Source organism: Streptomyces sp. NPDC006655, from assembly GCF_040703965.1.
GTDB lineage: Bacteria > Actinomycetota > Actinomycetes > Streptomycetales > Streptomycetaceae > Streptomyces.
In genome coordinates this window covers 1-109286 of the sequence record NZ_JBEYJU010000019.1, presented here as the reverse complement: position 1 = coordinate 109286, position 109286 = coordinate 1, and the positions used below count along the sequence as shown (strand labels likewise).

Annotated in this window: 87 protein-coding genes, 2 pseudogenes and 1 riboswitch; of the genes and pseudogenes, 37 read left to right on the top strand and 52 right to left on the bottom strand. The window is 72.8% G+C overall.

Annotated elements, in window-relative coordinates:
* Window positions 1-104 precede the first annotated feature (104 nt).
* Window positions 105-500: a PPOX class F420-dependent oxidoreductase gene (locus AB0958_RS14180; RefSeq protein ID WP_366890675.1), complete on the top strand. Its 396-nt coding sequence runs from the start codon at window positions 105-107 to the stop codon at window positions 498-500.
* A 33-nt stretch (window positions 501-533) separates the two neighbouring features.
* Here AB0958_RS14180 and AB0958_RS14175 read toward each other — a convergent pair whose 3' ends face one another.
* A complete protein-coding gene (locus tag AB0958_RS14175; RefSeq protein ID WP_366890674.1) occupies window positions 534-956 on the bottom strand; it encodes a zinc ribbon domain-containing protein in 423 nt (140 codons plus the stop codon).
* 186 nt (window positions 957-1142) lie between these two features.
* A complete protein-coding gene (locus AB0958_RS14170; RefSeq protein WP_366890673.1) occupies window positions 1143-1886 on the bottom strand; it encodes a TetR family transcriptional regulator in 744 nt (247 codons plus the stop codon).
* Between the two features lie 162 nt (window positions 1887-2048).
* On the opposite strand from AB0958_RS14170, the gene AB0958_RS14165 reads away from it, so the two are divergent.
* Window positions 2049-2771, top strand: a complete 723-nt coding sequence (locus tag AB0958_RS14165; protein ID WP_366890671.1) for a peptidoglycan-binding protein — start codon at window positions 2049-2051, stop codon at window positions 2769-2771.
* A 47-nt stretch (window positions 2772-2818) separates the two neighbouring features.
* Here AB0958_RS14165 and AB0958_RS14160 read toward each other — a convergent pair whose 3' ends face one another.
* The 6 genes from AB0958_RS14160 to AB0958_RS14135 all read right to left on the bottom strand — a co-directional run bounded on the left by AB0958_RS14160 (window position 2819) and on the right by AB0958_RS14135 (window position 12011).
* A complete protein-coding gene (locus tag AB0958_RS14160) occupies window positions 2819-5161 on the bottom strand; it encodes a SpoIIE family protein phosphatase (protein WP_366890680.1) in 2343 nt (780 codons plus the stop codon).
* A 108-nt stretch (window positions 5162-5269) separates the two neighbouring features.
* The gene (locus AB0958_RS14155) at window positions 5270-5653 is read right to left on the bottom strand and encodes a hypothetical protein (protein WP_366890670.1); all 384 of its coding nucleotides are present in this window, start codon (window positions 5651-5653) and stop codon (window positions 5270-5272) included.
* 412 nt (window positions 5654-6065) lie between these two features.
* The gene (locus tag AB0958_RS14150) at window positions 6066-6989 is read right to left on the bottom strand and encodes a MurR/RpiR family transcriptional regulator (RefSeq protein ID WP_366890669.1); all 924 of its coding nucleotides are present in this window, start codon (window positions 6987-6989) and stop codon (window positions 6066-6068) included.
* A 130-nt stretch (window positions 6990-7119) separates the two neighbouring features.
* Window positions 7120-8808, bottom strand: coding sequence for a phospholipid carrier-dependent glycosyltransferase (locus tag AB0958_RS14145; RefSeq protein ID WP_366890678.1), 1689 nt, complete (start codon window positions 8806-8808; stop codon window positions 7120-7122).
* Window positions 8809-8898: 90 nt separating this feature from the next.
* On the bottom strand, window positions 8899-10830 hold the full coding sequence (locus AB0958_RS14140; protein WP_366890668.1) for a phosphatase PAP2 family protein: 1932 nt from the start codon (window positions 10828-10830) through the stop codon (window positions 8899-8901).
* A 275-nt stretch (window positions 10831-11105) separates the two neighbouring features.
* The gene (locus AB0958_RS14135; protein WP_366890667.1) at window positions 11106-12011 is read right to left on the bottom strand and encodes a BadF/BadG/BcrA/BcrD ATPase family protein; all 906 of its coding nucleotides are present in this window, start codon (window positions 12009-12011) and stop codon (window positions 11106-11108) included.
* 367 nt (window positions 12012-12378) lie between these two features.
* Between AB0958_RS14135 and AB0958_RS14130 the strand changes: the two genes are divergently transcribed.
* The 6 genes from AB0958_RS14130 to AB0958_RS14105 all read left to right on the top strand — a co-directional run bounded on the left by AB0958_RS14130 (window position 12379) and on the right by AB0958_RS14105 (window position 20586).
* Window positions 12379-13512: an ROK family transcriptional regulator gene (locus AB0958_RS14130; RefSeq protein WP_366890666.1), complete on the top strand. Its 1134-nt coding sequence runs from the start codon at window positions 12379-12381 to the stop codon at window positions 13510-13512.
* A gap of 277 nt (window positions 13513-13789) precedes the next feature.
* Window positions 13790-15118 carry an extracellular solute-binding protein gene (locus AB0958_RS14125; RefSeq protein WP_366890665.1) on the top strand — a complete coding sequence of 443 codons (1329 nt, stop codon included), beginning with the start codon at window positions 13790-13792 and terminating at the stop codon, window positions 15116-15118.
* Between the two features lie 117 nt (window positions 15119-15235).
* Window positions 15236-16147 (top strand): sugar ABC transporter permease, encoded by a 912-nt coding sequence (locus tag AB0958_RS14120; RefSeq protein ID WP_360514435.1) that lies wholly within the window; start codon window positions 15236-15238, stop codon window positions 16145-16147.
* Window positions 16144-17046: a carbohydrate ABC transporter permease gene (locus AB0958_RS14115; RefSeq protein WP_366890664.1), complete on the top strand. Its 903-nt coding sequence runs from the start codon at window positions 16144-16146 to the stop codon at window positions 17044-17046. Before AB0958_RS14120 ends, AB0958_RS14115 begins: the two co-directional genes overlap by 4 nt.
* Before the next feature lie 2 nt (window positions 17047-17048).
* Window positions 17049-18755, top strand: coding sequence for a hypothetical protein (locus AB0958_RS14110; RefSeq protein ID WP_366890677.1), 1707 nt, complete (start codon window positions 17049-17051; stop codon window positions 18753-18755).
* A gap of 13 nt (window positions 18756-18768) precedes the next feature.
* Complete coding sequence (locus tag AB0958_RS14105; RefSeq protein ID WP_366890663.1) at window positions 18769-20586, top strand: hypothetical protein; 1818 nt, start codon at window positions 18769-18771, stop codon at window positions 20584-20586.
* Here AB0958_RS14105 and AB0958_RS14100 read toward each other — a convergent pair.
* Together AB0958_RS14100 and AB0958_RS14095 are read right to left on the bottom strand one after the other, a co-directional pair.
* Window positions 20573-20953, bottom strand: a complete 381-nt coding sequence (locus AB0958_RS14100) for an antibiotic biosynthesis monooxygenase (RefSeq protein ID WP_366890661.1) — start codon at window positions 20951-20953, stop codon at window positions 20573-20575. The two genes, AB0958_RS14105 and AB0958_RS14100, sit on opposite strands and share 14 nt — an antisense overlap.
* Before the next feature lie 75 nt (window positions 20954-21028).
* Window positions 21029-21679: a nucleoside/nucleotide kinase family protein gene (locus tag AB0958_RS14095; protein WP_366890660.1), complete on the bottom strand. Its 651-nt coding sequence runs from the start codon at window positions 21677-21679 to the stop codon at window positions 21029-21031.
* A gap of 76 nt (window positions 21680-21755) precedes the next feature.
* Here AB0958_RS14095 and AB0958_RS14090 point away from each other — a divergent pair, with 76 nt between their 5' ends.
* Both AB0958_RS14090 and AB0958_RS14085 read left to right on the top strand, forming a co-directional pair.
* Window positions 21756-22490 carry a beta-phosphoglucomutase family hydrolase gene (locus AB0958_RS14090; RefSeq protein WP_366890659.1) on the top strand — a complete coding sequence of 245 codons (735 nt, stop codon included), beginning with the start codon at window positions 21756-21758 and terminating at the stop codon, window positions 22488-22490.
* Window positions 22487-24832 carry a glycosyl hydrolase family 65 protein gene (locus AB0958_RS14085; RefSeq protein WP_366890658.1) on the top strand — a complete coding sequence of 782 codons (2346 nt, stop codon included), beginning with the start codon at window positions 22487-22489 and terminating at the stop codon, window positions 24830-24832. The genes AB0958_RS14090 and AB0958_RS14085 overlap by 4 nt, the downstream gene beginning before the upstream one ends.
* Before the next feature lie 192 nt (window positions 24833-25024).
* On the opposite strand, the gene AB0958_RS14080 is transcribed toward AB0958_RS14085, so the two are convergent.
* Window positions 25025-25918 (bottom strand): M56 family metallopeptidase, encoded by an 894-nt coding sequence (locus AB0958_RS14080; RefSeq protein ID WP_366890657.1) that lies wholly within the window; start codon window positions 25916-25918, stop codon window positions 25025-25027.
* Window positions 25915-26298 carry a BlaI/MecI/CopY family transcriptional regulator gene (locus AB0958_RS14075; RefSeq protein ID WP_366890656.1) on the bottom strand — a complete coding sequence of 128 codons (384 nt, stop codon included), beginning with the start codon at window positions 26296-26298 and terminating at the stop codon, window positions 25915-25917. Before AB0958_RS14075 ends, AB0958_RS14080 begins: the two co-directional genes overlap by 4 nt.
* Before the next feature lie 275 nt (window positions 26299-26573).
* Here AB0958_RS14075 and AB0958_RS14070 point away from each other — a divergent pair, with 275 nt between their 5' ends.
* Entirely contained in the window at window positions 26574-27527 is a 954-nt protein-coding gene (locus tag AB0958_RS14070; RefSeq protein WP_366890655.1) for a lysylphosphatidylglycerol synthase domain-containing protein, read from the top strand.
* A gap of 47 nt (window positions 27528-27574) precedes the next feature.
* Here the strand turns inward: AB0958_RS14070 and AB0958_RS14065 are convergent, their stop codons facing one another.
* Window positions 27575-28276 (bottom strand): phosphatase PAP2 family protein, encoded by a 702-nt coding sequence (locus AB0958_RS14065; RefSeq protein ID WP_366890654.1) that lies wholly within the window; start codon window positions 28274-28276, stop codon window positions 27575-27577.
* Window positions 28273-28932, bottom strand: coding sequence for a DedA family protein (locus AB0958_RS14060; protein ID WP_366890653.1), 660 nt, complete (start codon window positions 28930-28932; stop codon window positions 28273-28275). Before AB0958_RS14060 ends, AB0958_RS14065 begins: the two co-directional genes overlap by 4 nt.
* 276 nt (window positions 28933-29208) lie before the next feature.
* On the opposite strand from AB0958_RS14060, the gene efeU reads away from it, so the two are divergent.
* The 3 genes from efeU (at window position 29209) to AB0958_RS14045 (ending at window position 33949) form a co-directional block, all read left to right on the top strand.
* Entirely contained in the window at window positions 29209-31332 is a 2124-nt protein-coding gene (gene efeU, locus AB0958_RS14055) for an iron uptake transporter permease EfeU (RefSeq protein WP_366890652.1), read from the top strand.
* Window positions 31333-31379: 47 nt separating this feature from the next.
* Window positions 31380-32651, top strand: a complete 1272-nt coding sequence (efeB, locus tag AB0958_RS14050) for an iron uptake transporter deferrochelatase/peroxidase subunit (protein ID WP_366890651.1) — start codon at window positions 31380-31382, stop codon at window positions 32649-32651.
* A gap of 137 nt (window positions 32652-32788) precedes the next feature.
* Window positions 32789-33949 (top strand): HoxN/HupN/NixA family nickel/cobalt transporter, encoded by a 1161-nt coding sequence (locus AB0958_RS14045; protein ID WP_366890650.1) that lies wholly within the window; start codon window positions 32789-32791, stop codon window positions 33947-33949.
* A 13-nt stretch (window positions 33950-33962) separates the two neighbouring features.
* On the opposite strand, the pseudogene AB0958_RS14040 reads toward AB0958_RS14045, so the two are convergent.
* The 3 genes and pseudogenes from AB0958_RS14040 to AB0958_RS14030 all read right to left on the bottom strand — a co-directional run.
* Window positions 33963-34352 (bottom strand): annotated as a pseudogene (locus AB0958_RS14040) (hypothetical protein); the annotation flags it as partial.
* 99 nt (window positions 34353-34451) lie between these two features.
* Window positions 34452-35855 (bottom strand): Si-specific NAD(P)(+) transhydrogenase, encoded by a 1404-nt coding sequence (sthA, locus tag AB0958_RS14035; protein WP_366890649.1) that lies wholly within the window; start codon window positions 35853-35855, stop codon window positions 34452-34454.
* Between the two features lie 93 nt (window positions 35856-35948).
* Window positions 35949-36155, bottom strand: a complete 207-nt coding sequence (locus AB0958_RS14030; RefSeq protein ID WP_366890648.1) for a hypothetical protein — start codon at window positions 36153-36155, stop codon at window positions 35949-35951.
* 169 nt (window positions 36156-36324) lie between these two features.
* Here AB0958_RS14030 and AB0958_RS14025 point away from each other — a divergent pair, with 169 nt between their 5' ends.
* On the top strand, window positions 36325-38169 hold the full coding sequence (locus AB0958_RS14025) for a glycoside hydrolase family 15 protein (protein ID WP_366890647.1): 1845 nt from the start codon (window positions 36325-36327) through the stop codon (window positions 38167-38169).
* Between the two features lie 2 nt (window positions 38170-38171).
* Here AB0958_RS14025 and AB0958_RS14020 read toward each other — a convergent pair whose 3' ends face one another.
* Together AB0958_RS14020 and AB0958_RS14015 are read right to left on the bottom strand one after the other, a co-directional pair.
* Entirely contained in the window at window positions 38172-40895 is a 2724-nt protein-coding gene (locus AB0958_RS14020) for a SpoIIE family protein phosphatase (RefSeq protein ID WP_366890646.1), read from the bottom strand.
* A 102-nt stretch (window positions 40896-40997) separates the two neighbouring features.
* Window positions 40998-43556, bottom strand: a complete 2559-nt coding sequence (locus AB0958_RS14015; RefSeq protein WP_366890645.1) for a SpoIIE family protein phosphatase — start codon at window positions 43554-43556, stop codon at window positions 40998-41000.
* 230 nt (window positions 43557-43786) lie between these two features.
* Here AB0958_RS14015 and AB0958_RS14010 point away from each other — a divergent pair, with 230 nt between their 5' ends.
* Entirely contained in the window at window positions 43787-45283 is a 1497-nt protein-coding gene (locus AB0958_RS14010) for a hypothetical protein (protein ID WP_366890644.1), read from the top strand.
* Window positions 45284-45368: 85 nt separating this feature from the next.
* Here AB0958_RS14010 and AB0958_RS14005 read toward each other — a convergent pair whose 3' ends face one another.
* The 4 genes from AB0958_RS14005 to AB0958_RS13990 all read right to left on the bottom strand — a co-directional run bounded on the left by AB0958_RS14005 (window position 45369) and on the right by AB0958_RS13990 (window position 49072).
* Window positions 45369-45704, bottom strand: a complete 336-nt coding sequence (locus tag AB0958_RS14005) for a YkvA family protein (protein WP_366890643.1) — start codon at window positions 45702-45704, stop codon at window positions 45369-45371.
* 61 nt (window positions 45705-45765) lie between these two features.
* Window positions 45766-46926, bottom strand: a complete 1161-nt coding sequence (locus AB0958_RS14000; RefSeq protein WP_366890642.1) for a hypothetical protein — start codon at window positions 46924-46926, stop codon at window positions 45766-45768.
* Between the two features lie 244 nt (window positions 46927-47170).
* Window positions 47171-47557: a VOC family protein gene (locus AB0958_RS13995; RefSeq protein WP_366890641.1), complete on the bottom strand. Its 387-nt coding sequence runs from the start codon at window positions 47555-47557 to the stop codon at window positions 47171-47173.
* A 150-nt stretch (window positions 47558-47707) separates the two neighbouring features.
* Window positions 47708-49072: an FAD-dependent oxidoreductase gene (locus tag AB0958_RS13990; RefSeq protein ID WP_366890640.1), complete on the bottom strand. Its 1365-nt coding sequence runs from the start codon at window positions 49070-49072 to the stop codon at window positions 47708-47710.
* Window positions 49073-49337: 265 nt separating this feature from the next.
* Between AB0958_RS13990 and AB0958_RS13985 the strand changes: the two genes are divergently transcribed.
* Window positions 49338-50399: an NAD-dependent epimerase/dehydratase family protein gene (locus AB0958_RS13985; RefSeq protein WP_366890639.1), complete on the top strand. Its 1062-nt coding sequence runs from the start codon at window positions 49338-49340 to the stop codon at window positions 50397-50399.
* 38 nt (window positions 50400-50437) lie between these two features.
* Here the strand turns inward: AB0958_RS13985 and AB0958_RS13980 are convergent.
* Window positions 50438-50791: pseudogene (locus AB0958_RS13980) on the bottom strand (C40 family peptidase); the annotation flags it as partial.
* Between the two features lie 2415 nt (window positions 50792-53206).
* Window positions 53207-54448 (bottom strand): SpoIIE family protein phosphatase, encoded by a 1242-nt coding sequence (locus tag AB0958_RS13975; protein WP_366890638.1) that lies wholly within the window; start codon window positions 54446-54448, stop codon window positions 53207-53209.
* 337 nt (window positions 54449-54785) lie between these two features.
* Here AB0958_RS13975 and AB0958_RS13970 point away from each other — a divergent pair, with 337 nt between their 5' ends.
* Together AB0958_RS13970 and AB0958_RS13965 are read left to right on the top strand one after the other, a co-directional pair.
* Window positions 54786-56102 carry a lipase family protein gene (locus AB0958_RS13970; protein WP_366890637.1) on the top strand — a complete coding sequence of 439 codons (1317 nt, stop codon included), beginning with the start codon at window positions 54786-54788 and terminating at the stop codon, window positions 56100-56102.
* A gap of 53 nt (window positions 56103-56155) precedes the next feature.
* Window positions 56156-56614 (top strand): flavodoxin family protein, encoded by a 459-nt coding sequence (locus AB0958_RS13965; RefSeq protein WP_366890636.1) that lies wholly within the window; start codon window positions 56156-56158, stop codon window positions 56612-56614.
* 135 nt (window positions 56615-56749) lie between these two features.
* On the opposite strand, the gene AB0958_RS13960 is transcribed toward AB0958_RS13965, so the two are convergent.
* The gene (locus AB0958_RS13960) at window positions 56750-57421 is read right to left on the bottom strand and encodes an ATP-binding protein (RefSeq protein ID WP_366890635.1); all 672 of its coding nucleotides are present in this window, start codon (window positions 57419-57421) and stop codon (window positions 56750-56752) included.
* A 327-nt stretch (window positions 57422-57748) separates the two neighbouring features.
* On the opposite strand from AB0958_RS13960, the gene AB0958_RS13955 reads away from it, so the two are divergent.
* From AB0958_RS13955 to AB0958_RS13945, 3 genes are all read left to right on the top strand, one after another.
* On the top strand, window positions 57749-58624 hold the full coding sequence (locus AB0958_RS13955; protein WP_366890634.1) for a helix-turn-helix transcriptional regulator: 876 nt from the start codon (window positions 57749-57751) through the stop codon (window positions 58622-58624).
* 1 nt (window position 58625) lies between these two features.
* A complete protein-coding gene (locus AB0958_RS13950) occupies window positions 58626-58862 on the top strand; it encodes a DUF397 domain-containing protein (RefSeq protein ID WP_360532308.1) in 237 nt (78 codons plus the stop codon).
* An 81-nt stretch (window positions 58863-58943) separates the two neighbouring features.
* A complete protein-coding gene (locus AB0958_RS13945; protein ID WP_366890632.1) occupies window positions 58944-59759 on the top strand; it encodes an SAM-dependent methyltransferase in 816 nt (271 codons plus the stop codon).
* Between the two features lie 100 nt (window positions 59760-59859).
* Here the strand turns inward: AB0958_RS13945 and AB0958_RS13940 are convergent, their stop codons facing one another.
* From AB0958_RS13940 to AB0958_RS13905, 8 genes are all read right to left on the bottom strand, one after another.
* Complete coding sequence (locus AB0958_RS13940) at window positions 59860-61017, bottom strand: PP2C family protein-serine/threonine phosphatase (RefSeq protein WP_366890631.1); 1158 nt, start codon at window positions 61015-61017, stop codon at window positions 59860-59862.
* A 138-nt stretch (window positions 61018-61155) separates the two neighbouring features.
* Entirely contained in the window at window positions 61156-62145 is a 990-nt protein-coding gene (locus AB0958_RS13935; RefSeq protein ID WP_366890630.1) for an aldo/keto reductase, read from the bottom strand.
* A 123-nt stretch (window positions 62146-62268) separates the two neighbouring features.
* Entirely contained in the window at window positions 62269-63495 is a 1227-nt protein-coding gene (locus AB0958_RS13930; RefSeq protein ID WP_366890629.1) for a cytochrome P450, read from the bottom strand.
* 78 nt (window positions 63496-63573) lie between these two features.
* A complete protein-coding gene (locus AB0958_RS13925) occupies window positions 63574-64782 on the bottom strand; it encodes a cytochrome P450 (RefSeq protein ID WP_366890628.1) in 1209 nt (402 codons plus the stop codon).
* Window positions 64779-65372 (bottom strand): ATP/GTP-binding protein, encoded by a 594-nt coding sequence (locus AB0958_RS13920; RefSeq protein ID WP_366890676.1) that lies wholly within the window; start codon window positions 65370-65372, stop codon window positions 64779-64781. The genes AB0958_RS13925 and AB0958_RS13920 overlap by 4 nt, the downstream gene beginning before the upstream one ends.
* Before the next feature lie 13 nt (window positions 65373-65385).
* Window positions 65386-65733: a DUF742 domain-containing protein gene (locus AB0958_RS13915; RefSeq protein WP_366890627.1), complete on the bottom strand. Its 348-nt coding sequence runs from the start codon at window positions 65731-65733 to the stop codon at window positions 65386-65388.
* Window positions 65730-66137, bottom strand: coding sequence for a roadblock/LC7 domain-containing protein (locus tag AB0958_RS13910; RefSeq protein WP_046732217.1), 408 nt, complete (start codon window positions 66135-66137; stop codon window positions 65730-65732). Before AB0958_RS13910 ends, AB0958_RS13915 begins: the two co-directional genes overlap by 4 nt.
* On the bottom strand, window positions 66134-67708 hold the full coding sequence (locus AB0958_RS13905) for an ATP-binding protein (RefSeq protein ID WP_366890625.1): 1575 nt from the start codon (window positions 67706-67708) through the stop codon (window positions 66134-66136). Before AB0958_RS13905 ends, AB0958_RS13910 begins: the two co-directional genes overlap by 4 nt.
* Before the next feature lie 460 nt (window positions 67709-68168).
* Between AB0958_RS13905 and AB0958_RS13900 the strand changes: the two genes are divergently transcribed.
* The gene (locus AB0958_RS13900) at window positions 68169-68990 is read left to right on the top strand and encodes a hypothetical protein (protein WP_366890624.1); all 822 of its coding nucleotides are present in this window, start codon (window positions 68169-68171) and stop codon (window positions 68988-68990) included.
* Between the two features lie 201 nt (window positions 68991-69191).
* Window positions 69192-72566, top strand: a complete 3375-nt coding sequence (locus tag AB0958_RS13895; protein WP_366890623.1) for a pyruvate carboxylase — start codon at window positions 69192-69194, stop codon at window positions 72564-72566.
* A 65-nt stretch (window positions 72567-72631) separates the two neighbouring features.
* Here the strand turns inward: AB0958_RS13895 and AB0958_RS13890 are convergent, their stop codons facing one another.
* The 5 genes from AB0958_RS13890 to AB0958_RS13870 form a co-directional block, all read right to left on the bottom strand.
* Window positions 72632-73609 (bottom strand): hypothetical protein, encoded by a 978-nt coding sequence (locus tag AB0958_RS13890; RefSeq protein WP_366890622.1) that lies wholly within the window; start codon window positions 73607-73609, stop codon window positions 72632-72634.
* Window positions 73610-73650: 41 nt separating this feature from the next.
* Window positions 73651-73773 carry a hypothetical protein gene (locus AB0958_RS13885; protein WP_366890621.1) on the bottom strand — a complete coding sequence of 41 codons (123 nt, stop codon included), beginning with the start codon at window positions 73771-73773 and terminating at the stop codon, window positions 73651-73653.
* The gene (locus tag AB0958_RS13880) at window positions 73764-74216 is read right to left on the bottom strand and encodes a hypothetical protein (RefSeq protein ID WP_366890620.1); all 453 of its coding nucleotides are present in this window, start codon (window positions 74214-74216) and stop codon (window positions 73764-73766) included. Before AB0958_RS13880 ends, AB0958_RS13885 begins: the two co-directional genes overlap by 10 nt.
* A 92-nt stretch (window positions 74217-74308) precedes the next feature.
* A complete protein-coding gene (locus tag AB0958_RS13875; RefSeq protein ID WP_366890619.1) occupies window positions 74309-75085 on the bottom strand; it encodes a polysaccharide lyase family 7 protein in 777 nt (258 codons plus the stop codon).
* A 64-nt stretch (window positions 75086-75149) separates the two neighbouring features.
* Window positions 75150-76352 carry a carbohydrate-binding protein gene (locus tag AB0958_RS13870; RefSeq protein WP_366890618.1) on the bottom strand — a complete coding sequence of 401 codons (1203 nt, stop codon included), beginning with the start codon at window positions 76350-76352 and terminating at the stop codon, window positions 75150-75152.
* Between the two features lie 244 nt (window positions 76353-76596).
* Here AB0958_RS13870 and AB0958_RS13865 point away from each other — a divergent pair, with 244 nt between their 5' ends.
* The 3 genes from AB0958_RS13865 to AB0958_RS13855 all read left to right on the top strand — a co-directional run bounded on the left by AB0958_RS13865 (window position 76597) and on the right by AB0958_RS13855 (window position 79692).
* Entirely contained in the window at window positions 76597-77715 is a 1119-nt protein-coding gene (locus AB0958_RS13865; RefSeq protein WP_366890617.1) for a GNAT family N-acetyltransferase, read from the top strand.
* 63 nt (window positions 77716-77778) lie between these two features.
* Entirely contained in the window at window positions 77779-78606 is an 828-nt protein-coding gene (locus AB0958_RS13860) for a PP2C family protein-serine/threonine phosphatase (protein ID WP_366890616.1), read from the top strand.
* A gap of 72 nt (window positions 78607-78678) precedes the next feature.
* A complete protein-coding gene (locus AB0958_RS13855) occupies window positions 78679-79692 on the top strand; it encodes an MASE1 domain-containing protein (RefSeq protein WP_366890615.1) in 1014 nt (337 codons plus the stop codon).
* A 40-nt stretch (window positions 79693-79732) separates the two neighbouring features.
* Here AB0958_RS13855 and AB0958_RS13850 read toward each other — a convergent pair whose 3' ends face one another.
* Window positions 79733-80224: a peptidylprolyl isomerase gene (locus tag AB0958_RS13850; RefSeq protein ID WP_358980788.1), complete on the bottom strand. Its 492-nt coding sequence runs from the start codon at window positions 80222-80224 to the stop codon at window positions 79733-79735.
* 111 nt (window positions 80225-80335) lie between these two features.
* Window positions 80336-81265 (bottom strand): SGNH/GDSL hydrolase family protein, encoded by a 930-nt coding sequence (locus AB0958_RS13845; RefSeq protein WP_366890614.1) that lies wholly within the window; start codon window positions 81263-81265, stop codon window positions 80336-80338.
* Window positions 81266-81504: 239 nt separating this feature from the next.
* Between AB0958_RS13845 and AB0958_RS13840 the strand changes: the two genes are divergently transcribed.
* The gene (locus tag AB0958_RS13840) at window positions 81505-83640 is read left to right on the top strand and encodes a discoidin domain-containing protein (RefSeq protein WP_366890612.1); all 2136 of its coding nucleotides are present in this window, start codon (window positions 81505-81507) and stop codon (window positions 83638-83640) included.
* Window positions 83641-83644: 4 nt separating this feature from the next.
* On the opposite strand, the gene AB0958_RS13835 is transcribed toward AB0958_RS13840, so the two are convergent.
* The 5 genes from AB0958_RS13835 to AB0958_RS13815 all read right to left on the bottom strand — a co-directional run bounded on the left by AB0958_RS13835 (window position 83645) and on the right by AB0958_RS13815 (window position 87135).
* Entirely contained in the window at window positions 83645-84769 is a 1125-nt protein-coding gene (locus AB0958_RS13835; protein ID WP_366890611.1) for an acyltransferase, read from the bottom strand.
* A 300-nt stretch (window positions 84770-85069) separates the two neighbouring features.
* On the bottom strand, window positions 85070-85570 hold the full coding sequence (locus AB0958_RS13830) for a hypothetical protein (protein ID WP_366890610.1): 501 nt from the start codon (window positions 85568-85570) through the stop codon (window positions 85070-85072).
* Window positions 85554-86045, bottom strand: a complete 492-nt coding sequence (locus AB0958_RS13825; RefSeq protein ID WP_366890609.1) for an RNA polymerase sigma factor — start codon at window positions 86043-86045, stop codon at window positions 85554-85556. Before AB0958_RS13825 ends, AB0958_RS13830 begins: the two co-directional genes overlap by 17 nt.
* Before the next feature lie 86 nt (window positions 86046-86131).
* A complete protein-coding gene (locus tag AB0958_RS13820) occupies window positions 86132-86749 on the bottom strand; it encodes a class F sortase (protein ID WP_366890607.1) in 618 nt (205 codons plus the stop codon).
* Window positions 86746-87135 (bottom strand): sortase-dependent protein, encoded by a 390-nt coding sequence (locus AB0958_RS13815; RefSeq protein ID WP_366890606.1) that lies wholly within the window; start codon window positions 87133-87135, stop codon window positions 86746-86748. The genes AB0958_RS13820 and AB0958_RS13815 overlap by 4 nt, the downstream gene beginning before the upstream one ends.
* Window positions 87136-87344: 209 nt before the next feature.
* Between AB0958_RS13815 and AB0958_RS13810 the strand changes: the two genes are divergently transcribed.
* The 3 genes from AB0958_RS13810 (at window position 87345) to AB0958_RS13800 (ending at window position 92080) form a co-directional block, all read left to right on the top strand.
* Window positions 87345-87779 (top strand): Fur family transcriptional regulator, encoded by a 435-nt coding sequence (locus tag AB0958_RS13810; protein WP_366890604.1) that lies wholly within the window; start codon window positions 87345-87347, stop codon window positions 87777-87779.
* 35 nt (window positions 87780-87814) lie between these two features.
* A complete protein-coding gene (gene katG / locus AB0958_RS13805; protein ID WP_366890602.1) occupies window positions 87815-90007 on the top strand; it encodes a catalase/peroxidase HPI in 2193 nt (730 codons plus the stop codon).
* Window positions 90008-90241: 234 nt separating this feature from the next.
* On the top strand, window positions 90242-92080 hold the full coding sequence (locus tag AB0958_RS13800; protein WP_366890601.1) for a M1 family aminopeptidase: 1839 nt from the start codon (window positions 90242-90244) through the stop codon (window positions 92078-92080).
* 52 nt (window positions 92081-92132) lie between these two features.
* Here the strand turns inward: AB0958_RS13800 and AB0958_RS13795 are convergent, their stop codons facing one another.
* The 4 genes from AB0958_RS13795 to AB0958_RS13780 all read right to left on the bottom strand — a co-directional run bounded on the left by AB0958_RS13795 (window position 92133) and on the right by AB0958_RS13780 (window position 99115).
* Complete coding sequence (locus AB0958_RS13795; RefSeq protein ID WP_366890600.1) at window positions 92133-94490, bottom strand: SpoIIE family protein phosphatase; 2358 nt, start codon at window positions 94488-94490, stop codon at window positions 92133-92135.
* A 201-nt stretch (window positions 94491-94691) separates the two neighbouring features.
* Window positions 94692-96524 carry an alkaline phosphatase family protein gene (locus AB0958_RS13790; RefSeq protein ID WP_366890599.1) on the bottom strand — a complete coding sequence of 611 codons (1833 nt, stop codon included), beginning with the start codon at window positions 96522-96524 and terminating at the stop codon, window positions 94692-94694.
* A 150-nt stretch (window positions 96525-96674) separates the two neighbouring features.
* A complete protein-coding gene (efeB, locus tag AB0958_RS13785) occupies window positions 96675-97922 on the bottom strand; it encodes an iron uptake transporter deferrochelatase/peroxidase subunit (protein WP_366890598.1) in 1248 nt (415 codons plus the stop codon).
* Window positions 97919-99115, bottom strand: a complete 1197-nt coding sequence (locus AB0958_RS13780) for an EfeM/EfeO family lipoprotein (protein ID WP_366890597.1) — start codon at window positions 99113-99115, stop codon at window positions 97919-97921. The genes efeB (AB0958_RS13785) and AB0958_RS13780 overlap by 4 nt, the downstream gene beginning before the upstream one ends.
* A 417-nt stretch (window positions 99116-99532) precedes the next feature.
* Here AB0958_RS13780 and AB0958_RS13775 point away from each other — a divergent pair, with 417 nt between their 5' ends.
* The 4 genes from AB0958_RS13775 (at window position 99533) to pgm (ending at window position 103665) form a co-directional block, all read left to right on the top strand.
* Window positions 99533-100585, top strand: a complete 1053-nt coding sequence (locus AB0958_RS13775) for an enoyl-CoA hydratase/isomerase family protein (protein WP_366890596.1) — start codon at window positions 99533-99535, stop codon at window positions 100583-100585.
* A 103-nt stretch (window positions 100586-100688) separates the two neighbouring features.
* Window positions 100689-100829, top strand: a riboswitch (cobalamin riboswitch).
* Window positions 100830-100865: 36 nt separating this feature from the next.
* Window positions 100866-101087: a CbtB-domain containing protein gene (locus tag AB0958_RS13770; RefSeq protein WP_046732744.1), complete on the top strand. Its 222-nt coding sequence runs from the start codon at window positions 100866-100868 to the stop codon at window positions 101085-101087.
* Window positions 101088-101109: 22 nt separating this feature from the next.
* A complete protein-coding gene (locus tag AB0958_RS13765) occupies window positions 101110-101865 on the top strand; it encodes a CbtA family protein (protein WP_366890595.1) in 756 nt (251 codons plus the stop codon).
* A gap of 159 nt (window positions 101866-102024) precedes the next feature.
* The gene (gene pgm, locus AB0958_RS13760; RefSeq protein WP_366890594.1) at window positions 102025-103665 is read left to right on the top strand and encodes a phosphoglucomutase (alpha-D-glucose-1,6-bisphosphate-dependent); all 1641 of its coding nucleotides are present in this window, start codon (window positions 102025-102027) and stop codon (window positions 103663-103665) included.
* Window positions 103666-103753: 88 nt separating this feature from the next.
* On the opposite strand, the gene AB0958_RS13755 is transcribed toward pgm, so the two are convergent.
* Window positions 103754-107053 carry a BTAD domain-containing putative transcriptional regulator gene (locus AB0958_RS13755; RefSeq protein ID WP_366890593.1) on the bottom strand — a complete coding sequence of 1100 codons (3300 nt, stop codon included), beginning with the start codon at window positions 107051-107053 and terminating at the stop codon, window positions 103754-103756.
* A gap of 228 nt (window positions 107054-107281) precedes the next feature.
* On the opposite strand from AB0958_RS13755, the gene AB0958_RS13750 reads away from it, so the two are divergent.
* Together AB0958_RS13750 and AB0958_RS13745 are read left to right on the top strand one after the other, a co-directional pair.
* The gene (locus AB0958_RS13750; protein ID WP_366890592.1) at window positions 107282-107977 is read left to right on the top strand and encodes a hemerythrin domain-containing protein; all 696 of its coding nucleotides are present in this window, start codon (window positions 107282-107284) and stop codon (window positions 107975-107977) included.
* A 4-nt stretch (window positions 107978-107981) separates the two neighbouring features.
* Window positions 107982-108917, top strand: coding sequence for a pyridoxamine 5'-phosphate oxidase family protein (locus AB0958_RS13745; RefSeq protein WP_366890590.1), 936 nt, complete (start codon window positions 107982-107984; stop codon window positions 108915-108917).
* 14 nt (window positions 108918-108931) lie between these two features.
* Here AB0958_RS13745 and AB0958_RS13740 read toward each other — a convergent pair whose 3' ends face one another.
* Window positions 108932-109054, bottom strand: a complete 123-nt coding sequence (locus AB0958_RS13740) for a hypothetical protein (RefSeq protein WP_366890589.1) — start codon at window positions 109052-109054, stop codon at window positions 108932-108934.
* Window positions 109055-109286: the final 232 nt, after the last annotated feature.

Sequence of the window (109286 nt, the reverse complement as noted above, 5' to 3'; positions counted from 1 at the left end):
AGGTGGCTCCGCCACATGACCCGCCACCCCGCACGCCGATCGCACGCACCGAACGCCGCTCCTTCTCCCACGGAGATCCATCAGAAGGGCCCTAGACTTCCGGCATGGACGACACCACCGGGACGGCCCTCGACCGGCTCGGCGCCGGGAAGTACCTGCTGGTCACCAGCTACCGCAAGGACGGCACGCCCGTCCCCACCCCGGTGTGGGTGGTGCGGGACGGGGACAGCCTCGGTGTCTGGACGGCCGCCGACAGCTGGAAGGTCAAGCGGATCCGCCGCCGCCCCGATGTCCTGGTCGGCCCCTGTGACCTGCGGGGCCGCCCGACCGGCGACCCGGTACAGGCCATCGCCGAGCTCGCCGACCCGGCCACCACCGCCCGCTACCGCGACCTCGTCGCCCGCAAGTACGGCATCACCGGACGTCTCACGCTCCTCGGCAGCAGGCTGCGGCGCGGCCGGGACGGCACCGTCGGCATCCGGGTGACGCCGACGCCCTGAGCCGCCGGGCACCGGATCGGACCGGAGTCCCGGTCAGCTCCAAGCGCCCCGGTACGCCTCGTCGAGGAGTTGGAAGACCGGCTCGCCCCGCACCGGGTCCCTGGTGGTGGAGAGCCTGACGCGGTCGCCGCTGTGGATGCCGATCGGATGTCCCATGACCCGGCCGCGTACGACGAAGCCCTCGGCCATCTCGATCAGGGAGACGTTGCGCGCGGCGGGCGTGTTGCGGTGCACCACCGTCGAGTGGCGGACGGTGCCCACGCCCTCGCTGCGCTCCGTGCGCAGTTCGCTGCCCTGGCACACCGGGCACAGCAGCCGGTGGTACATGGCGGTACCGCACCAGGTGCAGCGCTGGAAGACGATGGCGTCCTTGGAGTGGTCCGCGGGGGCGGGATCGAGAACGCTCGTCGCGAATCCGACCGCCGACTGTGCGGCGCTCGCCGAGTGGTGGTACACGCTGGTCAACTCCCTGCGCTCGCCCGGAATCCGGTGTCCCGCGCACCCGGACCCGGCCGGGCGCGCCTGTGCCCGGTTCGGAGTGCCACCGTGCACGCCGACAGCGTATGGCACTCAGTGCCAACGGTAAAGGTACTGGGTACCCCTAACTTTCGACTGGTCCGAACATAGGGGGGGCCGGCGCCGTCAGGCGCGGCCGAAGGCGGTCTCGATCTCCTGCACCACCCGCCACAGCGGGGCGTCGCGCCGGGAGACGAGGACGACCACGTCGTCCGGGTGCTCCCCGGGCCCGCCGAACAGCGCTCCCGCCGTCCCGCCGGGAGCGGGAGCGCCGTCCTCGGTGCCGAACGCGGCCTGCACGTACCCGAGGGCGTGGTCGACCGTCTCGCCCGCGTCGCCCTGTCCGTCCGAACGCAGCCACGAGCGGAGCGCGTTGTTGTGCGCCGCGACCACCGCCGCCGCGACGACGTCCGCCCGCAGCGTGCCGTCCGGCCGGCCCGCGTAGCGGGCGCGCAGATACGCGGCCAGTGCGCGCTCGTAGCGCCACACCACCGACAGCTCGTACGCGCGCAGTCCGGGGACCTGTTTGGTGAGCCGGTAGCGCTGCACGGAGAACGTGGGGTTCTCGGCGTACATCCGCAGCACCATCCGGGCCGCGTCGCACACCCGCCGCACCGGCTCGGTCTCCGGGTCGCTCGCCGCCAGGAAGGAGGTCATGTCGGCCAGGCACCCCTCGTGGTCGGGGAAGACCACGTCCTCCTTGGACGGGAAGTAGCGGAAGAACGAGCGGCGCCCGACCCCGGCGAGGGCGACGATGTCGTCGACGGTCGTCTGCTCGTAGCCGCGTTCCAGGAAGAGCCGGAAGGCCGCCGCGACCAGGGCGTCCCGCATGGGCGGCTTGGCGGGCGGTGCCACGCTGCTGGAGCTCATGGACGCGAACGTAGCATTCCGGCCGCCCTGGTGGCACTCAGTGCACGTCATTCGGGAACTGAGTGCACTGCACGCCTGAGCTGAACCGGTGAGCCGGTCGCCCCGTATGTGTTCTCGGGGATCGCGGACACCCGTGCGCACGGCACGTGGAAGGAGAGCAGTGTGTCGACACCGCCCGACCCTGAACAGGCGCACCGCGGACCGGTGCTGGAACCGGTGCGCGTGCTGCGCCCCCGTCGGCTGGACGCCCTCGCGGAGCTGATGCGGGAGATCCGCGAGGAGGCGGAGGCCGACGAGAAGGAGCGGACGGCGAGGGGGGTCGGGGGCCCGGCGGGGTTCGAGGCCTTCGACTCCTCTCCCGGGCGCGAGACGGAGGACGAGACCCAGGAGCTGCCGCCGGTCACCGACGGCCGTGGCCGCGGCCGTGGCGGCGGAACCTCGCGCGCCTTCGGCTTCGGGCCGGGGCTGCGCAGAGCCGCCGTGGTGGTCGCCGTCGGCGCGGCCGCCCTGGTCGGCTTCGGCTGCGCGCTCCTGCTGCCCGGCCGCGAGGGCACGGCGGCCGCCGCCCAGCCGTCCGCGTCCGCCACGACGGCTCCGGCCGCCACCGGGCCGGCCTCGAACACCACCGAAGATCCCGACGGCGCCGGCACCCTCCGCCAGGGCGACACCGGCCCCGAGGTCGTCGAACTGGAGCAGCGCCTGCTGCGCATCCCGGACGTCTACCGCGACGGCTCCACCGCCGGGACCTACGACACCGCCCTCACCGCCGCCGTGGAGCGCTTCCAGATCTGGTACGGCATCAGCGGCGACGAACGCGGCGTCTACGGTGACGACACCCGCCGCGCCCTGGAGTCCCGCACCACCCTCACCGGCACCGGCGGCTGACCGCGGTGCCCGAACGCGAACCGCCGCCGGGACCGGGCCTGCTGCCGTTACTCCTCGTCCTCCAGCGGCACCCGGATGTCCAGCACGCAGACGTCGTCGCGTCGTTCGCCCTCCAGCATCGCGGCGAGCAGGGCGGACACGGAGTCGGGCTCCGCGGTGCGGACGGCCTCGGCCAGCCGTTCCAGGCTCGCGTCGATGTCCTCGCCGGGCCGCTCCACCAGGCCGTCCGTGTACATCAGCAGCCGGTCGCCGGGCTCCAGCCGGAACTCGGCGGACTCGTAGAACGGCTCCGCGCAGGCCCCCAGCAGCATGCCGCTCGGGCGGTCGAGCCGGTGCACCTCGCCCCCGCGGACCAGCAGGGGCGGAAGGTGCCCTGCCTGCGCCCAGACGAGACGGCGGTCGGCGGGCTCGTACCGGGCCAGAATCAGGGTGGCGGTGGACCGGCTGTCGCGCGAGTGCAGGAGCAGGAAGTTGAGGCGGGCGAGCGCACCGGTCAGCGAGGATCCGGTGGCCACCATGCCCTTGGCGGTGAACCGGAGCTGGGCCATCGTCGCGACCGCGTCCACGCCATGGCCCGCCACGTCACCGACGACGAACAGTGCGGCGTCGTCGGGCAGTTCGACGGCGCTGAACCAGTCGCCGCCGACGTGGACACCCGCCTGGGCGGGCAGATAGGCGACCTCGACCCGCAGTCCGCACAGCCGCACCGGCCTGCTGGGCAGTGGCAGCAGGGCATGCTGGAGCCGCATGGCCAGCGCCCGTTCGGCGTCCAGGACACCGCGCTGCACGAGGATCGCCCGTTCGCTGTCCACCAGGGCGAGTTCGGCGCTGCGCTGCGCGGTGAGGTCCTGTACGAACCCGTGCACCTCGACGACCGTGCCGTCCGGGGAGGTCACCGCCTCGGCGACGGCGCGCAGATGCCGTACCGCGTTGCCGGTCCTGATGCGGAACGGGACGTCCAGCCGGCCGCCGCCGCGGGTGAGTGCGGAGACGGCCCGGGCCAACGCGTGGGCGTCCTCGGGCAGCACCAGGTCGGGCAGCAGGTCCAACGGGACCGCCCCGCGCCCCGGGTCACGGCCCAGAATGGTGTACACCTGCGAGGACCAGGTGACCTGGCGGGTGACCAGGTTCCAGCTCGCCCAGCCGAGGTTGCCCAGCCGCTGCATGTCCGCCAGCCGCTGCTCCTGCCGCTCCTCGGTGTCGTGCCGCAGCCAGGTCACCAGCAGCCCGTCGCCCAGGCGTGCGGCGCGCACGGAGTAGGTGGCCGTCAACGGCACCCCGGCGATGATCTCCTCGTAGACGAACGGCTCGCCCTCGTACGGCTCCCCGCCGAGCGCCTTCAGGTAGCCCTGCCACAGCGACTCGCCCGCGACGGACGGGTAGCTCTCCAGGATGTGCGCGCCGATCATCTCCCGGCCGGCGCGGCCGAGGATGTCGACGGCGTCGGGGGCGGCCGCGTCGATGCGGTAGTCCTCCACCTCACCGGTGGCCGAGCGCAGCGGGGTCAGCAGGACCACCGCTCCGGGCAGGGCGTCCAGGACGGTCTGCACCGTCCGGGAGAACTCCGGGACGGTCGGCTCGGACGGGGTGCCGAGGGCCGTGAGCCGGCCCGCGCACAGCCGGACGGCGGCCAGCAGCAGCTCGCGCTCGGCGGGCTCGAAGACGGCGTCGCGCGTGCGCAGCACACCGACGGCCATGCCGGTCCCGCCGCCTCCCGTCAGCGGCAGCCAGGCCCGGGACCGCCAGCGCGCGTGCGGTTCGCCGATGAGGTGGAACTCCTGGCTGTCCTTCGTGAAGTGCTCCAGCCAGATCGGCTCACCGTTCCTGATCGCCTCCAGCGGGGCGATCCCGCTCACCGGGGGCACCTGGTGCCACAGCTCGGCCAGCGCGGGGTCGACCCCGGCGTGGGCGGCGAGTTCGAGGCCGAGGGTAGGCAGTCGCCGGTACAGCAGCACCGCGTCGGCGCCGAGCTCCGGTGCCAGGTGTTCGAGCAGCGTCCCGACCAGGTCCTGCGGGGAACGGACGTGCACGAGATCCCTGCCGATCCGGCCGAGCGTCTCGGCGGTGCCCGGCCCGGCGAGCGGCTCCCGGCGGGGGGCCGGGGCCGTCGGTTCGGGGACGGGGACCAGCGCGGTGGGCAGGCTGGGCACCAGGGCGCCGAGGGTGAGCCAGCACTCCTCGAGCAGCGTGCGGTGGCCGGCCTCGGCCCGCTGCACCAGCGCCTCGTGGGCGGCGTCGGGGGAGCAGCCCGTGGTGGCCATCAGCGCGCCCTTCGCCCGCTCCAGCACGGCGGAGGTGGCCATCGAGTCCCGCAGCCGGTCCAGCTCGGCGCGCTGCCTGGACACCACCTTGGCCAGTGCCGCCAGGTCGGCGACGGCACCGGTGTCCACAGCGGGGGCGTGCTCACTCGTCACGGATCGAGCATCGCACAGGACGGTACCTGCGATCACTCCCGTGGGGGATCCGTGAGGCATATGCACGTCCCCGGACCGACATGGTCAGCGGCCCGTGCTGTGTCCGACCAGTGCCTCGGTGACCGCCCGCACGCTGCGCGCGATGTGCTGGAGCTGCATGACCTCCGCCGCGTACAGCTTGATGGTGTGCTCGATGACCGACTCGGGCAGGCCCAGCAGGGGCAGTTCGGCCCGGGCCGTCTGAAGCGCCGTGCGCGCCACCCGGACCTCGTGCTGGACCTGGATCTGCGCGTGCCGGGCGAGCAGCACGGGGTGCCGGATCAGGGCCGGGTAGCTGGCGTAGCGGGCCGGGACCAGTTCCCGCAGCCACCTGGCGGCGGAGCGCTCCCAGTCGTAGCTGCCCGGCGCCTTGACCTGGCAGGGCCAGTCGGGGCTGAGGCGCGTGGTCGTCGTCAGAGTCATGATCATCGCTTCCGGGTGTGCGGCGTCGTCGTGGGGGGTCTTCGACGGAGTTCTCGGCGGCTCCGGCCTAGGGGATGACCGGAGCCGCCGCGGGCGAATCGCGCAGGCGATGCCCGTTCGAACACCCCTGGCGCCGACGCGGGTAGGAGACGGCGGCTTGGGATGTCCGTGCGAGGGCCCCGGGCGACGGCCGCCGGCGCTGCGGAGGGTGCTGCGTGCGCATGGGCGGTCCGTCGGCTTTCTCGGGGCGGGTGCGAGCGGTGCGTCCTCGGTGTGGAGCGGGCCCGGAGGGTGCCGGGTGATCCGTGAGCAGTATTTATATATGCGATCCGGTTTGCAAGACGTATGAAAACATTCATGCGCGAAATGTCGTGAATAGTCCCCTTGGCGCGTCATGTGACCGGATAGGGGGGAGAACTCAGTCCTTGAGGAAGAACTGATGCTCCTCGGCGACCTGCTCGTACTCCTCCAGGCGCGCCTGGGTGCGCTCGGGGTCGGCGTCGGTCATGGCCTGCAGCAGCGCCGCGGCCATCAGGCCGGGCGCCGCGTAGGTGTCGAACACCAGGCGGGAGCCGATACCGGTGCTGAAGGTGACGTCGGCCTCGTCGGCCAGCGCACCGAGCGCCAGGTCCGTCACCAGGGCGACCCGCAGCCCCGCGGTGCGCGCCACCCGGATCGCGGTGAGCGTCTCCTGCGCGTGCCGCGGCATGCCGAACGCCAGCACCCAGGTGCCGCCCGCCTCGCGCGACTGCAGCAGTGCGTCGTAGGCCACGCTGCCGCCCCTGGTCACCAGCCGTACATCGGGATGGATACGGCGGGCGGCGTAGGCGAAGTACTCCGCCAGGGAGACGGAGATGCGCAGGCCGAGCACGGTCAGCGGGGACGACCGGGACAGCTCGCGGCCGATCCAGATCACCCGGTCCGGGTCGGCGAAGTCCCGGCGCAGGTTCTCCAGGTTCTCGATCTCGGCGTCCACGGCCGCCTGGAGCTCGTTGCTGCGGTGCTCGGTGGTGGGCCCGGCCCCGCCCGCCAGGGTGCGCAGCGCGATCGACTGGAGCCGCTCGCGCAGCGCGGGGTAGCCGCTGAAGCCGACCGCTCCCGCGAACCGCGTCACCGACGGCTGGCTGACCCCGGCCCGCTCGGCGAGGTCGGTGATCGACAGGAAGGCCGCCTCGGTGATGTGGTCGATCAGGTACTGGGCGATGCGCCGCTGCCCCGGGGAGAGCCGGGGGCCGTCGAAGAGTTCCCGGAGCTGGGACGTGGGTGCGGCCTCCGCCTCCGGCACGGTCTTGCCCGATGTGATCGCGGATGCCTGTGCGCGTGCCTGCTGCGGCGATGGCACCGAAGCGCCTCCTTTGTCTCCCACGAGGATTCAACATAGCTCACGGCCCGTGGTGACCAGGGGTTGTGCGCCGTCGCGAACCGCCCCGGCGGCCGAGCGCGCCCTGCGCGCGCGACGCCCGGAGCGGGGCTCACCGCCGGTAGACGGTGATGGAGTGGCCGACCTCGTCGACCGCCCGGCTGCTGTGGATCAACTCGGCCAGCCGGCCCCGCGCCTTGGCGACCGACGAGTCCGAGACGACCAGCAGCCCGTGCACCTCGCCGGGCGGCACCGTGCGGGGATCGGCGGCGTGGATGCCGTAGTACGCCGGGACACCGCTGCCCTTGTAGACCAGCCAGACGCGCTGCCCCGGATAGCGATCCCGCAGCCGGTCGGCGAGCCTGCCCAGGTCCTGGCCCCAGTCCACGTTCGAGTCGTGCAGCCGCAGATGCGTCTTCGCCGGGCCGCCGAACGCCTCGTTGGAGTACGGAAGGTAGAACGGGAACGTCCGCAGCGAGCTCACCGCGACGAACAGCACCAGCGCCGCGGCCGCCGGCCGCGACCAGCGCCACCGCACCGCGACCACCGAGGCCCCGGCCACCGCCAGGAACATCGGCATGAACAGCGCGTACCGCGTCCCGAAGTCCCGCGACCCGGTCATCGCCGAGGCCAGCAGCACGGCAGGCGGCAGCAGCAGGTACGGCGCGGCCGGCCGCAGCCGCCGTACCGCCACCACCGCGACGGCACCGGCCGCCCACAGCGCCAGCATGCCGAGCGGGGTCTTCACCAGCAGGGCGGCCGGCAGGTAGTACCAGCGGGAGCCGGTGTAGAGGTGCCCGAAGAGATAGCCCTGCCAGGGCAGGTCCTCCAGGGCGAACTGGACCCGCATCCCCGCCCGGTAGGCCTCCGGGAAGGGCATCAGGTCCACCAGGGCGCCCCGCAGCCCGTGCACCGCCGGCACGGGCGCGGCCGGCAGGAAACGCAGCCGGGGGTCGACCGCCAGATAGGACAGCCACACCACGGCGACCGCCGTCACCACCGTGACCGCCGCGGCCGTCAGGGCGCGCCGCGCACGGCCGGGACGCGGACCCCACACCGAGAACACCGCCAGCGCCGCCAGGACGGGGACCGCGGGCAGCGCGCTCATCTTCGTCGCCACGGCGGCGCCCAGCGCCGCCCCGGCGAGCGGCAGGTACCACCGGGGCCGGTGTCCCGCCCGCCACACCAGCCAGGCCGACGTCAGCACGAACCCGGCCGCCGGCACGTCCAGGGTGGCCAGCGAGCCCTGGGCGATCAGGTCGGGGGAGAAGCAGTACAGCGCGAGGGCCAGCAGTCCGGCCGCGGTACCGAGGAGCTCGCGGGCGAAGGCGAGGACCACGAGACCGAACAGCAGCGTCAGCGCGATCACCGGCAGCCGGGCCCAGAGCATCACCCGCCAGGGGTCGTTGCCCGAGGAGTACAGCAGGTGCCGTCCCACCTGCCCCTGGTCGCCCCCGTAGGCGGGATCGTAGTGCGGGTCGGCGACGGCGATGCCGGCCATGATGACGAGCTTGCCGAGCGGCGGGTGCTCCGGGTTGTAGCGCAGCCGGTGCTCGTGCAGGTAGTCGGCGGCGGTGGCCACGTAGACCGGTTCGTCGACGGTGGGCGTCTGCTGGACGGCGGTGGTCACCATCGCCGCCGCCATCTGGGCGAGCAGCAGCACCACCAGGACCGGCACCAGCAGGCGGCGGCGGGTGCGCAGGGCGGCGGTGAGCCGGGCTGCCGCGGTGGGACGCGGGCCGGGCCCCGGGTCCGCGGGGAGGTCGGGGTCGAGCACCGACTGCTGTTCGCTTGCCATCATCCGCCCCGCGGGGACACCGGGCCCGCGGTGACGGGAGCGCGCACGGGCCGTCATGGCCCTACTGTCGCACCGCTCCCGCCACCGGGCGCGTCACCGCTTCACGAGTCGTACCGACAGACCGTCCGCCGTGTACACGGGTACGGCCCGCAGGGCGCTGGAGTTCAGCCGCACCTCGTCGAACTGACCGCGCAGACGCGGCGCGTCGATCACCGGGAGGGTGCTGCCCGCGGCCGGCGGCCGCTCGGTGTCGAGGTTCAGGGTGAGGGTGGCGCCCCGGCCGAGGACCGCCAGGTGCCTCACCGTCAGCGGCGCCGCGCAGGCCCGGCCCAGGGTGACCTCCAGGGCGCCCGCGTCCTGGGTGTAGGCGCCGCGCACGAAGACCCGCTCGGTCACCCGCAGGGTGCCCGCGCAGACCCGGACGTCGCCGTGGCCCAGCGCGTCGTCCGAACCGGCGACCAGGGTGCCCGCCGCCAGCACGGTACCGCCCGTGTAGCGGTTGCGGCCGGTCAGCGTCAGCGTGCCGGTGCCCTGCTTGGTGAGTCCGCCCCGGCCGTCGATGTCGTTGCGCCAGCTGTCGGCCGCCGCGAAGCCGCCCGCCGCCGCGTCCAGGGCGACCGTGACGTCCGAGTCGAAGGCGCCGTAGCCGTCCGCCGCCGCGAACAGGTTGAGGCGGCCCCACTGCTCCGGGCCGTCGAGGAGCACGTACCCGGAGGGCAGGCCGGTGGTGCGCAGCACCTCGCGGCGCTGGTCGGCGGAGAGATACGGCTGGCGGGTCTCCAGGAGCACCTCGGCGCCCTTGGGCACGGTGAGCGGCAGGTCGCGGCCCTGCCGTCGCAGGACGTACGTCAGCCGCGGCGTGACGGCGCGCTCGTTGGCCTCGCGGTCGGCGTACGGGTCGGTGGCGGTGCCGGCCGCGTGGGCGTAGGCGTACAGGGTGTCGGCGGTGCTGCCGGTCTCCGCCTCGAAGTAGGCGAGGGCCTGGGCGCGGGCCGCCTTCTTGAGGTCGGCGTTGGCCGGGTCGGCGAGGGTGGCGGCGGCCAGCGCGGTGGCCATGATCCGGCCGCCGATCACGTCGACCGTGTTGTGCATGCCGGCCACGATGCGGGTGTCGCTCAGTTCCAGGGCGCGGGTGACCAGCTCCTGGAAGCGCTCCGGCACCGCGTACGCGTACGCCAGCCCGGCCAGGTGGAAGGCGTTGGTGTGACCCGAGGGGAAGCCTCCGTCGTCGGTGGGGGAGGTGCTGCGCTGGCGCAGCAGCTGCGGGGCGACGACCACGTCCGACTCGTAGACCGGGTAGCCGAAGGCGTCGGTCTTCCCGGTGTCGACGACCTCGCTGTCCTCGTTCATCCGCCAGGGGCGCGGGTACTGGTAGGCGTACTTGGACGGGTTGCCGGAGGCGTAGTTGCCGCGCACCGTGTCGACCAGTTCGGCCACCTTGCCGAGCGCCGAGTCGTGCGAGCCCGCGCCGAGCGCCGAGCCCGCCGGGGCGCCGGCCGGGACGGCGTCGCTGATCGTGGTGGCGGGCGTGGTGTCGGGCGCGCTGGTGATCGAGGTGACCGCGAGGGAACCGGCCTTGTAGAGGTCGGCGAGCGGGCCGAGGCCGGCGATCATCGCGTAGCTCTGGTGCTGGCGGTCGTAGAGGAACGCCTTCTTCGCCTCGGCGTCGGTGCGCCGGGTGGTGACGTGGGCGCAGTACCGCATGTTGGCGCGCAGGACGTCGGCCCGCAGCACGCTGCCGGTGTTCCAGGCGGAACCGGTCTTCCATATCCGCGCGAAGCCGCCGAGGATGCGCACCACCGCGTTGGTGTCGGCGGTGAGGTTGGTGCTGATGTTCGTCTTGTAGTCGTCGACGAACGCGAGGGCGGTCGCGGCCTTCGCGTCGGCGGCGGCGAGCCAGCTGACCAGGGTCGGGGCGGCCACCATGCCCGCCGAAGCGCCGAGCGAGGTCTTCAGGAATCCCCGTCGGCCGACGGCGAGTCCACGGGCCGGAGAGGGGGAGTGGTGCCCGGCAGGTGACGGCATGGAGGTGCCTCTCTCGAGTTCTACTGGGAGTTCACTGCGGATCGGTGCGCTCGCCGCGGGTGCGCCTGCTGGTGCGCGGGGGAAAAAGCGGGGAACGAGCGAAGTTCTAGGACCGGCCGATGTCTCGGCGGTCATGGTCCGACGACCGCCGGATGGACCGGAGTTGAACGACAGTGCGGTGGTTCACCGGAACCGGGGCCGGGACCTGCGCGTTCGCGGCGTCGCACGGCCCGTGGTCCGCGCGAGCGGATGTGCACGGGCCGTGGACGCCGTCCTCACAGGACCGAACGCGCGAGGGCCACCGCGCCCGCCACGGGCGGACTGCGCAGCGGCTGCGGCCGGGCTCCGGGCACGGCCTCGGCGAGTGCGGCGGCGAAGGCCCCGTACAGGCGCGGCTGGGAGAGGATCGTGCCGCCGGCCACCACGACGTCGTCCACGGCGAGGCCACGGGCGGCCAGCCGGGCCACCAGCGCGGCGAGCGCACGGCCGCCGTCGGCTATCACGTCCCGGGCGATCAGGGAGCCCGCGTCGGCCGCCGCGAACAGCGCCGGGGCGTGCCGGCCCCACTGGGCCGAGACGTCGGTGGCACTCTCCAGGGCGGCCCCCAGCGCGGGCACCTCGGCCACCTCGAAGGCGGCGACCAGGCCGGTCGCGAGGGCGTCGGGTGCCTCACCGCGGTCGTGCGCGGCCCAGACGGCGCGGGCGGCCTCCCGGACCAGGCCGGCGGCGCCGCCCTCGTCGCCGAGCACCGCGCCCCAGCCGCCCACCTGTACGGGGCTGCCGTCGGCGCTCCGGCCGACCGCCACCGAGCCGGTGCCGGCGACCAGGCCGACGCCCTTGTCCAGGCCGGCGGCGGGGACGAGGAGTTCGGCGTCGCCCACCACCCGGACCGGTACGCCCAGCAGGTCCCGCAGCTCGGCGGCGATCGAGGCGCACTGGCGGGGGGTCTCACAGGCATGCCCGCCGACCGCCAGCGCGGCGGGGCGGGCATGGCCGGGCAGGGCGTCACGGACCAGCGCGGTCAGCCACCGGGCGGCCGCTGCCGGGTCGTGCGGCCGCCAGCCGCTGCTCGGACGGACGTGGTCGGCGACCTGCTCCGGGCCGGCGAGCGCACGGAGATGGGTCTTGGTGCCGCCGACGTCGACACCGACCACGAGCGGGGAGGAAGGAGCGTCCGGCACGGATCCTCTTTCGTCGTCTGGGGGCAGAGCGCCGAAGACCGTGGCAGGCACCGGCGCCGCTGTTCAGCGGGCAACCGCCACCCGCCGCGGACCAGGCTGCGACGGTGAGCGAACCGCGCCTGGACGAACGGGAGTTGAGCGAATCGGGAAGTCCCGGGACGGACTTCTTTCGGACCACGGCAGGCGAGTACCGTGTACTTCGTTAGGAAGTTAACTAACGAAGTACAGTGCGTCAAGAGTTGCCGCGCGCTCGATCGACGGGACCTGTCGAGGGGCACCCCGCGCGGCACGAGGGCACCGCATCGCCGCCTCCCGTGCACACCCGGGAGCGCGGCCCCTGACCCATGGGGGAACTGTGGAACACGTCGTGGCTGAGGCCCCCCGTCTCACCGAGAGCGCCGGGGCGGTGTTCGCCGTACTGGCCCAGGCCGGCAGCGCCACCCGGCCGCAGCTGGCGAGCCTCGCGGGCCTGTCCAAGCCGACGGTCTCCGCCGCCGTCGCGGAGCTGGAGGGGGCCAGGCTGGCCACCCACTCCGGCACCGCCTCCAGCGGCACCGGCCGCTCCGCCGCCGTCTACAACCTCGGCCCCGCCTCCGGTTCGGTGCTCGCCGTCGATCTCGGCCCGGCCCGCACCCGGGTGCGCGGCTGCGCCCTGGACGGCACCCTGCTCGCCGAGGCCGACACCCCGCGGGCCAGGGCCGCCGACGCCGTCCGCGAGGCGCTGGAGGCGCTGCCGGCCGGCGCCCCGCTGCGGGCCATCGTGGTCGCCGTCGGTGACGTGACCGAGCCCGACCGGTCCGGGGGCGGCATGCGCCCGGCCACCGCCAAGGCCGGGCCCGTCTTCGACGCGGTGTCGGTGGCGCTGCCGCCGGGCGTCCCCGTGCACCTGGAGAACAACGTGAACTGCGCGGCCCTCGCCGAACTGCACGAGGGCGCGGCCCGGGGCCGGCGCACCTTCGGCTACCTGCGGATCGGGGTCGGTGTCGGTCTGGGCATCGTGATCGGCGGCCAGGTGCTGCGCGGCGCCAACGGCGCCGCCGGTGAGCTCGCCCGGCTGCCCTACCCCTGGGACGACGACCGGGAGCCCCGCCGGGAGGCCCTGGAGGCGTACGTGGGCTCGCAGGCTCTGCTGCGCCGGGCCGCGCAGGCCTGGCGGGCCGACGACGGCCCCCGCCCGCGCACCGCCGAGCGGCTCTTCGCGCTGGCCGCCGAGGGCCGGGAGCCAGCCCGCTCCCTGGTCGCCCGGCACGCCGCCGACGTGGGCCGGCTGGCCGCCGCCGTGACCGCCGTGCTGGACCCCGGGCTCCTCGTGCTGGGCGGCAGCACCGGCGCGGATCCCCGGCTGCTGCCAGGCGTGCGGGCCGAGCTGGGACGGCTGAGCTGGCCCACCGAGGTCGTCAGCAGCCAGGTCGGCGATCTCGGTACTGTCGTAGGGGCTGCCCGGCTCGCCGTGGCCAAGGGAGTCCAAACCGTGACCGAAGGCGCGCAGGTGAAGGATTGACGGCCTCCGAGTTCGTCTGCCAATGTCCGGACAAGCGCTTTCTAAGTCGGCCGGGACGCCGACTTGGGGTAAGCCTCCCAGTCCGTGCACGACGTACGGCAACCGCACGAGGGCGTGTCCGTGCGGTGGCGGCCAGGACGGCCGGGGAGCTCGCCCCGCGCGGACGATGCGGCCGGGCGAGGCCGCGCCCCCGGAAAGTGACTTTTCCCTCAAAAAATGCACCAGTGCCGCCTCAGTCGGCGCCGTGCTCCGTCCCTCCGAAGAAATGGGATCGAAGATGACCACTGTGGGTGTGCGGCGCTCTCGCCGACTCGGCCGCGGCGGTATGCGCCGCCTGGTTCCCCTCGCAGCCGCGGCCTCGGCGGGTGCCCTGCTGCTCTCCGCCTGCGGGTCGGGCTCCGGCTCGGGCGGGACCGCCAAGTCGCTGACGTTCTGGATCTCCACGGTTCCGGGGCAGGACGCGGGCTGGAAGAAGCTGGTGTCGCAGTACAAGAAGGAGACCGGCGTCAGCGTCAAGCTGGTCAACATCCCCTACGACGGCTACACGACGAAGCTGCACAACTCCGCGCAGGCGAATGCTCTGCCCGACGTGGCGGCCGTACCGGCGCTGGACCCGATCTGGTCGAACAAGCTGATCGACCTGAGCTCCATCTCCGGCAACAAGAGCTACAACATCAACGGCAACTTCCTGGCGAAGGACTCGTCCGGCAAGGTGCTGGCCATCCCCTCGGACGTCACCGCGTCCGGCCTCTTCATCAACAAGACCCTCTTCGAGAAGGCCGGCGTCTCCTTCCCCACCTCGCCCTCCAAGACCTGGACCTGGACCGACTTCATCGCGGCCGCGAACAAGGTCCGGGAGAAGACCGGCGCCAAGTACTCCCTGACCTTCGACCAGTCGCCGTCGCGACTGCGCGCCATGGTGTACGAGATGGGCGGCAAGTACGTCCACGCGGACTCCTCCGGCAAGTTCTCCGTGGACGACGCGACCAAGAAGGCCGTGAACACCTTCGTCGGCTGGAACGACGACAAGACCATGCCGAAGTCGGTGTGGACCAGCGGCGCCGACCCGTCCGCGATGTTCCAGAGCGGTGACGTGGTCGCCTACTGGTCCGGCGTGTGGCAGGTCGCCGCGTTCGCGGACAGCATCAAGAAGTTCGACTGGGCGAGCGTCCCGACCCCCGCCCAGCCGGTGCAGGCCAGTGACGTCAACAGCGGCGGCCTGATGGTGGGCTTCAACAACAACGGCGCCGCCGCCACCGCCGCGAAGAAGTTCATGACCTGGGTGTACGACCCGAAGCAGTACACCGAGCTCGTCGAGAGCTCCGGGTTCCTCCCGGTCGAGAGCGGCCTGACGCCGAAGTACCCCTTCACCGCCCCGGCGGCGCAGGCCGCGTTCAAGCTGTACAACGAGGAGATCCCGCTCTACGCACCGATCTCCGGCTACTTCAACGGCGCGCAGACGGACTGGGTGCTGAAGGGCAAGAGCCTGACGACCGACCCGACCAAGACGGAGCTCGGCAAGGCGATCAACGGCCAGCAGTCGCCCGACAAGGCCCTGGAGAACATCGTGGCCGGCTACAACCAGCAGGTCGGCAGCGGATCGTAGGCCGACGGGCCCGGGCGGCGGAGCCGAGACTCCGCCGCCCGGGCCCGGCCCCCCCGCGACGCCGGGCTCACGGCGTGGGCCCTCAGCAATCCATTCCACCAGCACGGAGTCAGGAAGATGACAAAACGCGCCTCGGCCGTGTCCGCGAGCCCGCCCAGGAGACGCAGTAGGTACACCCTCGCGCCGCTCGTCCTCATCGCGGCCAACGTCGTGCTCTTCTCGCTGTTCTTCGTGTGGCCGGCGGTGATCGGGCTCGTCTACTCCTTCACGAACTACACGGGCGTCGGGGCGTTCCAGTTCGTCGGACTGGACAACTACCACAACCTGTTCGGGGACTCCACCTTCTACGACGCGCTGACGCGGTCCCTGCTCTACACCGTGCTCTTCGTCCCGCTGAACTTCGCGCTCTCGCTGCTCATCGCCAACGTGCTGGTGAGCAAGCACGCCAAGGGTGCGTCGGTGGCTCGCGTCCTCTTCTTCATCCCCTGGCTGCTGTCGCCCATCGTCGTGGGCGTCCTGTGGCGGTGGCTGTTCGGCGAGAACTTCGGCCTGGTCAACTACATCATCGAGAAGCTCGGCGGCGCGGCCGTGCCGTGGCAGTCGAACGCGGACCTGTCGCTGCTCGTGGTGGTGATGGCGGCCTCCTGGGCCTGGACGGGCTTCTCGATGCTGCTGTTCATCGCGGCGATCAAGAACGTGCCGGTGTCGTACTACGAGGCGGCCTCGCTCGACGGCGCCGGTCCGTGGCGCCAGTTCATCAGCATCACACTGCCGAGCATCGCGCCCACCTCGTTCATCGTGATCCTGCTCAACACGATCAACGCGATGAAGGAGTACCCGATCTTCGTCTCGCTCAACAACGGCGGGCCCGGGACGTCCAACAACCTGCTGGTCCAGTACATCTACCAGACCGGCTTCCAACGGGGCCAGATCGGCTACGCGAGCGCGGCGTCGTTCGTGCTCATGCTCATCCTGATGGCCGTCGCGGTCATCCAGCTGATCGTCAACCGGCGGGTGGAGAACCGATGACAACGACAGACATCCCGCGCCCGGTCGACGCGGACTCCCCGCGGCCCGTGACCGGCAAGCGGCCCCGCGGCGCGAGCAGTGGCGGGCTCCGGCGGGCGGTGTCCGCGACGACCCTGCTGTGGGTCCTGGCCTGCCTGTACGGGCTGCCCGTGCTGTGGTTCATCCTCAGCTCCCTCAAGCCCGCCAGCGACCTGTTCTCGTACCCGCTGACGCTGGTCCCGCACCACCCCACCCTGTCCGGATACCTGACGGCGTGGCGCAGCGCCAACTTCTCGCAGTACTTCATCAACACGACCATCGTGTGCGTGATCACGACGATCCTCACGGTGGGCGTCAGCTGCTGCACCGGGTACGCGCTGGCCAAGTACGACAACAAGTGGCTCAAGGTGTTCTTCGTCTGCATCCTGGCCACCACGATGCTGCCGGGCGAGGTCATGCTCGCCCCCGAGTTCCTGGTCGTCCGCAACCTCGGCCTCTACAACTCCTTCGCCGGCATCATCCTCCCGGCCGTGCTCACCGCGACCGGATGCTTCATGTTCCGCCAGTTCTTCCTGACGGTCCCCGACGAACTGGTCGAAGCCGCACGCATCGACGGCGCCCGCGAACTGTCGATCTTCCTGCGGATCATGGTGCCGCTCTCCCGGCCCATCATGCTGACCCTCGCCATCCTGTCCTTCCAGTGGCGGTGGAACGACTACATCTGGCCGCTGCTGATGCTCAACGACCCCAACAAGTTCACCGTGCAGATCGGCATCCAGAGCATCGTCGGCGCACAGAACATCAACTGGTCGGTTCTGCTCGGTGCCTCGGTCATCTCCATGATCCCGCTGATCGTGATCTTCCTGGTCTTCCAGCGCTACGTCATGGGCGCCGACATCAACGCCGGACTGAAGGACTGATGTTGCCCACCCCGCTCGACCATGACTTCGTCCGCGCGGTGGCACTCGCCGCCGACGGGTCGGCCGCCCCGCTCGCGGCCGACCCGGACGAGGAACCCACCGGGCCGCACCGCACCCTGGCCCGCAGCGTGAAGACCCTGGTCGCGGCATACCGGTCCCCGGACTCGGCACTGCACGGCAGCGGACAGGCGGTCGCCGCCGCGATGACCCACCTCCGCGCCCTGCGGGCCGCGCAGACGCCCTCCGGCCTCTTCGCGGGCGGCGACAACGTCCAGTCACCGCCCGACTCCGCGTTCACCGTCAACGACGTGTGCGATGCGTACGTCCTCGCCGCCGACGCGGGACCGGAACTGGACGAGGTGACGGCCGCGCTCGCCGAGATCGCCGGCGCCGCCACCCCGAGCCTCCTGGCCGGTGGCGTGCACACCCCGAACCACCGCTGGGAGCTGAGCGCGGCGCTCGCCCGGCTGCACCGCTCGTTCCCGGACGCCCGACTGCTCGCCCGCGCCGAGGAGTGGCTCGCCGAGGGAGTCGACATCGACGCGGAGGGCCTGTACTCGGAACGCAGTGCCGTCTACGCGTCCATCGTCACCAATCCGTCGCTGCTGCTCCTCGCCGACGTGCTCGACCGCGCCGACCTGCGGGACGCGGTCGAACGCAACCTCACCGCGACCCTGGACCTGATCAGGCCGGACGGCACGGTGGAGACCGTCCACTCGCGCCGCCAGGACCAGAGGCAGTCGTTCGCGCTGTGGCCCTACCTGCCGCAGTACCGGCTGCTCGCGATCCGCACCGGTCGGGGCGACCTCGCCCGCGCGGCCCACTCGGCGGCCGCCGACGGCATCGAGGACCCCGACCTGCTCGCCCAGACCCTCCTCACCCCGGATCTGTGCCGCCCCCTGCCGGCCCCGGACACGGAGCAGCTCCCGCGTGACCGGTACCTCCCCACCGCACGCCTCGCCGCACACGTCTCGGCCACCGCGCACACCGTGGTGTACGGCGGCTCCGACGTGCCCGAGCACCGGCGCGTCCGCTCGGGCCTCGCCTGCAACCCCACCTTCCTGCGCCTGTTCGCCGGCGACGCCGTCCTCGACGCGGTCCGCCTGTCGCGCGGGTTCTTCGACCTGGGCCCGTTCCGCGCCGCCGACATGGAACGGCTCGCCGACAACCGGTACCGGCTCACCCAGACCCTCACGGCGGCCTACTACCAGCCGCTCCCGAAGGACCGAAGGCGCCACGACGGTGCCTACCGTCTGGTGGACGAGGGCCGCTTCTCCGCGGCGATGGCCTTCCCCGACCGCCCTCAGGACGAGGTCTCCCACACGACCCGGGTCGAGGTCGACCTGCGGGAGGACGGGGCCGACCTGCGGATCGACATCAGCGGCCCGTCGGTGCCCTGGGCCCTCGAACTGACCTTCCGGCCGGGCGGCGAGCCGCAGGGCGCCGTACCGCTCGGCGACGGACGCTGGTGCCTGACGACCGAGCCGTTGACCTACCGGGTCGGCGACGACGCGATCCGGGTCGAGGCCGCCGTCGAGACGGGAGAACCGCTCGCCGGACCGGACCGGAGCGAGGTACTGCGCTACGACCCGGGGCAGGACCACACCGTGGTCGGCGGCACGGACGCGACCACCGGGAACCGCGTCTACCTCGGCGGACACGGACCGCAGACACTGACCCTCACACTGCGCGCCACATCTCAGGCATGAAGGGCTGATCTCCTTGCACCTCCCACGCCAGCTCGGCCCGCTGCACGACCTGCCGGACACCCCCGAGGCGTACGACGCGGTCCTCGCCGACGTCACCGAACAGGCCCTGGCCCGCCTCACCGCCGAGGGCAACCTCGAACACCCCGACGCCGACGACGACATCGGCGACACCTCCCTCGGCGTCACCTCCCTGCTGGCCCTCGCCTGGCACCGCTCGGGGGACCCCCGGCTGCCCGAGGCCGTGCACCGCAGCCTCGCCTTCCACCTGCGCGAGCGGGTCTACACCGAGGACAATCCCGGCTACCCGAACCTCACCGTCCGCGACTCGGGCCTCCCGTACGCCCGTTACGTCCTGGCGGCGGGCGCGCACCCGATCGGGGACTGGCCGAGCACCGTGTGGGCGCTGCTCCAGACGGTGAACCTCCTCGACCTCGCGGCCGGCCTGGTCGCCGACGGCCAGCGCGCCGCGCTGCTCGACCTGGGCCGTGGCTACTGGCACTGGCTGACCGAGGCCACCTTCTTCAATCCGCAGGAGGCCGGCAACCAGGCGATCGGCTGCGTGGTCGGCGGACTGATGCTGGCCCGTCACCTGCCGAGGGAGGAGGCGGAGCCGGTCCGCGAGCGGGCGCTGGCGCTGTACGCCGAGAGGATCAGGGCCCACCGGGTCCTCGACCGGGGCGCCCTGCTGCCGCCCGAGCACGGCGGCGCCTACGACAACAACTACGGTCCGATCTCGCTGTCGTTCCTCGCCCAGGCCCACCGGATCAGCGGGGAGGAGATGTTCGCCGAGGACGGTGACGCGCTCGCCCGGTACATCGACGCACGCCTGCCGGGCGGTGGCTTCGACAACGGCGGACCCCGCTACAGCGAACAGCACTCCGGCTTCGAGTCGGTGCTCGGCCTGCGGTACTTCGGCGCCCGGATCGGCGCCGACCTGGGCCGCTACCGGGGCGACACCACCTGGGGCCGGTACGCGGTCAAGCCGGACGGCGGGGTCGACGGGCACTTCGCCTGGATGCTGGTCTGGCAGATCCAGGACGGCACCCCCTGGCACCGCACCCCGTCGACCGTCCCGGCCCGCCACCAGCTCCGCGCGGGCGGCGTCTCCGTCGCCTTCGACAGCCGTATGACCCCCTCCCTGGTCGAGGCGGCCGGCACCTACCTCCTCCCGGCGGCGGTGAACCGGCAGCACGGCTTCGGCCCGGTCCTGGACGGGTTCGTGTACTGCCGGCCGATGGGCGAGGTCCGGGTCCGGGACGTGACCGCCGACGGCCTGACCGCCAAGCTGGTCACCAAGCCGGTCGTCGGCCGCGACCACGTCCTGCGGCACGTGCGCTCCCTGTACGTCACCGACGGCACGAGCCTGTGGGTGACGGTGGCCCTGGAGCGCCTCGACGGGACTCCGTACCTGCTGGCCGGGCTGCCGTACGCGGCGGACGACGGCGACCGGGTCCGCCGGGTCGCCGAGGCCGAGGTCGCCTCCGCGGGCGCCCTGCGCCTGACCCATCCCGAACGGCAGGGCGCCGACCACTTCGACGCGCGCGCCGAACTCACCCAGGAGCAGGCCGCGTTCGCCCTCGCCGCCGACCCGCGCGGGTACGGCGACCCGGACGAGGGCTGGCGCCACCTGGTCTCCTCCAGCGCCTACCGGGCCGAACCGGCGCCGGGCGCGCCGGAACACCTGCACGTGTTCGCCGTACGGTACGGACCCGGCGGGGACTTCACCCCGTCGTTCGAGGGCGACCTGACGGTCCGCACCGAGCGGTTCACGGCGGTCCTCGGACCCGACGACGGCCACGGCGACCCGCAACTGGCCCTCACCGGACGGTAGTACCGGGTGGCACCTGGTCTCGCGTGAACCCGTGGCTGCGTTCCACCCGCGCCACGTGCAGCGTGTAGCTGTGGTACCACTCGGCCCGGCCGCGCTGCTGCGCCGCGCGGTGTTCGGCGTGGGTCCGCCACTCGGTGAGGGCGTCGACGTCGCGGAAGTACCCGACGGTGATGCCCAGCCCGCCGGGGGTCTGCGCGTGGTCCATCCCCAGGTACCCGGGGATGTCCTTCACCAGGTCCTCCATGCGGGCGTTCGTCTCGCGGTAACCGCTCTGGTCCTCGGTCCGTACCGTGCTGAACACGGCCACGTAGTAGGGCGGTTCGAAGGCCTCGACCGGGGCGACAGGTGCTTGGGGGTGATCGCTCATGTCGTCACCGTAGAGTGGCCCGCTCCCGGCGGGCCAGTGTCTTTCCCGAACGGGAGACCGGAGGGATCGACCTCTTCACCGAAGCGCCGGCAGCGCGGTCTCCGGTACCACCAGGTCCGCCCGGTCCCGGGTGGCCGCGACCAGGTCGGCGTTGAGCTGGTCGGTGCCCGCCACCCAGGCCACCGCCTCCTCGTGCCCCTTGCCGAACTCCTCGTGCCGGGCGACCAGCCGCCGTACCCGCTCGGCCTCGCCGATCTCGCAGAACCACACCTCGTCCAGCTCCTGCCGCACACCTGTCCACGAACCCTCCGCCAGCAGCAGGTAGTTGCCCTCGGTCACCACCAGCCGGGCCGTCGGCGGGACCGGGATCGCGCCCGCGATCGGCTGCTCCAGCACCCGCTCGAAACCCGGCGCGTACACCACGTCGGCGGTGTCCTCGCGCAGCCGCCGCAGCAGCGCCGCGTACCCGGCCGCGTCGAAGGTCGCGGGCGCCCCCTTGCGGTCCCTGAGGCCCAGCCGGTCCAGTTCGGCGTCGGCCAGGTGGAAACCGTCCATGGGCACCTGCGCCACCCACGGTTCACCCGTCCCGTTCAGCTCCCGCACCAGATGCTCGGCGAGGGTCGTCTTGCCGGCACCGGGGCTGCCCGCGACACCGAGGAGGGCGCGCGGACCGCGAGCGGCGAGTGAACGGGCGCGGTCGAGGAGGTCGTCGAAAGTCAGCGGCACGCAAAAAGTGTGACACCGGCCCGGGATGTGGCGCACGCCACCCTCTCGCCGCCGCCAGGTGGGGAAGATGCCGGACATGACTGCACTCGGTCTGCCCGACACCATTCAGGCCTGTCTCTTCGACCTCGACGGGGTCGTCACCAGAACCGCCGTCGTGCACGCGGCGGCCTGGAAGGAGATGTTCGACGCCTTCCTGCGCGGCTACGAGGGCCAGCGGCCCTTCGACCCGGCCGCCGACTACGACGAGTACGTCGACGGCCGCCCGCGCGCCGACGGCGTCCGCGCCTTCCTCGACTCCCGGGGCATCCACCTGCCCGAGGGCACCCCGGACGACCCGCCGGACGCGCCCACCGTGCACGGCCTCGGCAACCGCAAGAACGAACTGCTCCTGGCCAGGATCCGCACCGACGGCGTCGAGGCCTACGACGGCACCCTGCGCTATCTGGAGGCGGTCCGGGCCCAGGGGCTGCGCACGGCGATCGTCTCCTCCAGCGCCAACTGCCGTGACGTACTGCGCTCGATCGGTGCCGAGCACTTCTTCGACGTCCGCATCGACGGCGTCGTGGCCGCGGAACGGCACCTGCCCGGCAAACCGCACCCGGACACCTTCCTGGCCGCCGCCCACGACCTCGGCGTCGAGCCGTCCCGGGCGGCCGTCTTCGAGGACGCCCTCGCCGGGATGGACGCGGGTCGCGCGGGCGGCTTCGGATACGTCGTCGGCGTGGACCGCGTCGGGCAGACCGAAGCCCTGTACGCGCACGGCGCGGACACGGTCGTCAAGGACCTCGCCGAGCTGGGAGGCAAGGAGTGATCACCCAACGGTCGTACGCCGTGGAGCCCTGGGCGGTCCGCGAGACGGCGCTCAACCTCGACGTGCTCGCCCAGAGCGAGTCGGTGTTCGCGCTGTCCAACGGGCACGTCGGCTGGCGCGGCAATCTCGACGAGGGCGAACCGCACGGGCTGCCCGGCAGCTACCTCAACGGCGTCCACGAGGTGCACCCCCTGCCGTACGCCGAAGCCGGCTACGGCTACCCCGAGTCCGGGCAGACCGTCATCAACGTGACCAACGGCAAGATCCTGCGGCTGCTCGTCGACGACGAACCCTTCGACCTGCGCTACGGCCGGCTCGTCAGCCACGAGCGGGTGCTGGACCTGCGCCGGGGGGTCCTGGAACGGACCTGCGAGTGGACCTCGCCCGCGGGATCGACCGTGCGGGTGCGCTCGACCCGGCTGGTGTCCCTGACCCAGCGGGCGGTGGCCGCCGTCGCCTACGAGGTGGAGGCCGTCGACCGCCGCTGCCGGATCGTGGTCCAGTCCGAGCTGGTCGCCAACGAGCAGCTCCCCGGGGCGAACGGCGATCCCCGCGCGGCGCAGGCCCTCCAGTCGCCGCTGGAGCAGGAGGACGACTTCGCCGACGGGTACCGGCTGCGTCTGGTGCACCGCACGAAACGCAGCGGACTGCGGGTCGCGGTCGCCGCCGACCACACGGTCTTCGGCCCCGAGCGGACCACGACCCGTTCCGAGAGCGGCGTGGACGTGGCCCGGCTGACCGTGACCTCCGTACTGGAACCCGGGCAGCGGCTGCGGGTGGAGAAGTTCGTCGCGCACGGCTGGTCCGGGGTGCGTTCGCTGCCCGCGATGGCCGACCAGGTGGACGCGGCCCTCGCCGCCGCCGCGCACGAGGGCTGGCAGGGGCTCACCGACGAACAGCGCGGGTACCTCGACGACTACTGGTCCCGCGCCGACGTGGAGGTGGACGGCGACGAGGAGGTCCAGCAGGCCGTCCGCTTCGCCCTCTTCCACGTCCTGCAGGCCGGCGCCCGCGCCGAACAGCGGGCGATACCGGCCAAGGGCCTCACCGGCTCCGGCTACGACGGGCACGCCTTCTGGGACACCGAGATGTTCGTCCTGCCCGTCCTCACCCACACCGCCCCGGACGCCGTCGCCGAGGCGCTGCGCTGGCGGCACAACACGCTGCCCGCGGCCCGCGAACGCGCCACCCAACTGGGCCTGGCCGGCGCCGCGTTCCCCTGGCGGACCATCGCGGGCTCGGAGGGCTCCGCGTACTGGCCGGCCGGCACCGCCGCCTTCCACGTCAACGCCGACGTCGCCGACGCGGTGGTCCGCTACGTCGCCGCCACCGGCGACACCGACTTCGAACGGGACATCGGTGTCGAACTGCTCGTGGAGACCGCCCGGCTGTGGCGCTCGCTCGGCCACCACGACAGCCGCGGCGCGTTCCACATCGACGGCGTCACCGGACCCGACGAGTACAGCGCGGTCGCCGACGACAACACGTACACCAACCTGATGGCCCGGGCGAACCTGCTGGCCGCCGCCGACGCCGTGGAACGCCACCCCCGCGAGGCCGCCCGGCTCGGCGTCGACGCGGAGGAGTCCGCCGCCTGGCGGGACGCCGCGGAGGCCGTGCACATCCCCTACAACCACGAACTGGGCGTCCACGAACAGCACGCCGGGTTCACCCGCTACCAGCGCTGGGACTTCGAGAGCACCCGCCCCGAGCAGTACCCGCTGCTGCTGAACTTCCCGTACTTCGACCTGTACCGCAAACAGGTCGTCAAACAGGCCGACCTGGTGCTGGCGATGTACACCTGCGAGGCCTACTTCGACGAGGAGCACATCGCCCGCAACTTCGCCTACTACGAGCCGCTGACCGTGCGGGACTCCTCACTGTCCGCCTGCTGCCAGGCCGTGGTCGCCGCCCAGGCCGGACACCTGACGCTCGCCCACGCGTACACGGCCGAGGCCGCCCTGATGGACCTGGACGACCTGGAGCACAACACCCGCGACGGACTGCACATCGCCTCCCTGGCCGGCACCTGGATGGCACTGGTGGCCGGCTTCGGCGGACTGCGCCACTACGACGACGGGGCGAGGTTCGCCCCCCGGCTGCCGGAGCGGCTGCGCAGGCTCGCCTTCACCCTGCAACTGCGGGGCAGCAGGCTGCGGGTGGAGATCGGGGCGGACAAGGCGACGTACACCCTCCTCGACGGGCCCCCGCTCACCGTCCACCACCACGGTGAGCCGGTCACCGTCGACACGGACAGCCCAGCGGTGCGGGCGGTGCCGCCGGTCCGCCCGGGCCCGACGCCGGCGCAGCCGTTGCACAGGGCGCCGAACCGGCCGGGCTGAGGGCCAAGTCCCCGCCAGGGGCGCTGGGGGTACCCCCGGCCGAAGGCTGGGGGAGCAACCGCGCGACCAGCCACGACGGCGCCGTGCACGACCAGGCCGCAGTGTCGACTGCCGGTCGGGTGTGGCTGAGCGCGCAGTTCCTCCGCCAGCCTTCGGCCCGGGGGTACCCCCAGCGCCCCTTTGGGGCGCGCTTCACCCGAGGGCGTTCGAAAGGAGGGCCGCCAGGTCGCTCGTCGCGTCGGCTGCGAACAGGGCCGCCAGTGCGCCGAGCGCGAGCACGGCTGCCGCGGCCGGCCAGAGACGGGGCGGCGGGGCCGTCTGCAGGGCCGCGATGCGGCGGGTCACCGCGCGGTCGGTGAAGTTCAGGGCGCAGGACGGGTGGGCGCGGCCCGCACTGAGGGCGGCGCGGGCCAGGGCGCGGGCGGTGGTGGCCCGGTCGCCCACGGCGGTTGCCGCCTGCTCGTCGGCCCAGCGCTCCACCAGGAAGGTCACCGCCGGACGGACCGGCCCGAGCAGCGGGTTCGCGGCCACGGCCAGGGTCGCGGCGGTCACCAGGCTGCCGTGCCGATGGGTCAGATGGGCCCTTTCGTGGGCCAGCAGCACCCGCCGCTCGGCCGGCGTCAGCGCGCCCAGCATCGCCGAGGTGACCAGGATCCGGCCCGGCCGACCCGGGATCGCGAACGCCTGCGGCACCTTCGAGGCGGCCACCACCAGCTCCGTGTCCCGCGGCTGCCCCTCGCACAGCCGCCGCAGCGCCCGCCGGGTACCGCGTTCGGCCCGTACCGCCCGCTGCACCCGCCACGCCACCGCGGCCAGCGCGAGGCAGGCGGCGACGCCGATCGCCTCCGGTACCGGATCGGCCAGCCGGTGTCCGTCCTCGTGCGCCTCCCGGACCACCGGCGGCGCCTCGCCGAGCAGAGCGGTCGTCAGCAGGATCAGGGACCAGGTGGTGGCGGCGGCGGTCAGCACGGCGGCCGACGTCAGCACACGCGCCGCCAGCGCCGGTGCCACCCGCCGGCCGATCACCGGACAGAGCAGCGGCAGCACCACGGAGACCAGCAGCGGGGTGTAGACGTCGAACCTCATGCGCCGCCCCCGGCGAACAGGTTCCGCAACGCCCGCTCCTCCTCCGGGCCCAGCCCGGACACGAACTGCTGGAGGGCCGCGATCGGGTCGGGCCCGCGGTCCAGGGCCTCGTGCATGGCCTCGGCCGTCAGCTCCGCCGCGTTCTTCGCCGGCCGGTAGGCACCGCGCCGCCCGTCCGCGTCCCGCAGTACCAGCCCCTTGTCGTACAGCCGCTTCAGGATCGTGTGAACCGTGTTGTAGGCGAGCCCGCCGCCGATCTCGGACTGGATCTCGGCGGGGGTCAACGGGCGTTCGGTCGCCCACAGGGCCGCCAGGACCTCGCTCTCCAGCTCCCCGGCGCTGCGCCGCTCCGCTCTGCCGCGGGACCCTGTGCCAGCCATGGCTCAACCTTACAGGTTGTAGGGCCGCCGTCCGGGTGGGTGTAGCGGCGCGGTGGGCGCCGCGAAACCGGGTTAGTTTGGCAGTGTTTGCCCATGCGTGTTCCTGAGACCATGGTCAGCCCTACACGTTGTAGGGTTTTTGACCCTACGGTGTGTAGGGAAAGAGGGGTGGATGGATCGATGGCCGTGAGCGCGCACGCCGTACTCGTCAGAACCCGTCGGCGGGGCCCCGGCGGCCGTCGTCCGTGGCGCCGGGCCGCACCGCCGGCGGGGTCATGAGCGCGCCGCCCGAAGCCGGCCCCCTCGCGGTCCGCCGGCCGCCGCGCTACTGGCAGAGCGCCCTGTGTCTCACCCTGCTGCTGGGCGGGCTCTACCTGGCCCGGCGGCACTGGCCCACCGTGCAGCACGGGGCCGGGCGGCTGGCCGTCGCCGACCAGGGCTGGCTCCTGGTGGCGGCCACGGCCGCGGTCGGGACCTGGGCCTCCTCGGCGCTCGCCCAGCAGGGGGCGGTCACCGAACGGCTGCCCGGACGGCGGCTGGTCGCCGCCCAGTTCGCCGCCTCGGCCGCCAACCACGTGCTGCCCGCCGGACTCGGTGCGGGCGCCGTCAACCTGCGCTTCCTGATGCGCTGCGGGCTCCCGGCCGGCCGTGGCGCGTCCGCCCTCGCCGTCAAGGCCACCGCCGGGGCCGTGGTCCGCCTGGTCCTCATCGCCGCGCTCGCCCCCGCCTGCCCCGGTCTGCTGCGTGTCCCGCACGTCCCGCCGGTCCTGTTCCTGGCCGGCTGCGCGGCCGTGGCCACCGTGGTCGGCGTCCTGCTGCGCACCCGGTGGTGGCCGCGCTGCCGGGCCGCGGTGCTGACCGTGGCGGGCGACATCCGGGCGGTGCACGCCAACCCGGCCCGCGCGGCGGCCCTGTGGGGCGGCTCCCTCGTCTTCGCCGCGCTGCACTCGCTGGTCCTGATCGCGGTCACCCAGGCGATCGAGCTGCCGCTGTCCCCGGCCCGGGTGATGCTGCTCTACCTCGCCGCCAGCGGCGCCGCCGCGCTGCTGCCCACCCCCGGCGGCCTCGGCTCGCTGGACGCCGCCCTCGCTCTGGCCCTCACCGCGTCGGGCACCCCGACCGCCGCGGCCACCTCCGCCGTGCTCGGCTACCGGCTGCTGACGGTGTGGCTGCCGCTGGTGCCGGGGCTGCTGGTGCTCGGCGTGCTGATCCGGCGCCAGGCGCTGTGACCGTACGGGCGTTCCCCGGCGGCCCGCGTCATCGCAGGGGAGGGTCGTCAGCCGGTGGTGACCGGCCGGTCCGGTGCGTCGGCGCCGTCCCCGGGGCCCGGCGGCAGCCAGGCGGCCGGGAGCCACGCGGCCGCCGCGCACCCGCACACCCCGAGCCAGCCGACGGCGAACAGCCAGCCGCCGAGCACGTCGGTGAACCAGTGCACCCCCAGGAACACCCGGGTCAGCCCCACGGCGACCCCCCAGCAGGTGACGGTCGCCCGCCAGATCCACCCGCCGTGCGGGACCCGGACGGCCAGGGCCAGCAGGAGCAGGCCGGCGGTCATCGCGGCGGTGGTGCTGTGGCCGGACGGGAACGACCAGCCGGAGGCCAGGGTCTCCCAGTCCTGCTGCGGCGGCCGGGGGCGGGCGACCAGCTCCATCACGCCGTACCGGAGCGCCTGCCCCAGGGCGAGACACAGGACGCCCAGGAGTACGGCGCCCGCCCGCCCGCGCCGCCCGCGGCCCGCCAGCACTCCGGCCAGCACGACGAGGGCGTACGGGACGACGCCGGTGCCGGTCATGGTGATGGCCCGGGCCACGGCCACCGCCACGTCCGGGCGGTGCCCGAGCGACCAGGCGTGCAGGGTCCGGTCCAGGGCGAGCGGGGCGCCGTGCCGGCCGCAGACGAGCAGCGCCAGCAACCCGAACGCCACCCAGGCGCCGAGCCCCGCGCTCCCGGCGAACTCCGTGACGCGCCTGCGGTTCATGACTCCCGTGCGGCCCTGCGGGACCGCAGCACCTCGGCCACGAGGGGGATCAGCGAAACGGCCACGATCACGGCGATGATCGGCAGCAGGTACCGGTCCACGTTCGGGATCGAGGAGCCCAGCGCGTAGCCCGCGAGCGTCAGGCCGAGGCTCCAGACCAGGCCGCCGACGGCCTGCCAGAGGGTGAAGGTGCGCACCGGCACCCCGAGGGCCCCGGCCAGCGGGTTCAGCACCGTGCGCACCACCGGCACGAAGCGCGCCAGCACGATCGCCTTCGCGTGGCCGTAGCGCTCCAGCAGTTCCTCGGTGCGCCTGGCTCCCTCGTGCAGCCGTGCCGAACTGCTTCTCGCCAGCAGCGCGCCGCCGGCTCTGCGGCCCAGCAGGTACCCGGTCTGCGAGCCCGCCAGCGCCCCCACCGCCGCCGCGACCAGCAGGGCGGGCAGCGAGAGTTTCAGGCCCTGGCCGGAGGTGCCGGTGCAGAGCAGGCCCGCGGTGAACAGGAGTGAGTCGCCCGGCAGGAAGAAGCCGATCAGCAGCCCCGTCTCGGCGAACATCACCACGCCGACACCCAGCACGCCGAACGCGGCCAGCAGCGAGTGCGCGTCCAGTACGTTGACGGCGAGCTGCGAGGCCAGCTGGTGTGGGGGAGTGGTCATCGGCACGCGCCCTCTCATCGCTCGACTACACATCTGTAGACGGTCTGTCGAACTGTAGTCGATGAGCGGGCCCGCCGGGTTCGTCCGGGGGGCCGTGTCCCCTGTGTGTGGTGCTGTGCGATGTCACGGCAGGTCCTGGCTTTTGCCGCACCATTGCCTGTTCATGACCGATTGACTACATGGCTGTAGTCATCATGGTCGAGCGGAAGTAAGGCATGCCTTCACTAAGTTCGAGCCACGGGGCGGGGACGGGCCTGCCGGGGAGGGCTGCGGCGGATGTGGGACGACGCGTTTCCGAGTTTTCTGATCGGTCTGAGGGAAGGCCTTGAGGCCGGGCTGATCGTCTCCATCCTCGTCGCCACCCTGGTACGGGCCGGGGCCAGGAACCGGCTGCCGCAGGTGTGGACCGGTGTCCTCGCCGCGATCGCGCTGGCGCTGAGCTTCGGCGCGGTGCTCACCTTCACCGCCGCGTCGCTGTCCGCGACCGCGCAGGAGGCCTTCGGCGGCACCCTCAGCGTGATCGCGGTCGCCTTCGTCACCGCGATGGTCTTCTGGATGCGCCGCTCCGCCCGGAGCCTCTCCGGGGAGATCAAGGAGAAGGTGACCGGGGCGCTCGCCATGGGCTCGGGCGTCCTGGTGGTCACCTCGTTCCTCGCGGTCGGCCGCGAGGGCCTGGAGACCGCGCTCTTCCTGTGGACCACCGCCCAGGCGGCCGGCGAGTCCGCGGGGCCGCTGGCCGGCGCCGGAATCGGCCTCGTCCTGGCGGCGGGCCTGTGCTGGGGTCTGTACCGGCGCGTCCTGCGGATCAACCTGACGAAGTTCTTCACCTACACGGGCGCGGTCCTCATCGTCATCGCGGCCGGCGTCCTCGGCTACGGGTTGCGGGACCTCCAGGAGGGCGGCGTGTTCCCGGGCAGCGAGACGTACGCCCTCGACCTCAGCGGCAGCGTCGACGCGGGCTCCTGGTACAGCACCCTCCTCCAGGGCGTCCTCAACATCGCGCCGACCATGACCTGGCTCCAGGTGGCCGGGTACGCCGGCTATCTCGCGGTCGTCATGACCCTGTTCGTACGGGGAGTACGAGCGACGGCTCCGACGCCCGCCGCCGCACCGTCGACCGGCGCAGCGGCGCCGCGGTCCGCCGCGGAGAACCCCGAGGCGCAGCCGCAGCCGCAGCCGCAGCCGCAGCCGCAGCCTCAGGCCGTCGTCGGTGAGTCGCGGGCGGCGAAGGGGCCGCGGCGGCGGCCCGCCTGGGTGGTGCCCGTCGCCGTGGTGGCCGTGCCTGCGGTGGTCGCCGGTCTCGTCGTCGCCCTCGCCCGGCCCAAGCCCGGCAGCGGCCAGACCGTCGCCGTCTCCGAGACCGAGTGCGGCAAGGGCTTCACGGCACCCGAGCCCGGCCGCCGGACCTTCCAGATGCAGAACACCGGCAGCAAGACCTCCGAGGTGTATCTCATCGATCCGAGCACCGACGCGGTGTACGGCGAGATCGAGGGCCTCGCCCCCGGCACCACCCGCGCCCTGGTCGCCACCGTCGCCGGCGGCACCTACGCCTGGCGCTGCGTCCCCTCGGGCGGCCGGGCCGTCACCTCCAGGTCGGTCACCGTCAGCGGCCACGGAAGCGGCGCCAAGGCGGTCGTACCGGTCTCCGAGAGCGACCTCGCGGCGCCGCTGAAGGCGTACAAGGCGTACGTCGAGCAGGGCCTCGCCACCCTCGTGGCGGGGACCCGCACGCTCGACGCCGACATCGAGGGTGACCACCTCGACCGGGCCCGCACCGACTGGCTCACCGCCCACCTCACCTACTCCTCCCTCGGCGCCGCCTACGGCACCTTCGAGGACTTCGACAAGAAGATCAACGGCCGCGCCGACGGCCTCGCGGGCGGCGTCGACGACCAGGGCTTCGCCGGATTCCACCGGATCGAGTACGGGCTGTGGCACGGGCAGTCGGCGGCGCGGCTGAAGGCCCCCGCCCAGGCGCTCGCCGCGGCCGCCGCCGGACTCCAGAAGGCTTTCCCCACCCAGGACTTCGACCCGGGCGACCTGCCGCTGCGCGCCCACGAGATCCTGGAGAACACCCTCCAGTTCGAGCTGACCGCCGACACCGACGAGGGCAGCGGCACCAACCTCGCCACCGCGAACGCCAACCTGGCGGGCACCCGCGAGCTGCTCACCGTACTGGAGCCGCTGCTGACCACCCGGGCACCGAAGCTGCTGCCGACCGTCGACGCGGACGTCGCCCGGCTGCAGAAGCTCCTGGACGCCGAGCACCGGGGAACCGCCTGGACCCCGGTCGAGAAGCTCGACACCGTCACCCGGCAGCGGATCAGCGGAGCCACCGGGCAGCTCCTGGAGGACCTCGCCCCGGTGCCGGACCTCCTGGAGATCAGGAAGTCCGCCTGATGAACCCCGCACAGCACCAGCACCCGTACGACGAAGGGAACCCTCCGATGTCCGCTGCCGACACCCCGTCCTGCCCCATGGGCGCGGGCCGCCGTTCCTTCGTGCGCACGGCGCTGGGCGCCGGGGCCGCGGGCGCGGTGCTGGCCGGCGGCGGCTTCGCGCTCGGTCAGGCCGGCGGCACGGCGCAGGCGCAGGCCGCCGACGCGACGAGCAGCACCAGGATCCCCTTCCACGGCGCCCACCAGGCCGGCATCCTCACCCCGGCCCCGGCCGCCGCCACCTTCGTCTCGCTCGACGTCATCGCCGACAGCCGGCGGGAACTCGCCGAGCTGCTGAAGACGATCACCGAGCGGGCCCGCCTCCTCACCTCCGGCGGCACCCCGGAGGACCTCGGTGTCGGCGCGCCGCCCTCCGACAACGGCATCCTCGGCCCGGACGTCCCCTCCGACGCGCTGACCGTCACCGTCGGTGTCGGCGCCTCCCTGTTCGACGACCGCTACGGCCTGGCGAAGGCGAAGCCGGCCCGCCTGACGCCGATGCGGACCTTCCCGAACGACAACCTGAACGCCGCCGAGTGCCACGGCGACCTCTCGTTGCAGATCTGCGCCGACAGCCAGGACACCGTGCTGCACGCCCTGCGGGACATCACGCGGCACACCCGTGGCGCCATGCAGATCAAGTGGCGCATCGACGGCTTCCAGAACGCCCCGCGGCCGACCGGCGCCCAGCGCAACCTGCTCGGCTTCAAGGACGGCATCGCCAACCCGGACGTGCGCTCCGCCCGCGAGACCGACCGGCTGGTCTGGGTGGGCGACGGCCAGGGCGAACCCGCCTGGACCGCCGGTGGCAGCTACCAGGTGATCCGGATCATCCGGATGCTCGTGGAGTTCTGGGACCGGGTCTCGCTCAGCGAGCAGGAGCTGATGTTCGGCCGCCGCAAGGACACCGGCGCCCCGCTCGACGGCGCCAAGGAGACCGACATCCCCAACTACGCCAAGGACCCCAAGGGCGACGCCATTCCGCTGGACGCCCACATCAGGCTGGCCAACCCGCGCACCGCGGGGACCGACAACACCCGCATCCTGCGCCGGGGCTACAACTACGACCGGGGGATCGACAGCGTCGGCAACCTCGACATGGGTCTGGTCTTCTGCTGCTACAACCAGGACGTCAGGCGCCAGTTCGAGGCCACCCAGACCCGGCTCGTCGACGAGCCCCTCGTCGACTACATCTCCCCGACCGGGGGCGGCTACTTCTTCGCCCTGCCCGGCGTGCGCGACACCGGGGACTGGCTGGGCCGCGGGCTGCTGTCCGCCTGAGCGTCTTACCTTTCCTTTACCTTCTCATGGGGAAGGCCTGGCACTGCCGCTAGTGCGAACGATTTGCAAGTACGGGAAGATGGCACCAGGCTGTCGACAGCAGCTGCTCCCACCCGACCGAAGGATGCCACCCCCCGATGACGGCCGCCCCTGGTTCCGCTCCGTCCCTCCCCGCCCAGGCCGAGACCAAGCCCTCGGCCTGGCGCCGTGTCCGCGGTTCCATGACACGCCAGGAGTGGACCAGGGTCGGCGGGATGGCGGGGTTCGTGCTCGCGCTGCACGTCATCGGCTGGGGCACCCTGGTCGGGATCATCGCGCCGCAGCACTTCAGCGTCGGCAAGGAGTCCTTCGGGATCGGCATCGGCATCACCGCGTACACCCTCGGCATGCGGCACGCCTTCGACGCCGACCACATCGCGGCGATCGACAACACCACCCGCAAGCTGATGGGCGAGGGGCAGCGTCCGCTGTCCGTCGGCTTCTGGTTCTCCCTCGGCCACTCCAGCATCGTCTTCGGCCTCTCCCTGCTGCTCTCGCTCGGCCTGAAGACCCTGGCCGGACCGGTCCGGGACGACGGCTCGCACCTCCACGAGGTGACCGGCCTGATCGGTACGACGGTCTCCGGCACCTTCCTCTACCTCATCGCCGGCATCAACCTCGTCATCCTGGCCGGCATCTGGAAGGTCTTCCGCCAGATGCGCTCCGGCGCCTACGACGAGGCCGCCCTGGAGAACCAGCTCAACAACCGCGGTCTCATGAACCGCTTCCTCGGCCGGGTCACCGGCTCGATCACCAAGCCCTGGCAGATGTACCCGCTCGGCCTGCTGTTCGGCCTCGGCTTCGACACCGCCACCGAGATCGCCCTGCTGGTCCTGGCCGGCTCCGGGGCCGCGTCCGGGCTGCCCTGGTACGCCATCCTCACGCTGCCGGTGCTGTTCGCGGCCGGCATGTCGCTGCTCGACACCATCGACGGCTCGTTCATGAACTTCGCCTACGAGTGGGCGTTCTCCAAGCCGGTCCGCAAGGTCTACTACAACCTCACCATCACCGGTCTGTCCGTCGCCGTCGCCCTCGTCATCGGCACCGTCGAACTCCTCGGCCTGCTCGCCGAGAAGCTGGACCTGCACGGCTTCTTCTGGGACTGGATCGCCGGGCTCGACCTCAACACGGTGGGCTTCGTCATCGTCGGGCTCTTCTTCGCCACCTGGGCGGTCGCCCTGCTGATCTGGAAGGCCGGCCGGATCGAGGAGAAGTGGACGACGGGCCTCGCCCGTCCCGCCGAGCAGACCGAGGCCTGAACGCCCCTGCGGGACCGTGGGTGCCGTGCCGGCGCGCGGAGTAGTGGTGCAGGATCTGGAGGTGGCCCTCCACGGTGTCCGGGACCCAGGGGGTCGGGTCCTGGGGGTACGCCTCGGCGGCCGGGCCGGGCCGGCCCGGGCATGGCGTCGGTCGCCGCCCGCAGCACCAGCGCGTCGGCGCGGTGCGGCTCGGCGGCGAGCCAGGACTCCGCCGTCGCAGCGCCCGCCCAGGCCTGCGCCGACAGCCGGACCCGAGGCCCGCGGACGAGCCGGTCGGGCCCCGTGCTCCGCAGCAGGGCCCGAAGACCCTGCCGCGGCCGATGACCACGTCCTGCCGGGCCGAGGTGAGGGACTCGCCCCCGCGGTCGGGGTCGACGTCGGGGGCGAAGCGGTCTCACGCCATCGGACTCCTACCCCGGAAATCGGTGTGCGTCGGCCGCAGCCCTCGGCCCCTGTTGTCGCTGGTCGACTCGGACACCGGAAGCAGCGGTTCCGGCACCCTTCAGTCCTCCAGCCGGTCGAGCTGACGCAGCTTGTTGGTGGCGTCCAGGGCGGCGACCTTGTACGACTCCGCGAGCGTCGGATAGTTGAACACCGCGTCCACCAGGTAGTCGACCGTGCCGCCGCAGCCCATCACCGACTGACCGATGTGGATCAGTTCTGTCGCCCCGGTTCCGAAGCAGTGCACACCGAGCAGCCGCCGGTCCCCGGGCGAGACCAGCAGCTTGAGCATGCCGTGCGAGTCACCGATGATCTGCCCCCGGGCCAGCTCCCGGTAGCGGGCCACCCCGACCTCGAAGGGCACGCAGTCCTCGGTGAGCTGGTCCTCGGTGCGGCCCACGAAGCTGATCTCCGGGATGGTGTAGATCCCGATCGGCTGGAGGTGGTCCATCTCCCCGACCGGCTCCCCGAAGGCGTGGTAGGCGGCGACCCGGCCCTGTTCCATCGAGGTCGCGGCGAGCGCCGGGAATCCGATGACGTCGCCGACGGCGTAGATGTGCGGCACCTCGGTGCGGAAGTGCTCGTCGACCTTGATCCGGCCCCGCGGGTCCGCCGACAACCCCGCCTTGTCCAGGTCGAGTTCATCGGTCAGGCCCTGTCGGCCCGCCGAGTACATCACCGTGTCCGCCGGTATCTTCTTGCCGCTCTCCAGCACGGTCAGCGTGCCCCGCGGGTGCCGCTCGACGGCGGCGACCGTCTCCCCGAAGCGGAAGGTCACGGCCAGGTCCCTGAGGTGGTACTTCAGCGACTCGACGACCTCGACGTCGCACATGTCGAGCATGGCGGCACGCTTCTCGACCACCGTGACCTTGCTGCCGAGCGCCGCGAACATCGAGGCGTACTCCATGCCGATCACGCCGGCGCCCACGATGACCATGGAGCGCGGCACCCGCTCCAGCGACAGCACGTTGTCCGAGTCCATGATGGTGCGGCCGTCGAACTCGACGCTGTCCGGGCGGGCCGGCCGGGTGCCGGTGGCGATGACGATGTGCTCTGCCGTCAACAGCCGTTCGTCCCCGCCGGGTTCGCGCAGGGCGACGGTGTGCGGGTCCTGGAACCGGCCGGTTCCGGAGCAGAGGGTGACGTGGTTGCGGGAGAGCTGGTTGCGGATGACGTCCACCTCGCGGCTGACCACGTGCTGGGTGCGCGCGGTCAGGTCGGCGACGGTGATCTCCTCCTTCAGCCGGTAGCTCTGGCCGTACAGGTCGCGCTGGGTGAGCCCGGTCAGGTAGAGGACCGCCTCGCGCAGGGTCTTGGAGGGGATGGTGCCGGTGTGGATGGACACACCGCCGACCATCTCTGGGCTGTCGACCACGGCCACCCGGCGGCCGAGCTTGGCCGCGGCGATGGCGGCCTTCTGACCGCCGGGACCGGATCCGATGACGAGCATGTCGAAGTCTGGCACCTTGCGGAGTCTGTCAGCAGGCGCCCCGGCTCCGAAAGGGTGAACCGGCAACCTCCGCATGAAATCCCATGCGGACCTGGGCCGTTGCCGTACTCAGGGCAGCAGGCGCTCGATGCAGTTCGGGCCCTCGCGCTCCAGCTTCTTCCGGGCCCATTCGAGGGTGGCCGGGGTGACGTCCCGGCCCGACGCCAGTACCAGGTCCTCCGGTGCCACCCCGGTGCCGGGGGCGCTGTGCAGCACGGAGTCCGGGGTCGCGCGGTCCTCGGACGACCAGGACGCTTCGGGTTCTGAGGTCGACATGATCCCTCCTTCACGGAGCGGGTGCACATTCTCACGATTGCCCGCATGGCCGAGCCCCGCATCCCGAGCGGATCCGGGGTCCGGCCCGGCCGGGCAGCCGGTGCGGAACGGAACGCATCCCTTTTAAGCTGGTACGTGACCGTACACCCGTTTCGGGGAGGCCGCCACGATGGCCGAGCAGCCGTTCTACGAGAATGCCCCCGGAAGCCCCCGCTACCTGCCGATCGCCGAGCACGGACTGATCGGCGACCTGCGCAGCGTGGCCCTGGTCGGCAGCAACGGCACGATCGACTGGTACTGCACGCCGTCCTTCGACTCGCCGAGCGTCTTCGCCGCGATCCTGGACGCCGAGCGCGGCGGCTACTTCGCGCTGGCCGCGGCCGTACCCGCCCGGACCAAGCAGTTCTACTTCCCCGACACCAACGTGCTGATCACCCGGTTCTACACCGACGAGGGGGTGGGCGAGGTCCAGGACTTCATGCCGGTGAAGGGCGAGTCCGCCGAGTCCGCGGAGTGCGAGCGGCACCGGCTGATCCGCCGGGTGGTGTGCGTACGCGGCACCGTGCCCTTCCGGGTCCGGGTGGCCCCCCGCTTCGACTACGGCGCCTCGCCGCACACCCTGCGGATGTGCGGCGACACCGCGCTCTTCGAGTCGCCGGCGATGTCCCTGGCGCTCACCTCCACGGTGGCCCTGGAGAGCGACGGCCCCGACGCCCACGCCGACTTCAAGCTCGCCGAGGGCGAGACCGCCGTCTTCGCCCTCGACCAGGCCGGCGAGCACATCGCCCCGCGCGGCTGCGCCCGCATCGAGGCCCAGCGTCAGTTCGAGACCACCGTCCGCTACTGGCGGCGCTGGCTGCACCAGTCCCGCTACCGGGGCCGCTGGCGCGAGATGGTGCACCGCTCGGCCCTCACCCTGAAACTGCTCACCTACGCCCCCACCGGCGCCATCGTCGCCGCCCCCACCACCAGCCTCCCCGAACAGCTCGGCGGCGAACGCAACTGGGACTACCGCTACGTCTGGATCCGCGACGCCGCCTTCGCCGTGTACGCGCTGCTGCGGCTCGGCTTCAGCAGCGAGGCCGCGGCCTTCATGGGATTCGTCACCACCTACATCAGCCCGGGCGACGGCTTCGCCTCCGGTCCGTTGCAGATCATGTACGGCATCGACGGCCGCGCCGATCTGGGCGAACGGGAGCTGACGCACCTGGAGGGCCACTGCGGCTCCGCCCCGGTCCGGGTCGGCAACGCCGCGGCCGGCCAGCTCCAGCTGGACATCTACGGCGCCCTCATCGACTCGATCTACCTCTACGACAAGTGGGCGCAGCCCATCTCCAGCGACCAGTGGGACGACGTCACCCGCCTCGTCGACTGGGTCTGCGAGCACTGGGACCAGCCCGACGAGGGCATCTGGGAGACCCGCGGCGGCCGCAAGGACTTCCTCTACTCGCGGCTGATGTGCTGGGTGGCCATCGAGCGGGCGATCCGCCTCGCCAACCGGCGGGGCCTGCCCGCCGACCTGCCCCGCTGGCGGCAGTCCCGCGACACGATCTACCGGCGGATCATGGACCGCGGCTGGTCCGACCGGCGCGGCGCCTTCGTCCAGCACGAGGGCGGGGAGGTGCTGGACGCCTCACTGCTCATGATGCCGCTGGCCAAGTTCATCGCCCCGACCGACCCCAAGTGGCTGTCCACCCTGGACGCCCTCACCGAGGACCTGGTCTCCGACTCCCTCGTCTACCGCTACGACCCGCAGGCCAGCCCCGACGGCCTGCGCGGCGACGAGGGCACCTTCTCCATCTGCTCCTTCTGGTACGTCGAGGCCATGGTGCGCGCCGGACGCGTGGACGAGGCCCGGCTCGCCTTCGAGAAGATGCTCACCTACGCCAACCATCTCGGCCTGTACGCCGAGGAGATCGGCCGCACCGGCGAGCAACAGGGCAATTTCCCGCAGGCGTTCACCCACCTCGCCCTGATCAGCGCCGCCTTCAACCTCGATCGCGCCCTGGGCTGACGTCAGGGCACCGGCTGCTCGGCCCAGATGACCTTCCCGGCCGGCGTGTAGCGGGTGCCCCAGCGCTCGGCGATCTGCGCCACCAGGAACAGCCCCCGGCCGCCCTCGTCGGTGCTCGCCGCGTACCGCAGGTGCGGGGAGGTGGTGCTGGCGTCGGACACCTCGCAGATCAGCGTCCGGTCGCGCAGCAGCCGTACCCCGATGGGGGCCCGGCCGTAGCGGATGGCGTTGGTGACCAGCTCGCTGAGGATCAGCTCGGTGGTGAACGACAGCTCGTCCAGCCCCCACTCCGACAGCCGGCGGGTCACCTCGGACCGCACCTCGGAGACGGCCGCCGGATCCGAGGGCACCTGCCACTCGGCGATCCGGTCCGGGCCGAGCGCCCGGGTCCGTGCCACGAGCAGCGCCACGTCGTCGCTGGGGCGGGCCGGCAGCCGCTCCAGAACGGCCGCACAGGTCTCCTCGGGAGTGCCGTCGGCTGCCGACTCCAGGGCACCGGCGAGCAGGTCGAGCCCCTCGTCGATGTCCCGCTGCCGGTCCTCGACCAGCCCGTCGGTGTACAGCACCAGTCGGCTGCCCGGGGGCAGCTCCAGCTCGGCGGTCTCGAAGGGCAGCCCGCCGACCCCCAGTGGGGGACCGGCAGGCACGTCCGGGAACTCCACACTGCCGTCGGGCCGCAGCAGCGCCGGCGGCGGATGACCGGCCCGGGCCACCGTGCAGCGCCGGGAGACCGGGTCGTAGATCGCGTACAGGCAGGTCGCCCCGGTGATGGTGGCCGTACTGTCCGAGGGTGTCTCGTCCTGGTCGATTCGGCTCACCAACTCGTCGAGCAGTACGAGGAGTTCGTCCGGCTGGAGATCGAGGGAGGTGAAGTTGTGCACGGCGGTGCGCAGCCGCCCCATGGTCGCCGCCGCGTGCAGTCCGTGCCCCACGACGTCCCCGACCACCAGCGCCACCCGGGCCCCGGACAGCGGCAGCACGTCGAACCAGTCGCCGCCCACACCCGCCTGCGCCGGCAGGTAGCGGTAGGCGATGTCCAGGGCGCTCTGCTCCGGCAGGCTGCGCGGCAGCAGACTGCGCTGGAGGGTGACCGCCATGCTGTGCTCACGGGTGTAGCGGCGGGCGTTGTCGATCGTGACGGCCGCGCGGGCCACCAGCTCCTCGGCGAGGGCCAGGTCCTCGTCGTCGAACGGCGCGGGCTTCTCCGAACGGCAGAAGATGGCCAGCCCCAGCACCAGATTCCCGGCCCGCAGCGGCACGCTGATCAGCGAGTGGATGCCGAACTCCAGGATCCGGCCGGTCAGCTCCACGTCCTGGGCCCGCCAGCCGGGCGCCTCCCGCAGCCTCCGTTCGACCACCGAGTCGCCGGTCTGCAGACTGCGGGCCTGCGGTGAGGACGGCACGAACCGGAACCGCTCGCCGACCGGGTACAGCGGGGCGTCCTTGCGGACGCCGGTGAGCGCCACCCGGCGCAGCGCGTCCCCCGGCTTCGGCTCCTCGCCCTTGAGCACCGCCTCGTACAGGTCGACGACGGCGTAGTCCGCGAACCGCGGTACCGCCAGCTCCGCGAGCTCCTCCGCGGTCCGGGGGACGTCCAGGCTGGTGCCGATGCCCACTCCGGCGTCGTACAGCATGTTCAGGCGTTCCCGGGCCACCTCGGCGCGGCCGGACAGGGCGCGCAGCTCGGTGGAGTCGCGCAACGTGGTGACGCTGCCCGGCGGCCGGCCGCGCACCTCGATCGGGCGCTGGTTGACGGCCAGCAGCCGGTCCTTGACCAGGTGCACCTCGTCGGTGGCGACCCGTCCCGAGGCGATCAGCTCCGCCGTGTCGCCGTCCAGGCCGAGGTCCACGACACGCCGGCGCTCGGCGTCCGCGGGCAGGTCCAGCAGACGCTGCGCCTCGTCGTTGGCGAGCATCAGCCGGCCGTCGCCGCCGACGATCAGCACCCCCTCCCGCACCGAGTGCAGCACCGCGTCGTGGTGCTCGTACATGCGGGTCATCTCGTTCGGGCCGAGGCCGTGCGTCTGACGCAGCAGGCGGCGGCCGACCAGCGCCGTCCCCGCCAGCGCCAGGGCGAGGGCGACACCGGCCGCGGTCAGCAGCAGCATCAGCTGCTGGTCGGCGGCGCCGCCGACGTGCGCGGTGGTGATGCCGGCCGACACCAGCCCCACCACCTTGCCGGCCGGGTCCCTGACCGGCACCACGGCCTGCACCAGCTCCCCGATGGTGCCGTGGACCTCCTGCGTGACGGTCCCGCCGGCCACCGCGGGTCCGATGTCCCCGACGAACTTCTTGCCGATCCGGTCCGGCTTGGGATGCGTGTACCGGATGCCGTCGGTGTTCATGACGACGATGAAGTCCACGCCTGTCGCCCTGCGGGCCGCCTCCGCCTTCGGCTGGAGCACGGTCGTGGGATGCGGCAGCCGCAGCGCCGCCGCCGTGCCCGGGGCGTTGGCGAAGGTCTGGGCGACGGCCAGCGACCGGTTGCGGGCCTCCGTGGTGCTGTCGTGCCGCACCTGGAGGACCTGGGCCACCACGGCCGCCGCGACCAGCAGCAGCACGATCACCACCTGGAGCACGAACACCTGTCCGGCCACACTGCGCCCGCTGAGCGCCGACCGGACCCGCCCCGGCTCCCTCACTCCCTGCTCCCCCTCGCTGAGCGGCGCACGCGGACTCCCGGAACGGGGCGGCCGAGTGTCGGACCGGCCGGGCAGACGGACCATGAGCCCATGTCTACACTGCCCGGGCGCCCGAGGCGAGAGGGTCTTGGGAGGCAACCGGGCCCGATGTCGTGCCGACCCCCGGCCGGACCCGGTCCGCGCCGCTCAGTACGGGGCCCGGGGCTGGTCGGCGGCGCCTTGGTGCGGGGCCGGGGGTCGGTCGGTGGTGGCTGGGTGCGGGGGTCGGCGGGTGGCGAGGAGCAGCGCCACGTCGTCTGGTCGGTCGGTGGCGTGCCGGGCCATGGCGGTGAGCCGGTCCGCCACTCCGGCTAGGTACCGCCCGCGCCGCCGCCCGGGCACCGCACCGGCACTCCCCAGAGCAACCCGCAGCGCCGCTATGCCGTCGTCGATGTCGGCGCCGGGCCGCTCCACCAGCCCGTCCGTGTACAGGGCGAGGATCGCGCCGGGCGCCAGCTCCAGCTCGGTCACCGGATAGCGGGCCCGCGGATCCACACCGAGGACGACGCCCCCGGCGAGCTGCAGCACGTCGGTGCGGCCGTCCGGGGCACGCAGCAGGGGCGGCAGGTGCCCGGCCCTGGCGACCCGGGCGAATCCGGTGGCGGGGTCCAGACGCAGGTAGCAGCAGCTCGCGAACTGGCCCGGGTCGAGATCGATGAGCAGCCGGTTGGTGCCGCCCATCACCTCGTCGGGCGGCCGGTCGCCGAGCGCGAACGCCCGCACCGCGCTGCGCAGTTGTCCCATGGTCGCGGCGGCCTGCACACCGTGTCCCTGGACGTCCCCGATGACCAGGGCCAGTCCGTCGCCGGCCTCCACCACGTCGTACCAGTCACCGCCCACGTCCATGCCCTGGGTGCCCGGCAGATACCGTCCCGCGGTCTCCACCCAGGGGTGTGCCGACAGCCGGCGCGGCAGCAGCGCCTGCTGGAGGCCGCGGGCGAGGGCGGCCTCGCTGTCGTAGCGCTGGGCCTTCTCCATCGCGTGCGCGATCAGACCCGCGAGCGCCATCAGGACGGTGCGTTCCTCGGTGCTGAAGCCGCGCTCGTCGTCGAAGCCGAGGATGCACGAGCCGACCGGGCGCCCGGAGGCGATCAGCGGCAGGAAGGCGCGGGCGCCCCGGTCGGCGTCCAGCGCGAGACCCGGGTAGGAGTCCGCCAGTTTCCGCATCGACTCGAAGAACAGCGGCCTGCCGGTGGTCAGGGTCTCGACCCCGGGGATCCGGGCGTCCAGGCCGACCCCGTCGAAGGGGGCGAGGAAGCCGGGCGGGAAGCCGTTCTCCCAGGCCAGGTAGAGGTGCCGGTCCTGGAGCAGGTAGATGGCGAGCCGCCGGCCGCCGAACGCGGGCAGCAGCTCCTGGGTCACCACCGCCGACACCTGACGGGCGGTCACCGCGTCGGTCAGCGCGATGGCCAGGGCGATCGGCCGGTACAGCGGTGCCATCGAGGGCCCGCCGCCCTGGCCGGGCCCGCTTCCCGTGCCCGATTCGGGCGGCCGGGGCAGGTGCACCGGCGGATCGAGCCGGTTGGCGGGGACGACCGTGCACGTGACCAGGTCCGGGCCCGGATGCAGGGACAGGGCGAGCCACCCGCTCTCGCCCGCCCCCTCGTGACGGACCTGGAAGTGCACCGGGTCGGGGCCCAGCAGCGCACCGCGCCAGTGGTCGTCGTACGGCGGCCCGCTCAGCCACGGCATGGCCTCCCACACCGGCCGCCCCAGCAGCTCGGCGACCGTGCGGCCCGCGAGCCGCGCGGTGGCCCGGTTGGCGTACCGGACGAGCCCCGCGCGGTCCAGGCAGAACACGCCCTGCGGCAGCAGATCGGCCGCTCCGTCTCCGGGCGCGGCGGGCCCGAGGTCGACGACGGTGCCGGAGACCAGGGACGGGGGGCCCGCGCCGGGCGGCGGCCACAGCTCCACCAGGCGCGGGGCACCGTCTCCGGCCCGCAGCCGCAGCGGCGCCTGTGGCGGCCGCCCGGCCGCGGTCTCGCGCAGCGCGGCCAGCACCCGCGGGGCGTCGGCCGGCGCCACCGCCTCGGCCAGCGCCGCTCCGGTGCCCGCGAAGTCCTCCGGTGCCACACCCAGCAGGGCGTGCAGCCGGTCGTCCGCGCGCACCGCGGAGGTGGCCGGATCCCAGGTGAAACGGCCCGTCCGGACCGTCTGCGGGCGCCGGGCGGGCGGCCGTACGCACACCGGCTCGCCCTCCCAGGCGACCGCCGCCGCGCCCGCCTCCGCCACCAGCTCGCGCAGCCCCGCCCCCAGCCGCCGGGCGATCTGGCACAGCAGCTCCGGGTCCGGCGGTTCGTCCACCGTGTCCGGGACGGCCGGCCGCAGCACCGTGAGCACCCCGAAGGGCGGCGACGCGCCGGGCACCGGCGTGTACAGCGAGCCGAACTGGAACGGCAGCCCGGCCGCGAACTGGGGGTAGCGGCGGACCGTCTCGGTGGCGTTCGGCAGCACCACCCGCACCCCGAGCCGGTAGGCGTCCGCCACGGGGAACGGCCGGTCCACGTGCAGCCGCCACCAGGGCCGGAACAGCGGGCCGGGCAGGCCCACCAGGGTGGCCAGGCGCAGCAGCCCCGGGGTACCGGAGCGCAGGTACACACCGGCGACGTGGCCGTCCGCCGCGTCCAGAGCGCTGGTCGAGGCCTCGACCAGCAGCGCGGTCAGCCGCTCACGCGCCCGGCCCACGTGCTCACCGGTCCCAGTCATCCGGTCCTACCTCGTCCGTGCACCGCCGGGTGGGTGACACAGCAAGAATGCGCCCCCCGGGCCTTCGCACGCACCTCCGGGACCGGGAACCGGCGAGCGGTCCCCGGTGCCCTCACACCGATGCCCCACCCGGGTGGCGGGAGTCCGGACGCGCCCCTGGTAATGGTCTGCATGACGCGCCGTGCCGTACGTGGGGTGCCAGGTACGGCCACACCCCCCTGGAGCCGAGCATGATCACCCGCTCTTCGCCCTGCAGCCCGCCCGACCCGGCGATACCCCGGATACTCGCCCCCGGCGTCGACACCCCACCCGCCGACCCGGCGATCCCGCCCGCACCGCCCCCGGCGGAGGTCCGCACCGACCCGCCCGAGGCAGCGGTCCGCACCGACCCGCCCGAGGCAGCGGTCCGCACCGACCCGCCCGAGGCAGCGGTCCGCCATGACGACCCGCTCGAAGGCCTGCTCCGTACGGTGGTCACCGACCGTCCGCTGGAGGACGTCGTCCAGCTGGTCACCCTCCTGGAGGGCGACCCCGCCCACGGCGAGCTCACCGGTGACGTGCTGCGCGCGGTCGGCCGCAACCGCTCGGTCGACGAGGTCACCCGGCTCGTCACCCTGCTCACCGGTGAGCCCCGGCTGGCCGACCGCGCCGAGGTGGCGATCCGGGCCGCCGCCGAGTGCCGTCCCCTGGACGAGGTGTCCCGGCTGGTGGAACTCCTGCACCGCGGGCCGCTGGAGCCCCACTGCGGTCGGGCCGCCGTCCGGGCGGCCGGAGTCGGCCGCCCGGTGGAGGACGTGGCCCGGCTCATCGGCCGGCTGGCGACCGCGCGCGCCGCACGGACCCCGGCCCCGCTCGGCTCGGCCGCGGGGACCGGTGCCGCGTACACCGCGTCCTCGCTGACCTCACTGACCTCGTGGTGCGCGTCGACCGAGCCCGCCGCGCCGACGGGGGCGTCCGCGCGGGGCGGGCCGTCGGGGGCGGTGGGTTCGGCCGGGATGCCGGCCTGCGCGGCGTCCGAGGCGGGTGTGGGGGCCGGGGCGGGCGAGCGGGACGGGTGGTCGGGGCCGACGGCGTCGCTCGCGGGCGTGGCGGAGTGCCACGCGGCGGCCGGGGCGGGTGCGGCGGCCGGGGCGTCCGAGCGCGGCGGCGTGTCCGAGGCCGGTGCCACGACCGGGGCTTGCGAACCGGCCGGGTCCTCGGCGCCGGGCGCGTCCGCCGGGCCGGCCGAGGGGGCCGGGGCGACCGGACGTGCCGCGTCGGCGGCGTCCGAGGCGGCCGGCCGGCCGGGGGGCGCCGTCCCGTCCGTGGCGGGTGGGCGCACCGCGTGGGCCGCCGCGCTGGTGTTCGTGCTGTGCGGGGTCGCGCATGCGCCGCGCCAGTGGGGCGGGGCGCCACCGCTCACGTCGGCCGTGCCCGCGCTGTGCCTGCTCCTCGCGTTCGCGCTGACGATCCCCGCGGCACGCCTGGTCGCGGCCTCGGCCGGGTTCGTCGGCGCCGCCGTGCTCGCCGCCGGACCGGTGCTGGACTCCCGGTTCGGGGCCCGGCTGGGCCTGCGGCGGCTGTCCGGCACACCGGTCCCGTCGTGGCTCCCGGGCGCGCTAGCGGCGACGGCCGCGCTCGCCGCCCTGACCGTGCTGGTGCTGGTGCTCGTCGGCACCCGTCGCACCGCGCGGCGTCGGTCCGGCGTCGCTCAGGCATCCGGCGACGTACTCGGCACCGGCCGGTGAGCACAGTTCGGCCGGGGAGTCGGCCAGGTCGAACCCCGGCACCACCGGGCCGTCCCGGGAGCCGGCCGGCCCGGGTGCCGCGCTTTCAACTCCAGCGTTTCGTCCAGGGCTTCGGCGAAGACGCCCCGCTCCGCTGCCCGCCCGGTTCCGGGTCCTCGGCGGGCAGGGCCGCGCGCATGGAGCGCAGGGCCAGCAGCAGGACGCCGATGTCGTCCAGGTAGATCGGGTCGGGCAGCAGGTCGGTCGGCAGCACCAGATACAGGACCGCGCCCCAGAACACCCACCGCGAGCCGGTCGGCAGTCCGGCCCGGCGCAGCGCGCGCCGGGTGCGGACCAGCCGTACGAGTACGGCGATCGCCCCGGCGAGCAGGGCCGCGGCGACGATCGCGCAGATCACGAGCACGGTCGTGGTGGTGTCCATGGCTGTCCTGTCGTCCGGCCCCGGTCCGCCCCGGGGCCCCTCACTGGTCCGTCTGCCCGGTTTACCGGTCCGGCTGCTGCTCCGCCCTCCCGGATTCGCCCTCGGTCACCGCGGCCGGCTCCGCGCTCTCCCTCGGAGGGCGCAGTCCCTTGAAGGCGCGGGTCAACTGCTGGAGGGGCGAGGCGGGTTGGGGCACCGGTGCGACGGGGACGGGGGTGTCGCGGAGGGCGGCCAGCGCCTCGTGGGCCCGTTCGGCCGACTCCCGGTACAGGTCCCGTGACCTCGTCATGGCCTCCAGTGCCTCCGCGTACTGCGCGACGAGCTCCCGCTCCCGGTCGAGCTGCTCCTGGAGCGTCATCAGGGTCCAGTTGTCGCGCAGGTCGGCCAGCGCCTCCTCGGTGCCCTGCGGCGCGGGCCTGGGCAGTGCGGCGAACCGGCCCAGCAGGGCGATGAGTTCGGTGGGTTCCGAGCCGTCCAGGAAGACGCTGCGCACCGCGTACTCGTGCGGGTCGTAACCGGACGGCGCGGGGTCCGGCGGCAGCAGCACGGCTCCGCCGCGCGGGACCTCCACTCCGAGGTCGCGCAGGGCCCAGTTGACGGCCCGGAACTGCTCGGGCGCGGCCCGGTGTTCCACGACGCGGTGGGCGAGGGCGGGCGGCAGGCGCCGTACCAGGGGGAGGCGGCCGAGCGTGTCGGGCGTCATCGCCTCGTGCACGACGAGGTTGACGCACCAGGCGTCCTTCGCGGCGTCGCGCAGCACCCGGCGCATGTCCTTGTCGTCGGCGGGCAGCGGGTTGACGGTGCGCAGCCGCAGGCCGGCCACCGCCGGGTGGTAGTCCCAGGCGGCCTCGCCGCCGTCGCCGGCCTCGTCGCCGTCGGGCCAGAACATCGTCGCCGGGGAGGGCCAGGTCTCGTCCCAGGGCCGCTCGGCCTCGGCGACGAGCTGCCACTCCCGCCCGGCCTGCCGGCCCTCGTGCGCCATGAGGGTGAGCCGGGCGCGGACCGTGACCGTGCCGTCGCCGACCCGCCAGCGGGCTTCGAAGAGCCGCCGGTCGGGGTCTTCGGGCACGGGGGGTTCGGTGAAGTCGTCGAGGGCGCCGGTCTCCTTGCGCAGGCGCAGGATCCGGCGGATCACCTCCTCGGAGTCCGGGCCCGTGTGGCGGCCACGGGCGGGCCAGACGGACTGCGGAAGGGCGGCGTGGTCGGTGGCGGAGTTCGACATGGGCCAATCTGCTGACGGGAGGGGAGTGCGCCTCCCAGTATCACCGCCGGGGAGCGTGTCAAACAGGGCGGGGCCCGCCCGCGCACGGGGTGTGCGCCCGGCAGCCGGGGTGCGCACCGTGTGCGTCGTACGACGCACGTTCACCCGTGCCCGTGGGCCGCCGGGCCCCGCACAATGGTGCGGCGAACGGGGCCCGCCCGTCCATCCGCTTCGGGGCGGGCCCCGTTCACCTGGCCGTCACTGTCTACTCGTGGCTGCCGTAGGGCCGTGTGATGATCTCCATGCCGTGTCCGGCCGGGTCCATGAAGTAGAGGCCCCGGCCCCCGTGGTGGTGGTTGATCTCTCCGGGCTGCCGCAGACGCGGTTCCGCGTAGTACGTGATCCCGGCCCGCCGGATGCGCTCGTAGGCCGCGTCGAACTCCTGGTCGGAGACCAGGAACGCGTAGTGCTGCATGACGATCGACTCCGCCGCAACGCTGGCGAAGTCCAGGGTGACCCCGTTCCCGGTGGCCACGGGAACGAAGGGGCCCCACTCGGTCCCGACCTCGAGTCCGAGGACGTGTGCCAGGAACTCGGCGGACTCCCGGTTGTCCCGGGCGTGGACGATGGTGTGGTTCAACTCGACTGACATGGGTGGAATGCCTCCGCAAGGCACCTCACAGCACCTCCATGCCTCACCCGGCCGGTGACCGACACGCGATGCGTGCGCATGATCCTAGGACATTCCCGGTGCCCGCGAGAGGGGGCCGGCGCATCGCCTTCGGCCCCCTCTCGCGGTGTGTCAGGCGCCGCTCTCGCGGAGCATGTCCTCGCGCTCGACGAGCTTGACGCGCTCACGGCCCTGCGGCTCGCCCAGCGCCTTCTCGGCGGCGTCCAGCCGGTACCAGCCCTCCCAGGTGGTGAAGCGGACGTTCCGCTCCGCGAGGAAGGCGTCCACCGCCTCCGGCGCGGGCGCCTGAGGGGTGTGCAGCCTGCCATCGGCGTAGTCCGCCAGCAGGTTGGCCACCGTCTCGTTGGCGTCGCCCTTGGTGTGGCCGATCAGACCGACCGGCCCGCGGCGGATCCAGCCGGTGACGTAGGTCGACTGGAGGTGGTTGCCGCTCTCCTCGATGACGCGCCCGCCCTCGTCCGGGACGGTGCCCGAGTCGATGTCCCAGGGGAGCTTCGGCAGCTTGTCGGAGAGGTAGCCGACGGCGCGGTAGACCGCGGTGACGTCCCAGTCCTTGAACTCGCCGGTGCCCTTCACGTTGCCGGTGCCGTCCAGGGCGGTGCGTTCGGTGCGCAGTCCGACGACCTTGCCGTCCGCGCCGAGGATCTCCACCGGGGACTCGAAGAAGTGCAGGAAGAGCTTGTGCGGGCGGTCGCCGACGTCGCGGATCGCCCAGTTCTCCAGGGTCTTGGCGACCATGTCGGCCTGCTTGTTGCCGCGTCGGGTCTCGATCGATCCTGCGTCGTAGTCGATGTCCTCGGGATCGACGACGACCTCGATGGTGGGGGAGTGGTCCAGCTCCCGCAGCTCCATCGGGGAGAACTTCGCCTGCGCCGGGCCGCGACGGCCGAAGACGTGCACCTCGAGGGCCTTGTTGGCCTTCAGGCCGTCGTAGACGTTCGGCGGGATCTCGGTGGGGAGCAGCTCGTCGGCGGTCTTGGCGAGGACGCGGGCCACGTCCAGGGCGACGTTGCCGACGCCGAGCACCGCGACCTTCTCGGCCTCCAGCGGCCAGGTGCGCGGCACGTCCGGGTGGCCGTCGTACCAGGAGACGAAGTCGGCGGCGCCGTAGGAGCCGTCCAGCTCGATGCCGGGTATCCGCAGCTCGCGGTCGGCGGTCGCGCCGGTCGAGAAGATCACGGCGTCGTAGAAGGAGCGCAGGTCGTCGAGGCTGATGTCGGACGGGTAGTCCACGTTGCCGAAGAGTCGGATCTGCGGCTTGTCGAGCACCTGGTGCAGGGCCGTGATGATGCCCTTGATGCGCGGGTGGTCGGGGGCGACGCCGTAGCGGATCAGGCCGAAGGGGGCGGGCATCCGCTCGAAGAGGTCGATGGACACGCCGGGCTCGGCGGCCACCTCGGACTTGAGCAGGGCGTCGGCGGCGTAGATCCCGGCCGGGCCGGCTCCGACGATGGCTACCCGCAGGGGGCGCGGCATGATCAGGTTCCCTTCGAGCGGTGGCAGTCGATCGAGTGAGGACGATCGATCTCGAACGGGAAGCCTAAACTAAGGCAGTCCTAAGTTAGTACGCGGGTCCGGTCTATGACCTCATAAGGCGATCTTATGACCCATCCCGAGTCCGGCTTATGCCCGGGAACGGGACCCGGTGCCCCCAGGTGCTTGGCGGCCGCCCCGGTCGTGCACCACCCTGTCCTCTGCGGCGCACCGAGGCGCGGTGGGTCCGAGGGCGAGGGGTGAGGACGTGGACGCACGCGAGGAGACGACCGTCGCGGTGACCGGCGGCAGCGGGTTCGTCGGCAGCCATCTGGTACGACGGCTGCTGGAGCGGGGCTACCGGGTCCACGCGACCGTTCGCAGCACCTCCGACGCGGCGAAGGTCCGGCCGCTGTGGGACCTCCAGGAGGCCTTTCCCGGACGGCTGGTCCTGTTCCGCGCCGATCTGCTCCGGGACGGCTCCTTCGACGAGGCGTTCCACGGCTGCGCGACCGTCTTCCACGTGGCCTCGCCCTTCCTGATGCCGGAGCGGATCAAGGACGGCCGACGGGACGTGGTGGACCCGGCGCTGCTCGGCACCCGCAACGTCCTCGGGAGCGTGGGCCGTACCCCCGAGGTGACGACCCTGGTGTTCACCTCCACCGTCGGCGCGATCTTCGGCGACTACGCCGACGTCCGCGAGATGCCCGGCCAGGTGCTGACCGAGCAGTACTTCAACACCACCAGCACGGTGGCGAACAACCCCTACCACTACGCCAAGACGGTCGCCGAACGCGCCGCCTGGGACGCCGAGGCCGCCCAGGACCGCTGGCGCATGGTGTCGGTCAACCCGGGCCTGGTCCTGGGGCCGTCCCTCGCGCCCGCCTCCGAGTCCGGCAGCCTGTTCCTGCTGGACGAACTGTTCAAGGGCTACTTCTGGTACGGCGCCCCGGACTTCAGTTTCACCACCGCGGACGTCCGTGACGTGGCCGACGCGCACATCGCGGCGGCGGAGAACCCCGCGGCCAAGGGCCGTTACATCGTCGCCCACGAGACGATGACGTCGTTCCACGAGATGTCCCGGATCATCCGCACCCGCCACCGCCGGGACCCGCGGCTGCCGCGCACCGCGCTCCCGCACTGGCCGGTACGGATCCTCGGCCCGCTCTTCGGCCTCACCCAGGACTACATACGCAAGCACCTCGGTATCCGCTTCCGCGTCGACAACAGCCGCAGCGTCCACGAACTGGGCCTCGTCTACCGGCCGGTCGAGGAGACCCTCCTGGACCACTACGAAAGCTGGCGCACGCGGCGGCGGAGGGTCGTCTGACGCCGCCCGACGCCGTCAGGCGTCCGGGTCCGTCCCGGCTACGCGGGGCGGACCACCCGGTGGATCGCCGACTCCCCGGCGTTGTAGATCGACTCCTCGCGGATGGACGCTCCCGGGCTCGGCGCGTGGATCATCGTGCCGCCACCCGCGTAGATCCCGACGTGGCTGTCGTTGTCGAAGAAGAAGACCAGGTCACCGGGTTCGACGGCGGCCAGCGTCACCGGGGTGCCGGCCAGCGTCTGCTCCGGCGCGGTACGCGGCAGCGTGACGCCCGCGGCGCGCCAGGCGGCCTGGGTGAGGCTGGAGCAGTCGTACGACTCCGGTCCGGTCGCCCCCCAGACACACGGCCGCCCGATCTGCGCCCGCGCGAACTCCAGCGCCTTCATGGCCTTGCCGGGCTCGGCCACGGCGACGGCCTGGGGGAAGGAGGTGGGTGCGGGGGCCGGGGCGGTGACCACCGGGACGGCGGGGGCCGACGCCATGGGAGGCGAGGTCATGACGGGGGTGGGTGCGGTGGCCATCGCGGCTGGGGGCGCTGTCATGAACGGCTGCGCCGGCGGCATCGCCACAGGGGGCGCGGCCATGGCCGTGGGCATCGGAGCGGACGGCATCGGCATCGGCATCGGCGTGGGCACCGGTGCGGGGGGCGGGGTCATCGGCATCGCGGGGGCGTAGCCGGGGGCCGCGGGCTGCATTCCGGCGGCGTACGCGGCAGTGGCCAGGTCGGCCGTGGGTGCGGTGGGGTAGGCACCCATGCCGGGGTCGGCCGGCGGCCCGGCGGGCATGGCGGGCACGGCCGGCATGACCGCGGTGGGGGCCTGGGCCGCGGTGTCGTACCCCCCGGTGAGGTAGCCCATCCCGGGGGCGGCCGCGGGCGCGGTGGCGTAGGTGGCGGCGTAGGCGGCCGCCTGCGGCGACATGACCTGGAAGGAGCCGGTGTCGATCGGCGCGGGCGCGGCGGCGGGCGCGGGTGCGACGGTCGGGAAGGCGCCCGAATCGGTCGAGGTCGAGGACGGCATCGGGAACGTGCCGGTCGCGCCCGGCGTCATGATCCGGAAGGAACCGGTGTCCGCCGGGGACGGCACGGCGGCCGGGGCCGGGTCCCTCGGGGCGGGGGCAGGAGTCGGGAAGGCACCCGTACCGCCCGGCGTCATGACGCGGAACCCGCCGCTGTCGGTCAGGGGGTCGGTGGCGGGGGCGGTGTTCGTGGTGCTGGGAGTCATGACGCGGAACCCGCCGCTGTCGGTCATGGGGTTCATGGCCGGGGTGGCGTCGGTGGTGCCGGGGGTCATGACGCGGAAGGCGCCGCTGTCGGTCAGGGGGTCGGTGGCGGGGGCGGTGTTCGTGGTGCCGGGGGTCATGACGCGGAAGCCGCCGCTGTCGGTCATGGGGTTCATGGCCGGGGTGGCGTCGGTGGTGCCGGGGGTCATGACGCGGAAGCCGCCGCTGTCGGTCATGGGGTTGGCGGCGGGGGTCATGACGCGGAAGGCGCCGCTGTCCGTCATGGGGTCGGTGGCCGGGGCGGCGTCGGCTGCTCCGGGGGTCATGGTGCGGTAGGAACCCGTGTCCGCCGGGGGCATGGTCCGGGCCGCGCCGGCTCCCGGGGTCATGACGCGGAAGCCGCCGGTGTCCATGGCGGGTACGGGCGGGATCGCGCCCGTCTCCGTCACGGTCATCGCCGGCAGTACGCCCGTGCCGGCCAGGGCGTCGGTCCGGAAGGAGCCGGAGTCCGTGCGCTGGGCGGGGATGCCGACGGCGGCCGTCGACCACTCCTGCGCCGGGGCCCGGGTCTCGGGCATCGGCCACGGGCTCTGCGACGCCTGGGCGGGCTGCGGGGCGGGAGCGGGCTGCGGGGCCCGGGGGGCTTCGAGGGGCGCGACCGCCGGCTGCCCGGTGCGCTGCGACAGCAGCTCACGCGCCTTGGCGACCTTCAGCTGGCTCTTGGTCTTTGAGGTGCCCGGCGCGGCCCTGCGCGGCGCGGCCGCGGACAGGGCCTTGGGCGGGCTCGACGGGTTCGGCCCGCCCGCGGGCACCGCCGCGGCCGGTCCCGCCGTCAGCTCCAGCTTCGGGCGCTCCGCGGGCAGCTCACGGACGACCTCGATGTCGCTCTGCGCGGACGGCCCCGCGGGCAGCGCCGGCCGGGACGGGCCGGAGTCCTCCAACTGGCTGAGCAGGTCCGCGGCCATGGCGCTGACCGGCCGGCGCGGGCCGGGCCGCTCGGGCATCCGGTCGGACGGCAGCGCGGCCGGCACACTCGGCCCCAGCTTCGCCCGCGCGCCCTCGAACCACTCCCGGGCGATGTTGTCGAGGCCCGGGTCGTCGGTACGCTGCCGCTTGAAGAGCGGGACACCGCGTGAGCGTGAACCGCCGTTCATCGCCCGGGTGGCGTTGAAGTTCCCGGTGGCGTTCTCGGCCTGGTCGTAGAGGTTGTTGATCCGCTGTCGAACCTCGTCACGGCTCTCGGACGCCATGGGGGTCGTGCTCCTTCCGTGCTCCGCCTACCGGGGGTTCGGGCCTGGAATCCGGAAGGTATGCCCTACGGCCGGTGCCCTGCCGGGCATTCGGCCGATTCACCCCAGTGGTCGGTTGGTCCCCGGCTCCGGATCGCCCCGAGGGGCCCGGACTCGGCGGAGGCCGCGCGGCCCGACGGGATTCGCCGGGGGGAGCCGAGCGGCTTGAACGTCAACTTAGCCAACTTGTGTCACTCGTGTGAAGGTTGGCGTGCGTAATGTCCGATACGTATTTGTGATGTTCGTCGTACTGTTCGGTATGGGTATACGTGGCGCGGCATTTCGCCCGCGCGGCGGTCACAGTCGGACGACCACCAGCGCGGTGTCGTCGGTCGCGCCGTCCGGCGGGAGCAGTTCGCCCAGCACGGCGTCGGCGAGTTCCTCAGGCTCCAACTCGCGGTTGGCGCAAAGGGATCGGGCGAGCCGGCGCAGTCCGGTGTCGATGTCCTCGCGGCGGCGCTCGACGAGCCCGTCGGTGTAGAGGACGAGCGTCGCGCCGTCGTCGAACGCGGTGACGGCCTGTGGACGGGGCTGCGGATCGGGGTGGGCGTCGAGCGGGGGATCGGTGGCCCGGTCGAGGAACTCCACCCGGCCGTCGGGGTGCAGCAGGGCGGGCGGCGGGTGACCGGCGCTGCTGTAGGTGACCGTGCGCCGGTGGAAGTCGACGAACGTCGTCACCGCCGTGGCCGACTCGGCGCCGGCCACCACGTGCGCGTACCGCCCCAGCACGTCGAGTGCCTGGGCGGGGCCCGCGGCCACCCGGGACGCCGCGGTCAACGCGCTGCGCAACTGGCCCATCACGCAGGCCGCTTCGAGCCCGTGCCCGACCACGTCGCCCACCGAGACGCCGACCCGGTCCCCGCCGACGAGGTCGACCAGGTCGTACCAGTCGCCGCACACGTTCAGCCCGCCGGTCGCGGGCCGGTAGCGCACGGCCGCTCCGTGCCGCCCCAGCTTCCCGGGGGCGGGGAGCATCGCCTCCTGGAGGGCGACGGCCACCTCGCGCTGCTTGCTGTGCGCCTGCCGCAGCCGCTCGTTGATCTCCTGCAACTCGCCCGCCCGCCGGTACAGTTCGGCCTCCAGTACCTGTGCCCGCCCGTCAGCGGTGGCCCGGCGGGCGTGGATCAGTTCGGTGACCTCCTCGACCCGGTGCACCAGCAGGACGACCTTGCCGTCCGGGTCGACCAGGGGCACGTTCACCGGGCTCCAGTAGCGCTCCTCCCAGTACCCGGGGCGGCCCGGGACCTGCACGTCGTACCGTTGGAGGGCCATCGTGTCGCGCTCGCCGGTGGCGAGGACCCGCCGCAGCGAGCACTCGAGATTGCGCATGCCGGTGGCGCTCGAGTCCTCGGGGTTGTCCGGGAAGACGTCGAACAGATACCGCCCCACCACCTCCTCGCGCCGGCGGCCGGCCATGTGCAGGAACTCGGCGTTGACGTCCGCGTACACCAGGTCGGGGGTCAGCAGGGCCACCATCCCGGGCAGGTTCTGGAAGACCGCCGAGTAGTCGATCTCCGCACCGCTCGTGGCATCGCTCATGACAGGGGCACCTCCCCGCCGCGTTCGCACCAGTTTCGCATGGAAAGCGTGATGTGCGCCGCGCGATCCGCTCCCCTTCCGCTTCTGGATTCCCCGCCGTCGCCTCCTTCTCCGGCGTCCCGGGCCGGCGCGGTGGCCCGGGACGCGGCAACGCCATACCGCACGGGTCCGTTGACCGAACGTCACATTACCGAACCGTAACCTGACAGCTGCTACCCGCGGTAACCGCATGCTCGTTACCGTCGGGTACAACGCACCCGCCCCGTCGGCCGCTCCGGGGACGCCCGCTCCACCCCCACCGCCACCTCCCACGTCCCGCACGTCCAGGAGGCTCCCCATGCCTGTCCGCGTTCGTCTGCTGGCCACCGCCGCCGTCGCCGCCGCCTGCCTCTGTCTCCAGACACTCCAGGCCACGGCGTCCCAGGCGGAGGTCTCCCGGGGTGTGACCATCCCGGCCTTCTACGACCCGCCCACCACCCTGCCCACGGCCGACGGCGCCCTCGTCCGCACCGCGCCCCTTCCGCTGGCCCTCAGCCTGCCGAGCCTGCCCGGGCCGTTGCCGGGCACCGCGACCCGGCTGATGTACAAGTCCACCGACTCGGCCGGCCGGCCGGTCGCGGTCACCGGCGCCTACCTCGAACCGGCGTTCCCCTGGCTCGGCCCCGGCGCCCGCCCGCTGGTCGCCGTGGCCCCCGGCACCATGGGCCAGGGCGACCAGTGCGCCGCCTCCCTGGGCCTGGAGCACCCGCTGCTCCTCAACGGCCGGACGGTGTCCGTCGGTTACGAGGACCTGTCCGTCTACCGGCTGCTCGCCGAGGGGGTCGCGGTCGTCGTCACCGACTACGTCGGGCTCGGCGCCACCGACCGGCTGCACACCTACGTCAACCGGCTGGACGGTGCGCACGCCGTCCTGGACGCCGTGCGGGCCGCCCGGCACGTGCCCGGCGCCTCGGTCACCGCGGCCTCGCGGGTGGGTCTGTTCGGGTACAGCCAGGGCGGCGGCGCCACCGCCGCTGCCGCCGAGATCCAGCCCGGGTACGCCCCGGACGTCACCCTCTCCGGCACCTACTCCGGGGCGCCGCCCGCCGACCTCACCGCCGTCACCGCGGCCATCGACGGCAGCGACCTGGCCGGCGCCCTCGGCTGGGCGGTGAACGGGTTCGTCCAGTCCGACCCGGCGCTGAAGCCGATCGTCGACGCCCACCTCGGCGCGGCGGGCCGGGCCGCCCTCACCGACCTGTCGACGATGTGCGTCGGGGACGCGCTCCTCGCCTACGGCTCCCGGCGCAGCACCGCCTGGACGAGTGACGGCAGCTCCATCTCCGACGTCATCGCCGAGGAGCCGGCGCTGCGGGCCTTCCTGGACGGGCAGCGCATCGGCAGGACGGCGCCGGTGAGTCCGGTACGGCTCGCGACCGGCGTCAGCGACGACCTCGTACCGCACGCGCAGGCCCGGCAGCTGGCCGTCGACTGGTGCGGGGAAGGGGCGGACGTCACCTACGTGCCGGTCGTCCTGCCGGACGCGGGCCGCGCCCTGCTGAACCACCTGGCGCCCCTGCTCGCCGACCAGGGCGACGCCATCGCCTGGCTGACCGCCCGGCTCTCCGGTGTGCCGGCCGGCTCCACCTGCCGGAGCCTGCCCGCGAAGCCGTGAGCCACGCCCGCCGCCGCTTGCCGACGGCGGGCACCGCGGGGCAGGCTGCCGGTGTGCCCACCTTGCTGATCGTCCATCACACCCCCTCGCCGCACTGCCAGGCCATGTTCGAGGCCGTGGTCTCCGGGGCGACCGCCCCGGAGATCGAGGGGGTGCGGGTGGTACGGCGGGCGGCCCTGTCCGCCACCGCCTCCGACGTGCTCGCGGCCGACGGGTACCTGCTCGGCACCCCGGCCAACCTCGGCTATCTCTCCGGGGCCCTCAAGCACTTCTTCGACCAGATCTACTACCCGTGTCTGGACGGGACCCGGGGCCGCCCCTTCGGTGCGTACGTGCACGGCGGCAACGACGTCACCGGCGCCCTGCGCGCCCTGGACACCATCACGACCGGCCTCGACTGGCGCAAGGCGGCCGAACCGGTCACGGTGACGGGCGAGCCCACCAAGGCCGACCTCGAGGCCTGCTGGGAACTGGGGGCCACGATCGCGGCCGGCCTGTCGACGGACACCTGAGCGCCCCGCCGCGCCGGCGTTGCCCGCCCGTACCACCGAGTGGCGGGTGGTGGGGGTCAGGGAGCCGGGACGGTGTGGGGTTGGTCCGGGCCGGGTTTCGGGCGGGTGCGGGTCCAGGACGGGTCGGCGGCGGGGTCAGGGATGGGGGGACGGTCCATGGGTCGACGGGTCTCCTGAGATGTGGGGGGTGGTGGAACACTCGTCCGGTGCCGTCGACAGCTCGGCCCAGACGACGCGAGCGGTGGATCCCTCGGGTCCGACCTGCACGCCCCAGTCGAGGCTGAGCGCGTCGACCAGGAACAGCCCGCGGCCGTTCTGCTCGTCGGGTCTCGCCTGCCGGGGAGCCGGCAGCGTGAAACCGCCGTTCTGGTCCTCGACCTCGATGCGGACCCGGTCGTCGCTGGCCTGCACCCGGCACACGATCCGGCGGCCCGCGGAGTGCACGATCGCGTTGGTGACCAGCTCGGAGGTCACCAGCACCGCGTTGTCGCGGGCCTCGTCGGGCACCCCCCAGGTGCCGAGCAGTTCGCCCACGCTCCGGCGGGCGTTGCCCACCGCGCGGGGCGTCGGCGCCAGATCGAAGACGCGGCTGCGCTGGGTGGGTCGGTCCCCGGAGGCGAACCGGTCGAGGCCTTGCGGCCCAGGGAGTCGACCGAGGCGTTCGCCTCCGGGTGGTCCGGGGACGCCCGTCACGTCGGACGGGCGGTGCGGGCCCTCGGCGGCGGCCATCAGGGCCGGCCGGGGCGGACCGGGTATCCGGTCGTCGGGGAGTCGGTCGAGCGGCTGGGGGAGAGAGGGCGGGGCCATCGCCGTGCGCCTTTCGTCCGGCTTCGCAGCGTGGGGCTGAGCGGTCTCGTCCGCCCCGGGCCGCTCGGGGGCAGACGACGACCCGTGCCCGGACGGCACCGAGTCACAGCTCAGTCTCCCCCAACTGCTCTGCTTCGCCCGCTCCTTGGTCGGCCGGAGCAGTAAGCCCACTCTGGCATCAGCCAACATCGTCTCGCAACCAGCAAGTTGAAAATTGCAAGAAGTGAAGTGCATGCTGCTCCCGACAAGAAGTGATCGAATGAGTCCGCGAGCCGATCACGAGCCCGTGAGACGGTGACCCTGAAACCTGGTGTGAGGGGGTAGGGCGTGACCTCGGAGACCGACTGGGGCGGTGCCCCTTCCGTCCTGCGCATGATCCTGGGCCGGCAACTGGAGGAGATGCGCACGCGGGCCGGGCTCAGTTACGAGCAGGCCGCCGCCGCGATCGGCGTCAGCCACTCCACGATCCGCCGCATGGAAGCCGCCAAGGTGGCCCGGCTCCGGCTCGCGGACGCCGAGAAACTGCTCCAGACGTACGGTGTGACGGACCGCCAGGAGGTCGACACCTTCCTCCAGTCCGTCCGCGAGGCCAACAAGCGCGGCTGGTGGCACACCTACCGCGACGTGATGCCGGACTGGTTCGCCGCGTACCTGAGCCTGGAACAGGCCGCGTTGCAGATCCGTGCCTACGAGAACCAGTTCGTGCACGGCCTGTTGCAGACCCGCGAGTACGCCGCCGCCCTGCTCGGCGCCGGCAACCCGCACGCCCCGTCCGAGGCCACCGAGCGCATGGTGGCGCTGCGGATGCGCCGCCAGGAACTGATCACCCGGCAGGCGCCGCCCCGGCTGTGGGTCGTGATGGACGAGACGGTACTGCGCTGGCCGGTGGGCGGTGCCGGGGTCATGCGCGCCCAGATCGACCACCTGATCGAGATCAACCGGCTGCCCAACGTCACCTTGCAGATCATGCCGTTCGCCAACGGCCCGCACCCCGCCATGCGCGCGGGCGCTTACCACCTCTTCCGGTTCAAGGCACCCGAACTGCCCGACATCGTCTATCTCAACGGCCTGGTGGGCGCCGTCTACCTGGACAAGAGCGCCGACGTCGTGGTCTACCGCGAGGCCCTGGACCGGTTGGGCGCCCAGGCGGCGCCCGCCAGGAAGACCGAGGTCCTCCTCGGTGCGATTCGCAAGGAGCTCTGACGTGCACCACCCCGTACACAACGGCATCCCGTCCCGGCAACTCGGCGCGCGCGGCTGGTCCAAGCCGTGGAGCGACGACGCCGGCGGCGCCTGCGTGGAAGTGAAGAAGCTCGCCGACGGCCGGGTCGCGGTACGCCAGTCGACCGACCCCGACGGCCCCGCCCTGGTCTTCACGCCCCGCGAGATGACGACCTTCCTCACCGGCGTGAAGGCGGGTGACGCCGACTTCCTGATGTGAGCCTTGCCCTGGGAACTTCCTTGCTATAGCTGATCGTTCACACACCCCCGCATCCCCCTCACCGGAATGGGAGACACGGCGTTGCCCGAAAACGGATGGCCGGCCGACCGCATCGACACCGAGAACGCGCACTCCGCGCGGATCTACGACTACATCCTGGGCGGCAAGGACTTCTACCCCGCCGACCAGGAGGCGGGTGACGCCATGGCCCACGAGTGGCCGGCGCTCCCGATCCACATGCGCGCCAACCGCGACTGGATGAACCGTGCCGTGCGCTGGCTCGCCGAGGAGGCGGGGATGCGCCAGTTCCTGGACGTCGGGACCGGCATCCCCACCTCCCCGAACCTCCACGAGATAGCCCAGGCGGTCTCCCCGGACTCCCGGGTCGTCTACGTGGACAACGACCCGATCGTCCTCACCCTGTCCCAGGGCCTGCTCTCCAGCACGCCCGAGGGCAGGACGGCGTACATCGAGGCCGACTTCCGCGACCTGACGGGCCTCTTCGACACCCCCGAACTGCGCGAGACGCTCGACCTCGACAAGCCGGTGGCGCTGACGGTGATCGCCATCGTGCACTTCATGCTCGACGCGGACGACGCGGTCGGTGTCGTACGACGGCTGCTCGAACCGCTGCCCTCCGGCAGCTACCTGGCGATGTCCATCGGCACCGCCGAGTTCGCGCCCGAGGAGGTGGGCCGGGTCGCCCGCGAGTACGCGGCCCGCAACATGCCGATGCGGCTGCGCACCATCGACGAGGCCCACGAGTTCTTCGAGGGTCTCGAACTGGTCGAGCCGGGCATCGTGCAGGTGCACAAGTGGCACCCGGACGGCACCGGCGAGGAGGGCATCCGCGACGAGGACATCGCGATGTACGGAGCGGTCGCCCGCAAGCCGTGACCTGGACCCCGTGCCGGGACCGGGCTCACCTTCCCGGTCCCGGCACGGCCACCCGGCTCCCGGCAGAGCGGTTCCCACCGCCCTCCGGCCCGGACCGACGTCAGGGCCGGGCCGAGCCGTGTCCGAGGACGCCGTGATGGTGGCGGCGGTGCACGGCCGCCGTGCGGTGCAGGGCGATCAGGGCCGCGTCGTCACCGAGCCGGCCTCCCGCGTGGGCCAGCAGATCGCGGCGGATGTGGTGCATCAACGACTCGGGAGCGGCGTCCGTCCACTGCGCGACCCGCTCCGCGAGCGGGTAGAAGCGGCCCTGCCCGTCCCGTGCCTCGACCACGCCGTCGGTGTACAGCAGCAGGGTGTCGCCCGGCTCGAAGGAGAAGACGTCCAGGGTGTGCTCGGCGCCGTCCGTACCCGGCACACCCAGGGGCGGCGACGGATGCAGGCTCGGCACGGTGACGACGTGCCCCGGGCTGAGCAGCAGGGGCGGCGGATGGCCGGCGCTGGTCATCCGGGTGAGCGGGTCCTCGTCGGGGATCTCGACCAGCAGCGCGGTGACGAACCGCTCGCCCGTCTCCTCCGGGGTGTCCAGCTCCGCGGTGTAGCGCTGCACGCTCTGCTCCAGGGACGTCGCCAGCTCCGGCAGGGTGACATGGCGGTGGGAGGACTCCCGGAAGGCGCCCAGCAGCAGCGCCGCCTCGCCGATCGCGGACAGCCCCTTGCCCCGGACGTCCCCGATCAGCACCCGGACCGCGCCGTCGCAGCGGGCGGCCGCGTACAGATCACCGCCGATCTGCGCCTCGTCCTCGGCGGCCAGGTACAGCGAGGCGATCCGCAGCGGTCCGATGTACTCGGGCAGCGGCCACATCAGCACGTGCTGCGCGGCCTCGGCGACCGTCCGTACCTGGGCCAGCTGGGCGCGCCGGCGCTCCCGGACCGCGCTGTAGACCACCACGATCGCCGAGAGCAACGTCAGGGTGACGATCTGCACGATGTGGTTGGCGGTGCCCAGCCCGCCGTGGAGGACGGCGATCACGATCTGGGCGGCCACCGCGAGCGCTCCGACCAGCGCCGTCGACCGGGGGCCCGCGAAGGACGGGGTGAGCGCGGGGGCGATGACCAGGGCGGGGCCCAGATGGATGTCCTCGGGCGTGCGGAGGTCAGCCACCGTGATCACCACGATGAGCGCGATCGGGAGCAACAGCAGGGCGTGCGAGGACTGCCACGACTGCCGCGGCACCGCGACCCTCCATCGGCTCCCCATGACTACCAGCGTGCGGCACCGCCACGCGCCCGGCCACCGCGAGCCGACCGGGCGCCAACGGCGGACCAGGGCGTGTTGCGAAAGTGTCGCCTGCCGCGCGGCCGCCCTTCGGGCTACGACGCCACTTTCGCACGCGCCCTAGAGGTTCACGGAGCGCATGCCGGACTCGTCGTAGCGCTCGCCCGCGGCCTTCGGCACCTCGGCGTCGATCCTGGCCAGGTCGTCCTTGGTCAGCTCGACGTCCACGGCGCCCGCGTTCTGCTCCAGGTAGCTGCGGCGCTTGGTGCCGGGGATCGGGACGATGCCGTCACCCTGGGCCAGCACCCAGGCGAGGGCCAGCTGCGCCGGGGTGACCTCCTTCTCGGCGGCGATCTCCTTCACCTTCGCGGCGAGCCGCAGGTTGGCGTCCAGGTTGTCGCCGGTGAAGCGGGGGCCGTTGCGCCGGAAGTCGTTCGCGTCGAGCTCGTCGGGGGAGGAGAACCGGCCGGCGAGGAAACCGCGGCCCAGCGGCGAGTACGGGACGAACCCGATGCCCAGCTCCCGGCAGGTCGGGATGACCCCGTCCTCCGGGTCGCGGGTCCACAGCGAGTACTCGGTCTGGACGGCCGTGATCGGGTGCACCGCGTGGGCGCGCCGGATCGTCTCGGGGCTGGCCTCGCTCAGCCCGATGTGCCGCACCTTGCCCTCGGCGACCAGCTCGGCCATCGCGCCGACGGTCTCCTCGATCGGCACGTTCGGGTCGACGCGGTGCTGGTAGTAGAGGTCGATGTAGTCGGTGCCGAGCCGCTCCAGCGAGCCGTGCACGGAGCTGCGGACGTGCTCGGCCGAACCGTCCTGGCGGCCGATGCTGCTCATGTCGCCCGGTACGGCGTGGTCCATCCGGTAGTTGAACTTCGTGGCGATCACGTACTCGTCCCGGTGCCCCCGGATCGCCTCGCCCACCAGCGTCTCGTTGGTGAGCGGACCGTAGAGCTGGGCGGTGTCGAGGAAGGTGACGCCGAGTTCCAGCGCTCGGTGGATGGTCTTGACGCCCTCGTCCTCGTCGGTGCTGCCGTAGAAGGCCGACATCCCCATGCAGCCGAGGCCGATGGCGGAAACCGGCAGATCCCGCAGAGTGCGCTGTCGCATGTGACTCCCAGCCTTTCCTGCTGATTGGTGCTGTGCTGGGGACGCTACGACCTGAAGCGCACTCGAAGTCAAACGCGGAGCGTCCGGGGCACGGCGTGCCGCGCCCCGGACCGTCCGCCACCATCAGGGATTGAGCCGGACCGGCAGTTCGAAGAGGTCGTTCTGGGTGACCACCGGCTTGTTGCGCAGCTCGGACGCGGGCACCGCGAGATCCAGGCCGGGGAAGCGGTCGTAGAGCGCGGGCAGCGCGACCCCCGCCTCCAGCCGGGAGAGTGCCGCCCCCGGGCAGACGTGCGGCCCGTGCCCGAAGGAGATGTGCCGGTTCCTCGACTCACGGGTGACGTCGAACTCCCCGGCGCTCGGCCCGTGCGCTTCCTCGTCCCGGCCGATCGCGGCGTACGAGACGATCAGCGCGTCGCCCGCCGGGAGCACCTTGTCGCCCACGGGGACGTCCTCGGTGGCGAACCGGATCAGCACGTGCGAGGTCGGGGTGGACCAGCGCAGGGTCTCCTCGACCACCGCCGACCAGTCCACCTCCCCGGCGAGTACGGCGGCCCGCTGCTCGGGATGGGTGGAGAGGTTGACCACGGCGTTCACGATCAGGGAGATGGTGGTCTCGTGACCCGCCGCCACCATCAGCTGGAGGGTGGAGACGATCTCCTCGTCCGTGAGGTGGTCTCCGTCCTCGGAGGCCAGGATCAGCGCGCTGGTCAGGTCGTCGCCGGGTGCGGCCCGTTTGGCGGCCACGGTCGCCGCCATGATCCCGGCCAGCTCGGTGAGGGTCGCGAGGACCTCGGCGGGCGGGGTCTGGGTGGAGAAGAACTTCTCGAACAGCACCTTCAGGCGGGGCAGTTCGGCATCGTCGATGCCCATCAGGTCGGCGATGACGTACATGGGCAGGGGGTAGGCGAAGGCCGCCTTGAGGTCGACGCGCTCCGCGTCCGCGGGGAGGGCGTCCAGGAGGTCCTGGGTGAGCTTCTGGATCCGTTCCCGCATCTGCTCCACCCGGCGCGGGGTGAGCGCCTGCGCGACCAGTGTGCGCATCCGGCGGTGGTCGGCGCCGTCCACGGTCAGCATCGAACGGCCGGGGTTGGCGAGGCCGATCAGCGGCCAGTCCTGCGCTATCTCCCCGCGCTGCCAGGCACCCCACACGTTGATGTCCTTGACCAGGCGGGGGTCGGTCAGCAGCGCCTTCGCCTCGGCATGGCGGGTGACGGCCCAGACCGGCACCCCGCCGGGCAGTTCGACGGCGGCGAGCGGGCCGGCGGCGCGCAGCCGCGCGCTCTCGCCGTCCAGATCGGTGACGAAGGGGTCGAGGGCGATCCGGGCTTGTTCGATACCGGTCGTCATCGTGACGTGCCTCCCAGGGCAGGGTCGGGTAACTGCGCCATGCGGTGCTGCGCCTGTCTCTCGGTGCGGATCGGAGGATCAGTGGGCGGGTACGGGGGTGAACCGGACGGGCAGCGCGGTCAGGCCGCGCAGCCACGGCGAGGGCCGCCGGGTGAGGGAGCCGGCGGGGACCGCGAGGTCGATGTCCGGGAGCCGGTCGAGGACGACCTCGATCCCGGTCCTGGCGATCACCTCGGCGACCTCCTGGGCGGGGAACGGGCAGCGGTGCTCACCGTGCCCGAAGGAGAAGTGCGCGTTGTTGCCACCGGTCAGCGCGGAGGCGTCGGTGCGCACCTGCGGATCGGAGTTGGCGCCCTGGAGACCGAGGATCAGCAGGTCGCCGGCGCGGATCCGGCGCCCGCCCAGCTGGGTGTCCCGGGACGCCCAGCGGCCGGCGATGTTCTGGCTGGGGGTGTCCTCCCAGAGCACCTCGTTCATCGCCTCGGCGACACTGTTGCGGCCACCGAACAGGGAGGCGGCGAACCGGTCGTCGGTGAGCATCAGACGCAGCGAGTTGCCGATCCAGTCGGCGGTCGGCTGGTGCCCGGCCGCCATCATGACCATCAGGTCCTGCATGATCTCTTCGTCGGTGAACCCGCTCTTGTCCTGGAGCATCCGCGACACCACGTCGTCGGCCGGGTCCGCCTTGCGGTCGCCGAGCAACCGCGCCATGGACGAGGCCAGGTGCTGCTGTCCGGCGATCGCCCGGTCACGGCCGTCGATCATGTCGTTGAGCGCGGTGACCAGGCCGGGGCCCTCCTCGTCGGAGAAGCCGTACAGCCGCGCCAGCACCCGCACCGGCAGCAGCATCGCGTACTGGCCGATGAGGTCGGCCTCGCCGCTGGTGCACAGCCCGTCGATCAGCTCGTCCGCGAACCGCTCGGCGTGACCGCGCAGGACGAACGGGTCGACGGCCTCCAGCGCGTCGCTGATCATCCCGGCGCGCTCGCGGTGCCGCTCGCCGACCGTGTAGAGGATCGACGGCTGCTTGCGGCCGATCATCGGCAGCAGCGGCCAGTCGTCGGGGATCAGGTCCCACTGGTTCCACAGCTCCGAGTCCCGGCTGAACAGCACCGGGTCCCCGGTCACCTGGTGCAGCTCGCGGTAGCCGAGCACCAGCCAGGCGGGCACGTCCCCGTCCAGCACGACGGGGGTCACGGCGCCGTGGTCGCGCCGCATCTCCCGGTACAGAAGCGCCGGTTCGGTCTGGAACCGGGGGCCGCCGAGCGGCACGGCTTCGGGGGTCACACGAACTCCTGTCGGGGCAGGTCCGCCGGTGCGGACGGGCCGGCGTACCGGTTCTTGACGTGCTGGACGAGCGTGATCAGCACCTGCTTGCCGGACTCGCGGGAGCGGGCGTCGCAGGTCAGCAGCGGGACGTGCGGATCCAGGTCGAGGGCGTGCCGGACGTCCTCGGGCGGGTGCCCGGCGCCCCCGAAGTCGTTGCAGGCCACGATGAACGGGGTGCCGTGCTTCTCCAGGCGGTCGATGGCGTACCAGGAGTCGTCGATCCGCCGGGTGTCGACGAGCACGACCGCGCCGAGGGTGCCGGAGAACAGCCGGTCCCACAGGAACCAGAACCGCTCCTGGCCCGGCGCCCCGAACAGGTACAGCACATTGCGGGCGTCCAGCGTGATCCGGCCGAAGTCGAAGGCGACGGTGGTGGCGGACTTGCCGCGGACCTCGCGGATGTCGTCGACCCCCTCGCCGGCCTGGGTCATCGTCTCCTCGGTGTTGAGGGGACGGATCTCGCTGACCGAGCGGACCAGAGTGGTCTTGCCGACGCCGAAGCCGCCCACGACCACGATCTTGAAACCGTTGTCGGCGGAGGCACCCAACGGGGTGCGCGCGTCAGAGGTTGCGGAGTCCAACGAGCACCTGCTCCAGGATGTCGGGATCGGTGATGGCCAGCCGGTACGGGTGGCGGGCGCTGACCCGGCCGGCCGCCAGCAGGTCGCCCAGCAGGATCTTGGTGATGCTCACCGGCAGCCCCAGCTCCGCCGCGATCTCGACCACGGAGACCGGGGACTCGGCCAGCCGCAGGATCGCCGCGTGCTCCGACTGCATGCCGGTGGCCGGCTCCGACTCGGCCACGACCAGGGTGACCAGGTCGAAGGGGTTGTCGGGGCCGACGCCGCTGCGACCACCGGTGATGGTGTACAGACGGTCGGGCGCGTCGTCCCTGCCGGGCCGGCTCATGCGGTGCGAGGCTGCGCGGTGAGATGTTCGCCGAGCTGCTCGACCAGTTCGCTCATGTTGTGCCCGACCAGCCCCGGTTCGGCGTCCTCGCTGGTCACCACGGCCAGGTGGGCGCCCTCGCCGGCCTCCACGATGAACAGCACGCCCCCGTAGAACTCGGTCATCGCCGATCGCACGCCGCCGCTGCCGTCGCCGAACTCGACGGACGCCCCGTGCGACAGCGACTGGATGCCGGCCGCGATCGCCGCGAGCTGGTCGGCCTGGTCGACGGAGAGCTCCGGCGTACGGCACAGCTTGAGCCCGTCGCGGGAGAGCACGAGGGCGTGCCGCGCGCCGGGGGTGCGCTCCAGGAGGCCCTCGATGAGCCAGGTGAGCTTGTCGTCGGCGGTGGTCCTGCCGGTCATGAAGTGGGGTCGCCTTCCGAATACGCGTGCGGGTGGGAGGTGTGCTCGGGTTCGGACTCCGGGTGGGGCGCGGGGACCGGGTCGTGCGCGGAGGTGGGGGCCGGGTCGAAGCGGTGGCCGGAGCCGGAGCCGCTGTCCGGGGCGGGGGCGGGGGTGGGTGGGCGGACGGCCTGGCGGAAGCTGCTGAAGCGGGCGGCGCGGACCCGGGCGTCCTCGGCGGTGGGCGCGGGGCGCGGCTCCTCCGGCTGGGGCGCCGACCTGCGCTCGGCCTCGGCGAGGGTCCGGCCGCGGCGCCGCCTGGGCAGGCCGGTCGGCCCTGCCTCGTCCTCGTCGGGCTCGGCGTCCGCGGCGGACTCGTGCACGGGGGCCGGGTCCGGCGGGCCGGGGGCGGGGGCGGGGGCCTGCGCCGCCTGCGGGAGCGCCGGCTCGTCACCGACCGGGGTGGTCAGCAGCTCCTGCGGAATCAGCATCAGCACCCCGGTGCCCCCGCGCGCCGAGGGGCGGAACGACACCTTCAGACCGTGCTTGCCGGCCAGCCGGCCCACGACCGCGAGACCGAGCCGGGTGCCGGTGAGTCCGCCCAGTTCGGTCGTGTCGCCGGAGACCGCCCGCTCGGCGCGGCGCAGCTGCACGTCGCCCATCACGAGCCCGCTGTCCTCCACGGACACGATGACCCCGGCCGGCACCTCCTCCACGTACACGTGGACCTCGGCCGTCGGCGGCGAGAAGTTGGCCGCGTTGTCGAGGAGTTCGGCCAGCGCGTGCATGACCCCCTCGGCGGCGTGTCCGGCGACGGCCGCCTCGCTCACCGAGTGCACCCGCACCCGGCGGTAGCCGCTGATCCGGCCCATGGCCCCGCGCAGGATGGACTCCATGCCGATCGGACGTGCCCAGCGGCGGCCGGAACGCGCCCCGGTCAGGACCGCGATGGAGTCGGCGAGCCGGCCCGCCTGGGCCGTGCGGTGGTCGAGGTGCAGCAGGTCCGCCAGCACGTCCTCGTCGGTGTGCCGCTCCTCCATGCTCCGCAGGTCGGCGAGGGTGGCGGTGGCCAGGGCCTGCATCCGGGCCGCCGCGTTGCCGGCGGCGGCGATCGCGGCGGCCCGCTCCCGGGACGCCTTTTCCAGCGCGGCGGTGAGCCGGGTGTGCTCCTGCCGGTACCAGTCCAGCTCCTGGCCGGTCTCCTCCTCGAGGCGGGCCCGCTCCTGCTCGAAGGAGTCCGCGAACTCGCTTCGCTGCTGGGCGAGTTCGTCGATGAGGCGCTGCTGCTCCTGGCGCGCCTCCTCGGTCGTGCGGGCCTGCTGCTGGAGCAGCCTTCCGATGTCCTGGCTCACCGTCTCGAGCCGGCGCCGGGCGGCGCGCGCGGTCCGCGCCGCGTGGACGGCCCAGGTCACCGCGGCGCAGAGCGACAGCGCGGCCGCGCTCGCCCCGAGGGCGACGGGCGTGCGCACCGAAACCGGGGCGGCGGTCACCGCGGCGACGACCGCGAGAGCCGACACGACGGCCGTCAGTACGAGGGTCGGAGCAAGGGTGCGGAGGGACGGTCGGTCGCCGGGAGGCGTGGGCACGGTCATCAGTCCGGTCTGGTCCTCGGAGCAGGTGGGGATGTTGATCCGGTAAAGGAGTTGTGACGCTCGGTGCTGAACTGCGCGTCACTATACGAGAGTCCGTGATCGAAACAGAACGGTTCCGGCCGCATTACCTAAAGGCGGTGACAGGGAAGTGACTTGCTGTGCTTCGACTGTGAGCGGCCCTGGGGCTCGTCGCGGTCCGCCCTCGTCGGGGTTTCACCGGTCGGCAGCGCGGTACTCAGGGCGGCGGCCACGTCGTCGGAGGGGGACGCGAGGGCGACCAGCAGGGTTCCGTCGTGGACAAGTGATAAACGCTACGCCGGAATTCGACCAGTAGTAGCTCCCGCATCGTCGCAAATGATCCAAACGTCTATACGATGACGCGTGGCACGGCCGGGACGCGGAGAACCTCTTCGTGTGCGCAGGCCGGCAGCGGGCCGGTGTCGAGGGGGGCGATGCCTTCATGAGGGGCGACTGGAGCCAGGTGGCCGCGGAAGCGGTCCGGTGCGTGCGGCGCACGGTGCGCGGCGAATGGCACGCCATCGTGGTGGACCCGGTACGGCAGCTCGTGCGCCGCGGGCTGTCCGGGATCGTGCTCGCCTTCGTGGCCGCGTTCGGCGTCATCTTCTTCCACGGCATCGCCCAGCACCCCCTCGGCAGAAGACTGGTGTGGCACCTCGGCGGCGTCACCGCCGACCTGCCCCTGTGGCTCTCCCTGCTGCGCACCCCCGTCTCCCTCTACGTCCCGGCGCTCGACCTGCCGGTCTGGGCGGGCATCACCCAGCTCTTCCTCGCCTTCGCCCTCGCCGAACTCGCGCTCGGCCGGGGCCGGACCCTCGCCGTCGCGTACCTCACCACCCTGGCCGGCACCATGACCGCCCGGGTGATGGTCGCGCTGGGCCCCGGCTGGTGGGGTTTCGGACTGCCCCCCGAGGCGGGCCGGATCCTCGACACCGGGCCGTCCGCCGCGGTGGTCGGTCTGTTCACCTACCTGTCGGTGGTTCGCAGGGCACCGGTCGTCTTCATCCTGACCGGCGGCTCGATGGTGTGGGAGTCCGTCGCCGTCCCCAACCTCGCCGGCCGCGAGCACCTGATCGCGGTGGTCTCGGCGATCGTCCTCGGCCTGCTGCACGGCCGCCGCCCGCCCGTCCCGGCCCGGCTCGCCGCGCGCCTCGTCGCGCCCCCGTCACCGCCCCGTTCCGACCCGCCGGTGCGCCGGCCGGGCCCGCCCGTCCACCGCCCCGGCCCCCAGCGCCACCCCGTACCGTCCTTCCGGCTCCCCTGAGACACCCCGACCTCACCGCCTACCCCGGAATCCCCCAAGTCACTCGGTCGGCCCGCCGGACCGTGCCATGACGTCAATGTGATGGTTTTCGCACGTCGGCCCCTGCGGGCAACCCCTAAGGTTGCGGCGAGCTACGGCAGGTCACGGCAGGGCGCGGCTGACACCATGGTGTGTGTCGCCGGCAGGCTGAAGGGATCCAGGATGTTCCGCAAGGTGCTGGTCGCCAACCGTGGAGAGATCGCCATCCGCGCGTTCCGCGCGGGCTACGAGCTGGGTGCGCGCACGGTCGCCGTGTTCCCCTACGAGGACCGCAACTCGCTGCACCGGCTGAAGGCCGACGAGGCCTACGAGATCGGGGAACCCGGGCATCCGGTGCGCGCCTACCTCTCCGTCGAGGAGATCGTGGCCGCCGCCCGGCGCGCCGGGGCCGACGCCGTCTACCCCGGCTACGGGTTCCTCTCGGAGAACCCGGAACTCGCCCGCGCCTGCGAGCAGGCGGGCATCACGTTCGTCGGGCCGAGCGCCCAGACACTGGAACTGACCGGCAACAAGGCCCGCGCGGTGGCCGCCGCCCGCGCCGCCGGCGTACCGGTCCTCGGCTCCTCCGCGCCCTCCAACGACGTCGAGGAACTGGTCAGGGCCGCCGACGAGATCGGCTTCCCGGTGTTCGTGAAGGCCGTCGCGGGCGGCGGCGGGCGCGGCATGCGCCGGGTCGAGGACCCGGCGGCACTGCGCGAGTCCATCGAGCAGGCCTCCCGGGAGGCCGCCTCAGCGTTCGGCGACCCCACGGTCTTCCTGGAGAAGGCCGTCGTCGACCCCCGCCACATCGAGGTGCAGATCCTCGCCGACGGCGAGGGCAACGTCATCCACCTCTTCGAGCGGGACTGCTCGTTGCAGCGCCGCCACCAGAAGGTCATCGAGCTGGCCCCCGCGCCCGACCTCGACCCGGAACTCCGCGACCGCATCTGCGCCGACGCGGTCCGCTTCGCCCGCGAGATCGGCTACCGCAACGCCGGCACCGTCGAGTTCCTCCTCGACCGCGACGGCAACCACGTCTTCATCGAGATGAACCCGCGCATCCAGGTCGAGCACACGGTCACCGAGGAGGTCACCGATGTCGACCTGGTCCAGGCCCAGATGCGCATCGCCTCCGGTGAGACCCTCGCCGACCTCGGGCTCTCCCAGGAGACGGTGAAGCTGCACGGCGCGGCCCTCCAGTGCCGTATCACCACCGAGGACCCCGCCAACGGCTTCCGCCCCGACACCGGCCGCATCAGCGCGTACCGGTCCCCGGGCGGCTCCGGCATCCGGCTCGACGGCGGCACCACCCACGCCGGCACCGAGATCAGCGCGCACTTCGACTCGATGCTGGTCAAGCTCACCTGCCGGGGCCGGGACTTCAAAGCCGCCATCGGCCGCGCCCGGCGCGCGGTCGCCGAGTTCCGCATCCGCGGCGTGGCCACCAACATCCCGTTCCTCCAGGCCGTCCTCGACGACCCCGACTTCCAGGCCGGCCGGATCACCACGTCCTTCATCGAACAGCGCCCGCACCTGCTGACCGCCCGCACCTCCGCGGACCGCGGCACCAAGCTGCTCACCTACCTGGCCGACGTCACCGTCAACAAGCCGCACGGCGACCGGCCCCACCTGGTCGAGTCGACCAGCAAGCTGCCCCCGCTGCCGGCCGGCGAGCCCCCGGCCGGCTCCCGCCAGCGCCTCGTCGAACTCGGCCCCGAGGGCTTCGCCCAGTGGCTGCGCGAGTCGCCCACCATCGGCATCACCGACACCACCTTCCGCGACGCCCACCAGTCCCTGCTCGCCACCCGGGTGCGCACCAAGGACCTCCTCGCCGTCGCCCCGGTCGTCGCCCGCACCCTGCCCGAACTGCTCTCCCTGGAGTGCTGGGGCGGCGCCACCTACGACGTGGCGCTGCGCTTCCTCGCCGAGGACCCCTGGGAGCGGCTCGCGGCGCTGCGCGAGGCGGTACCCAACATCTGCCTCCAGATGCTGTTGCGCGGCCGCAACACCGTCGGCTACACCCCGTACCCGACCGAGGTCACGGACGCCTTCGTGCAGGAGGCCGCCGCCACCGGCATCGACATCTTCCGCATCTTCGACGCCCTCAACGACGTCGGCCAGATGCGCCCCGCCATCCAGGCCGTACGGGAGACGGGCACCGCGATCGCCGAGGTCGCCCTCTGCTACACCGCCGACTTGTCCGACCCCGACGAGCGGCTCTACACCCTCGACTACTACCTTCGGCTCGCCGAGCAGATCGTGGACGCGGGTGCCCACGTCCTCGCCGTCAAGGACATGGCGGGCCTGCTGCGCGCCCCCGCCGCCGCCAAGCTGGTCTCGGCGCTGCGCCGCGAGTTCGACCTCCCGGTCCACCTGCACACCCACGACACCGCGGGCGGCCAGCTGGCCACCTACCTCGCCGCGATCCAGGCGGGCGCGGACGCGGTGGACGGCGCGGTGGCCTCCATGGCCGGCACGACCTCCCAGCCCTCCCTGTCGGCGATCGTGGCCGCCACCGACCACTCGGAGCGTCCCACCGGGCTCGACCTGCGGGCCGTCGAGGACCTGGAGCCGTACTGGGAGAGCGTCCGCAAGGTCTACGCGCCCTTCGAGGCGGGCCTCGCCGCACCGACCGGCCGCGTCTACCACCACGAGATCCCCGGCGGCCAGCTCTCCAACCTGCGCACCCAGGCCGTGGCCCTCGGGCTCGGCGACCGCTTCGAGGACATCGAGGCGATGTACGAGGCCGCCGACCGCATCCTCGGCCGCCTGGTCAAGGTCACCCCGTCCTCCAAGGTGGTCGGCGACCTCGCCCTGCACCTGGTCGGCGCCGGGGTGCGACCCGAGGACTTCGAGGCGACCCCCGACAGGTTCGACATCCCCGACTCGGTGATCGGCTTCCTGCGCGGCGAGCTGGGCACCCCGCCCGGTGGCTGGCCGGAGCCGTTCCGCACCAAGGCCCTCCAGGGCCGTGCCCCGGCCAAGCCGGCCCCCGAGCTGTCCACCGAGGACCGCGAGGGTCTCGCCAAGGAGCCCCGCACGACCCTCAACCGGCTGCTGTTCCCGGCCCCCACCCGCGAGTTCGAGTCCCATCGCCAGACCTTCGGCGACACCAGCGTCCTCGACAGCAAGGACTTCTTCTACGGGCTGCGCCCGGGCAAGGAGTACGCGGTCGACCTGGAGCCCGGCGTCCGGCTGCTGATCGAGTTGCAGGCCGTCGGCGAGGCCGACGAACGCGGTATGCGCACGGTGATGTCGAGCCTCAACGGCCAGCTGCGGCCCATCCAGATCCGCGACCGCGCCGCGGCCTCCGAGATTCCGGCCACCGAGAAGGCCGACCGCGGCAACCCGGGGCACGTCGCGGCCCCGTTCGCCGGAGTCGTCACCCTCGCGGTGACCGAGGGCACGGAGGTCGAGGCGGGCGCCACGGTGGCCACGATCGAGGCCATGAAGATGGAGGCCACCATCACCGCCCCGAAGGCAGGCCGCATCTCCCGGCTCGCCATCAACCGCATCCAGCAGGTGGAGGGCGGTGACCTGCTGGTCGAGATCGCCTGATCCCGGACGCGGCGGGCGGGGAGGACCGGTCGGTGCCGGTCTTCCCCGCCCGCCGCGTCCCCCCGTCACGAGCGCACGAAGTGGGCGCGCAGCCTCGCCTTCAGCAGGTTGGGGTCGCGCTGGGTGGAGTAGGCGTCGCCCGCCACGTACACGTCCCGGCCCTGTACCGCCAGCGAGGTCGGGTTGGACAGGCCCTCCTGCACCGTGAGGACGGTGGCCCGGGTGCCGTCCGGGTGGACCAGGACGACCTCGTTGGAGGGGTTCAGCGCGGCGAGCACGAGGTCGGAGTGGCCGGGGAAGACGAAGTCGTCGACGCCTGCGAGGCCCGTCGCCTTCGTCTCGACGGGCCCCGCCGTCCCGTCCTCGCCCACCGGGATGCGCAGCAGGGTCCCCAGGTCGCTGTTGGTCACCCAGACCGCGTCCATGTGGACCTGGACGCCGTTGGCCCCGAAGCCGCCGGCCGGGCCCGGCAGGTGGGCCAGGGCGCTGCCCGTGGCCCAGGCCGTGGGGGTGCCGCCCGCCTGCGGGACGCGCCACACGGTGCCGAGCACCGAGTCGGCGGCGTAGAGCACACCGTGCCGCTCGTCCAGGGCCAGACCGTTGGGCAGGCCGTCCGACGGCAGTTCGGCGATCTGCTCGGGGGTGCCGCCGCCTGCCGGCACGCGCCAGATGCCGGTCCTGTCGGTGCCGGTGGCGTAGTTGACGTACAGCGTGCCGTCGTGGGCGCGGGCCAGGCCGAGGGTGACGGCGCTGTTCAGCAGGGGCGTGCGGGGGCTGCGCTCGGCCGGCAGGGTGGCGAGGACGCGTACCCGGCGCTCCCGGGTGACCCTGGCGACCTGCCGGGCGAACGCGAAGGACACGTCGACCGAGCCGCCGCGCTCGGCGACGACGTTCTCGGGGGTCTGGCCGGCGGCCAGATCGAAGTGCGCGATGACACGGGCGTTCGAGACGAGCGGCTCGTCGCCCGCGGCCGGAGCCGTCGCGAGCAGGCCGATCACGAGCGCGGCCGGGGCGACCACGGCCGTGCGGGGGAATCGGGGCATGTGACCTCTTTCGACGGGAGCGCAGGGCTCCGGCGTACCGGTCACACCAAAATGACGGCTCCCCGGCCCCGTTCGGGGTCAGCCCCGGCCGGGACGTCGCCCGCCCGGCGCACGGCCTGGCCCCGCATGCCGCGCAGCCGGGTGACGGCTCCGCTCAGTTCCACAGCGGGATGGTCATGACCTGCGTGAATCCTTCCGGTTTCGCACCGGCGTAGGTCAGGCTCAGCCGCGTGAACTGCTGGACGTCCGGGTGCTTCTTCCAGGCCGTCGGGCGGTCGAGCCGAACCGTCACCGGATAGCGGTGGAAGGTGCCGGCCGCGCAGTACGGCTTGCAGTCGTTCACCCAGTTCACGCCCTGGGCGACCGCGCTGGTGTCGTTCCACCGGACCCAGTGCATGCCGGCGAGCCGGCTGTTGCCGTCGCCGCAGGCCAGGATGAAGTCGGTGGGCCGGTACCGCTGGTGCCAGAAGCAGTCGACGAGCACGGGATGCCGGGCCGCCCGCGGCGCGGCCGACGTCGGCGGCGTCGCGGAGGCCGTCGTCATGCCCGCCGTGAGCAGCAGGGCCGCCCCGAGTCCGATCACCGTTCCCAGCACTGGTCTGCGCATGGTCGCTCCCACCGGTACCGCCGTAGTTGCCTCCCTTCGACGCTACGACCGTCACTGCGGATGTACCACTTGCGGCGTACGGCTGCCGGGAATCAGCCGTGGGTGACGGTCAGGCCGTAGAACGCGACCCGGGCCCCGTTGGTGGTGCTGTCCGAGGACGACTGGTTGTACGAGCCCGCCTTGAAGTACTGCTTGTACGGGGTGAAGGAGGACGGGATGGCGTAGTGGGTGGTGGTGCCGTTGACGGTCAGGTCGATGGTGTTCCCACCGGAGACCGCGATGGTGTAGGTCCAGGTCTTGCCGAGGGACACGTGACCGACGGCATGCGGGGTCTGGCCGCCGTCGGGGGAGTTCTCGGTGCCGAGCACGATGTCGCCGTCGGAGTGGTAGTACAGCTCGAGGAGCGGCTTGGTGGAGGAGCCGCCGGTGCCGAGGTGGATCTGGCCCACGCAGACGTTCTTGGTCACCGAGACCACCCGCAGGGTCGCGCTCATCCGGTGGCTGCCGCTCAGTGACCAGTTCGCGGCGGAGCCGTCCCGGTTCGTCTCCCGCAGTTCGGAGCGGGCGTAGCCGGAGTTCGGGGTGGTGACTCCCTTCTCGGGCGCCCAGAAGGTCATCGCGCCGTCGCGGGTGTCGGTGTAGAAGTAGGCGTCCTGGTAGCCGTTCGCCCCCTGGAGCCGGGACGAGGGGATGGTGGTCGGCGAGCCGGGGGAGCCCACCGGTTCCTGGAGCTGCCAGGTCGACAGGTCGAAGTTGCCGCCGGGGGCGACGTGCGGGTTCGCCGCGTCCGCGCTGCCGCCGGACAGGACGGTCAGGGCGAGGGCCAGGCCCGCGGCGACGGGCGCCGCGAGCAGCCGGGAACGGGACATGTGGGGGGCTCCTTCCGCCGGGTGGACGAGAAGCTAAAGGTCCGGACCAATCCCGTCAAGGGGTTCAGCAGGCGCCCTCGTCCAGCCAGGGGCCCCACTCGGAGGCGCCGGGCACCTCGTTCTGGGTCCACCACTTGGCCTTCCAGTTGTGGCCGCCGTACGAGGCCTCGTCGTCCTTCACGTAGACCGCCGTCGCACTCCAGGCGGTCTTGCAGGAGGTGGGAGGCGGCGTCGGGGTGGGGGTGGTGGTCGGCGGCGTGACCCCGGCGAACCGCACGGAGTACGTGGCGAAGTCCCAGGAGTTCTGCGCGACGCTGGAGCAGGTGCCGGAGGTGCGGCCGCCGTTGTCGGCCGGGGTGCACTGGCGGTCGCGGTTGAGGGACCAGAAGGTGAAGCGGTCCATGTGGTGGCTCGTGGCGTAGTCGAGCACGGTCTGGAAGTCGGCCTGGCTGAAGTACTCGCCGCTGTCGCTGCGGCCGTTCATCCCGGAGAAGCCCTCGTGGGCGTAGGCGGTCGCCTGGTCCCAGCCGAAGGTGGACTGGAGGATCGAGTTGAAGTTCGTGAGCGCGGCGGTCTGGCTCGCCGCCCCGCTGAACCCGCCGTCGAACGGCATGATGGAGAAGTTGTTCGGGGTGAACCCCTGGGACTTCGCCTCCAGCAGCATCTGCTTGCCGAACCAGCCGGTGCCGTCCGCGGTGCCGGGTGTGGTGACCGAGACGTACAGGCCCGGGTTGTTCTGCTGGAGGATCTTCGCGGCGCCGATCTCGTTCCTGATCGCTGCCGTGTTCTCGTACTCCGGCTCCTCCAGGTCGAAGTCGATCGCGTGCAGCCCGTACTTGGTGATGACCTGCTGGTAGGCCGCGGCCGTGGCGGACGCGTCCGCGCAGGTCTGGCCCAGTTTGGTGCCGCCGTAGCCGCCGATCGAGACCGAGACGTCACCGCCCTTGGCGCGGACGGTGTCGATGACCGACCGGACGGCGGTGTCGGAGGAGACCGCCGCGGTGCCGCCCCAGGTGGGCGAACAGCCGCCGCCGTTCGGGGCCAGGACGAACGCCAGCTGGAAGGCCTTGAGGCCGGTGGCGTCCATGATGGCGGCCGGGTCCGGCGGGTCGTTGTCCAGCGGCATCAGATAGGGGGCGGCGGCGTACCACCGGTTGCTCAGCGCGGTGGTCGCGCCCGAGGCGTCGGTCGTGACGAGCGCGGTGGTGCCGGCGGCGGCGAGTGCGACGGCCGCCGCCGCGCCCAGACATGCGCGAAGGGTTCTCATCGGTGCCTCCAGGGGCGGGGGAGTCGCCCCAGCTTCCAGAGGTGACGCGATCACGTCAACAAATTGGACTGGACCAAAGCTCACTTTGGACTAGACCATGCAACTTCTTTGCTCTGGCCGGTAGTAGCCCACCGAAATGAGCTGTTCGCCCCCCATCTCGCCCTGGCGGTGGCACCCTTGACAGGGCGCGTACTGTTTCGCGACGTTTGAGCGACGACACGCGTTATGGGGGGAGCGGTCGGCCATGCGATCCACAGACATCACGATCCACAGACCCGGCGAGCTGACCCAGTCGCTGTGCCGGGCCTGGCACCGTGCGATGGACGAGTCACCGGAGTACGCCAATCCCTTTCTGGCGCCGGAGTTCGCGATCGGTGTCGGCAGGCACCGCTCCGGCGTGCGGGTGGCGGTCCTGCACGAGGACGGGGAACCCGTCGGGTTCCTCCCCTACGAGCGCAACGCCCTCGGTGTCGGCCGCGCCGTCGGCCTCGGGCTCTCCGACTGCCAGGCGCTGGTGCACCGGCCCGGAGTCACCTGGGACGCCCAGGCGCTGCTGAGCGCCTGCCGGCTGGCCATCTTCGAGTTCGACCACCTGGTCAGCGAGCAGAGACCTTTCGCCTCGCATGTCACCGGGACCTTCGCCTCCCCGGTGATCGACGTCAAACCCGGCGACGGCGGTTACCCCGAGTGGCTGCGCGCCACCTACCCGGGACTGGCCAAGACCACGTTGAAGAAGGAACGCCGGATCGGCCGTGACCTCGGCGAGCTGCGCTTCGAGTTCGACGAGCGCGACCCGGCGGCCCTGCGCACACTGATGCGCTGGAAGTCCGCCCAGTACCGGCGGACCGGACGTATGGACCGCTTCGCCCGCCCCTGGATCGTCGACCTGGTGGATCACCTCTTCCACGTCCGCGAGGAACACTTCACCGGGGTGCTGTCCGTGCTCTACGCCGGGGACCGGCCGGTGGCCGCGCACTTCGGTCCCCGGTCGGCCACCGTGCTCGCCGCCTGGTTCACCGCCTACGACCCGGAACTGCGCTACTACTCGCCCGGGCTGATGATGCATCTGCGTACGGCCGAGGCCGCGGCGCGCGGCGGTGTCACCCTCGTCGACCTGGGCCGGGGCGACAAGGAGTACAAGGACTGGCTGAAGACCCGCGAGCTGCGAGTGGGCGAGGGGTTCGCCACCCGAGGTCACCCGGTGGCTGCGGCGCACCGGCTGTGGCGCCGCCCGGTCCGCGGCCTGCGCAACACCGTCCTCGCCCATCCCCGGCTGCGTGACCCCGCGGACCGGCTGCTCCGGACGGTCGGCACCCTGCGGGCGTCCCGCAGGCCCGACGGCCTGCACAAGGACGCACTATGATCCTCTAAGGGAAAAAATCTGGTGGTATGTCCCGTAAGGGTGCCGCCTCGGCCGGAGTGATCCATGCCCCGCAACCGCTCGACGGACGACGACGAGCTCCTGGTCAGACTCAGGTCGCTCACCGCCCAGGCGCGCGAGCGGGCCGAGTACCAGCGCTCCCAGGTCGAGCTGGCCGTGGCCCTGCAACGCGGCATGCTGCCCCGGGAACTGCCCGACACCCCCCGGGTCCATGTGGCCGTCCGCTACGCGCCCGCCTGCTACGGGCTCAACGTGGGCGGCGACTGGTACGACGCCTTCACCCTGCCCGACGGCCGTATCGGGCTGTCCATAGGCGACGTCCAGGGCCACAACATCGAGGCCGCCGCCTTCATGGGCCAGGTCAGGGCAGCCCTGCGGGCGCTCGCCTCGGTGGCCGGCGAGCCGGGCGAGCTGCTCGCCCGCACCAACGACCTTCTGGTGTCCCTGGGCAGTGACCTCTTCGCCACCTGCATCTTCATGCGGCTCGACCCGGCGACCGGGCTGCTGGAGAGCGCCCGGGCCGGGCACATCCCCTTCGTCTGGGCCACCGCCGACGGCAAGTCCGGGATCGGTGAGGACGAGGGCGGACCACCCCTGGGGATCGACCCGGGCGTCGAGTACCCCGTCTCCCGGTTCCGGCTCACCACCGGCGGCATGTTCGTGCTGCTCACGGACGGTGTGGTGGAGGGGCCGTCGATGAACATCGAGGAGGGCCTGGACCAGGTGGTGCGCCTGGCCGGCGTCGCCGCCGTCGCCCGTCTGGAGGCGCAGTCCCTGGCCGCCGCCGTGATCAAGGGCGCGGAACAGGTGGGCCACGAGGACGACGCGGCCGTCCTGGTCGTGGGCCACGACGGCCTCGACTACACGCCGTAGAACCGGGGCGACGGCCCGGCGGGTGGGCCGCGGACGGCCCTCGCCTCGCCGACCCGGCCGCCGCGGTGTGTGATGGCTGCTGTGGTGGCATTCCGCGAACTTCGCCGACCGGCCGTCCTCGTCCTGCGGACGCCGGCCGTGGCCGCCTGCTACTACGGGGCAGCCCGGCTCGGTCTGCTGCGCCGGCTCACCGTCGAGGGCGCCGTCTTCACCCCCATCTTTCCGTCGACGGGCGTGGCCCTGGCCTGCCTGCTGGTCCTCGGCCTGGGCTGCTGGCCGGGCATCACGCTCGGCGCCTTCCTGCTCGTCCTGTCGCTCGGCCCGCCGGGGCCCGACATCGTCGGCATCCTCGTCGGCAACACGGGCGGCCCGGTCTGTGCCTACCTGCTGCTGCGCCGGGCCGGTTTCCGCACCGACCTGGGCCGACTGCGGGACGGCGCCGCCCTGGTGTTCCTCGGGGCGCTCGTCGCCATGCTGGTCAGCTCCGTCGTCGGCATGGTCTCCCTGCTCCTCGCCGGCAAGGTCGCCGCGAGCAGCTTCTGGCCGAGCTGGCTGGCCTGGTGGGTCGGGGACGCGATGGGCGTCCTGCTCGTCACCCCGGTCCTGCTGCTGCTCCTCGAAGCCCGTCGGCCGCCGCACCTCGGCCGCTGGAAGGAAGCCCTCGGTCTCGCGCTCGCCACCGTCGTCCTGGTCCCGGTGGCCACGCACGGCCCGCTGAACTCGCTCTTCCTCGCCTACCCGGTACTGATCTGGGGCGCTCTGCGGTTCCGGCTGGCAGGCGGCATGCTGTGCGCCCTGTTCACCTCGGTCCTGGCCACGATCGCCGCCACGGACGGCGTGGGCGCGTTCGCCGGTCTGTCCCCCGTCGAGGTGATGGTGAAGCTCCAGCTGTTCAACGGATCCATGGCCCTGACCGCGCTGCTGCTGTCGGTCGTGATCACCGAGCAGCGCAACACCAGGCTCTCCGTCGCGGAGGCCTGCGAGGAGCTGGCCCAGGCGCTGGAACACCTCACCGCGCACGACACCCCGGCCGGGCGGGCACCACCGGAGGTGGAGCGGTTGCGGCGCGCGAGGGACGAACGGTGACCGGGCGGCCGCCCGGTCACCGTCCCGTACGGGCCTGTCGTCAGACGGTGCCGCTCGCGGTGATCTCGACCTTGGCCTTGGGGGCTCCGCTGCGGGTGCCGTAGCCCTCGATCTTCGTGACCAGGTCCTGGCCCTCGACGACCTCGCCGAAGACCACGTGCTTGCCGTCGAGCCAGTCGGTCACGACGGTGGTGACGAAGAACTGCGAGCCGTTGGTGTTCGGGCCCGCGTTGGCCATGCTCAGCAGGAACGGACGGTCGTGCTTGAGCTGGAAGTTCTCGTCCTTGAACTTCTCGCCGTAGATGCTCTTGCCGCCGGTGCCGTCGCCCCGGGTGAAGTCACCGCCCTGGAGCATGAACTGGGGGATGATCCGGTGGAAGCCCGAACCGGCGTAGCCGAAGCCGTGCTGGCCGGTGGCGAGCTCGCGGAAGTTGCGGGCCGTCTCGGGCACCACGTCGTCGAACAGGTGGAACACGATCCGGCCGGCCGGCTCGTTGTTGATCGAGATGTCGAAATAAACGTTGTCGCTCATGCAGGTCAACCTATCGCGAACCGCCGCGAGGTCCCTCCCGTGGGGCCGGACGGCCCCACCGGTGTCGGGCCGGGGCGACCCGCCACCTGTCCCGACACCGTGGGAAGCCCGCTAGGAGCGCCTCTCCAGCCGGTCCAGCACGGCCTGGGCCATGACCGCCTCGCCCTTCGCGTTGGGGTGCGCGGGGGCCGCGGGTGACGTCGGCCGCAGCGGCTCGATCCAGCGGTCGGCGGGAGCCTTGCACATGTCGTGGCCGACGGTCGGGCCGTAGGTGTCCACGTACCGGGCGCCGTTCCAGGCGGCGACCAGGCGCAGCATCAGGTTGAGCCGCTTCTCGGTGTCGCGCAGGTACGGGAAGTCCTTGGCGGCGAAGGGCACCGTCGGATAGCAGCCGCTGCCGTCGTCGGGCAGCAGGTCGGGGTAGCCGACGACCAGGATCCGGGCGTGCGGGGCCCGGGCGCGCACGGCCCGCAGCACCTTGTCGACCTTGGGCGCGGTCCGCACGATGTTGAGCACCAGCTGGTCGGTGCCGGAGGCGCCGTAGTACTGCCGGCAGGGGTCGCCGGTGAGGTCCTTGGAACTGAGGGCCGCGCAGGTGGCGATGATGGAGCCGAATCCCATGTCGTTGCCGCCGATCTGCACCGTGACCAGGTCGGTGTCCCGCCGCACGGCGTCGAGCTGGGGCCCGTTCGTCCCCTGGGCCTGCCACATCTGCGCGGTCGTCGCGCCGGAACAGCTCACGTCCCTGAACGCGGTCACCTCGCGGTCCGCCGCCACCAGCGAGGGGTAGTTGTGGTCGGAGCGGGCACAGTCCGCGTCGACCTGGGTCGGGATGGCGGGGCCCGAGGTGTAGGAGTCGCCGAGCGCCACGTAGCTCGTACCCCGGTCATGGCCGGGGCCGTGGCCGCCGCCGTGTGCCGCGGCCGGTGCCGTGGACGCGGCCACCAGGGCGCAGCCGCCCAGCGCCGCCGCCACGGCCGCCTTCCGCCGGTGCCTTCTCGCCGAACCCTGTGCACCCTGCGACGGGCCGCCGTACGCCATGAGGATCCCCCCCTGGAACCGGGACGCGCGCGGAACCGGTCCCGACGGGCGGCCCGCACGCGTGTGTCGGGGGTCTGTATACCGCCCGGTAGGAGTGCCTAGCCAGAGGTCGGACGTCGAGAATTCTGTTGCCGAAGGCTTGTCGCCTGTTTGCCTCAGCACTTAAATCAAAGCCTGAACTAAGCACGGTGGCTCGCCGGTTCGCGGGCGTGCCCCGTGCCCACCACAGGGAGCCGCTGATGAGACGACTGAGATCCCTGGGCGTAGCGCTCGCCGCCATGGCCGCGCTGCTCGCCCTGCCCGCCGCCCACGCGCCGGCGGCGCAGGCCGCCGACGCCCCGCTGTCGCAGGGGAAGACGGCCACCGCATCCTCCGAGGAGAACGCCGGGACCACCGCGGCGAACGCGGTCGACGGCAACACCGGCACCCGCTGGTCGTCCGCGTTCACCGACGACCAGTGGCTCCAGGTCGACCTCGGCGCCACCGCCAATGTCACCCAGGTGGTCCTCAACTGGGAGACCGCGTACGGCAAGGACTACAAGGTCCAGATCTCCCCTGACGGCAGCAACTGGACCGACCTGAAGACCGTCACCGGCGGTGACGGCGGCACCGACACCCTCGACGTGTCCGGGCAGGGCCAGTACGTCCGGATGCAGGGCGTGCACCGCGCCACCCAGTGGGGCTACTCGCTCTGGGAGTTCCAGGTCTACGGCACCACCACCGGCACACCCCCGGTCCAGGGCGGCGGCGACCTCGGCCCCAACGTGATCGTCGTCGATCCGTCCACGCCGAACCTCCAGGCGAAGTTCGACTCCGTCTTCGCCCAGCAGGAGTCGGCGCAGTTCGGCACCGGGCGTTACCAGTTCCTGCTCAAGCCGGGCACCTACAACGGCATCAACGCCCAGATCGGCTTCTACACCTCGATCTCGGGCCTCGGGCTGAACCCCGACGACACGCAGATCAACGGTGACGTCACGGTCGACGCCGGCTGGTTCAACGGCAACGCCACGCAGAACTTCTGGCGTTCGGCGGAGAACCTCGCCATCACGCCGTCGAACGGCACGGACCGGTGGGCCGTGGCTCAGGCGGCCCCCTTCCGCCGCATCCACGTCAAGGGCGGCCTCAACCTGGCGCCGAACGGCTACGGCTGGGCCTCCGGCGGCTACATCGCCGACTCGAAGATCGACGGCACGGTCGGTCCGTACTCCCAGCAGCAGTGGTACACCCGCGACAGCTCGGTCGGCGGCTGGACCAACGGCGTGTGGAACATGACCTTCTCCGGCGTCCAGGGTGCCCCGGCCGGCAACTTCGACTCCGGTCCGTACACCACGCTGGACACCACCCCCGTATCGCGCGAGAAGCCGTTCCTTTACCTGGACGGCAGCGCCTACAAGGTCTTCGTCCCGGCCAAGCGCACCAACGCCCGGGGTGTCTCCTGGCCGGCCAACGCGGGCACCTCGATCCCGCTGGACCAGTTCTACGTCGTCAAGCCCGGCGCCACCGCCGCCACCATCAACCAGGCCCTCGCCCAGGGCCTCAACCTCCTCTTCACCCCAGGCATCTACCACCTGAACCAGACCATCAACGTCACCCGCGCCAACACCGTCGTCCTCGGCCTCGGCCTCGCCACCCTGGTCCCGGACAACGGCGTCGACGCCCTGCACGTCGCCGACGTCGACGGCGTCAGGCTCGCCGGGTTCCTCATCGACGCGGGCACCGTCAACTCCGACACGCTGCTGCGGATCGGCGACCCCGGCTCCACCGCCGACCACTCCGCCAACCCCACCACCATGCAGGACGTGTTCGTCCGCATCGGCGGCGCCGGACCCGGCCTCGCCACCAACTCGGTCGTGGTCAACAGCAACAACGTGATCATCGACCACACCTGGCTGTGGCGCGCCGACCACGGCAGCGGAGTCGGCTGGACCACCAACAGAGCCGACTACGGCCTCAGGGTCAACGGCAACGACGTCCTCGCCACCGGCCTGTTCGTCGAGCACTTCAACAAGTACGACGTCTACTGGAACGGCGAACGCGGCCGCACGATCTTCTTCCAGAACGAGAAGGCGTACGACGCCCCGAACGCCGCCGCCGTCACCCACGACGGCGTGGTCGGCTACGCGGCCTACAAGGTCGCCGACACCGTGACCACCCACGAGGCATGGGGCCTGGGCAGCTACTGCAACTACACGGCCGATCCGACGATCGTCCAGTCCAACGGCTTCCAGGTGCCGACCGGTCCGGGGATCAGGATGCACGACCTGCTGGTGATCTCCCTCGGCGGCATGGGCCAGTACGCCCACGTCGTCAACACCACCGGAGCGCCGACCTCGGGGACCAGTACGACCCCGTCCAAGGTGACCCTTTTCCCGTGACCGGCTAGGCCGTCGCCCTCCGCCGCGCCGGGAGTCGCAGCAGCAGCCGGCGCGCGGGCCCCTCCACGCCCTCGTAGAGGAGCCAGGACAGGCCCAGCGACACGGTGAAGGCGACGAGGGCGGCGGCCGCGCCGGTGAGCGGGTCGAGACGCGGGCGGACGCCGAGCAGGTGGGTGCCCGCCCGCAGCACCAGCAGGTGGACCATGTAGAAAGCGAACGACAACTCGCCGAGCCGCACCAGCCGGCGGCGGCGCCACATCGAGGGCAGACCGCGCAGGTCGGCCTGGGCCGCCGCCGGGATGAGCACGGCGAAGCCCATGATGGTGCAGGCGGTGGCCGCGTAGTCGTCGGTGACCTGCGGGACCAGGAAGTAGCCGATGACGGCCAGCGCCAGCGAGGCCTCCAGGCCGGGGCCGCGCCACCGGCCCAGCAGCACCAGGCGCGCGACGGCGGCGCCCAGCACGAACTCGGGCAGCCGGGCCGCGGGGAAGGAACTGATCGGCTGGTCCCACCAGTGGTGCGAGTCCGTCCAGGCCAGCGCGAGCACGGCGAGGACGGACAGCGCGGCCAGCACCGCCGCGCCCCGCCCGCCCAGTCGGCGCAGCACCAGCGCCAGCAGCGGGAACGCGGCGTAGAAGAAGGCCTCGCAGGCCAGCGACCAGCTGACCGGGTCCAGCGTCTGCCACCACGGACGCCACCAGGAGTGCACCAGGAAGACGTCGGCCAGGCCCTGCGGGAGGGTCGGGCGCGGCTGGCGGGGCAGCGTGAACGCCATGACCAGCGCGAGGGCGACGGTCACCAGGTGCACGGGATAGATCCGGGCGACCCGCCGCCACCAGAAGCGCGGTGCCCGGTCCCCCGGCCGCGCGGACCACATCAGTACGAACCCGGACAGGATGAAGAAGAACGACACACCGGACGAGCCCGCCTCGAATCCCCAGGACATCAGACGGCCGCCGGTGCCCCCGAAATAGCGGAAGTTGTGCACGTGCAGCCCGAAGACGAGCAGTGCGGCCATCCATCTCAGCCCGGTGAGGGACGGCAGCGGCGGAGCCGGCGCGGGCGGCTGGGCGGCGGACGGTGGCGGGGCGGCCGGTGCGGTCGGGGAGGCCTGGGTCGCCGTCGTCATCGAGTCACCTGCCGGAGGTTTCGGGCGTGGAGCATGAAACGGAGCGTTGCCCGTTCCACACCTTTCATTCCGGCCACGTACGAAACATCACACCAACGCCGAGGGGTGGCCTCGGCCATTCGGGCCGCGGCGGCCGGACGGGCGGGTGCGACCCTACCCGGACGGCCGACGCGCCCAGGGCCCCGCGGGTGGTGCCGCGCCGCCCGGCGCGACGCCGTGGCCCGCGCCTTCGCGCCGCCGACGACGCGCCGAAACCCTCGGGCACGAACGTGTGACCCGCCCGTCGCCGCGTTGACGCCGCTACGAGCGGCCCGGCGTGGCGACCGCGCTCGGCCGGCTCTCGGACGGTGTGCCCCGGAGCGCCGTCGGGTTCGCGGACCGTCCGGACGCGGGCGACCCCGTGACGTCGTCCCGCGTCGGCCGGGTGGGCGTGGGTTCCGGCGGGGTGCGGCCGCGCGTCGGCGCGACGCTCGGGCTCGGCCGGGGGGCGACCGGAGTCGGCGAGGTCCGCGGTTGCCGCGGGGCGGTCGGGCTGACGTCCGGGGGCGCGAGCGGGTCGCGGGGCGTCGTCGGCGCCGCGGGTGCCCCCAGATGCAGCGACATGGCGACGAAGGCGGCGACGGCGCAGGTCACCCCGGCTCCGGCAGCCGTACGCACCAGCCGGCGGCGGCCCGCGGCGCGCCGGATCTCCTCGTAACGGCCGGGCGGGGGCCCCAGGTGGGCGGCCGGCGGCCGCAGGATGACGGTGAGCGGATCGTCCGGGCCGCCGAACTCCGGCTCGTCGTCAAAGCGTGTGGTCAAGGCTTCTCCTCAGATGGCCGCGGAGCAGTTCTCGGGCCGCGTGCAGATCGGCCTTGACGGTTCCTTCCTTGCGCCCGGTCAGCTCGGACACCTCCCGGATCGGCATGTCGGCGTAATAGTGCAGCAGGATCGGCACCCGCAGCCGCTCCGGCAGCGACTGCACCAGCAGCCGTACCGAGGGGTCCGTCTGCTCGGCGTGCGGGCGGGTCGCGGCCTCGGAGCCGACGCGGCGCACCGTGCGCCGCTCGCGCTCCAGCTTGCGCCAGTGGTCCCGGACGAGGTTGGCCGCGGTGACGTAGAGGAAACCACGGGGCTCCTCCACCTTCGTCCACCGGGCCCACAGCCGGGTGAACGCCTCCGAGGCGATCTCGTGCGCCGTCTCGTCGTCGTCGACGAGACGGCGGCACCAGCCGGCCAGGCGCGGGTACAGGGCGGCGAACAGCTCGGAGGCCGCCGTGTCACGGGACCGTTTCAACGTTCTCCAGGGTCGAAGGGGTGCGCCGGGGAGGATGCGGGACCGGTGGCGTACGTTCCACCGGTCCCGCATCCGTGCCGGCGGGTTCAGGGTGTCGTGCGGGTCAGGGCCGCGAAGACGATCACGTTGTCGAGATAGCCGTTCCCGGTGCGCTGGCCGCCGCAGGTGATCAGCCGCAGCTCCGGGCGGTCCACGTCCCCGTACACCTCTCGCGTGGGGAACCGCGCCTTCGCGACCGTCCGCACCTCGCGGACGGTGAACACCGCCGATCTGCCGTTCTCCAGGCGCGTCACGATCTGCTCGCCCCGGCGCAGCTCGGCGAGGCGGCGGAAGACGCCGTCCCCGTAGGAGCCGACCGTGACGTGGCCGAGGATCACCGACGGGCCGACCTGCCCCGGGGTGGGGGAGTAGCGGTACCAGCCCGCCCGGTCGTGCGCGGTGACCGGCGGCACCTGCACCGTGCCGTCGGCGGCCAGGCCCAGCCGCAGCAGCGGGGTGTCCACCCCGATCGCCGGGACCCGCAGCCGGACCGGTACGGAACGGCCGAGCGGGGCGGGCGAGGCGGAGCCGGCGGCCGTGGCCGGTGCGGGCGGCTGCTGCCGGGAGACCGTGGTGGCCTCCCGGTGCGGCGTCTGCCCGGCGCAGCCCGCCAGCAGCGAGGCCGTCGCGGCGGTGAGCAGGGCGCGCCTGGAGAGCGGGGTCATGCCCCGGTCGCCCGGCGGCGGCGGACGACGAACACCGCGGCGCCCGCGGCGAGCACGACGGCGCCCGCCCCCGTGCCGATCAGCGCACCGTCCGAGCCGGAGCCGGAGGAGGACTGCGTCACGCCGGTGTCGGGGGCACCCTGCGGCACCGTGGAGACCTGACGCGAGCCACGGCCCGGCAGGTGACGGGCGTCACGGGTCGGGACGGGGGTCGCCGCCCGGGTGGGCTCGGTGGACCCGGCCTCGGACGGGACGGGGGAGGGAGCGGTGGTCGGCGCGGCGCTGGCGACCGGGCTCGGGGCGGTGGCGGCGGCGAACGCGGGCACGGTGGTGCCCAGCACGGCGGTGCAGGCCAGGGCCGTGGCGCTCAGGACGGTTCGGCGCATGAGGACGCTCTCTTTCGTGGGCCCGCACCGGTCGGCGCGGGCTGTGTGACGGAATCGAGCGGAGAGACGACCCGGACGCCGGGCGGGTTGTAAAGAGACGGCAAAGCCGGGTGGCGGAGGTTCGGGCGGTGGCCGTTGGCCGGTTCGTCACCAGACTTGAGTGGATTGTTTTCTTGAATCATTCGTGTTTTTGAGGTTAGGTAGTCGCCATGACCGCATCCCAGCCCCCGACGACCGCCGAAGAACTGCGCGGTGCCGGCCTGCGGGTGACGGCCGCCCGCGTCGCGCTGCTGGAGACCGTCCGGCACGGCGACCACCTCGACGTCGAGGCCATCGCCTCGGGCGTCCGCGACAGGGTGGGCCACATATCGCTCCAAGCCGTGTACGACGCGCTGCACGCGCTCACCACGGCCGGACTCATACGGCGCATCGAACCGGCCGGCAGCCCGGCCCGGTTCGAGGGACGCGTCGGCGACAACCACCACCACGTCCTGTGCCGGTCGTGCGGTGCCGTCGCCGACGTGGACTGCGCGGTCGGCGAGGCGCCGTGCCTGACCGCTTCGGACGACCGCGGCTTCGCGATCGACGAGGCCGAGGTCATCTACTGGGGCCTGTGCCCCGCCTGTTCCACCGTCAGTTCCTGAGTACGTTGATCCGCCCTTCCGGAAGGATTTCCCCCATGTCCGAGACCCAGGAGAACGCCGCGGGCAAGTGCCCGGTCGCGCATGACCGCGCCCCGCACCCCACCCAGGGCGGCGGCAATCGCCAGTGGTGGCCCGAAGGGCTCAACCTGAAGATCCTCGCCAAGAACTCCGACGTCGTGAACCCCCTGGACAAGGGCTTCGACTACGCCGCGGCGTTCCAGGCCCTCGACCTCGCGGCCGTGAAGCGGGACATCGCCGAGGTGCTGACCAACTCCCAGGACTGGTGGCCGGCCGACTTCGGCAACTACGGCCCGCTGATGATCCGGATGGCGTGGCACAGCGCGGGCACCTACCGCATCTCCGACGGCCGCGGCGGCGCCGGCGCCGGCCAGCAGCGCTTCGCCCCGCTCAACAGCTGGCCGGACAACGTCAACCTGGACAAGGCCCGCCGTCTGCTGTGGCCGGTCAAGAAGAAGTACGGCCAGTCCATCTCCTGGGCCGACCTCATGATCCTCACCGGCAACGTGGCCCTGGAGACCATGGGCTTCAAGACCTTCGGCTTCGGCGGCGGCCGCGAGGACGTCTGGGAGCCCGAGGACGACGTCTACTGGGGCCCCGAGAAGGTCTGGCTCGACGACCAGCGCTACACCGGCGACCGCGACCTGGAGAGCCCGCTCGGCGCCGTTCAGATGGGTCTGATCTACGTCAACCCGGAGGGCCCCAACGGCAACCCGGACCCGATCGCCGCGGCCCGCGACATCCGTGAGACGTTCCGCCGGATGGCGATGAACGACGAGGAGACCGTCGCCCTCATCGCCGGCGGCCACACCTTCGGCAAGACGCACGGCGCCGGCCCCGCCGACCACGTGGGCGCCGAGCCCGAGGGCGCGCCGATCGAGCAGCAGGGCCTGGGCTGGAAGTCCACCTACGGCACCGGCAAGGCCGGCGACGCGATCACCAGCGGCCTGGAGGTCACCTGGACCACCAAGCCCACCCAGTGGAGCAACGACTTCTTCGGCATCCTCTTCGGCTACGAGTGGGAGCTGACCGAGTCCCCGGCCGGCGCCAAGCAGTGGGTCGCCAAGGACGCCGAGGCGATCGTCCCGGACGCGCACGACCCGTCGAAGAAGCGTCTGCCCACGATGCTCACCACCGACCTGTCGCTGCGCTTCGACCCGATCTACGAGCCCATCGCCCGCCGGTTCCACGAGAACCCGGAGGAGTTCGCGGACGCGTTCGCCCGCGCCTGGTACAAGCTCACCCACCGTGACCTGGGCCCGAAGTCCCTGTACCTCGGCCCCGAGGTCCCGGCGGAGACCCTGCTGTGGCAGGACCCGCTGCCCGAGGCCGAGGGCGAGGCCATCGACGCCGCCGACGTCGCCGCGCTCAAGGCGAAGCTCCTCGACTCGGGTCTGACCGTCTCGCAGCTGGTCTCCACCGCCTGGGCGTCGGCCTCGACGTACCGGGGCAGCGACAAGCGCGGCGGTGCCAACGGCGCCCGTATCCGCCTGGAGCCGCAGCGCGGCTGGGAGGTCAACGACCCCGACCAGCTCGCCCAGGTGCTGCGCGTCCTGGAAGGCGTCCAGCGCGACTTCAACACCGGCGCCAAGAAGGTCTCCCTGGCCGACCTGATCGTCCTCGGCGGTGCCGCCGCCGTGGAGAAGGCCGCCAAGGACGCCGGTGTCGACATCGAGGTGCCCTTCGCCCCGGGCCGGGTCGACGCCACCGAGGAGCACACGGACGCCGAGTCCTTCGCGGCCCTGGAGCCGACGGCCGACGGCTTCCGCAACTACCTCGGCAAGGGCAACCGGCTGCCGGCCGAGTACCTGCTCCTCGACCGCGCCAACCTGCTCGGCCTCAGCGCCCCCGAGCTGACCGTCCTGGTCGGCGGGCTGCGCGTGCTCGGCGCCAACCACGGCCAGTCGAAGCACGGTGTGTTCACCGAGACCCCGGGCGTGCTGACGAACGACTTCTTCGTCAACCTGCTCGACTACGGCACGGAGTGGAAGTCCACCTCCGAGGACCAGACCACCTTCGAGGGCCGTGACCTCGCCACCGGCGCGGTCAAGTGGACCGGCACCCGTGCGGACCTGGTCTTCGGCTCCAACTCCGAGCTGCGCGCCGTCGCCGAGGTGTACGCGAGCGACGACGCCAAGGAGAAGTTCGTGCGGGACTTCGTCGCCGCCTGGACGAAGGTCGCGAACGCGGACCGTTTCGACCTGGTCTGATCCCCCGGTAGCGCCCGGCGTACGACGCCCGGGCCGGCCCTCGGCGGCCGGCCCGGGCGCCCGTGTGTCCGGGGTTCCCGGAATGCCCGGCCAGGCGGACTAGTGACATGCCCTGGTCAATTCTGTCAGGCTTCGGACTCGCACCACGTGACCCGTGACCGCTCCCCGGCGCACCCCTGCCGGACGGGCGGTCTCCGAGCAGGCCGGAATCCCGGCCGGCGTAAAGGAGTTCGTGTGAGACCGACCCCCCACAAGGCCATCGTCACCAGCGCGCTGGCCGTCGCGGCAGTCGTCGCGGCCCTGCTCCCCGGCACCACGGCGACGGCCGCCGAGCCCACGGCCTGCGCCCCCGCCCAGCTGATCGGCAACGGCGGCTTCGAGAACGGCACGTCCCCCTGGACGCAGTCCTCGACCGGTGTGATCACCAGCCGCTCCGGCCAGTCCGCCCACGGCGGCAGCGGCTTCGCCTGGCTGGACGGCACCGGCACCACCCACACCGACACGCTCTCGCAGAGCGTCACCGTCCCGGCCGGGTGCGCCGCCACCCTGACCTTCTGGCTGCACGTCGACACCGCCGAGACGACGTCCTCGACGGCGTACGACAAACTCACCGCGAAGATCGGCGGCACCACGCTGGCGAGCTACTCCAACCTGGACAAGAACACCGGGTACGTGAAGAAGTCCTTCGACGTCTCCGCGTTCGCCGGCCAGACCGTCACCGTGGCCTTCACCGGCACCGAGGACTCCAGCCTCCAGACCAGCTTCGTCCTCGACGACGTCGCCCTGGACACCTCGGCCGCCACCACCCCGGGCGACACCACCCGCACCCCGGCCGCGCCGACCTACACCGTCAGCCTGACCAGCAACTCCACCGGAACCGGCTGGACCGGCCACGAGAGTGTGACCTTCACCAACGCCTCGTCGACCGCGCTCAGCGAGATCTACCTCAGACTGTGGGACAACTACCACGGCACCTGCTCGGCCCCGCCGATCACCGTCAGCAACCTCACCGGCGGCACCGTCGGCGCGCTCTCGGTCGCCTGCACGGCGCTGGAGGTCGCCCTGCCGACCCCGCTGGCCCAGGGCCAGAGCACCACGATCGGCTTCGACCTCGGCATCACCGTCCCCAGCGGCGCCGACCGCTTCGGCTACGACGGCGCGTTCAGCATGATCGGCAACGCGCTGCCGGTCCTCGCCATCCGGGACGGATCGGGCTGGCACCTGGACCCGTACACCAACAACGGCGAGTCCTTCTACTCGCTGGCCGCCGACTTCAAGGTGACCCTGGACCACCCCAGCAGCCTGCTCGTCCCGGCCACCGGCACCTCGGTCGACACCCCCGGCACCAGCGGCCGTACCGTCACCACCGCGACCGCCGCCAAGGTCCGTGACTTCGCCTGGGCGGCCGGTCCGTTCAGCAAGATCTCCGGCACCTCGCCCGGCGGCGTCCCGATCAACATCTACTCCGTCTCGGGCATCAGTTCCTCCAGCGCCCAGTCGATGCTCAGCACCGCCAAGTCGGCCGTCGACGCCCACGCCGGCCGTTTCGGGGCCTACCCGTACGGCGAGCTGGACGCGGTCATCGACAACAACTTCTGGTTCGGCGGCATGGAGTACCCGGGCTTCGTCCTCGACCTGGTCAGCACCACCGCGCTCACCCACGAGATCGGCCACCAGTGGTGGTACGGGATCGTCGGCGACGACGAGTACAACAGCCCCTGGCTGGACGAGGCGTTCACCGACTACGCCACCGACCTGGCACAGGGACTGACCGGCACCAACTGCTGGAACAACGTCTCCTGGGCCTCGTCCGCGGAGAAGATCACCAACTCGATGGCGTACTGGGACGCCCACTCCTCCCGCTACTCCACCGTCGTCTACGGCTACGGCAAGTGCGCCCTGCACGACCTGCGCCGCCTGATCGGTGACACCGCCATGACCAACCTCCTGAAGAGCTACGCGAGTTCGCACTGGTACGGCGTCTCGACCACCGCCGAGTTCAAGGCCGCGGCGCAGGCGGCCACCAGCACCGACCTGACGTCCTTCTGGACCACCCACCGCATCGACGGCTGACCGAAGCGGGACGGCCGCCGGTCCGCGGCCGTCCCGCCCGCCGCCGGAGCCGTCAGGGAAGGGCCAGCTCGGCCCAGATGGTCTTCCCCGACGAGGTGTACCGGGTGCCCCAGCGCTGCGACACCTGGGCGACCAGGAACAGGCCCCGGCCGCCTTCGTCGTCCCGGCGCGCCCGGCGCAGGTGCGGGGCCGTGTGCGCGTTGTCGGAGACCTCGCACAACAGGGAACGGTCCTTGATCAGCCGCAGTACGACGGGCCCGTCGGCGTACCGGATGCTGTTGGTGACCAGCTCGCTCACCACGAGTTCCGCGGTGAACGCCAGGTCGGACAGGCCCCAGCTGTCCAGCTGGCGTTCGGTGTCCGTGCGGGCCCGGGCCACCATCACCGGGTCCGGGGGCAGCTCCAGGTCCGCCACCTGGCCGGCGTTCAGCCGCCGGGTCCGGAAGAGCAGCAGGGTGGCGTCGTCCGCCTGCGGCCCCGGCGGCAGCGTCGACAGCACCCGGTCGCACAGCTCCTCCAGCGGGCAGCGCTGCCAGGTGAGCACATGGGCGAGCCGGTCGATACCGCTGTCGATGTCGGTGCGCCGGTCCTCCACGACCCCGTCGGTGAACAACGCCACCACGCTGCCGTTGGACAGGCTCAGCTCGACGTTCTCGTAGGGCAGGCTGCCCAGGCCCAGGGGCGGCCCGGGAGCCAGCGCGGACAGCGCCACCGAGCCGTTCGCGTCCGCCACCACCGGCGGCGGGTGGCCCGCGCTCGCCCAGACGCACCGGCCGCTCACCGGGTCGTAGATCGCGTACAGACAGGTCACCCCGAGCGCCTCGTCGCCCAGTCCGTCGTCCCCGTGCGGCTCCGAGTCCAGGGAGACCAGACCGTCCAGGCGGGTGAGCAGCTCGGCCGGGTCCAGGTCCAGCAGGGCCAGCGTCCGCACGGTGGCACGCAGCCGGCCCATGGTCGCCGCCGCGTGCACCCCGTGGCCCACCACGTCCCCCACGGTCAGCCCCACCCGGGCCCCCGACAGCGGGATCAGGTCGAACCAGTCACCGCCCACGCCCACCCGGCTGTCGGCGGGCAGATAGCGGTACGCCACGTCGACCGCGCTCTGCTCGGGCAGCCGCTGCGGCAGCAGGCTGCGCTGCAGTACCAGGGCCGCCGCGTGCTGGCTGGTGTAACGGCGGGCGTTGTCGATGCCGACGGCCGCCCGCTCGGCCAGCTCCACCGCGAGGGTCTGCTCCTCGGGCCCGAACGGGTCGGGGTTGCTGCTGCGCCGGAAGGTGGCGAGGCCGAGGACCGCGTCCCGGGCGAGCAACGGGACGTAGAGGCTGGTCCGCCGGGTGCCGGGCGCGTCCCCCGCCGGGCCGGCGTCCAGGACGGGGCGGCTGGTGGCCAGGCTCTGCGCCTGCGGTGACGTGGGCGGATAGGAGACGGGGCTGGTCCGGAACTCCTCCGGGGTCCGGCCGTGCATCCGCAGCATGCTGTGCCCCGGCGCGGAGCCCGTCGGCGGCTGCCGTCCCTCGATGACCGCGGGCGGCAGATCCACCAGCACCTCGTCGGCGAGCTGCGGCACCGCCACGTCGGCCAGCTCCGCGGCCGTGCGGCGCACGTCGAGCGAGGCACCGATCCGCTTGCCCGCCCGGACGAGCAGGGACAGCCGCTCCTGGGCGCGATAGCGGTCGGTGATGTCCAGGGACTCCTCGAACAGCCCGAGCGGCTCGCCCCGCGCGTCCACCAGCCGGTGGTACGAACAGGACCAGACGTGCTCACGGACCGGGTCGGCGGGGGCGCGCCCGCGGTAGTGCATGCCGAGGATCGGTTCGCCCGTCGTCAGCACGTGCTCCATCACCTGGTCCTCGTCCGGAGGGTGGTGGCGGGAGATGAACTCGCCCTCGGGAAACAGATCGGCGGCGGGCCGTCCGACGTACTGGGCGACCCCGGCGAGCTCCTGGTCGGTGGAGGCGTTCCCCCAGACGACCTTCATGTCCGTGTCGAAGATGGTCAGCCCCACGGACGACTCGGTCGTCAGCCCCTGCAACAGGGCCAGCTGCGCCTCCCAGGCGCGCAGCGCCTCCAGCTCGGCGGCGACCACGACGGTCGCGGCGGCGCCCCCGTGCGACAGCGGGCTGAACGTCACGGCCGCGCGCAGGGTGTGGCCGTCCCGGTGGCAGAGGTCCAGGACGGTGCTGCGTGGTCTGTCCGCCCGGCAGAGCGGCGACACCCGCTGTCCGGGCGCCGCCAGCAACCGCTCGGCCGGCCGGCCGAGCACGTCCTCGGGCGCGTGGCCGAGCAGACGCTCCGCCGAGACACCCCACCCGCAGACGCGGCCTTCGGGGTCCAGCACCGCGGCGGCGGCCTTGGAAAGGTCCAGGGGGCTGTGGAAGTCGACGTCGGCAGCATGCGGAAAACGATCCATGGCACCGCTTCCCTCCGTGCCCCCTCAGCATCCCGTGCCGCACGGCGGACGACAACCGCACACCCGGAGGGAGGGCCCACCCGGGGCACGGCACACCGCGGGCGCCGGCTCCGGGGGTGCGCACACCCCGGCGGGTGGAAACGCCGCTCGGCACGGTCCGGGGAGGCGGACCGTGCCGAGCGGGTCAGGGCGCGGTGGGCGTCAGGCGGTGGTGCGCTGCTTGCGGCGCAGCGTCAGGTAGGTGCCCGTGGCACCCGCGGCCACCAGGGCGCCCGCACCGAGGCTCACCGGAAGCGTCGGGAACTCGCCCGATCCGGTGGTGGCGGCGGTGTTCACCATCGCCGGGCCGGGAGTGATCCGCGTGCTGACCGCAGCCACGGGCCGGATCGGGCCGACGGACCTGATCGAGCCGTCGGACTTCAGCAGCACCTGCTTGTCGTTCGGGTGCCTGAAGTCGAACATGCCGTTCAGCGAGCCCGCCGTGGCGTCGAAGGAGTGGTCGCCGATCCGGCCGGTGCGCCAGTTGTCCTCGATGAACCGGGTGATCGAGGCCTGGTCGGTCAGGGTGTGGTCGACCTTGTTCACCCTGCTGTAGGGCGAGATGACCAGCAGCGGCTGCCGGGTGCCGGGTCCGCAGCGGTCGGCGTAGCCGCCGGACGCGGCCGGGCCGGACTGGCAGGCCGCGCTGTCGAGGGCCTTGCCGTTGGAGCCGACCGTGGTGTCCTTGGAGCCGTTGCGGGGCTTGACGTAGGCGTGGTCGTACCAGCCGTCGGAGTCGTCGTAGGCGACGATGATCGCGGTGGACTTCCACTGCGGCGAGCTCTGGATGGTGTTGATCTCGTTGACGAGGAAGTGCTGCTCGTCGGTCGGGTCGGAGTAGCCGGCGTGGCCGTCCTGGTACTCACCGGCCTTGAGGAAGCTGACGGCGGGGAGCTTGCCCGCCTTGGCGACCGCGGTGAAGTCGGTCAGGTCGTAGTTGTGGTTCGCCCGGCCGTTGTGGCCGATCTCGTCCACGTTCTTCGGCGCCACGTGGTGCGGGTTCGCCGTCGACCTGTAGTACGAGAACGGGTTGTGGTGCGGGCTGTAGTCGACCACGGAGGCGCCGCCCACGTTGGTGTGCGTGGTGTCGCACTTGGCGTGGGAGCCGGACGTGCCGTCGTAGGCGGTGGACGGACGGAAGCCGCCCTGGAACCAGCCCCAGGTCACCTTCTTGGTGTTGAGCAGGTCGCCGATGTTCCTGCCCTGCAGCGCCGCCAGCGCGCTGGTGCTGGTGTGGTCCTTGTCGGAGCAGTCGTCGAAGGCCGGGTCGGGGTCGTTGACGACGGTGCCGACCCCCTTGGCGTTCGGGGACGCGATGGCGTACGAGTCCGGGGTCGAGGTCTGCTTGCCGGTGACCGGGTCCACGGAGACCGCGCCGTGCGTCTGACCCGACACCAGGTTGAGCGCGCCGGGCGTGGACGGGCCGTAGACCGAGCTGTACGAGCGGTCGTTGAGGGCGTAGTGCTGGGCGTAGTTCCACAGCCCGGTGACGGTGTTGCCGTCGTAGTAGTCCATCACCAGGCCGGGCTCGCCGAACAGGCCGCCGGAGCACTTGTCGACCTCGGTGTTCTGCACGAACCGGTCGGCCCTGCCGCCGTCGTAGGCCAGTTGCTCGGGACCGTAGGAGTGGTTCTGGTCGCAGGTCATCGCCTGCGCCGGGGTGAGCCGCTTGGGCAGGTACTGGTTCGGGTTCTTCGTCAGCAGCCCGGCGTGCGCGAGGGTGTCGACGTCCTTCGGGGTGTTCTTCGCCGCCGTGAACTTCGTCCCGTCGGTGTTCGCGGCCTTCGGGTAGGTCGCGAAGTAGTGGTCGAACGAGATGTTCTCGTCGAACAGCACGACCACGTGCTTGACGGGCGTCGTGGTGGACGGCCCGCCCCGGTGTCCGGCGGGTACGGCGGCCCAGCTGGGCGCGGTACCACCGAGGACCGTGAGCGCGGCGGCCCCCGCGAGAGCCCCGAGGCTCCTGATCGCCGTTCGTCTTCCTGTGCTGGCCATGCTGGTTCACCCTCCGGGCATGAACGTCACTGCGTCGTACGAGCAGGGATGCTTCGCCCGTTGCCGGGCGTCGCGGCGGAGTCATGATGGCGGCCGAGTGAACACCGGGTCAGGGATGCTGGGTCAAGTCTTGACCGCGTGTTGACCGATTCAGGTCAGGAGCGTGCGTCCGTACCAGTCGGCGGTGTCCCGCACGCCGGGCAGCGCGAAGAAGTAGCCGCCGCCGAACGGTGAGACGTAGTCGGCCAGGGGTTCCCCGGCGAGCCGTTTCTGCACGGCCTCGAACTGCCGGGCCGGGTCCTGCTGGTAGCAGCTGAACAGCAGGCCCATGTCGAGATTGCCGTTGCCGTCCATGCCCCGGTCGTAGTTGTAGGCCCGGCGCAGGATCCGCTGGTCGGCGGTGGCCGGGGTGCGCGGGTTGGCCAGCCGGATGTGCGCGTCCAGCGGGATGACGTCGCCCTTGGGGTCGTCGGCGTACTTCGGGATGTCGTGCTCGGCGTCACCGTCCAGGGGCGCCCCCGACTCGCGGGAGCGGCCGAACATCCGCTCCTGCTCGCTGAGCGAGACCCGGTCCCAGAACTCCACGAGCATCCGGATCAGCCGCACCACCTGGTAGCTGCCGCCGGCCGTCCACTCCGGCTCGCCCGTGCCCCTGCCCACCCACACCAGCCGGTCCATCTCACGGGCACTGGTGGTCTCGGGGTTCGCGATGCCGTCCTTGAAACCGAACAGGTTGCGCGGGGTGCCGGACGGCCGGGGCGGGCCGGAGAAGCCGTCCAGCCGCCAGCGGACCTGCATGCCACCACGGGTGTGCCGGGCGATGTCCCGCAACGCGTGCAGCACCGTGTCGGTGTCGTCGGCGTGCAGTTGCAGGCTGACGTCGCCGTGGCACCACTCGGGCCTGAGGTCGTCGTCCGGGAAGGCGGGCATCGTCGTCAGCCGACGCGGCCTCAGCGTGCCCAGGCCGAACCGGTCGTCGAAGAGCGAGGCGCCGACGCCGACGGTCACCGCCAGGGCTCCGGACGGAAGCCGGCCGCCGAGGACGCCCGAGTCGGCGGGCGGGGCGGTGATGCCGACCGGGTCCGGGGTGCCGCCCGAGGTCAGGAAGCGGGCCCGGTCGGTGAGCGTGCGCAGCAGGTCGGCGAGGTCGGCCCGGCCCTCGGCGGTGACGTCGAAGGACGTGAACACGGTCGTGCGCCGGGGCGCGGCGGTCACGGACTGCTGGCGGGGGCCGTGGAAGGGCGCGACGGCGGTGGTGGCCGGGGTGGCGGAGGCGGCGGTGTCCGAGGCAGGGGCCGCGGCGCCTCCGGCCGCCAGCCCCGCCCCCGTGAGGGCCGCTCCGCGCAGGAAACCGCGGCGGCCGAGTCCGCTCGGGCCCGTCCTCTCCTCGGTGCTCACACCGTCCTCCGGGGATCGCACAGGGTGGCCACCGAGGCCAGCCGCTCCACCAGGTCGCCGAGGACCGCGTCGACGTTCTCGCGCTGCCGACGGCTCAGCCTGCCCAGCGGGGTCCAGGTGCCGTCGTGCCCGAACCCGTCGAGCGTCCGGCCGGCCCGCTCCACCGCGCTCCGCAGACCGGACAGACCGGCGTACCGGCCGGCCAGCACCGGACGCAGCCGGGCCAGCACCTGTTCGGTGCCGTCCAGGTTGGCGCGGGCGGTGGCGAGGTTGCTGCCGCTGCCGTAGTCGGTCCGGCCGGTCAGCTCGAACTGCACCGTGTTCTCCAGGATCTCGTGCGCCCGCAGCCCCAGCTGGGCCGGGTCCATGCGGGTCCCCGCCCAGTCGTCGCGCAGCGCGGTGACCGACTTCAGCAGGGCGGCCGCCGGAGCCCGCAGCCCGGTGGCGGACTCGCCGTGCCACAGGCCGTACTCGACCCGGTGGAAGCCGGTGAAGTCCTTGTCGTGCACCCCGCCGCGCAGCCCCGCGTCCGTTCCGTTGATCGCCCGGTCCGCCTCGCCGAAGGCGTCGTACGCGGCGCCCATCCGCTCGTACTGCAGGTGCGCGGGCAGCCAGGCGGTGCGGGCGGCGGCCAGGTCACCGCGGTCGACCGCGTCCCGCAGCCCCGTGGTCAGCCGCACGACCTCCGACAGGCCGGTGCCGACCCACTTCTGGTAGGCGAGCGCCGGCGGGATCAGGTCGTGCTCGGTCACCGGGGCGGCGGCCGGTCCGCTGCGGCCCCCGCTGATGTGCACGGTGGGGCCGGTGACGGCGTCGGTGTCGTCGGGCACGCACTTGAACGCGTACGCGCCGGTGCCCAGGCGCACGGTGAGTTCCCGGGTGGTGCCGGGTCCGATGCCCTCGACCTCGCCGTAGACGGCCTGGCTCCTCGGGTCCTCCAGGAGGACCTCGGCGGCACCGTCGGTCGGGTTGTGCAGGTCGAAGACCTGCACACCGGAGACCGGCGTGGTCCACCCGCGTCCGCAACGGCTGGCGGACACCTCCACGGAGGTGTGCGGCAGCGCGGACGGGTCGGCGTGCGCCGGGCGTGAGCCGTGCGTGAGCGCGAGTACCCCGGCCGTCAGGCACGCGACGGTGACACCGACGACCGCCCAGGGACGCGACGACCTCCGTGTGAGGCCGGACAACACCATCCCGAGCTCCCGGGTTTCGTACCGTTCGTGATCGCCTCATGGTAGGCAGCCCTCCGCACTCGAACGGCCGTCCAGGCGAACCCATGACCAAGAGTTCCCTGCCGGTTCACCCAGGCCCGGCTGGACGACGTCCTGCTGGCCTGGCCGGCCGCCCACCGCGACACCACCGTCGCCCTGCGCCCGGACGCCTACGTCTGCGCTGCCGCCCCCACCGGCGCCCGACTCCCACCGCCTCCACCCGGGTTCACCGCCGACGCGGCCCGGAACAGGCCCTGACCGTGCGGCGGAGCGGGGGCTGCCGTCGTGCGGTGGGACACGGCGCGAGATGATCGTCCGTGTCCGACGTGTCCAGCTCCTGGAAGGAACCGACGACAGCATGCGTGTCGACGTGGCCCGTGACCTGACCGGGGTGTCCGGATGACCGGCGCCGAAGCACCCGTCCTGCTGCGCGTCGAGGGACGGGCCGCGCACATCACCCTGAACCGGCCGAAGGCCATCAACGCGCTGTCGCACCCCATGGTGGAGCGCATCGCCGAGGCCCTGACGGACTGGGAGCACGACCCCGCCGTCGAGACCGTCGTCATCACCGGGGCGGGGGAGCGCGGCCTGTGCGCGGGCGGCGACATCCGCGCCGTCCACGACGACGCCCACGACGGCGACGGCACCGCCGCGGCCGCGTTCTGGCGCGACGAGTACCACCTCAACGCCCGGATCGCCCGCTACCCCAAGCCGTACGTCGCCGTCATGGACGGCATCGTCATGGGCGGCGGGGTGGGGATCTCCGCGCACGGCGGGGTCCGGATCGTCACGGAGCGGTCCCGGATCGCCATGCCGGAGACCGGCATCGGCTTCGTCCCCGACGTGGGCGGCACGTACCTGCTCAGCCGGGCCCCCGGCGAACTGGGCACCCATCTCGCCCTGACCGGGGCCGGGATCGGCGCCGCCGACGCCGTGCTGTGCGGACTCGCCGACCACCACCTGCCGTCCGGCGCGCTCCGGGCGTTCGTCGCCGACCTCGCCGAACTGCCCGTCCCCGAGGCGGTCGCCCGCCACGCACGGCCCGCGACCGAAGGGGAACTGGCCGGTCACCGGAGCTGGATCGACGCCTGCTACGCCGCCGACACCGTCGAGGAGATTGTCCGCCGGCTGCTCGCACACGGCGACGCGACGGCGAAGGAGACGGCGCACACCCTGCTCGGCAGGTCCCCGACGGCCCTCAAGGTCACCCTCCGGGCAGTTCGCGGCGCCCGGCGACTGGACACCCTGGAGCAGGTGCTGGACCAGGAGTACCGCGTCTCCTGCGCCACCCTGACCACCCCTGACCTGGTGGAGGGCATTCGCGCCCAGGTCGTCGACAAGGACCGCGCCCCCCGCTGGTCCCCGGCCACCCTCGACGAGGTCGCCGAGGCCGACGTCGACCGCTTCTTCGCGCCGCTCGGCGCCCGCGAACTGGGCCTGGCCCGGCCCTGAAAGGCCGCCGACGGGACCGCGGCGGGCGGCGGCCGGTCCCGCCCGTCCACCGCGCACCGGGCGCGAGAGGAAGATCACGCCCGGTGAGGCGGTCTTGGCCGGACCTCCGGCACGCGGTACGGTCTGTCCGGTATCGACGACGGCGAGACGGAAGCCGGTGGGAATCCGGCACGGTCGCGCCACTGTATGCAAGAGCTCTCGGGCCCTTGCGAGTCAGACCCGTGGCTGTCGTCCTGTGCACCACCGAGATGGGACGCGAACTCCCAGAGGAGGTTCTGCCATGGCGCAGACCGTCGCCCAGCCGACCGCCACCACCCCCGTCGTCCCCGCCAAGCTGCCGCTGTCCGCGATAGCCCCCTGGGCGGTCTTCTTCGGCATCCTGATGCTGGTCCTGCTCTACTTCGTCGGCGCCGAGCAGGGCGCCACCTCCGTGTTCAGCGGCACGGACGTCCACGAGTGGGTGCACGACGCCCGCCACCTGCTCGGCTTCCCCTGCCACTGACGCGAGGGACGCCGTTCAACCCATGAATTCCGCAACGGTACGAAACCTCCTGGTGCGGGGCATGCTCGCCGGTCTCGCCGCCGGCCTGCTCGCCCTGGTGGTCGCCTACCTCCTCGGCGAGCCCGACGTCGACAAGGCGATCAGCTTCGAGGACGCCCACGCGCACGAGCACGAGATGGCCGTCGTCTCCCGCTCCCTCCAGTCCACCGCGGGCCTCGCCACCGGTGTCCTGGTGTACGGGGTCGCCTTCGGCGGCATCGCGGCCCTCGCCTACTGCTTCGCCCTCGGCCGCGTCGGCCGGTTCGGTCCGCGGGCGACCGCCCTGCTGCTGTCCGGCTGCGCGCTGCTCACCGTGTACGTGGTGCCGTTCCTGAAGTACCCGGCCAACCCGCCGTCGGTGGGCGCAGCGGACACCATCGGCAAGCGCACCACGCTGTACTTCCTGATGATGCTGCTCAGCGTGTTGCTGGCGGTCGCCGCCACCCTCCTCGGCAAGCGCCTGCGGGCGAGCCTCGGCACCTGGTGGGCGACCGTGGCCGCGGTGACCGCGTTCGCCGTCGTGATCGGGCTCGCGTACCAGTTCCTGCCGGTGGTCAACGAGGTCCCGAAGGACTTCCCGGCCACCCTGCTGTGGCGGTTCCGGCTCTCGGCGCTCGCCATCCAGGTGGTGCTGTGGAGCGGATTCGGCCTGCTGTTCGGCGAGCTGGCCGAGCGGCAGCTCAACCCGAAGCCCGCGAAGGCCACGGCCGTCCGGCGTTCCGTGCCCGCCGCGCACTGACCGACCCACGGGACGCGAGGGCCTCCGGCACCGTCCGGAGGCCCTCGCGCGTTCGGCGCACCGGCCGGCGCCGAAACGGCCCCGCACTCGTGTGTGTCGCCGCTGACAAGGGAAGATGGGCGGTGAGTGATCGAGCAACGACAGCGGAGGAATGGACTCATGCCGCATGAGCGAGCGGGCCGGCCGGCGGCTCCGGAGGACCTCGTCGACGTGGCCCGGCTGGTCACGGCCTACTACGCGCTGCACCCCGACCCGTCCGACCCCGCCCAGCGGGTGGCGTTCGGCACCTCGGGACACCGCGGGTCGTCGCTGACGACCGCCTTCAACGAGGACCACATCGCGGCCACCAGCCAGGCCATCTGCGAGTACCGGAGCGGCCAGGGCACCGACGGACCCCTCTTCCTGGGCGCCGACACCCACGCCCTGTCCGAACCCGCCAAGGTCACCGCCCTGGAGGTGTTCGCCGCCAACGGCGTGACCGTCCTGATCGACAGCGCCGACGGCTACACGCCCACCCCGGCCGTCTCGCACGCCATCCTCACCCACAACCGGGGCCGTACCACCGGTCTCGCGGACGGCGTCGTGGTCACCCCCTCGCACAACCCGCCCGCCGACGGCGGCTTCAAGTACAACCCGCCCAGCGGCGGCCCCGCCGCCTCCGACGCCACCTCCTGGATCCAGGACCGCGCCAACCAGATCATCGCGGGCGGCCTGAAGGACGTACGGCGCGTGCCGTACGAGCGTGCGCTCGCCGCGGACACCACCGGCCGGTACGACTTCATGGGCGTCTACGTCGACGACCTGCCCAGCGTCCTCGACCTCGACGCGGTCCGGGCCTCCGAGCTGCGCATCGGCGCCGACCCGCTCGGCGGGGCCTCCGTCGCCTACTGGGGCCGGATCGCCGAACGGCACGGCCTCGACCTCACCGTGGTCAACCCGCACACCGACCCCACCTGGCGGTTCATGACGCTGGACTGGGACGGCAAGATCCGGATGGACTGCTCCTCGCCGTACGCGATGGCCTCGCTGATCGAGAAACGGGACCAGTACCGGGTGGCCACCGGCAACGACGCCGACGCGGACCGGCACGGCATCGTCACCCGCGACGCCGGTCTGATGAACCCCAACCACTACCTCGCCGTGGCCATCTCCTACCTCTACCGCCACCGTGGGCAGTGGGCGGCGGACGCCGGCGTCGGCAAGACGCTCGTGTCCTCCTCGATGATCGACCGGGTCGCCGCCGACCTCGGCCGCCGGCTCGTCGAAGTGCCCGTCGGATTCAAGTGGTTCGTCGACGGACTGGTCAGCGGTGCGATCGGGTTCGGCGGGGAGGAGTCGGCCGGCGCGTCCTTCCTGCGCCGGGACGGCTCGGTGTGGACGACCGACAAGGACGGCATCCTGCTCGCCCTGCTCGCCTCCGAGATCACGGCCGTCACCGACCGGACCCCCTCCGAGCACTACGCCGACCTGACCGCCCGATTCGGCGAACCCGCCTACGCCCGCATCGACGCCCCCGCGAACCGCGAGGAGAAGGCGCTGCTCGCCAAGCTCTCCCCGGCCCAGGTCACCGCGGAGACCCTGGCGGGCGAGCCGGTCACCGCGGTGCTCACCGAGGCCCCGGGCAACGGGGCCGCGATCGGCGGCATCAAGGTGACCACGGAGAACGCCTGGTTCGCGGCCCGCCCCTCCGGCACCGAGGACGTGTACAAGATCTACGCCGAGTCCTTCCAGGGCCCCGAGCACCTCGCCCGGGTCCAGGAGGAGGCCAAGGCGGTGGTCGACGCGGCCCTCGGCGACTGACCCCCGCCGCACCGACCACGACGGTCCCGCGCGCCCCGTCCCACCCGTGGGCCGTCGGCCGGGGGCCGTCGTCGGCGTGCGGCGCCGGTCATGGCGTGAACGTGCGCCGGCGGCCTCGGGTCTCGGACAGCCGGGTCGCCGCACGGTGGGCGCTCGCGGCGAGGTGGGCCGAACCCCACACCTGTGCGGTGCGTCCGGCCAGTGCGTAGGCCTCGGCCGCCGCCCGGTCCTCGCCCAGCAGCCGGTACAGGTCGGCGAGGGCGTGGGCGAGCGGCCGGCTCGCGTACGCCGCGCCCGCCGCCCCGGCGAGCTGGTCGCGCAGCGGGACCAGATGCCCGAGCAGGGCCGCCGCCGCGCCGTGGTCCCGGTGCAGTACCGCGAGCTGCGCCCGGAAGTCGAGTTCCAGGCCGTGCAGATGGTCACGCCGCGGCTCCGGATCGACCGGTACGGCCAGGGACTCGTCGAGCCTGCCCAGACGGGCCAGGACCAGCGCCTGCGCCACGGCGACCGGGCCACCCGCCGACTCGTACACGGCCCGCACCATCGGCTCGATCTCGGCCGCCCGGTCCTGGGCGAGCCGCATGGTGATCAGGCCCAGTGTGCGCAGCCCGGTGGCATGGTGGGCGCCCACCCGCTGGAGCAGGGAGTCGGCCTCGGCGTAGTCGGCCTCGGCCGCCTCGAAACGCCCGCCGACGGCGGCCAGCATCCCACGGGTCGCCGCACTGAGCCCCTGCGCCCACACCAGCCGGTAGCGGCGGGCCAGGGCCAGGCCCTCGGTGGTGTGCCGGTGCACGGCGGCGGGGTCGTTGCCGGCTCCGGCGGTCATCGCGTCGAGGTGCTCGCAGACCCAGCGGTAGGCGGGCAGGTCGTGGGCGCGGGCGAGGGCCCGCAGTTCGGCGGTGAGCGGCGGCCGTGCGGCGGCCCGCGTCTCGGGCGGCAGCAGCCGCGCCGAGGTCATCAACGCGGCGGCCAGCAGCCGGGGTTCACCGTCCGCGCGGGCGAGCGCCAACTGGTCGCGGGCCGCCTGCGCGGCCCGGGACGCGTCGTCGGCGGCCACCGCGTCGACCAGCACCTGAAGGACACGGGCGCGGGTCCGGCCGTCCGGTCCGGGAGCGGCCGCGAGCTGTTCGAGCCGGGCCACGGTGGTCCGGTCGTACGGGCCTTCGAGCCGGCTGCGCCAGGGCGCGGGCTCGGTCCAGGCGCCGTAGACGGCCGCTACCAGGTCTCCGCGGTCGGCCTGTTCGGCCAGCTGCACGGCGCGCTGCCGGGTGCGCCGGGCGGCGTCCGTGGCCCCGGTGCGCACCTGCGCGCCCAGCAGCCGTACCAGCAGCTCGATCAGCCGGTCGGGCGGGGTGTCGGCGCCGCTCGCCGCGCAGTGCGTGTCGATCGCCTGCTGGATCAGGGCGACGGCGACGTCATGGGCGTAACGCCGCTCGGCGGCCTCCGCGGCCCGCAGCGCGTAGTCGACGGCGAGCGGGGCGTCGGACGCGCTGCCCGAGCGGGCGAAGTGGTGGGCGAGCGCCGCGAGGTCACCGGGGCGGTGGTGGCGCAGCAGCCGGGCGACGCGGGCGTGCAGCCGGGAGCGCCGGGCGCCGGACAGGTCGGCGTACACGGTGTCGCGGACCAGGGCGTGCACGAACCGGACGTGCCCGGCACGGGGTTCGGCCAGCAGGTCCGCGTCGAGCGCGGCGTCGAGCCCTTCCAGGACCTCCTCCTCCGCCGCCTCGGCGCAGTCGACGAGCAGGGAGACCTCGGCCTCCAGGCCCAGTACGGCGGTGAGCCGGACGACGGACCGGGCGGCGGGCGGCAGCAGGGCGAGGCGCCGGCGCAGCACGTCCCGTACCCCCTGCGGGACCTCGGAGATCGCCACCAGCGCGCCCTCGTCGGCCAGCAGCCGGGCGCTCTCCAGGACGTAGAACGGATTGCCGCCGGTACGGTCGGCCAGGGCCGCGACGGTCTCCGGATCCACGGGCGCCCCGCAGACGGCGTCGACGAGGGTGGCGGTGTCCTGCGGCGGCAGCCCGCCGAGCGCGATCCGGTGCGGGGCGGCCGGGGCGAGCTGGGCGAGGGTCTTCAGCAGGTGCTCGCCGACCTCGGCGGGCCGGTACCCGGCGAGGACGAGCAGCGGCACCCCGGTCACCGCGGCCGCCGCCTCGACCAGGGCGAGGGTCTCGGCGTCGGCGCGGTGCAGGTCCTCCAGCAGGACGGCGAGGGGCGCCCGCGCGGCAGCGGTACGCAGCCAGGCCGCGAAGGCGCGGTGCATGCGGAACCGGCCGGCGGTGGCCTCGTCCCGGCCGGGCGCCCCGGTACGGACGGTGATCCCGTCGCGCCCGGCCCCAGGCGTCCCCTCCGGCTCCGGCAGCAGCACCGCCAGCTCATCGGGCCGGACCGGGGGCACCTCACGGGCGAGCGCCCCGAGCGCCTCCACCCAGGCCCAGGCCGGCGGTGCACCCTCGTACTCGGGGCAGCGGCCGATCACCACCCGCCAGCCGGACTGCCGCAGCAGGTCCGCCGCCCGGCCGAGGAACGCGGACTTGCCCGCCCCGGCCTCGCCCGTCACCAGCACGATCCCGCCGCCCCGCCGCGCGGCCCCCGCTGCCGTCGCCACCGCGCCCAGTTCGGTCACCCGGCCCACGAACAGGGCGCGCCCGGCGTGCGCGGGCACGGCGGCGACCGGTTCGGGCACCGCGGCGCGCAGCACGTCGAGCCGCCCGTCGAGCACGGCCCGCTCCAGCTCCCGCAGGGCCGGTCCGGGGTCGCAGCCGAGTTCGTCACGCAGCACCGCGGTGGCGCGGCGCAGCGCCGTGAGCGCCTCTCCCTGCCGGTCGCAGGCCCAGTGCGCGAGCGCGAGCAGCCGCCAGCCCTCCTCGCGCAGCGGGCTGCCGAGGACCAGCGACTCGGCGTCGGCCGCGGCCTGCGCCGCACGGCCGGTGCGCAGGTCGGCGGCGACGGCGAGCTCACGGGCCTCCGCGCGCAACCCGGTCAGCCGGGCCACCTCGGCACCGGCCCACTCCTCGTCGGCGTGCTCGGCGAAGGCTGGACCCCGCCACCAGCCGAGCGCCTCGGCGAGCAGCCGCCGGGCCTCCTCGGCCGGCGCGGTGCGGGCCCGCCCGACCCGGCTCTCGAACCGCCAGGCGTCCACCGCGTCCCCGGCCAGCCGGAGCGCGTAGCCGGGCGGGGCGGTGACCAGGACCGTGGCCGGGGCACGCGGCGGCCGGTCGGGCTCCAGGGACCGGCGCAGGTTGGACAGGTAGGCGTGCAGGGACACGGTGGCCTTGGCCGGTGGCTCTCCCCGCCACAGCGCGTCCACCATGCGCTCGACCGGTACGACACCGCCCCGGGCCGCGATCAGCAGCGCCAGTACGGCGCGCTGCCGCGGAGCGCCCAACTCGACCGGTCTTCCGGCGATTTCGGCGCCCAGAGGGCCCAGGACTCGCAAACACAGCACGCCGCGGGAATCTACCCGAGCGCCGCGTCGATCCCGTCAACGGACGATAAACGCAGCACGTCCCGGACCGCCCGGGCGCACCGCCAAGCCGGACGCCAAGCAGACGCCAAGAGGGGGACGGGACGCTGGGCGGCCGACACAGACATCTGATCGTTGGAGCAAGCGAGCGTGTCCCTCAACAGCAGCAGCCACCACACCCCGGCCGCCACCGGGCGTCCCCATGTCCACGAAATGGTCGTGGTCCACCGGGTCTTCCGCCGGGAGTCGGCACTCCTGCCCCGCCTGGTGCGCACCGTGCCCGAAGGCGACACCGCCCGCGCGGCCCGGGTCCGCGCGGTCCTGGACGACTACATGACGGGCCTGCACCACCATCACCATGCCGAGGACGAGCTGATCTGGCCGCTGCTGCGCTCCCGGGCGGCGCACGACGAGGCGCTGGTGGAGCGGATGACCGAACAGCACGAGGCGATCGACCGCACCCTGGCGGCCGTGGCCGAGTGGGCGCCCGTGTGGGAGCGGTCCGCCGACCGGATCCCCGGCGAGGAACTCGCCCTGACCCTGGACGCCCACCGCACCGCGCTGCTCGCCCACCTCGACGAGGAGGAACGGTCCGTACTGCCCCTGGTGGCCGAGCATCTGACCGTCGCCGAGTGGGACCTGGTCGGACAGCGCGGCATGGAAGGGCTGCCGAAGAACAAACGGCTGGTCGCCCTCGGGGCGATACTGGAGGAGGCGACACCCGAGGAGAGCGCCTACTTCCTCGGCAAGGTCCCGCTCGTCGGCCGCCTGCTGTGGCGGGTCGTCGGCCGTCGCCAGTACGAGGCCCTGTGCCGCGCCATGCGCGCACCGCTGGCCGGTGAGTAGACCGGTGACCGTACTCGACTCCGCTCCGCTCGACGTCCTGGACGCCTACCGCACCTGCGAGTTCGCCACCCTGGGCCGCGACGGCACGCCCCTGGCCTGGCCGACCGCCGTGTGGCGGCGCCCGGACGGGACACTGCTGCTCAGCACGTCGCTGGCGTTCGCGCAGAAGGCGCTGAACATCCGCCGGGACCCGCGGGTGGCCCTGCTCTTCTCCGACCCCACCGGCAGCGGCCGTACGGCGCCCCCGCAGATCTTCGTCGGCGGACTCGCCGAATGCCCCGACGAGATCATGACCGGGCCCCGGGGCGCCGAGGACTACTGGCGGATGCTGTTCGAACGGCAGCCGCACAGCAGGTCGTACCTCCTGCCGCCGATGCGGCCGCTGATGGACTGGTACTACCTGCGGCTGCTGATCACCGTGACGCCCCGACAGGTCGTCGTCCGGCCCCAGCTGCCCGCGTCCGAGGCACCGGCAGCGACACCGGCACAGGCACCGGGGCGGGCCGACGGGCCGGCGGGTGCCGCGCAGCTCGCCCGGTTCCCGACCGCCGTGCTCGCCGCCCGCGACGCCCGCGGGGCGCCGGTGCTGGCCCGGACCCGGCCCCGGCCCACGGCCGACGGCTTCGCCGTGGACGTGCCCGCCGACTGCGCGGCGGCACCGGGACCCGCCTCCCTCCTCGTGCACCGCCACGACGAGCGGCTGAACCACATGCACAACGCGCTCGTACGCGGCGAACTGCGGGAGGGCGACGCGGGCCCGGTGCTGGTGCCCGCCAAGGTGGTCGAACCGATGGGTTCGGGCCGGGCGGCCGACGCGGTCAGCGTGCTGCGCGCCACGAGGCGGGCCACCGACCGCTACCTGTCCCGACGCGGACTGCCCCGGCCCCGTGTCCGGTGGCAGGAGTTCAGGTCACTGGCCCGGGACGCACGCCGGACCTGACCCCGCGGGCCCCCTCAGCGCGCGGAGGCGGCGCAGGTCACGTCCGCGGTCGGCGGCCGGTCGGCCGCCAAGCAGGCCTCGACCGTCGCGTCGACGCGGTCGCTGCCGCCGGCGCGCAGGCGGTCGGTGGTGTTCATGGGGCGGCCGGTGCGCAGATCGGCGGTGCCCGAGGCCGCGGTCCAGCGCCCGCACGGGCCGTCGGCGAGAACGGGGCGGCGCCGGTGCCGCGTTCGTCCGCGGTGAGCCTGGTCAGCGCGGACGGCGGTTGCCGGTGCGCGCTCACGCCAGGCAGGACACGTCCCCGCGATCACCCCGTTATGTTTTCCGCGGTCCTGCAAGAGGGCCGCTGGCTTCCGGGCCCGGCATGAC

Bases quoted from the DNA above. Each gene is read 5' to 3' on its own strand.
- AB0958_RS14180 (WP_366890675.1), top strand. From the start codon at position 105: ATGGACGACACCACCGGGACGGCCCTCGACCGGCTCGGCGCCGGGAAG.
- AB0958_RS14170 (WP_366890673.1), bottom strand. From the start codon at position 1,886: ATGAGCTCCAGCAGCGTGGCACCGCCCGCCAAGCCGCCCATGCGGGAC.
- AB0958_RS14155 (WP_366890670.1), bottom strand. From the start codon at position 5,653: ATGATCATGACTCTGACGACGACCACGCGCCTCAGCCCCGACTGGCCC.
- AB0958_RS14145 (WP_366890678.1), bottom strand. From the start codon at position 8,808: ATGATGGCAAGCGAACAGCAGTCGGTGCTCGACCCCGACCTCCCCGCG.
- AB0958_RS14140 (WP_366890668.1), bottom strand. From the start codon at position 10,830: ATGCCGTCACCTGCCGGGCACCACTCCCCCTCTCCGGCCCGTGGACTC.
- AB0958_RS14125 (WP_366890665.1), top strand. From the start codon at position 13,790: ATGACCACTGTGGGTGTGCGGCGCTCTCGCCGACTCGGCCGCGGCGGT.
- AB0958_RS14120 (WP_360514435.1), top strand. From the start codon at position 15,236: ATGACAAAACGCGCCTCGGCCGTGTCCGCGAGCCCGCCCAGGAGACGC.
- AB0958_RS14115 (WP_366890664.1), top strand. From the start codon at position 16,144: ATGACAACGACAGACATCCCGCGCCCGGTCGACGCGGACTCCCCGCGG.
- AB0958_RS14100 (WP_366890661.1), bottom strand. From the start codon at position 20,953: ATGAGCGATCACCCCCAAGCACCTGTCGCCCCGGTCGAGGCCTTCGAA.
- AB0958_RS14090 (WP_366890659.1), top strand. From the start codon at position 21,756: ATGACTGCACTCGGTCTGCCCGACACCATTCAGGCCTGTCTCTTCGAC.
- AB0958_RS14080 (WP_366890657.1), bottom strand. From the start codon at position 25,918: ATGAGGTTCGACGTCTACACCCCGCTGCTGGTCTCCGTGGTGCTGCCG.
- AB0958_RS14075 (WP_366890656.1), bottom strand. From the start codon at position 26,298: ATGGCTGGCACAGGGTCCCGCGGCAGAGCGGAGCGGCGCAGCGCCGGG.
- AB0958_RS14070 (WP_366890655.1), top strand. From the start codon at position 26,574: ATGAGCGCGCCGCCCGAAGCCGGCCCCCTCGCGGTCCGCCGGCCGCCG.
- AB0958_RS14065 (WP_366890654.1), bottom strand. From the start codon at position 28,276: ATGAACCGCAGGCGCGTCACGGAGTTCGCCGGGAGCGCGGGGCTCGGC.
- AB0958_RS14060 (WP_366890653.1), bottom strand. From the start codon at position 28,932: ATGACCACTCCCCCACACCAGCTGGCCTCGCAGCTCGCCGTCAACGTA.
- efeU (WP_366890652.1), top strand. From the start codon at position 29,209: ATGTGGGACGACGCGTTTCCGAGTTTTCTGATCGGTCTGAGGGAAGGC.
- efeB (WP_366890651.1), top strand. From the start codon at position 31,380: ATGTCCGCTGCCGACACCCCGTCCTGCCCCATGGGCGCGGGCCGCCGT.
- AB0958_RS14045 (WP_366890650.1), top strand. From the start codon at position 32,789: ATGACGGCCGCCCCTGGTTCCGCTCCGTCCCTCCCCGCCCAGGCCGAG.
- AB0958_RS14030 (WP_366890648.1), bottom strand. From the start codon at position 36,155: ATGTCGACCTCAGAACCCGAAGCGTCCTGGTCGTCCGAGGACCGCGCG.
- AB0958_RS14025 (WP_366890647.1), top strand. From the start codon at position 36,325: ATGGCCGAGCAGCCGTTCTACGAGAATGCCCCCGGAAGCCCCCGCTAC.
- AB0958_RS14020 (WP_366890646.1), bottom strand. From the start codon at position 40,895: ATGGTCCGTCTGCCCGGCCGGTCCGACACTCGGCCGCCCCGTTCCGGG.
- AB0958_RS14015 (WP_366890645.1), bottom strand. From the start codon at position 43,556: ATGACTGGGACCGGTGAGCACGTGGGCCGGGCGCGTGAGCGGCTGACC.
- AB0958_RS14010 (WP_366890644.1), top strand. From the start codon at position 43,787: ATGATCACCCGCTCTTCGCCCTGCAGCCCGCCCGACCCGGCGATACCC.
- AB0958_RS14005 (WP_366890643.1), bottom strand. From the start codon at position 45,704: ATGGACACCACCACGACCGTGCTCGTGATCTGCGCGATCGTCGCCGCG.
- AB0958_RS14000 (WP_366890642.1), bottom strand. From the start codon at position 46,926: ATGTCGAACTCCGCCACCGACCACGCCGCCCTTCCGCAGTCCGTCTGG.
- AB0958_RS13995 (WP_366890641.1), bottom strand. From the start codon at position 47,557: ATGTCAGTCGAGTTGAACCACACCATCGTCCACGCCCGGGACAACCGG.
- AB0958_RS13990 (WP_366890640.1), bottom strand. From the start codon at position 49,072: ATGCCGCGCCCCCTGCGGGTAGCCATCGTCGGAGCCGGCCCGGCCGGG.
- AB0958_RS13975 (WP_366890638.1), bottom strand. From the start codon at position 54,448: ATGAGCGATGCCACGAGCGGTGCGGAGATCGACTACTCGGCGGTCTTC.
- AB0958_RS13970 (WP_366890637.1), top strand. From the start codon at position 54,786: ATGCCTGTCCGCGTTCGTCTGCTGGCCACCGCCGCCGTCGCCGCCGCC.
- AB0958_RS13960 (WP_366890635.1), bottom strand. From the start codon at position 57,421: ATGGCCCCGCCCTCTCTCCCCCAGCCGCTCGACCGACTCCCCGACGAC.
- AB0958_RS13940 (WP_366890631.1), bottom strand. From the start codon at position 61,017: ATGGGGAGCCGATGGAGGGTCGCGGTGCCGCGGCAGTCGTGGCAGTCC.
- AB0958_RS13935 (WP_366890630.1), bottom strand. From the start codon at position 62,145: ATGCGACAGCGCACTCTGCGGGATCTGCCGGTTTCCGCCATCGGCCTC.
- AB0958_RS13930 (WP_366890629.1), bottom strand. From the start codon at position 63,495: ATGACGACCGGTATCGAACAAGCCCGGATCGCCCTCGACCCCTTCGTC.
- AB0958_RS13915 (WP_366890627.1), bottom strand. From the start codon at position 65,733: ATGAGCCGGCCCGGCAGGGACGACGCGCCCGACCGTCTGTACACCATC.
- AB0958_RS13910 (WP_046732217.1), bottom strand. From the start codon at position 66,137: ATGACCGGCAGGACCACCGCCGACGACAAGCTCACCTGGCTCATCGAG.
- AB0958_RS13905 (WP_366890625.1), bottom strand. From the start codon at position 67,708: ATGACCGTGCCCACGCCTCCCGGCGACCGACCGTCCCTCCGCACCCTT.
- AB0958_RS13900 (WP_366890624.1), top strand. From the start codon at position 68,169: ATGAGGGGCGACTGGAGCCAGGTGGCCGCGGAAGCGGTCCGGTGCGTG.
- AB0958_RS13895 (WP_366890623.1), top strand. From the start codon at position 69,192: ATGTTCCGCAAGGTGCTGGTCGCCAACCGTGGAGAGATCGCCATCCGC.
- AB0958_RS13890 (WP_366890622.1), bottom strand. From the start codon at position 73,609: ATGCCCCGATTCCCCCGCACGGCCGTGGTCGCCCCGGCCGCGCTCGTG.
- AB0958_RS13880 (WP_366890620.1), bottom strand. From the start codon at position 74,216: ATGCGCAGACCAGTGCTGGGAACGGTGATCGGACTCGGGGCGGCCCTG.
- AB0958_RS13875 (WP_366890619.1), bottom strand. From the start codon at position 75,085: ATGTCCCGTTCCCGGCTGCTCGCGGCGCCCGTCGCCGCGGGCCTGGCC.
- AB0958_RS13870 (WP_366890618.1), bottom strand. From the start codon at position 76,352: ATGAGAACCCTTCGCGCATGTCTGGGCGCGGCGGCGGCCGTCGCACTC.
- AB0958_RS13865 (WP_366890617.1), top strand. From the start codon at position 76,597: ATGCGATCCACAGACATCACGATCCACAGACCCGGCGAGCTGACCCAG.
- AB0958_RS13860 (WP_366890616.1), top strand. From the start codon at position 77,779: ATGCCCCGCAACCGCTCGACGGACGACGACGAGCTCCTGGTCAGACTC.
- AB0958_RS13855 (WP_366890615.1), top strand. From the start codon at position 78,679: ATGGCTGCTGTGGTGGCATTCCGCGAACTTCGCCGACCGGCCGTCCTC.
- AB0958_RS13850 (WP_358980788.1), bottom strand. From the start codon at position 80,224: ATGAGCGACAACGTTTATTTCGACATCTCGATCAACAACGAGCCGGCC.
- AB0958_RS13845 (WP_366890614.1), bottom strand. From the start codon at position 81,265: ATGGCGTACGGCGGCCCGTCGCAGGGTGCACAGGGTTCGGCGAGAAGG.
- AB0958_RS13840 (WP_366890612.1), top strand. From the start codon at position 81,505: ATGAGACGACTGAGATCCCTGGGCGTAGCGCTCGCCGCCATGGCCGCG.
- AB0958_RS13835 (WP_366890611.1), bottom strand. From the start codon at position 84,769: ATGACGACGGCGACCCAGGCCTCCCCGACCGCACCGGCCGCCCCGCCA.
- AB0958_RS13820 (WP_366890607.1), bottom strand. From the start codon at position 86,749: ATGACCCCGCTCTCCAGGCGCGCCCTGCTCACCGCCGCGACGGCCTCG.
- AB0958_RS13815 (WP_366890606.1), bottom strand. From the start codon at position 87,135: ATGCGCCGAACCGTCCTGAGCGCCACGGCCCTGGCCTGCACCGCCGTG.
- AB0958_RS13810 (WP_366890604.1), top strand. From the start codon at position 87,345: ATGACCGCATCCCAGCCCCCGACGACCGCCGAAGAACTGCGCGGTGCC.
- katG (WP_366890602.1), top strand. From the start codon at position 87,815: ATGTCCGAGACCCAGGAGAACGCCGCGGGCAAGTGCCCGGTCGCGCAT.
- AB0958_RS13795 (WP_366890600.1), bottom strand. From the start codon at position 94,490: ATGGATCGTTTTCCGCATGCTGCCGACGTCGACTTCCACAGCCCCCTG.
- AB0958_RS13790 (WP_366890599.1), bottom strand. From the start codon at position 96,524: ATGGCCAGCACAGGAAGACGAACGGCGATCAGGAGCCTCGGGGCTCTC.
- AB0958_RS13780 (WP_366890597.1), bottom strand. From the start codon at position 99,115: ATGGTGTTGTCCGGCCTCACACGGAGGTCGTCGCGTCCCTGGGCGGTC.
- AB0958_RS13775 (WP_366890596.1), top strand. From the start codon at position 99,533: ATGACCGGCGCCGAAGCACCCGTCCTGCTGCGCGTCGAGGGACGGGCC.
- AB0958_RS13770 (WP_046732744.1), top strand. From the start codon at position 100,866: ATGGCGCAGACCGTCGCCCAGCCGACCGCCACCACCCCCGTCGTCCCC.
- AB0958_RS13765 (WP_366890595.1), top strand. From the start codon at position 101,110: ATGAATTCCGCAACGGTACGAAACCTCCTGGTGCGGGGCATGCTCGCC.
- pgm (WP_366890594.1), top strand. From the start codon at position 102,025: ATGCCGCATGAGCGAGCGGGCCGGCCGGCGGCTCCGGAGGACCTCGTC.
- AB0958_RS13740 (WP_366890589.1), bottom strand. From the start codon at position 109,054: ATGAACACCACCGACCGCCTGCGCGCCGGCGGCAGCGACCGCGTCGAC.